Raw genomic sequence first — 115,343 nt, 5'->3', positions numbered from 1 at the left:
CAAAATCAGTGGCCTAATTACTTGCCCTGCGCTCCCGTCTAGCATGAGTGAATATAAGGAGACTTACCAAACATCTTTAGTAAACACCGTTAACGCTGAGCTTTCATCAATCGGTCAAGACCTTAACTCATTTCCAATCGATATCGAAAGCAATACAAAACCCGCGGTGAGTGTTATTCAACATGTATTAAGTGGTAACCACGATTTGGTTTTTAAAGAAGCTGAACCAGCATCTGACGACCAAAAAGGCTTTAAAGCACTTGATATGAAGTTGCTACGCAAATGTCCTTGCCCCGTTTGGATAAGCCGAAGACACAGCAAACAGATGGCAGACCAAAAAGTCGCAGTCGCTATAGAGCCAGATGTCGAGAATAATGAAGAAATGGAACTCGCCATTGAGCTTCTTAGAACGGCACGATCCATCGCTGATACATGCAACGGGACATTAGAAATTATCTCCTGTTGGGATTTCCTAATGGAGAGTTATTTACGACATCATATTTGGATACACGTTGATGACCAAATACTTGATAAACAAGTTCAAGCGATGAAAGGAGAACATCAGAAGAAGCTTAATGAGTTGATTGAAAAATCTGGAATTTCTGGAGATATCAAAGTGCACCACTTACATGGTTCAGCTGAAGAACTTATACCCCGTTGGGTAGATAACGAAGACGTTGATACATTGGTGATGGGAACCATTGCACGCTCAGGTATTCAAGGGCTCGTTATTGGTAACACTGCAGAAAATATCCTTCAAGCGATCAGGTGCTCTTTAGTTGCGCTCAAGCCAGAAGGATTTGTATCCCCAATTAAATAACGTTGCACCTTTTATCAGGCCACCTTCAATCCATGATTAAAGTGGCCTGATTTATTAGCATACAGTTCAGGTCTTAATTCGCCGGACGCCAAACACCCCACTGGTCTTTTTGGTAAGTCGTTTGTGGATCATCACCACCTTGAATCCACCACTGAGCTTTCCATTTTCCACCAGCGTAAGACACCACTTCACCACCTAGATACGTTTTTGCTGCATCCCATTCGTCGCCACTTGGATCTGGGTCTGGTGTTGGTTCTGGATCTACACTGCCTTCGTCTGCAATAACTTCAAACGTGAATATCTCTGTACGCTCGCTGTTCACTGCATTCGCAACAAACGACAGTGTTTCATTTTGTGTGACTGCCGTTGTATCAACGACGATAGAAGCCGTGCCATTGTTCTGAATGCTAACTGCAGAACCTTGAGTTTGCGTTAGGTTCGCTGCTTCGCTAGTTGCAATAACCACTTTGTCACCTGCGTTTACGACCTTATCACTCTTAACAAGCTCGTAGAGTTCACCAGTTAGAGGCTCAACCGTACCATCGTCCCCATCAATTACTGAGATCACACCCGATGCACGGCTATCTTTTGAGTTGAAGAAGTTACGTGACGGTTCGTTTTGGAAGTACATGTAGTGAGACATTTCTTCATGCCAATCACCAATGAAGACCGCTCCATCTTTGAACTCAGCATGCCATCCGTTGATCTCTGACGCCAACAGACGCTGCCAGTCATTGATGTTGGATGAATTCACTTCAATATCAAAGCTGCGGGCAACATCGCCGTACTTATTGATGATGTCATACTTAACCGTGTCACCCAGATCAGGACCGATGAAATCAACGGGAATATACAAGTCACCTTTTACAAGATCAGGTTGCGGTGTTGGCTCTGGTGGAGGCGTTTCACCACCCACAATAGTAATGTCTGAACAGTTGTAGAAACCTTCACCCGCAGCATCATCACGCTGCCAACGTACAAATAGAATTGCGTCACCCGAACGGTCAGAAGGAATGGTAACGTTCATACGGTACTTACCACCTTCAACAGGAACATTGCCCTCTTTCTGAATAAGCTCTAGGTCACCCCACGCGAGCGCTTTGCTCAGATCTGCGCCAGGTTTGGTTAGGTAAAATTCCCAGAATGAGGGGTTGTGTGGTGCAGTGGCGTTGAATACAAACTCAAATGAACCCGTGTTGAGCTCTGTTCGAGTCCAAGCTGTATGTGGTGCACCCATGCCCTTTTTCTGAGGGTCATTTGCAAAACACAATGTGCCGTCAGGGATCGCCGCTTTTACTGCTGCGATATTGTTGTAGTCAGTAATGTTCTTGGCGTATTCATTACGCTGAACAAACGGGTAAGTACCCGAGATTTCTTTTGCTTGAGCACAAGCTGCATTTGGTGGATTACCCGACCAAATTCCGCCTTGTTCATAACATGTATTTTGTCGAGCACTCGGAAACTCTGACCAACCGTGAGCATTTGCTGCTGTTGGTAGGCCAGATAGCATCGCCATACCCACTGCTGCTTTAAGAATGTTATTATTTGCCTTCACTTTTTCACTCTCTTCCATTTATTGTACAAATAAGACCTAACAGATGTTTTATATCCGCTATCACCTATTGCGCGTTTATAGTTTTAATCAGAAAACAGTAAAAAATAATATACGTAACTAATTTCAATAAAAGCTCCACATTTATCTAAAGGAATTAATATCACAATTTTAAATATTTAGAATTCTTATGACAAAACCCTCACCACCATATAATACACATTAAAAACAATTACTTACAAACAAATGTCGTTCAAAAAATGATATATATGTAGAGTAAATACACCATAAAAGTATTCTTATTACTCAAGCTAAAATTGACCATGAATTGTGACTTATATTCCAATCCATTTTTTAAATCCTTATGATTAAAAAATCTAATTAATGCCAAGCTAATATAATTAAGTAAAATATTTAAAACAAAAGCTTTCACCACCCCTATATTTTATCAATCTCGGAAAAAGTGCATCAGATATGAAATTAATCTGCCTTTCACTTGTGGCGAGTTTTATTGATGTACAAAAAAGGAGCAGGTGCTCCTTTCATTATTGCTGGATATGTACATCTCTTTGCGGGAATGGAATGGTGATGTCTTCTGCATCAAAGGCATCTTTTACTCACTCGTACAAACCAAAATAAGCGGGCCAATAATTTTCAGAATCTACCCATGCCCACACTAACATGCCAACGTGGCTGTCACCGTGTTGGCTAACATGGACATCTGTCGCTTTTAAAAGATAGGCCTCATGAGCAATGTTGCTTGTAATGATGATTTTGTGTGTCTGAGAGATTGATTTGCAGCGAACTCATTGCCAAATTCTTCTCTGAGGGCTTCCAAGCATGGTCGACTGGAATGATTCTCTCAATTATTTCTTCTAGCTTAACCTACATTTATTTAGTGCCTTAAGTTATAAGCTTGTGATTTGTAATTTTCCAAAAAGTCATTAATACCCACGACCTGCCAACCATTACTGTTTGCATATTCAATATCGTTCATTGATATTGCGACACCAAATTTGTGCTTTGGCCACGCAAGTTCAAGCCGTGCGCCTCCCCCTCTGAAACTGTCTTCAACAAAATAGTTAATATCGGGGAGTTTCAGATACGCTTGTCGACAAGCATGCAATACGCCATGTACACCTGGATCTGAGTAATCAAACAACTCTTGCCACTCACCGAGGTCATCAAGTAAACCTTGTTGTTTACGCAGATCATTTATTGTCTGACGCTCTCTGTGGCTGAGACCCATATGCTCATGCATGGGTTGTTTGCTGTGACAATCGATACACAGTGCACGAAGGTTTGACGGCCTGTTATCTGATTTAACACCATTAACATGATGAACATGCAGAAGTGATCGGTTAGAACGCATATTCACTTTACATTGTTCACACTCAAAGTTTTTTTCTACTCTATAGTGGGAGGATATTTTCGACCAATCATCACTGTAGCCACTCTCAGCGGTCTCAGCTCGTCGAGACGGCATGTGAGGGAAGAAAGAGCTATAGGTAGCAAAGAACTCTGGCATATCAAATTCATCGAATATCTTCGAACGATGACCGCCACTGCTATAGCCCTTATAATTCAATTGCCCTAAGCATAATTTGCAGATGTTTAATCTTGCATAGCCCTCTTCCTTACTTTGACCATAATACCCGCTACCAGATATAGGAAACTCACCGGATGTATCATTGATAACTACATATCTTTCGAATCGCCCTTCCGCACGCATAGATTTCAACTTAGAACAATCAGTCACATGATATTTATTGCCAGTTGATGGGTTTTTAATAACTGATTGAACAGCACTACCATGGTCTTTTATATAAAGGAGAACTTGTCTTCCTTTGTAGCTAAGTAAACCAGAATCAATATCGACATCTTTGAGCTCTACGTCTTTGCCTTGAGCAAGCTCTATATCAATTTTGCTTTTTTCTGTTATTTGATGGACCCAGGAAAATACGCCTTTTTTTTCTGGCTCCATAATTTCAATCGCACGCATAAGGGAATGAAGATTAAGCGTTAGTTTCATTCCGCCCCCAAGATCTTCAATATCTGCTCTTCAGCGTTAGTGATTACACGAAAAGACACTCGACGAGAGCGTTTTTCGTCTTCTACACCATCTTTAATAACTGCTTTAGATGAAGAATAACCTACTGCCGCAACGTTATTTTTTACCCAGCCATAATGTTGTGCACGAACATCATCAAGTTTCATTACATAGCCAAGTACTGCACGCGTCCGTGACTGTGATAAACGCATGTTATTGAAGTAAGCCTCGTAATCGCTAGAATCGTGATTCCAACGGCTAGAGGTATGCCCTTCAATTTTAATCTCTTGAATAATCGGCTTGTACTGCTCTAATACTTCAAGGTAACGAGGAAAGAAATCATTCAAAATTACCTGAAATTGCTGAGTTAAATTCGCCTTACCATTTCCGAACAGTACTTCAGGTGAAGTAAAGTTGACACTCAACGTATCTCGATCAATTTCAGCCCCCCACGTATCAAGATCTTTAGCAAACTCTTCTAGCAACGCAATATAGATGGCCTGCTGGGTTTTCTGATAAGTTTCTGCGACTTCTTTTATTTTGTCACGCTCAACCATAGCATCACGCATAAGTGCAACAGAAATGAACAAGAACACCATCATCAAACCCGCCATTAGATCTGATACTGACATCCAATGTTCACCACCATCACCGGTAGATTTGTTTTTTCCGAATAGCTTTTCCATGATTACACTGCAATTTTACTGTTTACAACATTCGACATTTCACGCGTTAACGCTTGGTAATCGCGGGTAAATTGCTGCGTAATCGTTGCAAGCGCTTCACCCATTTCATTCATAGTTCGGTTGATTTCTTGCTGCATTTGTAGATCAAGCACTTCCACTTGTTTCTCAACTGCGCTACCAGTTCTACCTACTGACTGCGTGATCTGGTCTTCTAAGCTATCGAATGTTCTACGTACTGCCTCTGCCTGCACTTTGAACACTTCTTCTAGAGTGGTTTCTAAGCGATCGTGAAGTTTTTTGATCGCTGATGTCGTTTCTGACTGAATTTCTTTCGTGCTATTTAGTAACTCTTGGTTGGCTTCTTTTAGAACATTGCCTGTTTCTCGTGCATCGTCTTTAATATCGGCAACCAGTACGCGAAGCTGTCCATTCAGCTCAGTAATTGAGTCTTCAAGGTGTTGCCTGATCTGCTCTGTCGTATCAGTTAGATGACTGGTCACATTGCTTAGGCCGCCTGTCGCTGTGCCCACTTGATCTTGGAACGTCGTTGATGCTTCCAATAATTGCCCACCCAACGTTTGAGAGCTTTCAATTAGTTGGCTCGATACATTCTCGGCTCCCGCTTCCAAGTTTGTACGCATATGTTCAACACTCTGAGTCGCAGTCGAACTGAAGTTATCAATAATGTTTTGTGACTCTTGCAGCATTGATTCGTAATGTGTCGAAGCCGCTTTAACTGATTCACCAATTACCGACATGGTATTATCCATTTGCTCGCGAATTTGCGGCATTGCTTCTACTGCTTTATCACGAAGATCTTTAAATGCTTCTAAGCGATGCTCGAGCTCCGTCACTTGACCATGACCTAACTCCATAACTTGATGAAGTTTTTCCATAGTCGCTGGGATGGCTTCTGTACGTTCATTGATGCTAGCTACTGACTTCTCTGTCGAAGATATAGCATCTACACCTAGCTGATACTTCGTGGCCATATCTGCTAGTTGGTCTTTATAGTTTTCTTGCCAATCAACGAGTTTCTTCACTGACTCGTCTAATCGCTTAAAGTTCTCACCAAACTGCTCTGTCAGTTTGTCATTAAACTCAACAATGACTTCTTTCAGTGCATTAATAACTTGCTCTGTTGCAGACTTAGATAAAAGTTCACCGAACTCATCCATTTTTTGCCAGAGTTTAAACTGGAATTGCTCACTCCCCTCGGCTGCTTTTTCCATATGGTGAGCTAATGATTTGTTTCCATCGTTGATATCTACACGCAGGTTTTTAATTTGAGAAGTCAATGATGAATCTTCATCACCTTTGATCGCAGATAGCAGCTCATTGGAAGCATTCAGTTGAGCCGACATAACAGAGTAAATATCTTCAGGTCCTATACCCTTTACTGTATCTTCACCTTTTTGCGGAATGGCTCCAAGAATAGCCTTATAAATGATCGATGCAGCCATACCAACTAGACTGGTTAAAAATGCAGTCTTCAAGCCTGCAAGCAGAGATTCAATACTTCCATCGATGTCTGTTGGATTGAATTCCATCAAACCTACAACAATACCTGCAAAAGTACCTAGGATACCCAAAGAGGTAAGGATGTTAGTTGTACTTGCCGTAAATCTCGGTGCTTTTCCTAGAAAAGCCAAAATACTAGAAGTTACAAGTAGAAAAAGGATGGTATAGATGAATGCATCCGAAATAGATGCAGCACTATAAGAAGCGATGATAGAAGCAAGAAAATCAGTCATTTTTTAGTAAATCAGTTGTATAAGGAGGTGGATTTTTCCGGATTTTACTCACAAAATAAACAGTATTCCATACTTTTTTTGTATTTTTATAACTCGCTTTGTCTGGATGCAAAATGAACAGCTTTAAGTTCAACTAACTCTTTGATCATGACAACCACTTCTGCAATTTCTTGTTCACAGTTCATCGCTAATGCTTTGTTCACATCATAACTCTTAGCGTTACTTGCCCTAATTTCACAGTTTACTGCGATATAATTGTTAATTGACTTAACCGATGGCCTCGCTCAATAAAAATAGGCTTTGGCCCAATATCGATAAGAACTTCTAAGTAATTTCTTTGATTAATTCTGCAAGTTATTAGCGTATCTGTCCCAAGAAAATCACTTAGGAACTAGATAGCAAGTCTCTGATAATTGCTGTAACTAGATGCTTGCACATGATGGGAATCACTATTGATTACATTTGTTGGGGGCTCAACACTTTAAAGACGTTTGTAAGCTTATGAAATGCCAGCAGAGGAAGAAGGATAGCTAAAGCTAGCCACCTTAATATTCCAGATACAACAAAGCCCGCTAGATTAGCGGGCTTTGTGTTTGTTCACGAGGAACTAAATTTGGTGGGTCCGGGCGAACTCGAATCGCCGACCCCTACCATGTCAAGGTAGTACTCTAACCAACTGAGCTACGGACCCAAATTTAATGTTCAGCATACTTTGGTTTTAGTATGGCTTTAAGGAGTGGTGGGTCCGGGCGAACTCGAATCGCCGACCCCTACCATGTCAAGGTAGTACTCTAACCAACTGAGCTACGGACCCATTCCTTAAGAACGAGAAGGATATTAGCTATATCCTATGAGGGGTGCAAGTATAAATTAACTAACTTTGAATCGTTTGGCGAAAATCTAAACTTAACGCCCGTTTTCAGACGATTTTATCGTCAAAGCCACGCCTGACTGGGCGTAAAAGTGTGATCTACTTAACTTTTGTATTTTAGATTAATTATCATAAGGCACTTCATTCAGCATCCAAATCTGCAGAACTTGCGACACATTTGGACAGTAGCCAAACAGAATCTGATATTTCGGTTCAAACGGTTCACCAATGTACGTCGTGCGGATCAGTTCGCCAGTTTTAAGATCAACTTGTGTACTCACCCGCCCCTTAAAGTTCTGGAAAATCGCAAACTGCTCGCTGTGGTAAACCATCTGCTCACGATAAAACAAGAAGTGGTCTTGCGGTGTGTCTATCAGTTGGCATTCAAGTGGTTTGAGTGACTGCTGAGCGTTGCTACTGAATGCGAGTAGCAGTGCAGAAAGAATCCATCCATATCGCATAACACGTCCCTATTCTTCTTTCTTTATCAAAGTATAGGAGCTATCGGAGCCACTGTTGCAAAGTGCGGTTCTTATGGCCTTACATAAACAAAAAGGCTTCGACTAGTGAGTCGAAGCCTCTCTTAAAAGCGACATGCTAGCAGCATCTATTCACTTTCTGTATCAAACACCACATTATAGTTTTCGGTGTAAGTACAGTTTGGTTGACGGCTACAAGTAAAGAATCGTCTCCCTTTAAAATCTCCTTGGCTTGCCGTTCTAATGATCATCGGGCTGCCACACTTCTTGCAAAAACGTATTTCTTTATCAGGCTCAATCAAATCAATATGCGCGGCCAATAAGCGGCGTAAACGGCCGACTTGGTAGCTGTGTTTTACAGATGCGCCAATCAAAGGTAAATTCGCCGATTTGCATACATGCATCAGCAACTTTTGGCGCTCGACTTTACCTTTATGAAGTTGCTGACCATTGTCCAGTTCAATGATCACTCTTGGCTCTAACGTTCTCGGATCGCAGATAACGTAATCAAAGTAACTACGTGAGATTCTGTTACTCGCAACGAAAAACTGTTTCTTGTTTTTAATGTCCTTTGGAACAACGACGTTGGACATATTAACCTTGGCAAGTACGACTCCGTGCTCACCTACCGCAGCTCGCAATGCATTGAAAAACGCGCTTTCTGGCCCTTTCAATACTGGCCCTTTAGAACGATACGGGTAATCTTTCGTATCATCCTGCTTCACAACATACTTTTGAATAATAAAGAAGAAAACAACCAGAAGAACAACAATGATAAAGATGTTGGTCATAGATAAAGTGCGCCCAAAACAAACAGTTACTCAAAGCCTAATGGGAAAACTACAGCAGAGCAACAAAACTGATAAAAATTGCGGGGTGATAATAACAGTAGCGGGCGATTTGCGTTAATCAAACAAGAATATAAACGGGCTCAACTGGAGCCCGTTTGTTAATCGTTAAGGTACAGAGAAAGTATTAGCTATTTGCGTCGGCTTGATTCTCTGGCATGGCATCAATAAACGCTGGCAGTTGATTACACGCCTCTACAATCGAATTGATTACAGGATAAGGTGTCATGTCCACGCCAAATCGCAACGCGTTGTATACTTGCGGCACTAAGCACATATCAATAACAGAGGGATTGTCAGTCACACTGTAGGTACAGTTTCCATGTTGTTGTCGATGCAGAGTTAACTTCTCTTCCAATGCCGTAAAGCCTTGATTTACCCAATGATGAATCCATTCGATTTTTGTCTCTTGGTCACAAGACATCGCCCCTTCTAGATACTGCAACACGCGCAAGTTGTTAAGAGGGTGAATTTCCATCGCGATATCTTGGGCCATTGCTAATACTTGGTATCTCAGCGGTGATTGCTCTGGAATCACAGGTACTTGAGGATACTGCTCATCGAGATACTGAATGATGGCAAGAGACTGATTTAACTGAACATCACCATCCACCAGCACTGGCACGAGTTCAGAAGCGTTTAACTCATGATATTCCGCGCTGTGCTGCTCGCCGCCATTACGTACCAAATGAACCGATTTTGAATCGTAACCCAAGGCTTTCAAGTTTAAACAAATGCGAACTCGATAAGCCGCCGAAGAACGCCAGTAGCCATAGAGGGTGATGTTATCGCTCATCGCTTCCTTACCTCTCACTGTTAGTGTTTTAGGTATTGGCTGACTTGCTGATCAATCGCGCCAAAGATCGAGTTACCATCTGCGTCAAACATCTCTAGCTTGATTGCGTCACCAAACGACATAAACCTTGTCGATGGCTTACCATCACGAATGGTTTCAATCATTCGCACCTCTGCAATACACGAGTAGCCCACACCACCTTCTTCGATAGAGGTACCATGCTCGGTGCCCTGCTTGTTCGATACCGTACCAGAACCAATGATCGCCCCAGCAGAAAGTGGACGGGTTTTGCTTGCATGGACAATCAAATCAGCGAAGTCAAACGTCATATCAACGCCAGCATTCGGGCAGCCAAACGGCTTGTGATTGTAGGTTGAGACAAGCGGCAGATGCACTTTATTCTCATACCATGCTTCGCCAAGTTCATCTGGTGTTACCGCAACGGGAGAGAACGCCGATGACGGTTTTGATTGGAAGAAGCCAAAACCTTTGGCGAGCTCTGCTGGGATCAAACCGCGTAACGAAACATCATTGACCAACATGATGAGACGAATCGATTCTTGCGCTTCGGCAATGCTTGCTCCCATCGGAACATCACCTGTGATCACCGCAACTTCACCTTCGAAATCGATGCCCCACTCGTCGCTGGCAAATTCTATGTTGTCACAAGGGCCAATAAACGTATCTGAACCACCTTGATACATAAGCGGATCAGCCCAAAAGCTTTCCGGCATTTCTGCACCGCGCGCTTTACGCACTAGCTCGACGTGATTGACGTACGCACTTCCGTCTGCCCATTGATATGCGCGAGGTAGTGGTGACTCTAGATAGTGGGATTCAAACTCTTCGCATCCCGATACGTCACCGCTATTTAATGCGCTATAAAGCTCTTCAAGTTGTGGCGCAACTCTGTCCCAATTATCCAATGCCACTTGCATGGTTGGCGCGAGGTGCATTGCATGGAAAATTTCGGTTGCAGGTACGCATATTGTTAGGTCTTTGCTCACGACCATCAACAGACCATCGCGAGTACCATTTTTCTTGGTTGCTAATTTCATCCTTGCCCCTTACTTCTCTTGCCAGCTATAGACGTATTCTTTGTTTTCAACCTTATCGAGTTCATCAGAGAACTCGAGCGCGTGGCGTGTATCAATCATCACTGCCACTTCATCAGTAAACTTCTTCTTATATTCCTGACCTGCTTTGAACGCTTTCGGGTGTGGCCCGTGTGTAAAGCCCGCCGGATGGAAAGTCACCATGCCTGCTTCTATGTTGTCACGGCTGAAGAAATCCCCTGCATGGTAGAACAAGACTTCGTCATAATCGTCATTATTATGATAGAACGGCACCTTCAGAGCACCAGGGTCGCTCTCGATTGGACGAGGTACAAACGTACACACCACGAATCCTGCACCAACAAATGTGGTATGTGCGGAAGGCGGTAAGTGATAACGATGCGACATCAACGGTCGAATATCACGCCAGTTCACTTTCACCACCGCTAAGTCACCATGCCAACCAATGGCATCAAGTGGATTGAATGGATAAGTAATGACGCTGACTTGATCGTGACGCTTCACCTGTACCTGTGTTTGCTCTTCTGAGTATTGCGCGCGAAATTCGTCGTTAATCGAAGGCGTTTCCAGTACTGCCGGGTCGAACACCGCATGATTGCCCACCATGCCTTTTTCTGGCAAAGAATAAGCGGCATCGGTGTTTTCGATCATCAGAACGAACATCGGTTCACTTGGCTCTAATCGCCAACTGGTTGAGCGAGGGATCATCACGTAATCCCCTTCGCTCACTTTGAGATGACCATAGTCGCAATAAAGGTCGGCTGTTCCGTGATGAATGAATAGTAGCTCATCACCATCAGCGTTACGCACCAAGAAGTCCATTTTTTCATCCATACGCCACACGCGAACCTTACAGTTTGCGTTGTGTAGAAGGTGTGGCACTGCCCAAGGCGAAATCTGGCTCGCCGTTTCAACTAGGTTGAAATCGAAAGCGCGCGGACGTAAGTCCCCCTCCCATTCAGACCAGCCTGTCGGTGCATGTTGATGATGAAAGTGTGTTGCTGGGCCGAAGAATCCACTTCGACCTGCTTCACGTTCGTAAATTGCCTCTTCCGGGAAGTCAGCATGTGCTTGCTTGGAGCACACTCCCTCCCGATGAGGGAATGTGATCCATTTATGCATCGCTTAGTACTCCTCGGCGGATTTGGTCTTCTTCAATCGATTCAAACAGCGCTTTGAAATTACCTTCACCAAAGCCCTCATTGCCTTTACGTTGAATGATTTCAAAGAACACCGGGCCAATTACAGTCTGAGTGAAGATTTGCAGCAAAATACCGTCTTTGGTCGGCGCGCCGTCTATTAAAACTCGTAAATCACGTAGTTTGCTAACATCTTCGCCGTGCCCTTTCACACGCTCGTCCACTTTCTCGTAGTAGGTGTCTGGCGTCGGCATAAACTCCATTCCACGATCACGGAGCGTTTGAACGGTTTGATAAATATCATCGGTGGTCAGCGCGATGTGCTGAATACCTTCACCGTTGTATTCACGAATGAACTCTTCAATCTGCGATTTGTCATCAGAAGACTCATTGATTGGAATGCGGATCTTGCCACAAGGTGCGGTCATTGCGCGGCTAACAAGACCGGTCAGTTTACCTTCGATATCGAAATAGCGGATCTCGCGGAAGTTACCAATGCGCTCGTAGAATCCTGACCACACATCCATATTGCCTTGCTTCACGTTGTGGGTCAGATGGTCAATTTCATACATACCAACGTCGGCTTTCGCTAAACGCTCGTCGGCATCGTCATAGAAACGGAAGTCGACATCGTAAATACTCTGCTTGCCGTAACGATCCACGAAGTACAGGAGGCTTTCACCAATACCGTATATCGCTGGAATGCTCAGCTCCATTGGACCAATTTCAGTTTTGTACTCAACGCCACCGTTATCCAGCGCTTGCTTTAATGCAACGTTCGCGTCTTTCACACGAAACGCCATGCCACAAACCGATGGGCCGTGAACTTTAGCAAAGCCTTCTGCTTGACTGTGTGGCTGGGCGTTAACGATAAAGCTGATGTCACCTTGTCGGTACAGCCAAGCCTCTTTAGAACGGTGTTTTGCGATCTCTGCAAAACCCAACGATACAAACAGCGCTTTTAACTGTTCAATGCCTTCGCTATTCGCCGCTGTGTATTCCACAAATTCGAATCCATCCGTTCCTAATGGGTTGTAGGTGTCCACCATGACTTTCTCCTTATGTCATTGCTGTATTTGAACATGCGTTCTCGTTCGATATTTCTAACTTGGCGCAGGAGGAGAAAAATTGGAATACATGAGTGGAAATCTGGCTTTACGCAGTTTTAAACGGCAGTTGTAAAATTTGTGTTACACACAATTTTGCAATAGCAAACGTTTACGACAATTATACGGAAAGCGAGCTATATCAATGCATTATCATATCCATCAGCAATTTACACACCACAAGCAAATGTAAACAAGTTGTTACCTTGGCTATTTTTATGGCCAGTTATGCGCATTTCTCATGCGAACAACGTCAATATTAGGTTTCCGATATAGAATGGCGGACGATAAGTGGTAGTATCTTTTTTTAATCACAACACTGGCAATAGTTATGGCGCGCCGAACACAAGAAGATACCCAAATCACCATCAACACCATTCTCGATGTTGCAACAGAGCAATTGATAACGCTTGGTTACGAGAAAATGTCTTACACAACGTTGAGTGAGCAGACAGGGATATCGAGGACGGGGATCAGCCACCACTTCGCAAAGAAAGTAGATATTCCATGTGCGCTGCAAGGTCGCCTACTCAAGCTGATGGTTGAAAAGTTAGATCTCTCAAAGAATGAGACTGTGTTTATAGCGAGTTGGCAGAAAGCTCTCGAAGACGGTCAGTTCTTGGCGATATGGCGCCTCGCTTTCCAAATGACGATAGGCAGACATCATCAACCTTACGTTTATGAGCTAACCTCTCAGGTAGAGAGCTTAGTCGCTTATAAGCTCAGCCAACCATGTTATAAGACTATTGAATGGCTGATAGGGTTAACGCTTATGAAAATAGGGAAAGCGTAAAATTATACCAATCACAGTAAGTAACTGGAGTTAGCGCAGGAAAAACGTCTGAAAACAAGGCTAACATTTTTGATTAGTGGTTATTTACTAAGACGGTATTAGATACAACAAAGGAGCTCAGTGAGCTCCTTTTTAATAGGTGGTCACTACCGAAGCGATGGTGCTATAAACCCATGTCTTCAGTAATATCTTTAATCTGCTTTAAGTCCATTTTATTGACTTCAATAAGCTGGTCAACTTGGCTTAAACGAGAGTTTGCTTCATCGTGCTTATCACAGGCGTCAGATTTCACATCCCAAGATTTGCCTTCTAAGAAAACATCACACTCTTTCTTTAGCTTCTCAATTTTAGGCAATAGTGCTTCGCGCTCTTTCTCAAGAGACTCAAGCTCTTGCGATATTTGTAATTCTTTGCGGAACACCTCTCGAGAACGCTCGAACATCGTCGCTTGCATATCGGCTTGGCGATTCAACTTGTCGTTTTCATTCTTGGTGCTGCTTAATTTGTTTTTCTGCTCTTTCACCTGTGATTCAAGTGCAAGGTTCACTTTTTCGACTTCGGTTAACTGTTCTTGAAGTGCTTTTAATTCGGCTTTATGAGCTTCTTCTTTCTCTGCCAACAGTGTCGCTACTTTTGCATCAACTTCTTGATCTAGGCTCGCTTCACGTGTTTTTACTTGAGAGACCAAGTCAGTTTTGTCTTGTGTCAGTGCTTGGTACTTTTCTTCCAACACTTGATACGTGGACTCCCACTTGCTCGCTGTCATTGCCGAGCCAGCTAAACCACCAAATGCCAGACCCAACACTGCCGCAATCGCAATATAAATATGAGTACGCTTATCGCGCTCCTCAATGACAACTACTTCGTCTTGATCTTCAATATTGTTCTGAGAAGTCACCGTATCTTACTCCAAGGGATCTACTGATTTGCTAGCGAGTGAGTTCCGCAATCATGATTGATGCGGTATAAATTAAGAATGCGCCAATCAAGGTAATGACGGTCGCTTTTTGGACTTTTTCATTGGTACGATAACGAAATAACACAAACGCTAACGCCACCAGTACTGCAATGGCTAACAATCTGGTCATACTGCCTCCTTGTCCAACTCTGAGAACCTATCTGACTCCATAGACAGTCTCGCAAAAACTCATTGTAACCTATTTCTACGGAGCATACGGTCAACATAGCGTAGAATTTAAAGCGATTGCTCCCGTTTTGATCAAATTAATGTTCTAATTTGAACAACATATCATCAGCCAATCGAAATCCCATCGCGCTCTAGAATCCTTTCTCGACCTTCCATACACACCAAGAATAAACCCAATTGCACGTAATTTGTTTAATTAATCGACAAACCTATGAAATCAAAGCCACAACATCCGCATAATGTATTGAAAATAAATCTTCATTTGGTGTTGAAATGGTAACAAAACATGATAGAGTTCACACGTTAATGGTGACCAGCATCATTAACTAACCTTTACTCATTTGATTGAGTAAATGTTCCGATGAAGACTGCAGGAGAGTGGTTATTAACTAAATTTTAACATTTAGTTAGGGTAACTCGCCGAAGAATTAACTATTTCAGGTGCTACTTAGGTAGCGGGGACTGTAGTTGGAGGAACCTCTGGAGAGAACCGTTAAATCGGTCGCCGAAGGAGCAAGTCCTACACATTTGTGTAGGGTGAAACTCTCAGGCAAAAGGACAGAGGAGTGGAAAGTAACAACCTAACTATTTGGCGTTCCCGCCTACTTTAAATAGCTTGGCTCTATTAGAGATCTTTGATCTCGTCCTTTCCCTCTTCTCCTTATTAGTTGTTTTATTAAGGGGAAATCATGAACGACCTACAATCTTTACTTCAAACCATTGATAACTTTGTCTGGGGTCCACCACTGCTACTTTTGCTTGTGGGAACCGGTGTTTACTTCACTTTTAGCCTAGGCTTGATCCAATTTAAGCACCTACCAACTGCGTTAGCGATGGTATTTCGTAAAGATAAGTCATCTGATAAACAGGGTGACGTTTCTAGCTTTGCTGCGCTGTGTACTGCGCTGTCTGCAACAATTGGTACAGGTAACATCGTTGGTGTTGCTACCGCAATCAAACTTGGTGGCCCTGGTGCCCTATTCTGGATGTGGCTTGCCGCTCTATTCGGAATGGCAACCAAATACGCGGAGTGTCTTCTTGCGGTGAAATACCGTCGCGTTGACGACAAAGGCCAAATGATTGGTGGCCCTATGTACTACCTACAATATGGTGTTGGCTCGAAAGCGCTTGCGATCATGTTTGCGGTATTTGCACTGGGTGTAGCGTGTTTTGGTATCGGTACCTTCCCTCAAGTGAACGCGATTCTTGATGCCAGCGAAATTTCTCTCGGTGTAAACCGTGAACTTGCTGCTTTCATCCTGACTCTATTGGTTGCGTTTGTCACTTTGGGTGGTATTAAATCCATCGCGAGTGTTGCAGGTAAAGTGGTTCCGGCAATGGCAGTGTTTTACGTACTGGCTTGTTTGAGCGTGATCATCATGAACGCTGACCAATTGCTAAACGCCGTTGAGTTGGTGTTGGTGTCTGCCTTCACTTCAACCGCAGCGACAGGTGGTTTCTTGGGGGCAAGCATTATGCTAGCCATCCAGTCAGGTATCGCTCGCGGTGTATTCTCAAACGAATCTGGTTTGGGTAGTGCACCGATGGCAGCTGCGGCAGCGAAAACAGACTCTTGTGTTAAACAAGGTCTGATTTCAATGACGGGTACCTTCTTCGATACCATCATCATTTGTACTATGACAGGTCTAGCTTTGATCCTGACAGGCGCTTGGCAAAGTGACTTCTCTGGTGCAGCGATGACAACGCACGCATTTGCTGTAGGCTTGAACGCAGAGACATTTGGTCCAATGCTGGTGTCTATCGGCCTGATGTTCTTCGCGTTTACCACCATTCTTGGTTGGAACTACTACGGTGAGCGTTGTGTGGTATTCCTGTTCGGTACTAAAGCAGTGCTGCCATACAAACTGATTTTTGTTGGTTTGGTAGCTTCAGGAGCTTTCCTTCACTTAGACATGATTTGGCTGCTGGCTGATATTGTGAATGGTTTGATGGCAATCCCTAACCTGATTGGTTTGATTGCTCTACGCCATGTCGTGTTGGAAGAGACGAAGCTGTTCTTCAAATCCTCGTCTCAATCTGATGATTTTGATGCAGTGAAAGCATAAACCGAGTTAGAAACTTTAAGCCCGCTGATTTCAGCGGGCTTTTTTATTTTGCTAATCTCTCAGCCATTGGTGTTCGACCTCTTCCCCTTGCTTTTCAAAAAATGAAGAGTGCTGTTGTTTAAACTGATCGACTTTAATGTCATCAATAGGCCACTGTTTAAAGTCTTCATTGATAACTGCTTTTTCTACACCAAACTCAAGCGACACAAGCTTAGGTCTGACATTACGATGAAAGTAGGTTTCTCCGCTACTGTCACACACCATAGGAACATGGGATGCGGGTTCGCTGTTAATCGATACCATGGCCCAAATACTAGAGTCCGGCTTACAGCTCTCCTCTTTGACCACATCAATTTCAAACTTATTATCCAGTGTCGTCATAACATAAATAGCCAATGACTCTTCTAGATAGACGCGCCTTAGTAAAAGCTGCTTTGTGTCTTGTGTTCTAGCTTGTTGGATACCGTTTGAAAACGGATGGAAGTATGACCAATGCCACTGCCAGTCCATGTCTCTCTGTTCAAATTGAAGCTGCGGTACGGCTTTCCAAGCGACAGCGCCAACCATCGCTGCCAGAAAAAGGAGGAGAATTAATATCAATTGAATAAGTAAACGCATTAGACTGGCTTTTCTACTAGTAACTTAACACCAAGAACAACTAATACCGCACCCGTTGCCCCTTCCATCCACTTCATAAAGCGCGCATTTTTCAGCAAGCTTTTCGCCGAATTGAGTGCTCCGGCCAAACCACATTGCCAAACCATCGCAATCATAAAATGAATCATCGCCATCGTCATCGACTGCAACAACGGTGAACCTTCTGGGTTCACAAACTGCGGCAAGAACGCAAGATAAAATACGGCAGTTTTCGGATTCAATACGTTAGAAAGAAAACCTTCTCGAAAAGATCGCTTCCCACTATAGGCCTGATGAACTTGCTCTGAGACTGCAATACCACCATTGGCCTTCATCAATGCTCTTAAACTACTTAGACCCAGCCATATCAAGTACGCCGCACCAATCATTTTAACGGTTTGGAAAAGCTCTGCAGATTGCGCAAGAATGGCAGAGATACCAACCGCTGAGAAAAAAGCGTGCACAAACAGCCCAAAACAAATCCCTAAACTGGTCGTGCAACCATCTTTCAGTCCAGAGCGACTGGTATTACGGATCACCAAAGCAGTATCCAAACCAGGCGTTAAGGTCAAAATGGCAATGGCAACCAAAAAGGCCTCAAAATTTAAAATATCCATATCATTGATTGAGTTATTGAGAATTACCCATCAATACCGCCAATCAGTGTGTTCTGCAAGTCCATTTTTAGAAATCAGCATGTAAAGGCTCTACCCCACCAAAGAAAATGGCCATTTTCCATGGCAACGACCTCTGTATCAGTTGCTTACACCTGCTCTCAACCTTGAGTTTATTCACCAGAAAAATACAAAACTACAACTATATCTACAACTTTTATGTATCGCTTCCAACTTGTTTACTACTTCATTATTCATAGGGAGACTTATAGTTTTGTTAGTTCAAACGTATTAATTCACAAAGGACGTCAGATGTGCCGACTCAAAGCGAATTTGATTTATTTGACGGTTTCCCAGTTTTGGATGTTGGGATATGTCCAAGCTGACAGCCTATCGATGAATATATCTGGCTATATCGGTGATCAATGTGAAGTAAATTTTGGTTCTAATGACACTATGGACTTTTCTGATGAAATATCAAGAACACTACCTTTTGACATATATTGCAACCAACCAATAGTGCTTACTATTAGTTCAAAATACGGCGGTCTTAAACACGAAGATAATGAACTTGTAAACCTCACTCATTATTCCATCAATTTGGATGTTAGCTCAATAAATATCGCTGCAGAGTTAAACAGTGAGGATATTACCACACCAGTACAAATTGACAGTTTTGGCGCTATTCCTTTTTCCACTGTTGGGGAACTAGGAGTAACGCTTGAGCATAGCTTGCTATACGCAGGCTATTATAAAGACGTCATTGAAATTGATATCTACCCATCAATAAATAACGTCACGAAGTAGGAAATCTGCAATTTCGCAGAAAAACTAGCTCGGCAGGATTTGAGCTAAACATGAATGTTATCTCTTGAGTTAAAGGAATCTTCTTATGAAAAAACTAACGATTTGCGCAGCAGCAATTACTGCTTTATTTGGTACTCAGGTCAATGCTGCACCGGGCGATGTTCAATTAGTTGGTTATGTTTCACCTGTTTGTGAAGTTACAGGGCTTGCTACTCAACTTCTTGATTTCGGCGATGTAACGAATATTCAAACTGTATCACTCAACCTGGGTATGCAATGTAATGATGTTGATGGTGCAACCGTTTCTCTAACCAGCTCAGAAGGTGGTTTGGAATCTGATGATAATGAGGACTTTGCGCTGGAATACACAGCTACGTTTACTCCTACCGGTTTGTCTCCTCTGGTTTTGAATGCACCTGGTGGTCCTGGTCTTAATGATGTATCGGTAGATGTTGCCTACCCTGGTTCATCTACGTTGGCAGGCGGTGTAGGCGCAACCTTAACGGTAGCAACGACTGAAACAGCGGCTTGGGCTGGCGGCTACTCTGATACGTTAACTGTGAATATCACATCAAACTAATCGATATTCTTCCCCCCCAATGGGAGGCTTAGGCACGGGCCTCCCTATAACAACAGCAACACCGATGAACTTGATGGAGCTCAACATGTCTCGTTGGATAAATTTAGTAGTACTATCTTTAGTTTGTTCTTATGCACACGCTTATAAAGTCGAGCCTATGGTTGCAGAAATGGAACCTCTCGGCAAACGAGCACAGATGTCCATGCGTATAGACAACACCTCCCGAGCGCCCCTCACCGTTGAGCTCTATCCTTTTTCTATGACAATGGATGAGCACGGAAAAGAAACCATCCGTGCAGCGGATGACGAGTTGCTTGTCATACCCGTAACCGCCATTATTGAACCAGGTCGTTCCCAGTCTGTGATGATCCGATACTTAGGCGACCCATCGATCACTCAATCAAAATCGTATCGTATTGCCGTTAAGCAAGTAGAGGTTAAGCGAGGTGATGGCAACAACGGTCAACTTGGGTTATTGCTCCAGTTCAATACACTTGTCAATGTGAGACCAAAGAATACAGCACCAGCTCTTGATATTAAGAGTGTGCAAGAAGGGGAAAATAAGTGGATCGTTGAAGTCGAAAATACTGGAAACAGTTATGGCAGATTAACGAAAACTAACTGGCGAGTAACTGATGGAAACCATTCTAAATACCTCAAGGGCATCGACATTAGTAAGCTGATAGCGGGGACATTAGTGTTACCACATTCGACACGCTATTTTGACATGCAGCCGCTGGATGGATTTGATGCATCTAAGGTATCAATCGAGATCGATCAGGATGAATAACAATGAGAATAATGAGTCTACTTGGCGTTCTCCTATTACTCGTGAGCTACCCATCGTTAGCCATTATTATTTCACCTACAGTTTTAGAGCTGAATACAAGCAAGAGTAATAATGCTCAGTTGATTGTCACCAATAACTCCAATATCAAATTACCTATTGAAGTGACCGTTAAAAAGATTGTATTCAATGAAGATGGGAAATACTCGACTCATAATATCAATCACGAAGAAATTTTAGTTTTCCCACCAGCAGCAATGTTAATGCCGGGGAAAAAACAAACATTTCGAGTGCAATGGTTAAAGAGTAAGCCTATTAATCATTCAGAGAGTTATTTCATTCGATTTAGTGAAGCTAAGGTAAAAGACAATGAAGAAACTCAACGTAGCAATAACGTAACAACCGACGTTGACTTAAATATACATTATAACGCGCTAGTTCATGTGTTCGACCAAACATTAAGGCCCAATGTATACGCCCATATTGATGAACTCGGTGCCATTACACTTGAAAATAGAGGCTCTCGATACACATTTTCATCACTCGTTCGTTTTGGTGAGTTAAATTCTGAGGCAAATGATCTGCTGCAAAACGAAATTGGGCAGCAATTCTTACCTCCTCATTCATTAATAAAGTTACCGTCATCTTCAACCTTACCTGCCGGTCTATATCATGGAAAAGAACAATGAATTGAGTTTATTATTGAAGTTCTTCTTACTGACCCTACTCTCACTGTTTCTAACAAATAGTGTCTCCCATAGTCGAGAAGTCGTTCTGAACCCGACTGGCAGGGATATCGAATTGGTCTCTTTAGTTAAGATCAGTGATACTGTACTCGGTGAAGCTTCTATCACCATCACCGCAGACGATTCCATTGTATTACCCAAAGAGAGCACACTAGATCTATTATCTTCTTCAGTTTCACAGCAAGCCATCCAGAGGCTTCGTGAAGTAAACAACCTTGAAACGCTCACACAAGTTGACTTTGAAAAAGTCGGACTGGGCTTACAGTTCGATCTTTCAACCCTAGAGTGCATCATCGCCGTCCCAAATGAGCTAAGCCTCACACAGCAAATCTCGTTGTCCGATAATAACGATCATTACAATTACATCGAGCCAAGCTTTTACAGTGGTTATTTGAACATTTTCCTAAACGCAAATGAAACCCAATCATTTGATGAGCAAAGCTCTAGAACCAGCCTTTATAGTTCTCGACTAGATTCTGGCCTAAACATCGGTTCACTTAACATTGAGTATGAGTCCATCTTTGAAAATGGCTCTGAAAAAGAATCGACATACAATAGAGAAGGCACGCGGATCAATGTTGACTTCCCTACCCAAGGTACAAGGCTAGTCGTCGGTGACATGTACAATCCCGGCACTAGTTTTCAAGATGGCACTGACGTTCTTGGGCTCGGCATTACGCGAGACTTTACGCTTATCCCCACCCGAAATGTTCGACCAAAAGCAAATCAGTCTTTTACGCTGCAAAGAACCTCAAGTGTTGACGTTGTGATTGACGGTATTGTTGTGCAACGATTAACGCTTGGTGCAGGCAGTTATAACTTGAATGACATCCCCTTGGCTCAAGGAACGAACGATGTAGAACTCGTGATTACTGACTCATCCGGTCAACAAGAACGCATCCAGTTTTCGATTGCCACAGGTAACGACTTATTGGACAGCGGAGAGTTTGAATATAGCCTGATGTATGGTGCGCCTTCATTTTTCGACAATGGCGCCATAGATTATTTGTCAGATCAAAGACTCGCTCATGGTTACTTAGATTTTGGTGTGACACCCTGGTTAACACTCGGTGTTAACGCTCAGACAAGAGAAAAGCTGTATCAATATGGCTTTTCTGCTCTATTTGCGAATTCTCTTGGCATTACCGAACTTTCTGGCTCCCAAAGCCACCATCCCGAGTTTGGAGATGGACACGCCTATAAAGTGGCGTTTGATGCTGAGTTTTCTGACGCCAATTCATGGCAGCCTCAACTTAGCCTAGTTTACGAATATCAATCCGAGAATTTTTCTGGCGTCAGTGACCTAGACTCAACCCAATCACCATTGAATTTAACCACACATTATGCGTCAGCTTTTGCTGCTGTTTACATTTACGATAGTTTGAGAGCCGCAGTGACATTCAACTATCGCTCTGGCCTCGATAAAAACAATGATTATTGGTCAGTCAGCCCGAGCTTATCTGGTCCTTTTTTTGGCACACCTGCTACTTGGAGTGCTCGCGTAAACTATCAGAATAATGAGGTAGACTCAGATGAAGTCAACACAACACTAACTCTGAGTTGGCCGCTTAGTAAACAGTCTCGCGTAGTCGGCCGATACTCTACTGAAATCGATCAAGCTTCGCTCGACTACACCTATCAAAACAACGTTGGCAATACTGGCGGGGTATCTGGTTTTGCATCTGTCGTTACCGACAGAGAGACGGATTCTAGCGTCGACCTCGGCATTAACTATGCCGCAAATCGATACCAATTCATTGCGGACCACTCTTCACGCCTTGAAGATCTAGACGAGGACAGACGAAATCACTCCACAAGAATCGAAATTGGTAGTGCCCTCGCCTTTGCAGGAACCTCTGTTACGATTGGCCGCCCTGTACGTGAAGCATTTGCGGTTGTAAGCAAGCATTCAAGCTTAGAAGACAACGCTATCGCGATAGACCCAACTAAAGATGGTGACTACGCCCGCATCTATAGTACTAGTCAACATAACGTATTAATCCCGGATCTGGTCGCCTACAACACACAACTGATTAGTTACGACGTAGAGGATCTTCCTCCTGGCTATGATCTTGGAGAAGGTGCCTTTTGGCTCAATCCCGGAAACAAGCAAGGGTACGCTCTTCAGATTGGTTCCGATGCCGTCTTAACCGTTATAGGCACTCTTTTAGATAGACAAAGTGGCAGCCCCATCCCTCTTGTGGCAGGAACAGCAAGCTACTTAGGAACGGGAAAGCAGCTGCCAATTGAGTTTTTTACGAATAGATATGGCTTATTTGCGATATCTGGCTTGAAACCTGGGCGCTATAAGCTCGAACTTGATACCAAACAAAAGCAAACCGTCACCATTGATTTAAGTGAACAACAAGAAGTCCTGATAAGACTGGGAGAGCTCTATGTTGATTAGATCATCCTTTTACCTGATTTCCCTTATTACAGCCTTGCAATCCAATTCGGTGGTAGGTTGTCAAATAAACTCACTGAGCATTGAGCCTATTGCAACGCCTTATAGCTATGATGTCTTTGCCAATGGACCTTATGCGATGACCAACTCTTATAAAGCTGCCGCAGATATTGTAGGCGAAAATTGTCATGTTGAGATGTCACTGCAGATGGAAGACGTGACGACGACATTAACGGGCAGTAACCAGCAAACTCTCGCATTTACATGGGCTGGCGGCAACGGTACGTCCGTTGCAAACCAATGGCAATTTGTACTAACAGAACAATCACCCTCGGCCATCATACAAATGCGTTACCCAGCAAAGCAGTGGCTCCCGGCAGGCTCCTACAGCGGAACACTACAGCTTGCGGTAGCTTATTCTTCAATGTTGAACCAAACACCATTATCACCTGCAATTACGACGGTGAATGTCACGGTTAACCCGATTGCAAAAATACAATTTTATGGATTAACTCAGAGGCAATACGACTTAGATTTGGGCAACTTGTACTCAAACAAAGTGATCAGTAATGCGCCAAATTTATGGGTTCAAAGTAACAGTCCTTATCAAATTACCGTTACTTCTAGCCACCAAGGGAAGTTAAGGCATCAATCGAATGATGGACAGTGGGACATCGATTACCAACTTTCGTTTGATAGCCAAGTGATTGACTTAGACCTTTTGGAGGCTCAAGTGAACAAAAGTGAAATGACTTCTGGGCTACCCATTGCTCTTAACTTTGTCATTGGTGACACGTTCAACAGACCGGGAGGAAAGTATAGCGACACTCTAGATATATCTATTGAGCCACTTCTTTCACAACAACCATAGGCATTCCCAATGATGAGACAGTAAAGAGTGGCAAGTGCAATATCAGTGAACTATGGTGATATTGTTAACATTAAGTGCTAAGACAAAATTACTATTTTGGGGCTAGTCATGCACGGTAGGGCAAACAACAGCGGCCGACTCAGTATTCTTTTGGTTGGAGATCATTGTATACAGAATCAGTTTTTACGCCGCGAAATAGAGAAAAGTAATAAGTATAAGTTCACAAGGAAAAGCATTCATGATTTCAGTCACTTAACTATCCAAGGCTCGTTTGACATTGTGTTGGTATCTTACGCACAATTAGAAAAGTATGATTATCATGGCTTTATTTCTGCCTGCACAGCGGAGGCAGACCTGATCGTTTACGACGTACCTAATGGTATTGTCGAGCTTAAACTCGCCGCGAGTTTAAATCTCAAGGGAATGCTTTATGAAGATGCTCCTATCGAGCACTTAACGCGTTGTATACAAGCGGTCGAAAACCAAGAGCTTTGGCTACCGAGAAAAGTCATGGAAAAAATGCTCAGCGACATTCGCCCTTACGCAATGAATTCGCTGGATATCAGCTCAACATTAACCAAACGCGAGAAACAAATACTTGATCGGCTCGTTCAAGGCCATTCTAACCTGCAAATCGCGGAAGAGTTATTTGTTGCGGAAAGCACAGTAAAGACCCACGTTTATAAACTGTACAAAAAACTCAATGTCAGTAACCGAAAAGAAGCCGTTCAGAAAGCAAGCCAGCCGTTTCATTACGAATTTAAGCCACACTAACCTATTAATTGCACTTAACCGCACATACTGCACACCTCTTCTAAAGGCATCCGACCTCTATACAAGTTACTGAAATTGTGCACAATAGACCTGAATTATTTGTTAAAAAATAGTAAATTCAAATAATCTCGCTATCGGTGATTTGTTGATGCTTTATCTTGTTCTGCATCCAGCACCAAGAGAAGGAACCCTAGGTTCAAGGACCCCTTTGGGGCGTTTAAGGAAAGAAAATACAAAAGAGTAGTCACATGAGCGCATTTCAAAAACTCGTCGAACATTCAAATAAAGTCTTCAACTTCGGTCATTTAGCATCCATTGTTGGTTGGGATCAGGCTGCCGTTATGCCCGCAGGCGGTGCAGAAGCTCGATCTAATGCAGTGGCAGAATTAGAAGTCCACATCCACTCTTTAATGACTCAGCCGCACCTTGGTGACCTATTTGCTCAAGCAGAAGAAGAGTCACTGTCTGCTAAAGAGCAAGCCGTACTTCGCGAAATGAAACGTGATTGGCAGCAGGCTAACCTATTACCAGAGTCATTAGTTCAAGCTCAGTCCCTAGCGGGCTCAAAGTGTGAACACGCTTGGCGTACTCAGCGTGGTGACAATGACTGGGCGGGGTTCGAAAAGAACTGGGCAGAAGTGGTCAAACTTTCTCAAGAAGAAGCGCAAATCCGAGCGGAAGCCAATGGCACGACGCCTTACGATGCAATGCTAGATATTTATGAACCTGGCACAACTTCCGCTTCACTCGATGCTCTATTTGCAGACGTTAAAACGTGGCTACCGAATCTAATCGATGACGCTATCGAGAAACAAAAGTCGAACAATATTCTACTGCCTAACGGCCACTACCCTGCTGAAAAGCAAAAGGCATTGGGTCTAGAAGTCATGAAGCTTTTGCAGTTCGATTTTGAGCGTGGCCGTCTCGATGAAAGTGTTCACCCTTTCTGTGGTGGTGTACCAACCGATGTACGAATTACTACGCGTTATGACGAGAGCGAATTTGTTCAGTCTCTAATGGGTATCGTGCACGAAACTGGTCACGCGCGTTACGAGCAAGGTTTACCTAAATCGCTAGCGGGCACTATGGCAGGTCAAGCACGCTCAATGGGAATCCATGAGTCTCAATCTCTGTTCTTTGAGATGCAAGTCGGTCGTAGCCAAGGATTTGTAGAACACCTAGCACGTCTGGCTTCGAACCACTTTGAAGGCCCTGAGTTTGCACAAGATAACCTATCAAAAATCTACACTCACGTAGAGAAAGGCTTTATCCGAGTTGACGCTGACGAGTTGACCTACCCAGCTCACGTCATCCTACGTTACGAGATTGAGCGCGACCTGATGAATGGCGTGATCAAACATACCGACGTGCCAGAGTTGTGGAATGAAAAGATGAAGTCTTATCTTGGTCTATCAACAGAAGGGAACTTCAAAAACGGTTGTATGCAAGACATCCACTGGACCGATGGTTCATTTGGCTATTTCCCTTCATACACACTAGGCGCAATGTATGCGGCACAATTTATGGCTGCTATGAAGAAAACTGTGGACGTGGATGGCGCGATTCGCTCCGGTGATCTGTCACCAATCTTCACATGGTTATCTGACAATATTTGGAGCCAAGGAAGCCTACTATCTACTGATGACTTGGTCACACAAGCGACTGGTGAAGTCTTAAACGCTAAGCACTTTAAAGATCATTTGATTGGTCGTTACTTGTAACAGTCAAATCGAAAGAAAGCCGAGCGTTTTGCTCGGCTTTTACTTTTAATGGCTACTTAACCATTATTGCATCATTTGTCTTTTCATCCATTTCATTAGGCGATTGCACGCCGTTATTACGATGAGTCCAAAGGTAGATGGATGGAATAACCGTAAGGGTCACTATCATCGAGATAACACAGCCCCATCCTACTACTAACGCCATTGGAGACATGTAATTGTCATAACCACCAAACCCATACGCCAAAGGAATTAGACCAGCAACCGTCGTGATGGTCGTTAATGTTATTGGTCGAACGCGACTTTGAGTCCCTTGAATGACAAACTCTAATAAGTTGCTTTTATTACAATCCGATTCGTGTTCTTTAAAGTGCCAGATCAACACTAAGCTGTTATTCACCATGATACCAATCAAGGCGATCATCCCGATAATCGAGAAGAAACTTAAAACTTGATTGTGTAAGAACAGAATGAACAACGCGCCTGCAATACCAAAAGGAATCACCGTTAAGACAATTAACGTCTCTCTCATCCTATCGAACAACAAGATGAGAAGCAGAGCGATGCCAATAAACGCCACGCTGATTGCAATGATAAAGCCTTGTTGTGCTTCCTGGGTTTCAAGGATTTGACCAGTAGCGATGATCGATGCACCGCCGTACTCTTTATTGGCAAACTCTTGTTGCACCAAAGCAAACACCGCCACAGGGTCTGTTACCGTAGCATCTACCCCAGAAGAAACGCGGATAACTCGTTCACCATTAAAGTGCTTGATCTGCGCTTCTGAGTCTGCATTTTTCCATCGAACCAACTCGCTCAAAGGCACGAGCTTGTTATCACTTGCACGAACTAACAGGTTATTGAGCTCCTCAAGTGACTTGTCATCCTCTTCTAACGCAACTCGGAAGTACACTTCTTCCTCACCGTTAAAGATGCGAGTCACTCGCTGACCATCAATCGCGAACTTGATGATGTCACCTACTTGGTTCGCGCTAATACCATAATATTTTAACCAATGGTGCTGTAGTTCTGCTTGGATCTGCGGTGCAGGTGCGTTCAAATCGCGACGCACACGACTGGTTCCGTCGAGAGAATCAATATATGCCGTTAAGTCATTGGCTAAGTTCTCACGACCTTCGTCCGTTCCGCCAACAACACGTAAATCAACTGGGCGTCCAACTGGTGGCCCACCACCATCAATATCAAATTCGATCTGCGCGAGACCAGTAATTTGTGTGGCTTTTTCTTCCCACTCCTCAACGATTTGCTCTGCCGTTCGGGTTCGACTATTAGGTGGTGTTAGTGAGATAACCCAATAGCTATTTGGTGAACTCACCTCTCCGTACCAGTAGTTTACCTCTTCCGTATTTTTAATCAGTGACTCTAATTTCTGAGTTTCTTGCCAAACGTCATCCAAATCCAGTTCTGGATTCGACTCAGCACTTATCTCGATCAGATACGCGCCATCCGTAGGGAAGAACAGAAAACTCAAGCTCTTATAAGAAATTGCACCTAAACTCAGGATCACAACAGTGATACATGGTAACGCCAACTTACTATTGCGAATAACAAACTCAATCAATCTATTAAGGATCGTTAAATCTAAGAAGGCTTTCTTTTTGAGTTGGTTGCGCTTGGTTAAAATGCCTTTTAGGTGAGCAGGAATAAAGAACAGTGCATCAACGAATGAGAAACACAGCGCCACAATCACGGTAAGCGGAATAACATAAACGAGCTTACCACTGTTACCAGGTAAAAAGAGCAACGGCACAAACGCGATCATAGTTGAAAGAATACTAGCCAGTACCGCAGGAAATACGCTCTTCACCCCCTGAGTTACAGCGGTTTCAACAGGGTATCCCTCTTCGACTAACGCGACGATTTTATCACTGACAACGACAGCATCATCCACAATGATGCCGACGATTAAAATCAATGCCGACATGGTAAACACATCGAGGATTTGGCCAAAAGGTGGAAGTAAAGCCAAGGTGCCAAAAATACAAACTGGAATGGAAACCGCAACCCAAAACGCGATTCTTCTGTCTAGGAACAGCGCCAGAGTAATCAGCACTAAACCAAGTCCTACCAAACCGTTGTCTTTCACAATCCGCGCTTTTTCTTGAATATCTCCAGATAAATCAGAACCGATTGCGATTGTGTACTTATCCCCTAGCAAGCTTTGCTGGCTATCAATCAATGCTTTAACCGCATTGGAAGTACTAATGACATCGGCTGTTTCATTGGTCCTGAGATCAAATAGGATACTCTTATTACCATTTATCGAGCCGTAAACATCACCTTTTTCAAAACCATCCTCAATGACACCTGAGACATCTTTTAGCTGGATATTGGGACTGAATGAAATGAACATGTTTCTCAGCTCATCAAGACTGTCCAACTCTGCAGATGTCATTAATTCTGGGTTGTTCTTGAGCGTCTCTAGACGTCCTCCACTGATCAAAGTGTTACGCTCGGCAATCAGTGCTGCAACTTGGTCGAGTGTCAGACCGTACCGGCGCAATGAAATTGGTTCAAGCTGAATTAAGAACTCAGGAGCGCGTAAATCAACGGTATAAACCTCACCTATCCCCTCAACGCGGCGCAACGCGAGCTCAAGATCTTTGGCTTTCTGTCGCAGTGCTTTGTAGCCAACATCACCTGAGATACCCACTACCATGAAATCTAGACTGTACGATTTTTTGATCGAAAGTGTTGGCGCTTCAGTCACTCCTGCAGGCAAGTCAGATACTCTTGCCAAGGCATCTCGAATGTCTTGGTACACCGCATTTGGGTCTGAAACGTTACTGTCCAACACCACACTGATGTTGGAAATGCCAGTTTCAGAGGTAGATGTGAACTCTTTTAAGCCAGAAATGGAAAGCAACTCTTTTTCAATCTTACTGGTGATATTGCTCTCGATGTCTTTCGCACTTGCTCCGGGATAAACGGTAACAATATTACCTTTACCTAGATCAAATCGCGGCTTTTCCGCCAGCGGCAGGTTGTACGCAGTTAGCGCCCCTACACTGATGATCAAAATCGTCAGTATTTTAGAGGCAAACTTACGATGAGAGAGTAGTTCTAAGAAGAAGTTCACATCGCCTCCTCATCATTGAAATAGACATAAGATTCCATGCCAGGGTTCAGCAAACCATCAGTGTTTTGGACGGTGACTTCAACAAGGAAGCCTGGTTCACTGTTTTTAAACGCAGGCGAAAGTAAGGTAATTGTTCCATCTAACGTCTTATTCACTGAAGGGACTTCGACTTTCACCGCTTCACCTTTTGTGAACTTGTTAAAATCAATTTCCAATAGGTGGAAACTGACCTTTAACATATCCATATCTGCGATAGTAAATAGAGGATCGCCTACCGAGATAAACTGCCCCATCTCTACAGAACGATCAATAATGACGCCATCAAATGGAGCATCTGGCGTTGCTTTATCTAGCGTCCTTGCGGCAATTTTGTATTGGGTGTTGCTGACATTAAATTGAGCTCGGCCAATGTTGGTCACACGAATTTGATTATCGACATCACTCGCGGACACGCCTTTGCTCTTTAATAGAGACTGATAGCGCTTCAATTGCTTTTCTTGAATATCGAGCTCAGCGCGACTTACTTCAAGCTCGTTTCTCGCAAGCTCTAAGCTCAACGAATAGTCTTGCGACGACAAAGACAGTAACTCTTGGCCTTGAGTCACCAAATCGCCATTGTCATAAACATAAGAGTCGACGACTCCTGCAACCTCACTTTTAACAACGACACTTTTTTCAGGGATTAACTGACCTACAACGTAATCACTCGAGGCATGAGCAATACTTGATAGGAAAAACAACGGTATTAGTGCAGATCTTTTATTCATTTAGTTATCTCAAATCTGATGAACCAAAAGTGACCTGTGCAGATTGCTCTATTCAAATAATTAGAAACCACTGATATCAACGCACAAGCCCATGATGTTTAGCAAAACGTTAACCAAAAGTATGGTTAATAGTTAACGCAATTCTTGATTGGACCTATAAATTATCAGTGGAAGTGTGGAAAAAAAGTGAGTCCTTAATGGACAGGGTTGAAAGTCAATTGATAGAACTATTTACACCTCTAGCGTACTTTTTCAAGAATTAACCGAATTCGTGACGGTGTTATGAGATTCAGAATTCTCTTGGTCAGAACAATGTCAGGCAGCGGTGTTTTTTGATTCAAGACAGTTTTCACTGGGTTAAGGTGTGTAATAAGAGGTGTTCTGTTCCCTTTCGGGCCCGCACGATACGGATGCGGTCTCGACCCAGAAAGAAAGAGACACCCAAATGACACAAATCAATCAAGAACGTCTAGTTGAACACTTCTGCCAACTGGTTCGCATCGATAGCGAATCAATGAATGAAAAACAAATCGCAGAAACTCTAGCTGAGCAACTGGGCGAGTTAGGCTTTACAGTTCAAAAGCTACCTGTACCAGAACACATTTCTAACGGTTTTAACGTATACGCGCGTCTAGAAGGTAAGAAAGAAGGCTCTATCCTAATGAGCTGCCACATGGATACAGTAACTCCGGGTATTGGCATCGAACCTATCATCGAAGACGGCATCATTCGCTCTAAAGGCAATACAATTCTTGGCGGCGATGACAAGTCTGGTATTGCGGCAATCATGGAAGCGGTTCGCTGCATCCAAGCAGAAAACCTTGAGCACAAAACACTAGAGCTTGCATTCACTGTGCATGAAGAAGGCGGTCTGTTCGGCTCTGAGTACTTCGACATGACGCACGTAACGTCTAAAGAAGCGATCGTACTAGACACAGGCGGTCCTATCGGCACTATCGTGACAGCAGCACCTGGTCAGCAAAAAATCGTTGCGACAATCAAAGGCCGTCCAGCACACGCGGGTCTAGCTCCTGAAGAAGGCATCAGTGCAATCATGGTCGCGGCAGATGCCATCAATCAGATGAACCTGCTTCGCATCGACGAAGAAACAACAGCAAACATCGGTATGGTAAATGGTGGTCAAGCGACTAACATCGTAATGCCAGAGCTAAAAATCGTTGCCGAAGCTCGCTCTCTAAATGGCGAGAAGCTAGAAGCGCAAGTCAACCACATGATCTCTACATTCGAGTCTGTGAGCGAAAAACATGGTGCAGAAGTTGAAATCGAATCAAGCCGTGCATACGACGCGTTTGTTATCGAAGAAGACAATGCACACGTATCAGCAATCAAAGCGGCATTCGCTGACATGGGCATCGATGCGTTCACAAAAGGCACAGGTGGCGGTAGCGACGCGAACAACTTCAATAAGAAAGGGCTAACAACCGTAAACCTTTCTACAGGTATGGCAAAAGTACACACCACGGAAGAATTCATTGCAGTGGACGACATGGTGAAAATCACAGAGTTCGTAAAACACTTCCTAGTAAAATAAGCTCACTGCAAACCTAAATTCAGATAATCACTTTGATCCCCTTCCGGCCCTACGCTTGAAGGGGATTTTTTATTAGATACCTTTGCGTACTTCACTTACTAGATTGTGCTCACTGTAAATAAATCTAGTGCCATAAACCCGCCCACAACTTTGTGACACTGTCACTAAAAACCCACAAATAGATAGCCACAATATCAGTTTTTGTGCTGAACATTGGCTATTTACTCTCCTTCTACCAACGTATTTTAATAAAAAGCCTAAACACTTATAAACTTCGCTCAATTAAGATGCCAACTACATAAAAATCAACACCTTGACTAGATAGATAACGACAAATTTGGACATAAGGTTCCAATCTGATTCCACCATCAAGCTGGGGCTGGAAGTACCTAGGCTCAGCAGAAAATCATGTTCAGTTTGGTTTTAACCCACTGAAAATCGATCGTAGTAGCATCGACAATGCACAGCGAGTAGCGAACTATTTTAATCAGTCTAAGTTGCTGACATGGGAACAAGCAGGCACAACGGCATGGGGTGAATCGGAAAACGCCATTTTCATCGATACCGATGCAGACGGTGAACGCCGCTACTTTATGCAAAAACGCCCGGGAGTGAACATCGCGTTGCCAGTTCAAAACACCTCTGACGCTGATTGGCAACATCTCGGCCAGTTCTAACTCGTAAAAATGTTCGTAGCATGATCATTTAACGTTAACGCCCTACCTAAGCTCAGACTTGTGTAGGGAGTCTTTCTATTTTATTCCAGCGGTCTTTTTGGTGTTGCCCTCAAACCGAGTTACACTACGCCCTCTTTTCCTTTTCTGATTCATTCCCATGACCGACGCTGATATCGAGCTGCAACACCTTTGGTTAGAAGTCCAAGCTGAGCGCTGGCAGAACCTGTCACGCTTTTTGTTTAGCTATTACTGTTACAAACACAACCTCGTGAGTAAAACCAATAAAGTGTGTTGGGAAACAGCCCGTGCATCACTACCTTGTTCTAAGACGATTACCGAACGCAAACATGCGGTTATCGAACCATTGATACCGGAAGATACGGTCGTTGGACTATTAAAAACCATCAGCAAAGATGGCGATATGAGCTTTGAAATAATGACGAGCACACTCGACACATTTTTGCGCTATGTTGTGATCAGCAAACAAGAAAAAGCCCAGCTTAAAACCAACATGCCAGCAAGTTGGTATCAGCTAGAGAACAAGTCATTAATGGCACGTTTTGAGCTCGCAGGTATTGTCATTTAAGGTACGTCGATGCAGTTACAAACCCTAGGTAAAGGACGCTTCGAGGCGCAATGGAGTGAAGATAAACATCTTATCGAAAAAACGATCCGAGATTGCATCTGTACGCGCCGAATTTTTGATGAAAACGAAAAGCTCCTCACCCAAGGCGAGCATGTCGAGAACTTATATCTGGTCGATTCCGGTCGCATCTCCATGGGAGTCACGGCGAGAAACGGCAAAACCTTTCTGCTTGGCACGCTTGAGTGTGAACAACAAGTCTTTGGTGAAATGGAGTTCTTTACTGGCTATCGTTGCCAAATGGATATTATCCCAGTTGAGCCAGTTGAAGTTGCCATTATTGATGCGCAAAAGCTGCAAAAGTGCCTGTTAGAGCAGCCTCGACTGTCGCTTTACTTTGCCAGTGCTATCGCGATTGATTACCAAGATACGGTGGAGATTCTTTCTCGCCGATTACTTTACCCAATCACCTATAACGTGGCATACGACATTTATCATCAGTATTTAAATGACCTGCCAGTGGATGGGTTCCAAAAGAACTACTTGGAAGCTGAGCGATTTGCCACCTCAGATCGTGTGTATCGCCGCGCAGTGAAAGAGCTTGAAAGCAAAGGCTTCATTGCCAAAGAAAAGAAAGGGTTACGTATTCTCGACTTGGACGGACTGCGTAATTTTGTCGACGAATAGCTGAGTTCTTTAATCGTAAATGAGAAAAGGTCTGCACAATGCAGACCTTTTTGTTTTCGTACTTAATTTCATTTAAGCGGTTTGCGTTTGCCTTACCGTTTTAAACTTCATTGAAACCACTAACATTGCCACGACTACTGCGTAGATAACTGGGATAGCGTACATCACGGTTTGCAGACCAACCACGCTTTCCATTACCGAACTGATGGCTGGGCTAAACATCGCGCCCGCACTGCCGCTGATTAAAATGTATGACACGTTCTTACTGGTTGCATTGCGCACAAACGATACACCGTAAGCAATAAAGGCATTGTAAAGCGCAGCGCACGCAAAACCGTAACCGTAAGTCAGGTATGACAACCATTCTAGTTTATCCGTAGTAACGATAACGCTAGTGATCACCATAGCAACAGAGATGATAGTCAGTAAGAAAGTCTGAATCTTCATACGCGAAACAATCACGGTAGAAACCAACGCACCAACCAGAGCGGCAGACCAGTATTGAGTGATGATGTTGCCCGCTTGCTCAAATGGGATATCAAACTTCTCTTTCACGAACATTGGTGCCCAAGTTAGGAAGGTGTACAGCGCAAGCATACCTAGGAACAAACCTACACCACCGCTGATGATGCCGAAGTTCCATTCAGATTTTGCTTCTTGCTCAGAGCCACTTTCGCCGCCACATTGGTTAAAGTTGGTCAGCAGCGCAACAAACATAGTTGCCAGCGCTACCACGCCCACACTCAGGTAGCTGATGCTCCAGTTCATGGCATTGGTCAGTGCATATGTGGTAATCAAAGGGAAAACAACGCCCGCAACATTGAAGGTCGCGTCTTGAACCACCAGCATGGTGCTTTGAATTTTGTCTTTCCATACCGATACGACGATAGTACCCGCGATACAAAGACCGACACCACCACAGAAACCAATGACTGTCATGCCAAGCATCACGATAAACAGAGATGGTGCAACGTATAGGCTCAATGCAGAAGCTGCAATCGCGCCGTAACACAACACGGTCATGCGTTTGATGCCGACTTTCTCAATCAAAAAGAAAGCAGCGATAGTGCCGGCAAGTGCGCCGCCATTTAATAGCGAGAAAATCGACGCGACTTCGTTAACGTTCGCATCAAAGGTGTTGGCAAGCGGTTCGACCAACATACCAAATTGGGTCGCAAAACCCGCCATGATGAAGTTGGCGAGAAAGCTAATTGCGGTGAGTGTTATTTTATTTCTCATAGTTCACTCCAAGGGCTCATTGGATAGATGTTCTTATCATGATTGAGAGCCAGCGAGCTAGCTCTCAAAACAAACTTAATCGTAGGGTTAAGCTTTAATCGCAGTTTCTAGCGCAATTTCAATCATGTTGTTGAAAGAAAGCTGACGCTCTTCTGCTGTGGTTTCTTCGCCAGTAATGCAGTGATCAGACACGGTCAAAATCGCCAGCGATTCGATGCCGAATTGGTGCGCCAAGCCGTACAAGCCCGCCACTTCCATGTCCACACCAAGCACGCCAAAGCGTTCTAGTGCAGGGATCATGTCTTCATCCGGATCGTAGTAAAGATCACCAGTGAAAATGTTGCCCACTTTGACATCAATGCCTTTCTCTTTCGCAGACATGTAAGCATTGTGCAGCAGTTCAAACGTTGCAGACGTTGCCATGTGGTAGCCACTGCTGCGCTTAGCGTTAGTTGGTGAATCCGTACCTGCTGCTTGCGCTAAGATTACGTCACGCATGTGAACGTCTTTTTGCGTCGCACCGATACTACCGATTCGGATAATGCGTTTCACACCAAAGTCATTAATCAGCTCGTGACCGTAAAGCACCATTGATGGGATGCCCATGCCATGCCCCATGACTGAAATGCGCTGGCCTTTGTAGTAACCGGTGTAACCCAGCATGTTACGAATGTCCGTGACCAGTTTGGCGTCATCTAGGTAGGTTTCAGCGATGTATTTCGCGCGCAGCGGGTCGCCCGGCATGATAACAGTTGAAGCAAAATCTTCTGCAGAACCTGCGATATGAGCAGTCATAATGTTTTCCTCGTTCGTTCTGATGGCGCAATCATAATGAGGAAGCGGGACAAAGTTTCAGGACAAAAGTCCGGTTTAAAAGTACAAGGTCTCAGAACGGAAGAAAGGCAACAAAAAACAAAAAAGCACCTATGAAAGGTGCTTTGGGGGTGATGCGAAACCAGTATTACAAGAAGTGGAATGTTACATTGCCAGTAATGCTACTTAAGCTATCACTATCTCCTTCAATATCCACGCCGAAAGCTTGATAACTCGCCCCAATTGAAATGTTATCCAGAACGAAGTATTCAGCACCAAATCCAACCACATATGACACACCATCATCCTTGTCCAAAGAACTTAATGATCCGTTGTATTCAACATTAAATGCGTTAATTCCCGCTTTACCGTATACGTGGAGAGGGCCAAAATCAATGCTAGGTTTTGCAGCTAAGTAGAACGAAGAAAAATCCACACTGCCGGAGTTTCCACCTAAAGATAGGTCAACTTGTCCATGGTTAAAGTAGCCAACTTCAATACCAATCAATGGCAAGATCCCCGTGCCAACATGAATGCCGTAAGTTGTGTCATTTTCGCTGTCGATATCAGACTGACCAATTTGACCACCAGCGTAGATCCAAGAGTCAGCAAACGCTGAACTTGAACAAAGCACCAGAGCCAATAACGAGAGTTTTGTTTTCATAGTGATACCTTTCTGATTGGATTCCAGACTGGCCTATAAGACGAGTGTTTTCGCGTCTATTATGCTTTTCTAGCCAGACTATATGAGAAAGCTAGCTCGTTTTTCGAAAAGTGGGCGAATAAAATATAAGCAATATTTATTTGTGTGATTTACAAACAAAAAACGCCGGCATGTTGCCGACGTTTTACAAATAAACCTTCGAAGAACTCGATGATTATAGGAAGTGCAGTGTCGCGTTTAGAGAGAAAGTACCGATGTCGTCTTTACCCGCTGTGTAGTTCATGTAGCTTGCACCAACAGACATAGGACCGAAAATGAAGTATTCCGCACCCACACCGTACATTAGATCGAAATCATCGTCGTTTGTGCCGCCAGAAACTTTCTTATCCCACTGGTGGATACCGCCTTTTGCGTACACGTGTAGCGGGCCGAAATCGATACTTGGCTTAAGTGCTGCGTAGTAAGAAGTCAGCTTAGTATCTTTGCCATCTACTTTGAATTCACCGTGCTGAGTTACACCTGCTTCGATACCGATGATAGGCAGGATACCTGTACCAACGTGTACTGAGTAAGAAGTGTCACTTTCGCCTTTAAAATCAGACTGGCCTACAGACGCTCCGCCGTAAATCCATGAGTCTGCCATTGCTGCAGAAGAAGCACCAAGAAGTGCTACTGCCAATAGAGTTTTCTTCATCATCAACCTTTACTCTTTATTATTACCCACTTCTGCTTTGGGCAGAGGTTGGTACTGCAAACATAAAAGAGGCGAACCTTTGCCTCTTTTATGACTAAAAATCACTTGTGGCCAAAAATCTGCAATTACTGTACCAATAGAGCCTATAACTGGACAAACCATTGATTAGTCAGTAATCCCCACAAGAAAAACCGCCGCTATTGTACTGATCGCTTAGCAAGCATCAATCGCATTTTTGACACGTTTATCAGAAACCGGATATGGAGTGCCTAATTGTTGAGCAAAGAAGCTCACACGAAGTTCCTCGAGCATCCAACGGATCTCTTTTACATTCTCCGGAATCACCATGCCTTTTGGAATCTTGTTCAGCAACTCTTTATAATCACTGGCTACTGACTCCACTTTTAGCATGTGTAAACGGTCTTTATTCGGATCAATCGGCAACTTCTCCATACGGCGCTCAATCGCGCGCATGTAACGTAGAATATCTGGCAGACGTTTCCAGCCACATTCTGTTGCGAAACCTTTGAAGATCAGTCCTTCTATTTGTGCTTTGATGTCCGATAACGCAAACGCCATGGTGAAATCGATCTTGCCTTTCAACTTCTTATTGATGTTGAACGCGGTCGTCAGGATGGTTTCCACTTGCTGCGCAATTTCCACCACGGTATCACCAAGTTCAGCACGAACGTGTTCTTTCAGCGCATCAAACTTCTCAGGCTCCCAAACCAAACCGCCCTGCTCTTCGATAAGCTTATCGACACCACACGCGATACAGTCATCAATCAGATCCAGCACTTTACCGTAAGGGTTAAAGTACAGACCCAACTTCGACTTGTTCGGTAAGTTAGAGTGCAGGTATTTAATTGGCGACGGCACGTTCAACAAGATCAGACGGCGCTGACCCGCTTGCATTGCCGTGACCTGCTCGTATTCGGTCTCGTACAGTTTGATTTCAACACTGTCCTTAGAATCCACAATCGCTGGGTACGCTTTAACATCGTAACCGCCACGTTTTTGTTGGTACACCTTAGGCAGCTCGCCAAAACTCCACGTATGCAAACCTTCTTGCTCGATGTCGTCATCCGCAACTTTTGAAAGGGTTTCTTGAACTTTGTCTTTCAAGCTCTCTTTCAATTCGTGAAGGTCTTTGTTTTCCTTCAACTTGCGATTTCTATGGTCAACCGCGCGGAAAGTCACCTTCAAGTGCTCCGGAATTTGATCCATATTCCAATCTTCGCGCAGAACTTCTACACCCGTCATTCGACGCAGCTCTTTCTCTAACGAGTCAAGCAGCGGCGCTTCCATCGGTGTTGCACGAGCTAAGAAAGCATCGGCGTAGTTTGGCGCAGGAACAAAATTCTTACGCACCGTCTTCGGCAGCGATTTAATCAAACTCACCACAAGCTCATGGCGCAGACCTGGGATCTGCCAATCAAAGCCTGCAGGCTCGACTTGGTTCAAGATCGGCAGCGGCAAGTGTACCGTCACACCGTCACTGTCATCACCCGGCTCAAACTGGTAGCTCAGCTTAAGTTTCAGGTTGTTTTGATGCCAGAAGTTCGGGTAATCCAAATCGGTAACGTGGCTTGCATCGCCCTTGAACAGCATCTCTTTCTCGAAGTTCAGCAGTTCTTTGTTGTCTTTAGACGCTTTCTTCCACCACGTATCGAAGTGTTTACCAGAGACTACTTCAGTACCAACACGTTGGTCGTAGAAATCAAACAGTTCATCGTCATCCACCAAGATGTCACGGCGACGAGATTTGTGTTCAAGTTCTTCCACTTCTTGAAGAAGCTTGCGGTTTTGCTTGAAGAACGCGTGTTTAGTTTCCCACTCACCTTCCACCAGCGCACTACGAATGAATAGCTCACGACTGACGGTTGGATCGATACTGCCATAGTTCACCAAACGCTTCGGTACAATTGGCACGCCGTAAAGCATCACTTTCTCGTGTGCCATGACTGCTGCACGTTTCTTCGACCAATGCGGCTCGCTGTAACTGCGCTTAATCAGGTGCTTCGCTAACGGTTCAATCCACTCAGGTTGAATCTTGGCGATGATACGACCCCAAAGTTTAGAGGTTTCCACCAATTCAGCAGACATGATCCACTTAGGCTGTTTCTTAAATAGACCTGATGCAGGGAAGATATGGAAACGAGCGTTACGCGCGCCTTGGTATTCATTCTTCTCTTGGTCTTTCATACCGATGTGTGACAACAAACCGACCAAGATTGAGCTGTGTACGCCATGGTAAGACGCAGGCTCATCGTTCAGTTTGAATTCCATTTCACGCATCGACTGGTGAATTTGGAAGTACACATCTTGCCACTCACGCACGCGCAAGTAGTTCAAGTAATCTTGTTTACATTGCTTGCGGAACTGGTTGCCCGTTAGCGCTTTTTGCTGCTTCTGGATATAATCCCACAGGTTCACAAACGTCAGAAAATCTGAGTCTTCATGGAAGAAACGTTTGTGCTTGTCATCAGATGATTGCTGCTTGTCACTTGGACGCTCGCGCGGGTCTTGAATCGACAATGCCGCTGCGATGATCATCACTTCTTTCAATGCGCCTTGCTTTGGTGATTCCAATACCATACGTGCTAAACGTGGGTCGATTGGAAGGCGTGCAAGTTGACGACCAATGCTGGTTAGGCGTTTCTTCGATTCTTTCGCATCAGAATTGATTGCACCCAACTCTTCTAGAAGGCGAACACCGTCTTGAATGTTACGTTTGTCAGGTGCTTCCACAAACGGGAAGGCTTGAATATCACCCAAACCAAGTGCCGTCATCTGCAAGATAACCGACGCTAGGTTGGTGCGCAGGATCTCAGGATCGGTAAACTCCGGACGTGACTCAAAATCTTCCTCTGAGTACAGGCGGATACAGATACCCTCTTCCACACGACCACAACGACCTTTACGCTGGTTCGCACTCGCCTGAGAAACTGGCTCGATTGGAAGACGCTGAACCTTAGTACGGTAACTGTATCGACTGATACGCGCCGTACCCGGGTCGATAACGTATTTGATGCCCGGAACCGTCAACGAGGTTTCCGCTACGTTGGTTGCCAGTACAATTCGACGACCAGCATGAGGTTGGAAAATCTTGTTCTGCTCACCCGCCGACAAACGCGCGTAAAGCGGCACAATTTCCGTGCTCTTCAGGTTACGTTTCGACAGTGCATCAGCGGTATCACGGATTTCACGCTCACCGTTCATGAAGATCAGGATGTCACCTAAGCCTTCATCGCACAGTTCGTCTACCGCTTCGAAGATACCTTCAAGTTGGTCACGATCATTATCGTCATCACCACTTAGTGGGCGGTAACGCGTTTCTACTGGGTAAGTACGACCTGACACTTCAATGATTGGGGCATTGTTGAAGTGTTTTGAAAAACGCTCAGGGTCGATGGTTGCCGACGTGATGATCACTTTCAGATCAGGACGACGTGGTAGCAACTCTTTCAAGTAACCCAAGATGAAATCGATGTTAAGACTGCGCTCGTGCGCTTCATCGATAATGATGGTGTCGTATTGATTCAAGAAACGATCATGCTGAATTTCAGCCAGCAAGATACCGTCCGTCATCAATTTGATTTGGGTATTTTCAGAGATCTGATCGTTGAATCGAACCTTATAACCAACAAACTCACCAAGCTTGGTTTCCATCTCTTCGGCAATACGGTTCGCAACCGAACGCGCCGCAAGACGACGAGGCTGAGTATGACCAATCAGACCGAATTTACCGCGACCAAGCTCAGCACAAATTTTTGGTAGCTGAGTGGTTTTACCTGAACCGGTCTCACCTGCAACGATAACCACTTGGTTTTCTTCGATCGCTTTCGCAATGTCGTCGCGTTTTTGACTGACTGGCAGGATTTCAGGGTATTCAATCGTTGGTTTGTAGCTACTACGTTGCTCCACAACCATCATGGATTTGGCGATATCTAATGCGATTTCATCAAACACAGCGTTACGTGCTGCGTCTTTTTTGATTTTGCTTGCACCAGAGATTCGTTTACTCAAGCGGAAGCGGTCACGCATCATGCACTGGTTAAGTGCCTTGCGCAGTGACGCTGCATTATTTACTTGAGCCTGAGGCGCAGCATTCTGAGAAGCTTGTGCTTGAGATGCATTAGCCTGCTTCGCTTTGGCATTTTGCGCACCATTTGACGGTGTCGCTTGCTCTTCAGCGGGATTCTTTTTTGGGGGCTGTGACGAAGTCAAAGCGTTTCCTATTCTTTTCATTACATAAAACTGCGCGGATTGTAGCACATAAGGGCTAGAACAAGATAACGGAAAGCAGTATCCAGCAATCATTCAATTTTTTCGAACAACTTAAGCAAATCCATCGGGTTTTGAGTCTATGAGCATTGCCTATAATGCATCACATAGCCGAAAGCACTCATTAAAGGAAATCCATATGTCTCGTGTACTAGCTCTTAAGTCAAGCATCCTTGGCGATTACTCTCAATCAAACAAACTGGTTGAAGACTTCATCAAAAATGTAGACCAAGATAAACTAACAGTTCGTGATTTAGCTGCGAATCCACTGCCAGTTTTAGACTTTTCCGTTGCGACAGCACTACGTGCAACAGAAGATCTTTCGCAAGAGCAACAAGCGGTGGTTGATCTATCTAATACCTTAATTGAAGAAATCAAAGCAGCAGATACTTTGGTTATCGCAGCACCAATGTACAACTTCACGATTCCAACCCAGCTTAAAAACTGGATTGATTTGATTGCTCGTGCAGGCGTGACATTCAAATACACAGAAAATGGCGTTCAAGGTCTGATTGAAGGTAAGAAAGCAATCGTAGTCACCACTCGTGGTGGTCTTCATAAAGACTCACCAACCGACAGCATGACACCATACCTACGCACAGTATTGGGCTTTGTTGGTATCACGGATGTGGAATTTGTTTACGCAGAAGCGCTAAACATGGGCGAAGACGCAGCAGCGAAAGGCATCTCAGACGCACAAAGCCAATTGGCAACCTTGGCGTAAGATTGAATAGCATTGAATACAAACAAAAAGGGATTGGTTCGCGCCAATCCCTTTTTTATCGTTTTAAGTCAAAGCTGATCATGCTGTTGTAGCAACTTTGCGCGCATTGTCCGCAACCTTTGCATTTGGCAGCGTCAATTTTAGGTTTCATATCATCTTGCCATTGCAAAGCATCATAAGGGCAACTGTCCTCGCAACTACCGCAATAACCGTATAAGTTTTCACAGCTGTTCGAGATAGTGGCAATCAAGCCTGTAGACTCTGTTTGATTGGAAAGCGCCAATGTAGGACACGCCGACTTACACGCGCCGCATAAATCACATGCCGAGTAACTGATGTCTAACGCGGCAACGCCATCAACCATTTCTATGATTTGGCTCGGACATGCAGAAGCGCACTTTCCGCACCCATCACATAGCCTTGTGAACATCGACTCTTCCACCGCATACGGCGGTCTCGCTTTTACACGAGGCTCTTGAGCTTGCTCTACTGTTGCGCAACGGAACGAAAACAGACGTCGCTTGCTTAGATCAACCGATTCAGACTGGCGCATCCGAGTAATCTCTCTTTGCTGGCACAACGACTTGGTATTGCTCACTCAAGGATTGAAGCAATTCTTCAGTAAGGCTCGACAATTTTGAGTAAGGCGCAAGAGTCACTGCTTTTTTGAAGCGTTTGTTGAAAAAACCAAACCACGTCATCAGGTGCTCGCGCAGCATTTCAGCCGCCAGTTTTTGTTGGTCAGTTTCTAGCAACATCCCTAACACCATCAGCATCAAGCCGATCTGGTCTTCTGGCTCACGTTGGTCAGATTCCAAAGCAAAACCACAACGCTGCAAGAAGTAACGATATTCAATGGTTGATTCACCAAACAACACCGCTTCTTTATCTAGATAAGCCGAACCCCAAGGTGGCGCAGGCATCTCACCAATACCGGCAAACATGCGATCGTGCTCCATTTGCAGTGTCTCTTCGCTCTCGTTTTGAAAGCTGCGCAGCATGTCATTGAGCGCTTCGATTGGCGTATCAGTATTGCTCAACAACGTATCGAGATTTGCCGCTGGGTAATCTTTTGGCTGGTAGTAAAACAGTGCACCAAACAGCTTAAGAACGATGCTGGTATCTTGTGGTTCAAGTTGAGAAATTTGCATGAAGTACCTTTGATGACTGGTGTTTTTATTCTTCGATTAAGTAAAACGGAAAAGAGGTGGGACGAACACTCGCCCCACTCTGCTAATTGTTATCAGTACAAACAACGATTATTAGTACAAACCAGATGTAAAGTGCATGCCGTAGAACACGTTACGACCTAGAATCTCTGCAACGAACAAGGCAACGAATGCCACGATAGCCAGCAAGTTCTTCTGACGACCTTCAGCGGTAAACAACTCAGCGAATACCCAAAGAGCAGCAGCAACCACAAGCAACAATACGTGACCAGCAACATAGCCAGATAGCATGGTGATTTGATCCAAGCCACTGTGAATCGCCGTTGAGATACCTGCGAAGTAAATCGTCTGCATTACTGAGAACGCTAGGTTCAGCGCAATCAAGCTCACACCAGCCCACATTAGGCGACGATTGGTTTTCTCAGCCGTCACGTCCAATACGTTGATCAGCGTGTAACCAAACATCAGACCCGAAGTCACGACCGTGAACCAAAACGCAACCGTTGTCATTGGTGAGTACCATGCTGGTACCGTTTCGATTTGGTAAACATTTGCCATCGCGAACATGAAAATCACGCCAACCGCGATAGACAACCAGTTCACAATTTTGCGAACGCCTTCGCTGCCGATTTTTAGAATCGTTAGCAACCAGTACAAACCCGCTAGAGACAGAAAGCTTGCACCCGTTAAGATCTCGTTAGATAGCGCCGCACTACCAACACGGTTTAATGCGTTGAAGGCACGAAGTGGACTACCTAAATGCGTGGTTGAGAACAAGAAACCCAATCCCATTACAACCAAAATTGCGAAACGTGCGATGTTCATACGAGGTTCTGTCACGCGTGGTGGCTTGCCGAATTTCTCGAACGCATTAACCGTTAGGTGCGCGCCAACCGCTGTTTGAGCAAGAACCGTAAAGGCAACTAATGGTGCTTCGTATAACATTATTTCACCTCTCTTGGATTCTGTAGGAAACCAGTGCGGTCATTGGTTGGGCGACCATTTGGATTTAGCTTCACGATCAGGTTCGGGCTCGTAATGCGAGAGTCTGGCAATGGTGCCACATCCGCGTTTGAACCGTATTTCGCGCGTAGCTCATCAATTGGACCAAACTCAATCGCACGCAATGGACAGCTATCAACACACACTGGCATTAAGCCTTCTGCGACACGTTCGTAACAGCCATCACACTTAGTCATGTGACCTTTTTCTTCGCTGTATTGAGGTGCGCCGTATGGGCATGCCATGTGACAAGATTTACAGCCGATACACACGCTTTCATCGACAACAACAAAGCCGTCTTCTTCACGCTTGTGCATTGCACCTGATGGACAAACCTTGGTACACGCAGGGTTAGTACAGTGGTTACAAGAGATCGATAGGTAGTACGCGAACACGTTTTGACGGAACGCACCGTTTTCTTCCGTCCAGTTGCCGCCTACGTATTCGTAAACACGACGGAAGTTGCGGTCGATACCCAGATCTTTGTTGTCTTTACAAGAGAGCTGACATGTTTTGCAGCCAGTACATTTGCTTGAATCAATGTAAAAGCCATACTGCTTCGCTGTGCTCATTATTTAGCCCCCATTTTCTTAATTAGCGTCACTTCAACGAGGTTGGTATGGCTCGGGTTTGATTTTGCCAACGGGCTTGGACGTTGTGTCGTCAATACGTTGATTGAACCCGCTTGGTCAACACCTTTACCATTTGGTGAGTACCATGCGCCCTCACCTAAGCCAACCACATGCGGCATGATGCGTGGGGTCACTTTTACACGAACGTTCATTTCACCGAACTTGCTGCGAACACTCACTAAATCGCCGTTATCAATATTGCGAGAAGCGGCATCGACTGGGTTGATCCAAAGCTCTTGTGGTGCTGCTGCTTTTAGGATGTCGACGTTGCCGTACGTAGAGTGCGCACGTGCTTTGTAGTGGAAACCCGTCAACTGAAGCGGGAACTCTTTACGATCTGGCGAATCCCAGCCGTTGAACGTCGAAACGTATTCAGGCAATGGCTTGATGGACTCATCTTCGTCCAGTTCCCATTCTTCGTTGATCTTCGCGAGGGTCTCTGAGTAGATCTCAATCTTACCTGACGGTGAAGGCAACGGATTCGCTTCTGGGTCACGGCGGAAATCTTCAAACGCCACATATGGACGGTCGAATTGCTTCTTGTAGATGCCCTGCTTTCTCATCTCATCGTAAGACGGCAGGTTTGGATCGTTGTTTTGTTTAACGGTCTGAGCGTACATCCACTGTAGCCACTCTTCTTGAGTGCGACCTTCAGTAAATTCATCAAACACGCCCATGCGCTTCGCCACACCAGACATGATGTCGTAGATTGGCTTACATTCGAAACGAGGTTGAATCGCTTGGCTTGCAAAGATGAAGTAAGGCATTGATGCAGCCGCACCATCCATACAGAAATCCGATTGCTCTGAGGTTGTACAGTCTGGCAGTACGATATCGGCATACTTCGCAGAAGAGGTCATGTGGTTGTCGATCACCACAATCATTTCACACGCTTTTTCATCTTGAAGAATGTCGTGTGTGCGGTTGATGTCCGAGTGTTGGTTAATCAGGCAGTTACCTGCATAGTTCCAGATGAACTTGATGTTGTTTTGCAGCTTCTCTACACCTTTGATGCCATCAGTAAGATCGGTCATCTCAGTGCCGCGGAAAATCGCGTCTGTCCAAAGGAACATTGGGATAGAAGCGCTGATCGGGTTTGGTACTTTCGGGAAGCGTTGGAATGGGTAAGAGTGGTTACCCTCACGAGCACCAGTACCACCGCCTTGTAGACCAACCTGACCACGGAGCAGAGACAGCATCATGATCGCTTTACACGCTTGCTCACCATTTGCTGAACGTTGTAGACCCCAACCTTGGGTGATGTAAATGCGTTTTGCATCGCCGATTTCACGCGCAAGTTTCAAGATCACATCAGCAGGAATACCTGTGATTGGCTGTGCCCACTCTGGCGTTTTCTCGATACCATCTGGACCTGTTCCCATGATGTAATCTTTGTAGCTGCCGTTTTCTGGCGCTGACGCAGGCAGTGTTTTGCGATCGTAACCCACACAGTAACGGTCAAGGAAGTCTTGGTCGACTTTATCTTCGCTGATCAATACATGTGCGATAGCAGCGATCAGTGCAGCGTCAGTACCATGCTTGATTGGTACCCATTGGTCTTCACGACCCGCGGCAGTATCGGTGTAACGAGGGTCGATACAGATCGTACGTGTGTGGCTGATGTTTTTGGCGTCCACGTAGTTATGAACCTGACCACCGCCCGACATACGAGTTTCTGCAGGGTTGTTACCAAACATCAGACAAAGATCTGCGTTTTGCACGTCGTCAATCGAGTTGTTGTCTACCCAAGTGCCGTAGAAATACTCAGACATACATTCAATGTTCGCTGCTGAGTAGTCACCATAGTGATTTAGGTAACCACCACAAAGGTTCATCATACGAGCAACCAATGTCGCGCTTGGGTCCCAACTCTTAGTTACCGTACCACCCAAGGTACCCGTACCGTAGTTTAGGTAAACCGCGTCATTACCGTAGTCTTTAATGATGCGTTTTAGGTTGTCACCAATGAGGTCAAAGGCTTCATCCCAAGTGATGCGTTTAAACTTACCTTCACCACGTTTACCAACACGAAGAAGTGGGTATTTCAAACGGTCTGGCGAGTAAACACGGCGACGCATAGAGCGACCACGCAAACAAGCACGTACTTGATGGTTGTGGTTATACACATCATCACCCGTGTTATCGGTTTCTACCCATTTGATTTCACCGTCGACCACATGCATACGAAGCGGACAACGCGAACCACAGTTAACGGTACATGCCGACCAGACAATTTTTTCATTTGGTTTTGCTGGCGTTTCTTTGGCAACCGCTTTAGTTGCAAACGGGAGAGAAAGCGCGTTTCCTGCTAACGCCAAAGCGCCAAGTGCAGAACCGCCCTTTAAAGCATCACGCCGAGTAATATTAAACTTACCATTTTGACTCATGGTTTTTTCCTAAATTACGTTTTTGAATTTGGTCGTGGCGCTTAATTAATGGCTTTAAGTGGGGAAAGAACACTCGTTAGAAATAAAAGACATAGAGATTGTATTTTCAAAATAGGCATTCATTGAAAATATCTAATTTCGCTTTAATTAATACACAAGGCAAATCAAAGCAACATTTCTACAAAACCATCAATTAAGCTAGATAGCACAAGCCTTGAGCAACTAAGGCATGGCCACCCGCCACTATTAATATCCTTGTAGATTTAAGGGTTAATAAGTTTGACCACTATCAATTTATAAATGGCACGATGCGTAATCTTATATTTCATTTTACGATTTTTTATTAATGAAACATGAATAGGTCAGAGCTAGGTAAAATAGATAATATTTACTAATTCAAATTGAATATATAAATACAAAAATAGAATACAGAAGAATAAAAATAATAATGGTTATCAATTATTGGATAATAAAAAGCCCTGTAGGATTACAGGGCTTAATAATGTATTTAGAATTCGTATTGGAAATAAATCGTGTTGTAGTTACTTCCGCCTTTAATTCTGCCAAATTGAGAGGCGTTTTCGAAGATCGCAGAGCGATGGTGTAACGAATACCCAACCCACATGTTCTCCCAATCTTTTTGGTTGAACAGGTCACCGACGTTTACATCCAATGAGAAATCGAGATAGTTGAGCAGGTTGCTTGGTGTATAGCCCTTCTCCTCCATCTCTGTCCCTTCGATATAAGTAATGTTATCGATGTAAGACATACCTTCTGCAACACCAAAACGCCATTTCGTAGGCCAATTAAAGGTGTAATACGCTTTAATCGCCATTACGTATTCAGTGCTAGAAGATTGCACGTCTGACGACCAATGGTGAACAAGACCTGGGGTTAGGTAGATATCTAGAGGTAAACCAAATAGCTCGTCTGTCAGCGGATGCCCGTAGAAGAAGGACGTCAGTTGGTTGTTGTATTCATCTTTCTCAGCATTGAACTTAAAGATGTCACCCATGTTAGAAGGCGTTGCCCAGCCATGTGCAATTCGGAGATACGGACGATTACGCAAATCTGACTTACGATCTTTGCCTTTATCATTGAAGAAACCAAAGCCAACGAATACTTCACCTTGGTAACGATCTTCCACGATTTGGCTATTGTACGCTTCACTATCCAGACGAGTGATGCTGGTTTCACCCAATAGATACAGGTTAGAAATTACGTGGTAACGTGCTTTGATACCCAAATTCGCATCAATACCCGCACCAATTTTCTCGCCTGTTACTTCATCAAACGAGTAGTAAGTACTGTTGAAATCGGCATCTTTATAACGAATGGTAAAAGAGGGTTCTAACTCCCAATCGCCCAATTCATAATTAGCAGCGATACGGTAATTAGAGTGAAATTGGAATTCGTCATCCGTCATGACTTCAAATTCTGCGCGCCAGTTTTCGTCGAAATTATAACGAATTTGGCCACCGAAATCGACACGATCCCCTTCAAACGCATTTTGAATGGACTTAGGAATATCAACAAAGCGTAAACGCATGATGGCACTGGTACGCCAGTTAGAATCGCTCTCATCAAATAAGAACACACCGCCTTCGATACCGTCGATGTACAAGTGTTCGTTTTCAAAGAACATCATTGGCACAAACGTGCTTACCGTTGAGTCATCATTGGCTGTATAAAAAGGTATCGATGCTGTACGGTACATTGCTGCAATCCCCCACTCTTGTTCTGATGAGGATAAAGCGGGCAAGGAAACAGCAGATGTTGCCAAAAGAGCCACTACTTGTGTTGTTTTCTTCATAAGGTTCCAAAGGGAAAATTGGTTGATAAAAAGCCAAACGTTCTCAGAATGCTATTTTAAGCTTATGTTATTTAAGTATTAGCCGTTACAATAATCGTAACTAATATTGCGCTAACTTCACAGGCTTTATGTCTGGTGCATTAGTAAACAAATGTGCCAAAAAGTTTTGTGGTAAAGAGTTAAGTGTTCTGTTCATTGTCAAGTGACTAGAGCGCAGTGCTTATAGAAATGCGTATAGATTAAACCCAACCTAATGAAATTAATGTGAAAGCTTCCGAACTCATCACCGTTCTTAACGATTTATCTCAACAAAACGATCCAGATATCGTAATGGGAGAATCCTGGCTACCCGAACGGTTAGTTAGTACACAATTAGATGGTGATCTTCTTTTTCTTCAATTTGATAACGCTCCAGAAGAAATACAAGGAGAGGAGGAAGGTCGCGGATTTGTTGAGCATGAAATCGATCTGATTCGCTCTCGCCTGCAACAAATTCTCGATGAAGATAGCGACAATGCTTCAAAAGCTGACGCGATGTTAGGTTTATTTCTGATGGGACATGAACTTAGCAGCTCACAAGTTATCGAAATACTCGAAGAAGATTCAGAACAATAAGGAACCGCTTTGCCAACATTGCTCAATACCAACGAACTTTCCTCCCTTCCTCTGATTGTTGCCGGTCCGATTTTAAGAAAAGTCACCGCGACGGAAGTGAACATTTGGTTGGTGACAACCCAACCTCTCGAAGGCTTGGTTGAAATCAGCGATGCTAGCACTGGTGAACAATACTATTCCCAGCCAGTATCAACAGAGCATCTATTGCAAGTTGGCGAACGCGCTTGGGTTTGTATGCTGACACTTCAAGGCAAATTTCCTACCCACAAAGCACTGCGTTATCAGCTCCATACTCAATCGGGCTTGCTAACCGAGTTGATGCCCCATCTTATCTATGGCGAAGACAAGCAAGCAGCGCAAGGTGTCGAATTTTTAATTAGCGAGAAAGCTGATTATGTACTGCACGGCTCTTGCCGTAACCCACATCATTTTAGTAAAGACACACTAGTCCAAGCAGACGCCAAGGTTGCCAGCCAGCAAATCACTGAGCGCCCTGACATGCTGCTCATGAGCGGCGACCAAATCTATGCCGATCATGTGGCGGGGCCGATGCTGGATGCCATCGAACAATTGGTAGAGCTATTAGGCTTGCCCGATGAAGAGTTCGAACAAGCGCCAATTAAAAACACGCAAGAACTGTATCAAAGTCCAGATTGCTTTTATGGCCGAGATAACATCCTGCCCCACTACGTAGATGATGGCAGTTTACTCACCAAGCTTTTCCCTCATCGGGGAACACCAATTTTCAGCTCGCGTGAATGTGAAAACCACTTAATCAGCTTTGCTGAACTGTTTGCAATGTACCTACTCGTTTGGTCTCCAGTACCTTGGACGTTAATCAATCGCGAACGTTTATTGGATAGACAATTCACGACCGGTGGAAAAGCGCTCGAGCCAAAATGGCAGCAACATTGGCGTGATGAGAAAGTCCATATCGATGCATTTATCGAAGGCTTAGATAAAGTCCAACGTTTGTTGGCACACGTCCCAACTTACATGATCTTTGATGACCATGACGTTACTGACGATTGGAACCTGACCGTTGGCTGGGAAAAGTCCGCCTATGAGAATCGCTTCTCCAATCGTATTATTGGTAACAGCTTAATTGCGTATTGGTTATGCCAAGGTTGGGGAAACGCACCAGAAAAGTTCGATGCACCTTTTATTCAACATGCACGCCGTTACTTTGATGAACTAACGCCTGAATCTCAAGACGACTTCATCCAATACTTATATCGATTCGAAGACTGGCACTATACCATCCACACTTCACCCAAAGTGGTGGTGCTAGATACCCGAACTCGTCGTTGGCGCTCGGAATCACGCATGAACAAACCATCTGGCTTGATGGATTGGGAAGCCTTGATCGAGTTCCAGCAAGAACTGATGCATCAAGACAAAGTGATCGTCGTCTCGGCTGCGCCAATGTTCGGTGTAAAATTTATTGAAACACTGCAACGCATCATGACCAGCTGTGGCCAACCGCTGCTGATTGACGCAGAAAACTGGATGGCTCATCCGGGCAGTGCGAATACCTTAATCAGTATTTTCACTCACACTAAAACGCCGACCAACTTTGTGATTCTTTCCGGAGATGTACACTACTCTTTCGCGTACGACATCAAACTGCGTTTTCGCCGCAATAGTCCGAACATCTACCAAATCACCTGTAGCGGGATTAAGAACCAATTTCCTGCTCAATTGCTGTCAGCTTGTGATGCGATGGACAGACTTTTGTACAGCCCCCGCTCACCGTTGAACTGGTTTACTAAACGTAAGCGTCTGAAAATTTTTAAACGAGCCCCAAGTAATCACAACTTCTATCGATTAGTAAATCAAAGCGCAATTGGTGAACTGAGATTAGATGAAAATGGTAAGCCAAGTAATATCAGTATTTTAACTGGTGAAGGTGATTCAATACATTTCCCGCCTACAAAGGTTGAGGAATAAATCCGCTTTTTGGCGGTCAAATACTGTATTGAGCAAAAATGTCATCTCAATCGTATGAGATCTTGATCAAATTCAATCAAGACCTTGAGATTTGCTCAAACCATTACCATCTTAAATTAATAGATAACAGCTTGGTGCTCAACATGTTTAATTCGCTTACTTCATTATTTAAACAACTTATAGAAGGCTCGGACCTTAGCCAATCCAACACACTGTCACCCAATATGGCGATAGCATGTTTGCTTTGTGAAGTAGCTGGTGCGGACCATCAAATCGATGAAAGAGAGCAAGCAACCAAACGCTCTTTGATCATGAAATTGCTTTCCCTAACAGAAGAAGAGACCGACACCCTACTGAATCAGGCTCAAAACAGATCGAGTGAGTCGACTTCCCTTTATGACTTTACGTCTCAACTGCGCGAGCTTTCACAAGAAACTCGCTATGAGCTTATCAAAAGTATGTGGGAAGTGGCGTACGCTGACGGTGAAATTGATCCATTGGAAGATGCCGTGATTCGCAAAACAGCAGAGCTGCTCTATGTCGACCATAGTGAGTTCATTCGTGCAAAACTTTCCGCGAATTAGCACACGGCTAAACATCTTTAAAGCTAAACGTCTTTAAAGCTAATCAAAACAAGAGAAAACGCCCTTATTAGGCAGCTAAAAGTGACCAATTTTTCATTGAACCTACGGCAGCAACATTGTTTTTAGCTGCTACTATTCTGTAAGCACATTAAATAGGGAAAAATCTAGAACTCGATTACGTAAATCACTGGTTGTATTTATAAATTATTGATCATTCGCCGCATCTATAATACTTTCGTTAGACATTTAACTCATACAATACATACATCAGAGAATGGTAATGAAGTACAACAAGTTAGTCGGCGCAATATCCCTGTCATTGATGTTCAGTGCGGATGCCTTATCCAACGATCTTTGGCAGTCTGTTTTTTCCGAAAGATCAACAAGTAGCAAATCATCAACGACCTTTGCCGTTGATGCGGGCAAGTTAAAAAGTCACTTTGCAAATGGTCAAGCTAGGAGTGATTTAACGCTTCAGGTGCCTTTACCTAATGGAGAGCTGATTGACTTTGTTTTAGCCTACGACTCCATTCTCTCACCTGAGATGCAGGCAAAATATCCAGAGTTAAGAACGTACACTGGCCATGCCGTTGGTGATACCAGTATACAAGGCCGATTCGATTACACGCCGAAAGGGTTTCACGGCATGTTTCTCCACAATGGCGAGTATGTTTATGTGGAACCAAAGCCTGATGGTTCAGGCCACTATGTGTCTTATAACCACAAACTCTCTAGCCCATTCCAGGATCAGGTTTTAGAGAATAACCAAGCAAAAACGGCGCAAAATCGGCTTGCTTCCCGCGAAAATATTGAGTCACGTACTTACAGGCTGATCGTCTCTGCTACTGGTGAATACTCACGATATCATGGTGGAACAGAATCCTTGACTCGCTCTGCGATCACGACAGCCATCAACCGAGTAAATCAGGTATATAAATCAGACTTAGCCGTGCAGCTTGAGCTAGTGAATTTCAATATATATACCAATGCAGCGACGGACCCGTTTACCGACTCTGATGCAGGGATCGACATTGATCGCAACCATGATGATCTGACGAGGAAGTTTGGTAGTGACGCATTCGATATTGGTCATATCTTTACCACTGGTGGGGGTGGTTTGGCCGCACTAGGCTCAGTATGTGATGATTTTAGGAAAGGGGCAGGTGTCACAGGCAGTGACGTCCCGGAAACCGATGCATTTTATATTGACTATGTTGCCCATGAACTCGGTCACCAGTTTGGTGCAAACCACACATTCAACGGCAATATGTGGAATTGCGAAGGTTCAAACCGCAACAATCCAACCGCTTTCGAGCCCGGAAGTGGTAGCACGATCATGGGATATGCTGGTATCTGTGGCGATGATGATTTACAAGGTAACTCAGATGCCTACTTCCATGCCGCCAGTATCAAAGAGATCAACGACTATCTTGCAACTCAAAGCTGTGGAACCGTAAATACTTCCGCAACCAAAGTACCCGAAGTCAACGCAGGTAGCGACTATACCGTTCCAGCCAGTACACCTCTGGTACTAACTGGCTCAGCAACGGGCACTGGCAGTCTGACTTATGTATGGGAGCAGATGGACTCTGGTACGGGCTCCTCAAATTTGACGAACGATTATGGCAGCGGCCCTCTATTTCGTTCTTGGATGCCAACAGCCGAGCCTACGCGTTATCTACCAAGGTTGGAAGATGTGGTGGATGGTACACTGACAAAAGGTGAAACATACGCGACAACCAGCCGAGATTTAAACTTCAGGCTCACAGTAAGAGATGGTAATGGTGGTGTGTCGAGTGATGATACTTTGGTAACAGTCGATCGTAACAGCGGACCTTTTGTTGTGATCACACCTACAGCAGGCTCAACAATATTGGGGAGTTCAAATATCGAATGGGACGTAGCTGGCACAGCTCAATCCCCGATAAACTGTTCTGCCGTTGATATCCGACTATCAACCGATGGCGGTGTGACATTCGATCAAACCTTACTCTCTGCGACCAATAATGATGGTTTGGAATCGGTAAGCTTCCCTGCTCAAGCGTCTAACAATGCACGTTTGATGATCCAATGTAGTGACAATATCTTCTTTGCTGTTTCGAAAGGTTTCTCAGTTGCGGTACCAGAAAAAGTAAGAGCGGTTGATGATGCTTACGCGATTACTCAAGGCAGCGCTCAAACATCATTCAACGTACTTAATAACGATAAAGGTGAAGGCACACTTAAGATCACTGCAGTTAACTACAGTGGTGCAGGTATGGTTTCTCATACAGATACAGTGATCAACTACCAACCTCAAGCGAGCTTTGTTGGGAGTGAAACCATCACTTATTCAATCCTTGATGGTGCTAACCAAACGTCGACAGGAACACTGACAGTTACTGTTAACTCCAACACGGCCGAGATTTCAGCACTAAATGACAGCTATGATCTTGACCACAATAGCTCAGCAACAGTACTCGATGTATTAGCGAATGATGCGGGGCAAGGTACATTAACGATTAGTGCAATACATTACACTGGTAGTGGCTCAGTCATTAACTCAGGAACAGAAGTCAGCTATCAACCTGCACAAGGCTTCTCGGGTATTGATTCATTTACCTACACGATCACCGACGAGACATCTCAAACGGTTACCGCAATGGTAACAATCAATGTTGCGACAAAGCCGAGCACTGGTGGTGGTTCATCATCTTCAAGCAGCAGCGGCGGTAGCTTAAACTGGTTCAGTTTACTCATGCTTGCAGCATTTTGGGTGAGGAGAAATAAATGATTAAAGTAATTCTTCCCTTTGCTCTGGTTGCCATGACTGGTTGTGCTGCCGAGAAGCAAGTAGAAGCGGATACACAGAAAGCGCTCAACACGGAAGATTACCGTCTTTTTCAGGTGCCTGGACGTGGTAATGTTCTTCCGGGTATAGAGACTGAAGAAAGAGCGTTCGCTGCTAAGTTATGCGGGGTAAAAATCATCCAAGGAATAAGTGATACCGTAAGAGATGATGAAGAGTTAGAAAAACGTAAGCTTTTAACCCAATATGCCGCGGAATATAACCTGAAAATGTATCCAAAGTGCAAAAAAGCTAAGCAGTAAAATGCAATTTAATCACTTCAAATAGAAAAGGGAGCTCATCGCTCCCTTTTTAGATCTCTATAGCATGGTCAGTGCAAGTTTCGCTAAGTTATAAGCGTCCACATAACCGGAGTGCTGGCGACCTTCCCACTCAATCCCTTTTGCTTCTTGTGCAGCTTTATGGCCAATGCGCTTGTCTTTCAGGCGATTTTGAATTCGGTACAAGGTAGCGAGGTTGATGAACTCAGTGAATGGAGCATCAATGCCCTTCTGTTCGCACTCTTCAAGCAGGATAAGATCATCACGCCCCCAAGAAGCGTAGATCTTGTTACGACCACCGAAGTTCTTCAACATCGACTTAAGCACTTCTTCTAGAGGTCGGCCCTGCTTTTCAATCTTACGAGGGGTAATGCCGGTTAACTCAACACAAAATAGTGAAACCTCATCATGTTCCGGTTTCACGTAGTATTGTGCGCGCTTGACGATTTCGCCTTTAGACAAATCTATTTCCGCTAGACCTACTTCGATGATCTCTCCAGTGCGGCCAACGCCGTTCTCACTCCAACAGCACATTTCTAAATCAAAGCACACGACACGGTTATGATTCATAGTTTGTCTTGATTCCTAGCGTAAATTTGAAAGCGATGGATTCTACCGTAACCAATATCAAAACTCGAACTTGCTCGCTGAATTAATCAGCAATCGACACTAAGTTTCGTCCATTTTTCTTACTAAGGTAGAGTTGTACATCCATTTTTTGAAAAAGAGCTTCCGGATCTTCACCATCATGAAGTGCAGCACCGATACTGAGAGAACACAACACGATACTCTCTGAATACTCCATTGGTGAACTTGCAACGACACCACGAAGTTTTTCAAGATAAGCTTCCAAACTCGGTTTATCCGTCACGCGACTAAGAATACAAAACTCATCACCGCCGGAACGGTAAAATCTATCACCTTTGTTCAAATTAGCAGAGACAAGCTTAGTCACATGAATTAACGCTTCATCACCAACCAAATGGCCGTGCTTGTCGTTAATCTGCTTGAAACAATCGATATCAAAACCAATTAAGGTAAAGCCAACGCCGTCATTAATGAAATGCAGCAAGTGATCATTAAAAGCTCGTCGGTTATATAAGTGTGTAAGAGGATCACGCTCTGCCATCGATGTTAACTCACGAGTTTTGGCTTCTAACATCTTCGCAAGACGCTCCTTCTCGCGGGATTGTAAGTTAACAATGTAAGCGACAAGGACAGAAATAATAAGACCACCAAAGGCGATACCATAAAGTACTGAGCGATCCCAAGGAGAAACCATATCCGTTAATTTGAATTCAATTAACCAATCTCGATTAGGAAGCTGTATGGTCTTCTTAATGATAGCGCCATCGTGCGAATCCCAATCTTCGCTTTGAAACAGCACCGGATCATCGTATGCGTCAAAACCAAGATCGCTTACTTTCACTAGCATCTCTAGTTCGGTCGCCGTTTTAGTGATCAAATCATCGAAATAAACAGTACTACGCACTACCCCGACAACAACCCCTAGCAGGTCCTTGCTTTCCTGCTCGAAAACTGGGTGATAGACCAAGAGCCCTGTTTTATCTAACGAACGGTCATAGCCATCTTGTAAAAGGCGAACTTTATCTGAAATGTTAGCCCCACCACTGGCAATGATGTCTTCCAGAATCAAATCAAACCTTAGCCTCGAGGAATAGAAGCCAAGTAAATCGATATTTGATTGTGTTCTAGGGTAAATATCAGAAGCGATATAAACAGGTTTGTCATCAGGAAGAATGTAACCGAAGGTCTTGGGCTGATCTTTTGGAACCGTAAACACCTCAAAATTCGGGAACGTTTTTCGCACTTGCTTTACATGTTCAGGTAGCTGTTGAGGCGTGACTTTTTGCATCCACTGCAGACCGATTAAGCTCGGAGAGCTATCGATAACTTGGCGAGCAAAAATAGGAAATCTGTCCCAGTGCTTTTTGTCTATCGAATGAAAGAAATTAGCGCCAGAACCAATGAAGGCCAAATCAGTTTTTACGTAAGTTTTTAAAGACTCAGCTTGTCTCTGAGCTAAGCTATCAAAAATGGTAACTGTGTACTTTTGCTGAATCACATAGGCGACGAAAACAAATACCCATGTAATGATCACGGACGCACCAAAGGCAGACAATGTTGCTTTGTAGCGAGAGAAAAAAGGTTCTTGAAGTGTATTTCTAGTCATGCCCCATCCACGTCAAAAGCGTGTTTAACGTCGTTTGCTGTACGATACTGCGCCAGAGGTGTGTAAACATCAAGCAACATTGCACTTATCTATATCTAATCGTTGATTTTTCATGCTAATCATGCGGTATATTCACGAATTATTACAGTCTTAAGCCTTGAATATGCTACCATCCACCATCATTTTAGTGTCTAAACTTGGTGCAGGTCGCAAAGCCGATCTCTTTAGTAAACATGTGTGAGCCAATACTAAGCGCCAATAAATCAATAGAAAGAGAAAAATGTCATGAACATTGATTTGAACACATTCCTTTCAGCTTTCGATATGCTTCACGTAGGTCTAGCGGCTTTGAGCGTTTTGCTTCTTCTGATCGCAGTATCTCGTAAATCTAAAGTGATTGAGAAAGTGGTAGAAAAACCGGTCGAGAAAATCGTCGAGGTTGAGAAGCCAGTCGAGAAGATTGTTGAAGTAGAAAAAGTAGTGGAAGTAGAGAAAGTCGTAGAGCGCGTTGTAGAAGTTGAATCAAAACTTGCAACAGCGTCAACGGACTCTGCAATGCAGCTGCTTTCTATCATGCAACAAGAAGCTCGTCTGATTGACTTCCTAAAAGAAGACCTAACGTCATTCTCTGATGAAGAAGTAGGCGCAGCTGCTCGCGTAATCCACACTGGCGGTCAGAAAGTACTGAACGACTACGTGACGCTAGCGCACGTTCGTAACGAAGACGAAGAAACTCGCGTTACGGTTGAAGAAGGCTTCAACCCACAAGAAATCCGCCTAACTGGCAACGTAACAGGCAGCGCGCCATTCAACGGCACGCTAGTTCACAAAGGGTGGAAAGCAACATCAATGACGTTGCCTAAACTGGCTGAGAACTACGATGCATCTGTGATCGCTCCAGCTGAGGTTGAGCTGTAATGGAACACATGAACCAAGAAAACCATTCTCAAGAAGCGTCTGTTGAAACTCAACAGACGCCAAAATTCAGTGTTGGTATCGACTTAGGTACAACACACTGTGTCATGTCTTTTGTTGATACTCACGACGAAGACGCTCGCGTTGAAGTAATGCCTATCCCGCAACTTACTGCGCCGGGCACGGTAGAGACTCGCAGCCAATTAGGCTCTTTCCTTTACCAGCCGCACGAACACGAAATGAACCCGCAATCACGCGTACTTCCATGGTCGAGCGAGCCAAAAGCTCTAGTTGGTGCAATTGCACGTAACCTAGGTTCAAAAACACCGATTCGCCTTGTTGCAAGTGCGAAATCTTGGCTTTGCCACGCTGGTGTAAACCGTCGTGATGCCTTCCTACCAGCAGGTAGCCCAGAAGAAGTGGAAAAAGTATCTCCTCTTCGTGCGACAGAGCTTTACCTAGAGCACCTAAAAGACGCTTGGAATCACACGAATCCAAATCACAACCTTGCCGATCAAGACGTAACTATTACAGTTCCTGCTTCTTTTGATCCTGCAGCTCGCGATCTAACTGCAGAAGCAGCACGCAACGTTGGTTTTGTGCACCTAACGCTTCTAGAAGAGCCACAAGCTGCGCTTTACAACTGGATCGATAACAGCAACGACAAATGGCGCGACGAAGTTGAAGTTGGCGACATCGTGCTTGTAGTCGATATCGGTGGTGGTACAACCGACCTTTCTTTGGTTGAAGTAACTGAAGATGACGGCAACCTAACTCTGAACCGTATCGCGGTAGGTGAACACATCCTACTTGGCGGTGACAACATGGATCTTGCGCTTGCATACCGCTTGAAAATGAAGCTAGCGCAAGAAGGCAAAGAGCTACAGCCATGGCAAGTTCAGGCAATGACACACGCATGTCGCGACGCGAAAGAAGCGCTATTGAACGACAGTGAACTTCAGTCAGTGCCAATCGTAGTACCAAGCCGTGGTTCTAAACTGCTTGGCGCAACGCTGAAAACAGAACTGACTCAAGAAGAAGTACAACAAACACTGGTTGACGGCTTCTTCCCTCAAGTTGCGATTACTGACCACCCTGTTCAACGTAACCGTGGTGCACTAACGCAAATGGGTCTGCCTTACGCACAAGATGCAGGCATTACTCGTCACATCGCTGCGTTCTTGTCTAAACAAGCTAATGCCCTTTCTGCTTCAGGAAATGGCGCAGAAGCAGCCGCTCAAGATTTCAACCCATTCGCTAACATGCCTGGTATGCCAGGTGCGGATGCAGCGCAATCGGCTGACTTCATCAAGCCAACCGCAATCCTATTCAACGGTGGTGTTCTGAAATCGAAACTTCTAGCAACTCGTCTAGAAGACACGATCAACGAATGGTTAATTGAAGCAGATGCTGAAATGGCGAAACGCCTAACAGGTGTGGATCTAGACCTTGCAGTTGCTAGCGGTGCGGCTTACTACGGCTCTGTTCGTCGTGGTCAAGGTGTTCGTATCCGTGGTGGTATTGCTTCTGCGTACTACGTGGGTATCGAAAGTGCAATGCCAGCGATTCCGGGCATGGCGCCTCCAATGGAAGCACTGTGTGTTGCACCATTTGGTATGGAAGAAGGTTCCAGCGTTGACGTACCAAGCCAAGAGTTTGGTTTGATCATCGGTCAGCCGGTTAACTTCCAATTCTTCGGCTCAACGGTTCGTCGTGATGACCTAGCAGGTACTCACCTAGACTACTGGGCACCAGAAGAGCTTGAAGAGCTCCCAGAAATTCAAGTAACGCTGCCTGTATCTGAAGGTCGTCGTGAAGGTGAAGTGGTTCCGGTAACCCTAGCCTCTCGCGTCACAGAGCTTGGTACGCTTTACTTAGAAGCCATTGCCGCTGATAACGGTCAAAAATGGCATGTTGAGTTCGATGTACGCGAAGACGCGAAAAGCAACTCAAACGAAGAAGAATAAATAGAAATCAAACGGCATCCAATCGGGTGCCGTTTTTAAATACACGAAGGTTTGTATGGCATCTCCTCGTTTTCTTGTTGGTATTGACCTTGGCACCACAAACACTGTGGTGGCGTATTGTGAAATCACCGACAACCTTGAACAATCCGAAGTATCCCTATTCGACATCGACCAATTGATTGGTCCGGGTGAAGTGGTTCGTAAACCATTGCTGCCCTCTTTCCGTTATCACCCTGCGGTTGGTCAAATCTCCCCTTCTGACCTAACACTCCCTTGGGAAAACGAACCTGTATCTGGCGACATTAGTAATGTGATCGTGGGTGAATGGGCTCGTGAATTAGGCGCTAAGGTGGAAGGACGTCAGGTATCCAGTGCTAAAAGCTGGCTATCACACCAAGCAGTGGATCGTAGCTCTGATATTCTTCCTTGGGCTGGTGCGCAAGACGTAGATAAAGTATCTCCCGTCATTGCCAGCGCAAGCTACCTCAACCACATTCGCCAAGCATGGAACTACCGTCATCCTAGCAATAAGTTAGAAGACCAAGATGTCGTTGTAACCGTTCCAGCGTCGTTCGATGAAACCGCTCGTAAGCTCACGCTTGAAGCGGCTGAGCTGGCAGGCTTAAAGAAAATCGTCCTGCTCGAAGAGCCACAAGCCGTATGTTACGACTGGTACGCACGCCACCAGCAAACCGCAGCTGATGAACTCAAAGAGTTACCGCTGATTCTGGTATGTGATGTGGGCGGTGGTACTACCGACTTGAGCTTGATTGAAGCCAGTTTCTCTTCTCAAGATGAACTAGCCCTTGACCGTATTGGTGTTGGCGAGCACTTGATGCTGGGCGGTGACAACCTCGACTTAGCATTAGCACATCTTGCAGAGAGCCGTTTCAATCAAAGTAAGAAGCTCACTGCTGCAAGCCTGACTAAGCTGATTCAGCAAACTCGTAAGGCGAAAGAAAACCTACTTTCAGCAAGTGCACCTGAAGAAGTGAAGATCACCATGCTGGGCAGCGGCTCGAAACTTCTTGGCGGAACAAAGAGTATTGGGCTGAGCAAACAAGAAGTGCACCAAATCGCTTTGGATGGCTTCTTCCCGCTTTCTGATTTCAGTGAAGTACCAGACAAACGCCGCAGCGCCGTTGTCGAGTTTGGTCTTCCATACGTTGCTGACCCAGCAGTGAGCAAACACGTTGCCGAGTTCTTAACGACTCATCAGCAAGTGTCTCGTGCCGCTCTTGGCATTGAAGACGACAAACAAAATGCAATTCCAGTCGGTTTGCTACTCAACGGTGGTGTGTTCAACAGTGAGCTTGTGACTGAGCGTGTCACTACCCTACTGTCTGATTGGCGCGGCGCTCCGGTTACGGTATTAGATAACCCACATCCAGATTGGTCGGTTGCACTAGGTGCCGTTGCCTTTGGTAAAGCACGTCGTGGTGCACAGCTTAAAATTGGTGGTGGTGCAGCGCGTTCTTACTTCTTGCATCTTCAAGAAAAGAACAAGATGGGTAAAGCGCTCTGTTTGCTTGCAAAAGGTACAGAAGAAGGTCATGAGATCCGCTTAAGTGGTCGTCGTTTCTCGCTTACCCTAGGTGAACCCGTTCGCTTTAACCTGCTGACGTCTACCCACGACACCTTAACCAATAACACCGCCATTCAAAACGGTGTGATGGTGGACGTTGATCCTGACTTATTTGCCCCTCTTCCGCCTTATATCACCACCCTTGAAGGTGAAGGTGCCGAACTGCAAGCCAACCAAAAAGAGCGCGTAGAAGTACAACTGGCATGTCAGTTGACTGAAGTCGGCACACTTAAGATGGAATGTGTCAGCGCAGAAGATGACAGCAAACGTTGGGAACTGGAGTTCGAAGTTCGTAACAAGCAAACCGACGACAGCGAGCAAGTTAAGCTTCACCCTAAACTGAATGAATGTAAGGAGCTGATCGCTCGCCTTTACAGCGGTAACAAGAAAAGCGCAGAAAGCAAAGAGATTAAAACCTTAGCCAAAGATCTTGAGAAAAAACTGGGCAAACGTGACGAGTGGGATTTCACTACCCTACGTCAACTTTTTGATACCTTTGCGCAAGGTCGTAAGCGTCGCCGTCGTTCTGAACAACACGAGAAAAACTGGCTTCGTTTGGCTGGCTTTGCACTGCGTCCAGGTTTTGGCGATCCAACCGACTCATGGCGCATTGAACAAGTTTGGGGTCTCTACCAGCAAAACATTCAGTTTAAGAACCATCAAGGTTGGACCGACTGGTGGGTGTTCTGGCGTCGTATCGCAGGTGGTTTAAGCCAAGAGCAACAAGAGACTATCTTGGCGGACATCGCGAAATACCTACACCCTGGCGCGATGAAAAACCCACAATCCGTCAAAGCAGCGCAAGACATGGGTTACGAGTCGATGGTTCGCTTGTCTGCCTCTCTAGAGCATCTAGAAGTCGAAGACAAAGTTCTATTGGCTACGTGGTTCTTGAGCAAAGCCATCAACCATAACCAGTTCGAACAAGCACACTGGTGGGCAATGGGTCGCTTGGCATCACGTACGCCTTTATATGGCAGTCAGCATAACGTCGTTCCTCGTGAACAAGCGGAACAGTGGTTGCCTAAGCTGCTAGAGCAGAACTGGCAGAAAGAGCCAATGATCGCTTTCGCAGCCGTAATGATTTGTCGTAAGACGGGCGACCGCCTATTCGATATCTCAGACGACTACCGTGAGCAGGTACTGGCTAAGTTGAAGCAAAGCAAGTTACCTGAATCTTGGGTATCACTGGTTGAAGAAGTCAAAGAGCTATCTGAGAGCGAATCGAAGCGTATCTTCGGTGATGCACTACCAAGCGGTCTGACACTGGTAAATAACTAGGCTCTCACGCTTATAAGCGCAACAAAGCCCTTCTCTTGAAGGGCTTTGTTTTATCTGATTCTAATAGCTGACGAAAGACGACTCGTTAGTTCATTTCCGTATTGATTACCACATCACGCGTTTCATTATCCATATCACTGATGCCGACCACTGAGATTTCACGGTCAGATAAATTCTCAATCATGCTGTCTTCCAACCCACCGTCCGTCATCCACGCATAGAATTTTTCCGCAATACGATCCGAACCTTCTCCGACAAACGTTAATGTGACCTTCTTCATTTGTGACACTCCATCAATTTACGATTCAGCCACTTAAGCGTAGTATGTTTCGCAAATATCGACATAAACTAGGACTAACTTCTTTTATGAGTATCGAAAAATTTGACGCGATTTATCAGCGTGCTGCAGAGCGTAAAGGTGGTGAAGATCAACTTGAAGCACTTTTGTCTCATCCACTAAGCAAAGAGGAACTGGCTGCGATTCCCGATGACCGTTGGCTGGCCGCTTTTTCGATGAAGGTATTCCAAAGTGGGATTTCGTGGAGCGTGGTTCGCAACAAATGGCCGAACTTCGAAGAAGTGTTCTTCGGATTTAAGATTGAGCCGCTGTTGATGCTGTCAGACGAGCAATGGGAAACCAAAGCAACCGACAAACGCATCATTCGCCACCTCACTAAAGTCATGTCGATTCCTGCTAATGCTCGTATGATCCACGAAGCAAAAATCGAATACGGTTCGTTTGGCAAAATGGTTGCCGATTGGCCGCAAGAGAAAATCACCGACCTATGGGCGTATTTGAAGAAACGCGGTAATCGCCTAGGCGGAAATACAGGCCCTTACACACTGCGTCAAATGGGCGTTGATACCTTCATCTTGTCTAGCGACGTTGAAGCTTACCTGCGCAATTGCAAGATCATTGAAGGTGGCAAAGATACGAAGAAATCGCTCGATGCTACCAACAAAGCGTTTGTTCAATGGCAACAAGAAAGTGGCAGAAGCCTTTCTGAGATCAGCCAAATCATTGCGTTCAGCACCGGTGATAATCGCATTTAACAGAGACTGAACACAAAATAAACACGGCGCACCAAATATTGTATTTAGTGCGCCGTTTTTATGTTCATTGGTTCAAGTACACACTTACTTTGAAGCTAGTGATTCCCACTCAGTCAGTAGCTGCATAATACGGTGAGATTCTTCCCATGTTGCACAAGGGTTTTCTAGCGAGGTACGCCCCTCTTCAACCGCTTGGCGAATATTGCGCACTTGATAGAAGAAAGCATCCCCTGCCGCCGGTACAAACACTTCACGCTTTGACGTCTCGTAAATTTCCACACTAAACTGGTTATCTTGCGCTGGTAGCCATGGGGTTGAATCTAACGTAATACAGCCTTTGCTACCAAGAATGGTGAATTGGTGTTTCAATCCGTGATCTTCAGCGGTGTGTACGCTCGCGGTTTGTTGCTCACCAAATTGCATCATCAAGCTCGATTCACAGATGTTCCCATCGTTACCTCGTCGACCAATCGCTGTCATTGAACGGTTCTCAAAGGTTTGTTCACCCAACATGGTTTTCACCACCAAATGCACTAATGACATTGGGTAGCAACCTAAGTTATACAAAGCACCTTTACTATCTGGATTCACAAACTGTGCAATCGACGCAATATAAGAAGTATGAATCGAGCGAAGTTCACCAATCTCTCCTGATTTAAGCACAGAAACCAACTTGCTGATCAACGGGTGATGCAAGTACATTAAGCCTTCAGCAAAGAATACCTTGTGCGTCTCGACTGCTTTTAGTGCCAACTCGGTTTTTTCCATATCTACCGACAGTGACTTTTCACACAGGATCGCTTTCCCCTGCTCTGCCGCTTTAACGATAAAGTCATGATGAAGGTGATTTGGCAATGCGATGTAAATAATGTCAACTTGCTCATCGGCAATCAACACATCGTAATCGTTGAACGTATTCTCGATGCCATATTGCTCAGCGAATGTCTTTAAGTTCTGCTCCGAACGCCCAGCGACCGCGTACAGTTCACTCTTGTCATCGCCTTGGATTGCCTCAGCCATGACTCCTGAGATAAAGCTTGTGCCTAAAATGCCCCATTTCATGTTCACGTCTCCTATTGAGCTTGGGTTTCGAATGCTTGAACTAACTCTGCCATTTCAGCCGCAATAAACGCTTGTGTATGCGGCATAGCAAAATGCGCTTCAATCGCGGCGCGGTTTTCATATCGCTCCCAAAGAATCACACGTTGTGGATCTTTAGAATCGTAGGTCGCATTCGCTTGCAAGCACCCAGCTTCGCTCTGCATATCAAGGCAAAATTGTTCAATGGTCTCAACCACTTGTTGTCTCGGCTTATCGGCATTCATTTTCAGTTCGGCGGTAACAAAAATCGTCTTGCTCATGATGGATCTCTTTCTCCACTCTTAATCATACGTCCACTGTAATTAACCTCATATGATTGATAAACTCTGCTTTAGTTATTTCTTTATCAACTCTGGGTGTGTAATGGATAAATTAACAAGCATGAAGGTTTTCGCTTACGTGGTCGAACATGGCAGCTTTCGTAACGCCGCACACCACTTTGACATTTCACCGACCATGGTTGGCAAACACGTGAGCTTTCTTGAGCAAAACTTAGGTACGCAGCTGATTCATCGCACCACGCGCAAACAGTCCTTGACCGAAGCTGGCAGACTCTACTATCAAGAGTGCCACCGCATTATTGAAGACATCACCAACGCTGAGAACCTAATCCAGACGCTGATCAACCGCCCAACTGGAACAGTAAAAGTTAACTGCCCAGTTACCTATGGTAAAAGGGTGATTGCGCCCATCGTGGCTGACTTCTTAGCAGAATTTCCCGAACTGAACGTTGAGTTAATGTTGGATAACAGTTTGATTGACCCATATCGAAGCGAAGCAGACGTGATTATTCGTATTGGTGAGTTGGTCGATTCGTCGTTAGTCACGAGAAAATTGGGTGAATACCACATGACTTACTGCGCCTCACCCTCTTACCTTGAGCAACATGCCCCTATCCAATCGCTTGATGATCTTGAACATCATCATTGTTTGGGATTTCAGTATCACCAAGGAGAAAGCCAACAAGTGGTGAACATGCCATCTAATACCTTTGGAAACAGCAACACCCGATTAACGTCTAATAATGGTGATGTGCTTAAGTTTGCCGCGTTAAAAGGCTCTGGTGTTCTTCTACAACCAAAGATCTTAGTTGAACAAGAAATCCAGTCTGGCGCGTTGGTAGAAATTCTCCATTCACACATTCCCAAGCCAAAGCCGATCCACCTGCTTTACCGTTCAAAACAGCTTTCCCTTAAAAATCGCACCTTCGTCGATTTTGTTCTTTCTCATGTGAGCCAATAATACAAACAGACAAAACGGCTGTAATTTAACCAAGCAATTAGTTTTTATTGTCGATATGACAAATATTATTCCTCATTAATTATCTTTATTTTTCATACTGTTAGTACAGAACGCTCATTTGATGAACATAATTTATTGATTCCCATCAATTGCATTGCCCTGACAAAGTGACTAGGATTGCCGCCTTTCCTGAGTGAACTATCAAAATAACATCGAGAAATTTAATCTAATTTCTCTCCAAGTTCGTGCGTAATCACGACATTTGCACTCATTTCAAACTGCATAAGCACATTCCTTTGCTTATGAAAACGACATTGATTTCTCAACACTTTTGGTCACGTATGTGACTTTTTTCGTTGGGAGCGATTTTTCAATCAAGGTTGGTCACAAGGACGCTACCCCTTGACTGCATTTACTGGAGGATAAAATGCCTAAAGGTCTAATGCTGACTGACTTAGCCATTGCTGGCTTACTATTGATTTTGGCAAAAGTCATTCGCGTTCACACGCCACTACTACAACGTATGTACATTCCATCGGCGGTTCTCGCGGGATTATTCGGTCTGATTTTTGGACCAGCCCTGCTAAACATACTGCCTTGGACCGATACATTTACCGCTAACGCAAGCCTATTAACTGCTGCACTTTTTTCTGCGTTAGGTCTGGCAACTGATGTCCCATCACCTAAGACCGTCGCACAGCGCGCTGGCTCATTGTGGGCATTCAACCAAATCGCTTCTGTTTCACAGTGGTTATTTGCAGCAATGTTTGGTCTCGCGATCACTACCTTCTTCTGGCCAGAGATTAATCCAGGCTTTGGCGTAACAATGTCTGCAGGCTTTATGGGCGGTCACGGTTCAGCTTCTGTTGTTGGCGAAATATTCACGGGGCTTGGTTGGGAAGATGGCTTCACACTAGGTTTAACCTTCGCAACCGTGGGTATCTTCATTTCGATTTCTGTCGGCATGCTCATGCTGCAATTCGCATTGAAGATGGGTTGGATTCGTAGCTTTACGACATTCGATAGCATGGATGAACACGAACGCAAAGGCCTTGTTAAACCTGATGATCAAGAACCGGTAATGAAAGACACTATGTCTTCCCTGTCGGTTGATTCTTTTGCGATTCACGCCGCATTGGTGGTTGTAGTAACGGCGTTCTCCTATGTTGCTGCTAACTATTTATCTTCCTTCCACGATAAGGTGCAGATCCCAACGTTTGTAACCGGGTTCCTTGGCGGTATGTTGGTTCGAATTGTCGCAAAGCAGACCAAAGCGTCACGTTACCTTTGTGATGGCGCGTTCAAACATGCAGCGGGCATCAGCACCGACTATTTGATTATCTTCGGTATCTCTGCAATCAAGATTACCGTCTTGGCCCAATACTTAATGCCTATGGTAGTACTAGCTCTTGGCGGCGTATGTTTCACACTTTGGTTAATCTTTTGGGTGGCTCCACGCATCATGGGAGACGATTGGTTTGAAAAAGGTATCTTCTCTTGGGGTTGGCTGACCGGTACGGTTGCCATGGGTATTGCTCTACTTCGTATTGTTGATCCAAAGATGCGTAGCAAGGTACTTGATGATTACGCCATCGCTTACGTTCCGGGCTCAATCACTGACATCTTCATCATCTCATTGATGCCAATCGCGATGTATAACGGCATGCACTGGCAAGCACTTGGGGTGGGGTTAGCATACATAGCCGTGGTTCTGTTCATCTGGCGATTTGTATTCAAGCAAGGCTCACAAGCCGTAACAGACAATATATAGACTCCCGAGCCCAAGCCACACAGTTGCTTGGGCTTGGCTATTTCAGGAATTAGGTTCTCTATACCTACCAACGAAGTTTCACCGTTTTTGAGCCCTAAAAAGCTCTCAAGCCCCTTACCATTACTCTTGGCTCAGAGCACCTCGCACATCAATGTGATAATCAACGGCAGAGGTCGATTTGAATAAAGTTGAGGAAGGTTGCAGCGGAGAATAAAGCAATTAATCGCAGCTGCTTATCTTTAAAATTGCACTGAGTGGCTAACTCATTTCTGGACAGAAGTTACTTAGAGCTTCTACTTAAAGTAGCAAAACACGAATAACTTCAAGTATCGAAAATTCAGTTAAGTTCAGTGTCCACTCTGACTGGAGCAGATCAAATTGAAGAGATATCTGAGTCCGTACAACCATGCCCAAAAACTATACCTCTTCATGGGCTGATACTTTAATTGGGAGTTGATTTGACTCGACTCCTTTTTTTATTGCTTATATTCATAGGGTTAGCTTTAGAACTTCAAACAAAAGGCGTCTCGATCACGATATCGTTCAATATTTTAAATTAATTACATCGGTAACTAAAAAATAAAGCCAATCGTCACTTAATAATTATGACACTCTAGTGGAAATCACCGGCAAGTCCGTCGCCATCACAGCTCAATCGCCCAAAGTTTGGGAGGAGGAGATGCGCACATCACTGTTTTAGCTTTGTAGGAGCATGATTAAGGGAAAGCAGAGCGCAAATTATTTCAGTTAGCACAGTAAATCTATGAAGAATTTAGAATAAACTCTGCTTCGAATGGTATTGTTACTCTACCCATATAGATAAGCCCTTGTTTTTATTCATTACGAACAATCACAAGGGCGCATTCTAGATCACGAACAAAGTATCAGCCCATCTTTCGAGGGCTAATATTTAGTTTGGAAAGTTTCTGATAAGCCGATATGTAATTTTGGTATTGTCGGCTTCCAAAACATCAATCACAGCGCCCTTATAACCAATTTGATTCGACTCACTTAGGTCATACTCTGCTTCATTATTAAAAGCTGGTCTTGCCATGTCATTGGAAAACTCACGGTAACTAATATTGATCTTATTTCCTACCTTACCGCTGTATATCAAAGTCTGTTGGAAACTGTCTTGGAACTGGGACATTTTCTTAGTGATAGAAAACTTACCATAAGCATCATCTACACACGACTTCGCACCAAAGATGGTTACAAAACAAACTTCATTTTGTTGATGATTTTCGACGGCAATGCCCTGTATAGGGTCCGCTAATGCCGCTTTAATAACGCCTACAGGAGAGAAAAACTGTTGCTTGTTATCGTATCCGAGTTGATTGTAGTCACCCTGAGGTATGTCATACGCCAAACTTTTAATCATGCTTGATACGCGTAATACGCTCATTTCAGCCATTGTGCCTTTGCTAACCAAATGGTCTCCGACATAAGCTGTTTTAACTTCACCAACAGATGGATAGTCAACTTTAGTGACCGAGTTCGCTGGCGAACCATTGTATTGAACAGATGTACAGCCACCCAACGCAGCTAACGACAACCCTACTAAAAGTAATTTATTATTAAACATATAGTTCCTATATTTTGATCCCCACTGAACGGCATATAGTATACACCCTTGATTGCATTTTAAAATGAACGTTATTCTTGAGGATAAAGTTAATGGCGGTATAACTTTTTGTATGGTCATACAAATATTCTGCTTTATTTCTCTGAAATTCGAACATCACTTCTCCACTATCGCCCTGTTAAGATGTGTGCAACGTAATACCGAGGCCGCCGTAAACCACCTTAAACACTAAAATCAACGCATAATAAAAATGCCACGCGTTACGAATCCCTCTTGAACATTTTGTTAAGCATATTCCGCCGGTGGTAAGTCTCCTTCAACCATGCTTGGGAAAAACTCATATGTATCAATATATCTGCGTTTTTCTCATAATTTCCAAGACAACCTTAATAACTTATCTATGAATCCGTTAGGGGGATCATACTCCATTGTGATGATAAGATTCTCGTTTTTCATACCCACTGGCTTTCCTTTAGGCCCATCATATTCCCACTTCAGAAGATCGTTATTCGTGAACTTAAATAGACAAATGACCTGCCCTGGTACGAACTGGGGATAAACGTTGTGAAAAATTGGAGGGCAACTTTCCTTTGACTACTCTCTTCCTTAAGTCATCATTTATAGTTAACTTTATGTTATCAGCTCTCTCAGCGCCTAAATTAAGCAATGTAAACTGGATGGTATATTTTAAGAATCGGTTGTTTGTGGTTACTTACAACCTGTATGCCTACTTTCATTGCAGTACTTACTGCAGAAGTTGATATTTCCATTTTTCTCTATACGCTTAACAAACGCAGAGGTTTTAAACGGCAATACAAAATTGCACCTAATGCTCCCAAAAAATGGCCAATGTGATCAATTTTCATATCTAACACTTTATTAGAACCACCTTTGAACTCTGAATCAAGGGCAAGCATTATTGCCAAAAACAGGAACAGTGAAATTGCCAAAAGCCACTCCTTGGTGGTTAATTCCTCTTCATCTGTAAAATAAGCGGCTGCAAGGCCGAAAACGCCGCCCGATATACCGCTGACTAGAATATTTTCCGAATAGAACAGTATAGATGGTATAGATGCCAAGCTGCTCACTAGAAGAACTGCCAAATATCTCTTGGCTCCAACTCTGCGCTCATAGGCAGATACTAGACCTAAGCCAATAACATTCGCAACGAGGTGAGTCAGGTTACCATGGATAAATAGGTGCGATACGGCCTGTAACGGCCACGTTAAAAACTGATCAATGTCATTACTCAGTGCGAACGTTTGATACAGGCTCTCATCTATAGAAATGAAACCAAAGTTTGTTGTCAGCAGAAATATAAGAAGAATTGCAACCCCTGAACATATCGAAGCCCAAACAAACTTAAAGTTTTCACTATAGGTAATTGGTTCAGCCTTCAAGCTACTCGGAGCAGGCTTTATGAAAATCAATAAGCCCACATAAATCACAACTGCGATAAGAAATATAATCATTGGACTAAAGGGATATTGCTCTCAATATGTTCTTGAACATCAGGTAGCAGTTTTGCAACCTTTTCTACTCCCTTTAATTGTGCTTTTACTTTAATCTTTCGGTTGTTTTTGAATGTGAATTTCATAGGCCTTTGTAATAGCCCTTTTCCTATTTTTACGCTTTCAATGTCACTAAATTCAAAGAAATCATGCTCCTTAAATTTACCTAACAAACTCAATCTGTGGAAAGATATACCTTTCTCAGTAACAGCTAAGAAGTATGTTCTCATGCTTAAAATGAAAAGAGGGCCAATTAGCAAGAATAGCCAAATATTTGGTGGACTGACTGCCTGAAAAAAACCTATCAGTGAGTCTCCATCGTTCAGATTATCTTCAATGTGTTTTTTAGCCTGTTCTTTATTCATCATTACTCCTGATTATGTTTAAGTGATCTCTGGTAAGCACTTAACGCCGCATTAAGTGGTGAACAACGCGACCACCCAACCTAAACCATTGTGCCCTAAACACTTAAGCTGATACAAACCAAAAATGCCAAGCGTTGTGAATCCGTCTTAAACGCTTTGTTATGCGCTGATATTTGTTCGCACACCAAGTTTTTCTGCCTGCCTTAACAGTTTAAGCAATGAATTACTATCAAAAACCTTGAGGGCTAGATCTAATTTAAGCATTTCTCCTGATTTAAGTGCTACCACCAATCGAGAAGCTACTAAATTCTTGATAGCAGGGTGCCCAGATAAGTTTTCAATCGCATTGGTTTGAGAACCAATATCAATTCCCTCAATTTCATTTATTGGTATCTTTCTATTTATTCCTTTAAATCCACCGGACTTGATAATCAAGTGAGAACCTTCAATCTCCAGGCGAAAAGCAGCCAATATTTTGGCTAACCAAATAAAGTAAATAAATACTGTCACGCACAGTTGCGCCCCCGCTAAGGGAAATGAGATCTCTCGCGCTTCAACTTCAGAAAAACCTAAGTAGCTTTTGAAAAGCCACATTATACCGGCCCCAAACATCACAAAATAAAAGATTAATGAGGCCAATAAAAGTGGGACCCAGCTTATAAATGATTTAACAATATTTATTTTCGTATTCAACTTTGCTTTCATATTACTCCGAAGCGCATAACGCCGCGTTAAGGTGTGAGCAACGCAGACCACCCTACTTAAACCATTGTGACATAAATACTTAAATTGAAGAAAGTCGAAAGTGCCAAGCGTTGGGAATCCGTCTTAAACACTTTGTTAACTGGCCAATTACGTATAATCCATTGTGAGGACTATTTCCTGACATTCCGTGCATTTGAATTTATATACCGATGGTTGCCCACCTTTTTCATAATGTTGGATCATCTTCGTCCAAACTTCAGGCTCAACCATTTCTTTCGTCAGAAACGTATCTAACTCATCGCCAGCGAGACGCTCTAAATCCTCTTTTTCAGCGTCACCGTGAAACTCACAGGCAGTGCCGCAATGAACTTGCCATGTTTCCTGTTGCCACGACGGATAACCAGGTGTCCTTTCACAGACTTCAACAACTACCGCAAGATCAACGCCCTCTTCAATCAAAGGGTAATCATCAGAAAATGAACCATTGTATTTTGTAGCAGCAGAACCATCAGCTATGCACCACGGACAAATAGATTTCACATCTTGTGCTGTATAAAAACTTGAAGTGTAAATATACCCTTTAGCTTTGCTACAACATTCGCAAATATCATCGCTTTTTTCGAAAACACCCGTCGCTATTGGGTTGGGATGATACTTAAATTTCGGAAGTTCCATTTTTCTATCATTGTAAGTTAACGCCCTGTTAAGGGGTGAGCAACGCAATACCGATGCCGCCGCATACCACCATAAACACTTAAACCAACGCATAGTGAAAATGCCACGCGTTGCGAATCCCTCTTGAACAGTTTGTTATGCCAATTTTTCCCGCTGTTTATAAGCATCATTGATCATTAAAAATGTATGGTGCATCCGCAACTTCGATCGAGCATACAAATCCCGCACTTCAGCTAACGAGAAGAACTTTGCACAACCTATTTCATGGTTGAAATTAGGCAATATGACTTGGTCTTTAACTTCTGTGACCCAGACATGACGTAATACTAATTCACCATCATCAAAACGTCCTGCATAGGTATTTAAGTAGTTCTCTAAAGCAACTTCTAAACCCGTTTCTTCTGCAATTTCCCTGACCGCTGCCTCTTGAGGAAACTCTGTAGATTCAACACTACCTGACGGTATATGCCATAGACCTTTCTTTGAGCCGGTTAGCTCTTGAACCAATAACACTTCATTGCGTTGATTAAAAATCACAGCTCCGGCAGCTTTTGCCGTAACTTCTATGTGATGCTGAATCCCATATTGCATCTAATTCTATCCTCATCCATGAGAAGTAAAATAAAAGTGGCATAACGCCCTGTTAAGGGGTGAGCAACGCAATACCGAAGTCGCTGCATACCACCTTAAACACTTAAATCAACGCATAGTAAAAATGCCACGCGTTGCTAACCACTCCTGAACAGTTTGTTGCGTGAATTTTTAATCGTACTTCTTGCCGTTGTGCTTTAACCAACCATGCGGGTGTCGATTGTTTGGATCATGGTGTGTCCAGTGCATGACACCACCTTTATTACTCCATTCATACTCGCCGTAAAACTGCACACTATCGCCAACCTCTAGATCGGGAATTCTAGGGGCTAAGTCAATATTGTGCGCGACTAGTAAGGTTTGCTTGCTATGCAATTTCAATATAAATTTTTGATGCCTACTTCCGTCATTGTCGTCAGGTAGCAAACGAATTACTTTACCCGAGCCTTGAACTTGAATATCACTTTGATGATTTTCATATGCTTGTTTTAACTGATAATCATTGGCTTGGACGCTAACCGAAGCTAGGCACAAAGCTGCAATAAATATCGCAATTGGTCTCTTCATTTACTCAATTCCTCAAATTCAAGTAACACCCTGTTAAGGTGTGGACAACGCAATGCAGAAGCTATCGAACACCACCTCGAATACAAAGCGCAATGCATAGTTAAAATGCCACGTGTGACAAATCACCCTAAAACATTTGTTAGGTTAAGTTTTGACTTTTAAACCTCAAAGCTAACCTTTTTAGATAACGCCTGACTCCTTTCACTCTTGGCAAAGGTGGCAACTTAAACTGCTTTCTTGTGTTGTCATACAACAAGTCTGGTAACTCCATTTCGCAGTATTCAGCAAAGTACTCAAAGTATCTTCGGCTATAAGCCCCATCTTCAATATCTAGAGGCTCTTCTAACTTCAAGCGTTTATGCTTTACCCAACTTTCAAGTGAATACCAACACGATAAATAACTTGGGCCCCAAAGGTTTAAATAATGCTTCTTGGAAACTAGGTTTTGAGAAGCGTAGTAACCAATTCGTTGCAAACCAATGCTTACCTTATTTGCAGCTTTGAGCTCTTCATCATTCCAATTAGAAACATAATCTTCCGATAAATCTTGAACATTGATGCAATATGGTTCTCTCTTGTGGGCGTCAGTAACTATTTTAATAGACTCTTTGAGCTCATCCATTTCACCCATTGCCCAGTTCAATAAGTCTGCATCCCTTGAATGATTAGCCTGGTCTATAGATTGAGCCCCTTGCCTGAGACCAATCAAAAGAAGCACTGTTAGAATAACCATCAAGGTATCCATCATTCCAGAAACACCGCTCCAATCTACTTCATGGGTATCAATAGTGAACTTGGAATAAGCATAGTAAGCTACAAAGCCCAATATGATGGACAAAAGCACACCTAAGAGTGCAGTAAATAAATTTCTTAACATGTAACCTCCTTATTAACCTATACCGCATTAAGTAGTGCGCAACGCGGCCACGAAACCTAACCATACCACCTTAAATACACACCCCGGCGTATTGTGAAAATGTCGCTCATTGCGAGTCACTCTTAAACAGTTTATTAGTTTGATTACTGGCGACTTAGTAACAAGCTTGCTCCAGACATAGCCAAAAAAGTTGCACAACCTCTATTGAAGCGCTTTGCCATGTTCGGCTTCGTGAACCACTTCCTTAAATACAATCCAAATATGGCATAAATCGATATTGCCCCCATTTCTAAAATTAGGAACGTAGACCCTAAAGCGAAGAACTGCTCATTTACGCTAGACGAAACATCGACGAACTGCGGTAAAAAGGCGGTAAAGATTAAAATCGCCTTTGGATTACCAGCGGCTAGCAAAAATTCTTGTTTGGCTAAGCCTATCCGATTGCGTGTATTTTTTAGCTCTGAGACAGGGCTAGCTTCCGAATGCCAAAGATTAAATGCAATCCACAACAAATAAGCTGCACCCACAATTTTAATGGTTAGAAATAAAGTCTCAGAAGCATAGAGAACGACGGCTAAACCGGAAGCAGCCAAAGCGATCATTACAGCAAATGCAGCAATACGACCAAGTCCAGCAATGAAAGCGGATTTGAAACCGTAACAACGAGCGTTGTTCATGGATAATAGATTGTTTGGACCAGGTGTCATATTGAGCGCAAAGCATGCAGGTATAAAGAATAGTAACTTCCAGATTTCCACAATATTTCCTTCATAAGACTAACGACGCATTAAGGTGTGAGCAACACAATACCGATGCTACCGCATTACACATCAAACATGAAACGCAACACATAGCAAAATGCCAAGCATTGCGAATCATTCTTAAGCAGATTGTTATGTGTTTCTCTCAAACTCAACAATAAACGTCCATTCTTTATGGTTGTATATTATATCCATAGACTACGCCTAGCTCTTGTTCGGCTTCAACTCTAAAAGAGACAGCACTTTTTGACGTAATGGTTTAGTCTAACCCTCGAGTGTCAATGGAGGTGATTTCACCAAAATCAGGATGGATGATATTTCTGACAGTCCCTACCGCACTCTCAGCCTTAGCTTTATCGAACAAATCCGCATAAAACTTTGGAGGTTGAGTTTTTTTGAATAGGTAGAAAACGTATCTCTGACCAATTTCTATAGGCTGGTCAAGTTCGTACAAAAAAATTTTATTCTACATTCATCAAATTAAACATTTAAATATAGACGAGACATAACGCCCTGTTAAGTGATGAGCAACGAATACCAAAGCCACTACAAACCCGAGTAACGTTTTAATTTTCATATTCTCACTACTTTTCAATACTAAAAAGCCATAAATCTGTGATTAAAATCATAACCACTGTATCAAATCTTATACAACTAAACTCATCGTTTAGCTCGATCGATCAATGTCCATTGATATGAGAAACCACAAGGCCTGCTATACTGCTATAGTTCAAATAAGAACTTGGTAAGTGAATTTTAAACCCAATCTGCTTCTATGCCTTTTCTCTTAAAGTCATCTATTATCAATTCATTTTCACTATCTAGTAGAGTGATCTCTTTAAGATTCTTCATCATATCAGCATCTTCGGCTGACTTGATGCCAAAAATCTCATAATAGTCCTCTCCACCCCACCAAGGAATAATTTGAGAATATATTTCATCTCCACCATCCATTATTATCTCATCGATGTTTTCCAGTAAATGCTGGGGGATTTCAATATTTTTGAAAAACTCTATTGCTTCAGGAAACGGAGCGTACCCTTCCTCACTTTCAAACAACTCATGAACTTCGCTATCATCAAGATTGCGGCACTTTTTAATATGATTTTCAAGGTTGAAAATAGGGGTTAGCAGTTCATTGTCGTACATCAAATGGTTGATTACAGCTAATTTAAATCCGAAATCCTCAAACATAACTTTACTCATTATTAATACCTTTCATTTGTTGTGATTGTTTACCTTGGGGTTATCGCCTAAACATAACGCCTTGTTATATTGCTCTCTGTGTTACTTCTGCCAAGTATTATGCCCATCATTTTAATGCAACTCAATTAATATAACCTTGGCAAAATGAATTAGCGGATATTAAATTGAATGCCTATGGGATTTTTGCGTGCTTTATAAATGCCTAGTGCATTGTGGAGTTTTCCTGTTTTGAGTAGAACAAAAGCCATAAACAGAATGTTAATGGGTAAAAAGTCTAACTCATAAAGGGTAAAAAATAAGTTAGAACAACTCACCTGTTTTTCTATGGTCTACATCAATTTGACTCATCCAAATACAACTCAGATAAACCGCAGCTGCTTTCTCTCTGCCATACCCTAACTCAAGATAACTACCTTACATCGGGCTTTCCAAATACCGAAGTTCGTCATGTTTTCTAATACTTTTTTCATACCACCACCTCCCTGCATTGAAATGAAAATAGTCGCACAAAAAATCCACTTAAATGGTGCAGTATATGGATGCAGCTAGAGGTTTCTCTCTTATCGGTTTAGTCGTGACAATCACCATCTTGGCGATTGTTGGAACGGTTGCCGTTCCTCGCTTTCTCAGTATCCAAAAAGATGCTCGTATTGCGGTTCTTGTCGGTGCGCGTGATGCGTTGCGAACCGCCAATGACCAAGTCTATGCTAAAGCCGTTTTACAATCCCAAGAGCATGTTGATGGCGGAGCAACGGAAAATATTGATCTTGATAACGACGGTCGCAACGATGTGGTTGGATATTTCGGATTGATCAAGTTTGTACTTGCAGCAAAAGACCTAGCTGGCTTTGACCCGCAACTCACCATCAACCGATGGTACGGTAAAGACTCGCCAGACGAGCCCTACTTTTTGATCGGCTTCGCCAACAAGCCCGTAAGCCGACACAACCTTTGTTATGTCGAAGTGTACTACCCCACACAAGCGGGCGGTGCTCTTTCATACGATATAAAAACCGAAGACTGTTAATCTCAATCGTAGTAAATAGCTGGGTTTATCATCTAAAGGCAATCGGAAGCCCCCCACACTTTTATACCCAAGTAACCATGAGATGCTTGGGTATACTGTTTCTTTTTATTTCACGCATTAAACAAATATTTCACATTTATCCAAAACCCCCTCCATATTTAGCTATTGATCACATTTTTCTCCGTAACGTTTATGGCGATCCGATAGATTGTATTGTTTTATGATTTAGCGAAAGAATGTGCTTGTATTCATATTATTATCTCGAATAATGAATGATTAGATTTATAAAAAATTCAATAATTTAAAGCAGGAGGCGCGATGAAGATTTTTTGGCAGCTGCGTTGGTATTTCCAACTCAAATGGAAGCACTATGTTGGTTCAATCTTACTGTTTGCCGTCATTTCCGCTCTCCAGCTAATTCCACCCAAAGCGGTAGGTCTTATTGTCGATGGTGTTGTTCAACAGACGATGACAACGCAAACCCTTCTATTGTGGTTAGGTGGATTAATTGCGCTTTTCTTTGCGATTTATGCTTGTCGCATTTTATGGCGAATTTGGTTATTCGGAGCCAGTTGGGAGCTCGGTACCATTTTGCGTAATCGCTTATACCGCCACCTTTCAACTCAGCCTCCTCGATTCTTTGAGCGCTTCAAAACAGGCGACCTTATGGCTCGCGGAACTAACGACGTTCGTAACATCGTTATGACCGCTGGAGAAGGTGTGTTAACCGCAGCCGATTCGTTGATTACCGGGGTTGCAGTACTGATCATCATGGTGACGCAAATCAGCTGGAAACTCACCGTTATGGCTTTGCTACCTATGCCATTTCTTGCGGTGATGATCTTCTTTATTGTTCGCATCCTGCATAAGCGTTTTCGTATCGCTCAGGAAGCATTTTCCACCATGTCTGACATGACTCAAGAGTCTCTTAATGGCGTAAGGATGTTGCGAGCTTTTGGCTTGGAAGACCAAGAACAGAAACGTTTTGAAGATGTTGTTGATGATACAGGAAGTAAAAACATCGCCGTCGCACGTGCGGATGCTCGGTTCGACCCTGCAATCCAAATCACCATCGGCATGTCCTTTTTTCTTAGTGTGGCAGTTGGTGCATATTTGGTGGATAAAGGAGACATCACATTAGGTGATTTAACCGCGTTTACCATGTATCTCGGCCTTATGATTTGGCCAATGCTGGCATTTGCTTTCTTATTCAATATCTTGGAACGTGGCTCTGCGGCTTGGAATCGTCTAGAAGAAATTTTCAATGAGAAGCCAGAGATCACCAGTGGCGATAAGCCGCTTGGCGATAAACCTCTGCCGCTTAACATTGATATTGAATCTTTCCATTGGTCTGCAGAATTGCCACCAGCACTCACCAATGTGCACTGTGTTATTGAGCCAGGAACAATGCTGGGTATTGCGGGAGCCGTTGGTAGTGGCAAGTCAACGTTACTCACTTTGCTACTCAGACAACATGAGCTGAATGACGGAGCAATTAAGTTTGGCGACGTTTCAATCAAAGATGCTGTTCTTTCGGAATGGCGTAGTCGATTTGCCATCGTCAACCAAAGCCCGTTTCTCTTTTCGCAAACCATTTATGACAACATCGCATTAGGCAACCCAAAGGCTTCGAAAGAAGAGGTTTATCAAGCGGCAAAATACGCATGTATCCATGACGATATCGAGAAGTTTCCTGATGGCTACCAAACTGAAGTCGGTGAAAAAGGCATCACCTTGTCTGGTGGTCAAAAGCAACGTATTGCGATAGCTAGAGCAATGCTACTTAACGCGGATATTCTTGTTCTCGATGACGCTCTATCTGCGGTAGACGGTCGCACAGAGCATGAGATCCTGAAGAACCTTGAGCAACATTATCGAGATCAATCACTGATCGTAATTGCACATCGCTTAACAGCGTTGGAAGCCGCAAATGAAATTTTGGTGCTGAACCATGGGCACATCGCGGAAAGAGGTAGACATCAGGCTCTACTGGAACAACAAGGGTGGTATGCGGAAATGTACCAATACCAAAAACTAGAACAGGCAATGGAGGAGTAACCATGAAACAGAGTACATTCAAACGATTGTTGTCTTACCCTCTTCAGCAACCGAAACCTATGATTAAAGGCTTGTTGCTGCTGTTTATCGCTGCGTTAGCAAACGCAGGTGGCCCTTGGCTGATTCAATACTTTATCGATGAGCATATTACCAAAGGGGATTACACCAAAGATATTTTGATTACCTTAGCGGCTGGATATATCGGTCTGCAGGTTATTGCTGCAACCTTTGCTTACTTTCAATCTTTGCAGTTTAGTATTGTTGCAACCAATATCATCAAAACCATCCGTAAACAGACGTTTTCTGGCGTAATCAAGCAGCCTTTATCTGCGTTTGACTACACACCTGCAGGAAAGTTGGTCTCTCGTATTACCAACGATACTGAATCTCTGCAGCAGTTTTACGAGTTACTTATCGCAACGGTAGTCAAAAACGTTGTGATGATTTTAGTCATGCTTGGTGTGATGTTTTACATGAGTTGGAAGCTGACATTAGTCGTCCTGATTCTTCTTCCAATCGTGGTTGGCTTTATGTACCTGTTTAAAAAGCTGAGTACAGAGAATTACCGCAATATGCGTGATTTGCTAACCGACATTAACGCGAACTTAAGCGAGTCTATACAGGGCATGAGTGTCATCCAGCTTATGCAGCAGGAAGAACGGTTCAATAAGCAGTTCAACGAGTTGACGGCTAACCATCTCGTAGCATCAAAGAAAGTGATTCGACTCAATGGTTTCTTACTGCGCCCTCTCATGGACCTGCTAGCTGGTCTCGCATTGCTGTCACTGGTAGCTATTTTTGGCTTTAACGGCATCGAGATGATTGGTGTCGGTGTGCTTTACGCCTTCATAAGCTACTTAGGTAGAGTAACTGAACCTCTCATTGAAATGACTCAGCAACTTGCACTGCTTCAACAAGCATTAGTTTCGAGTGAGCGTGTTTTTGAGTTGATGGACGCACAAGAACAGAGCTACGGTGACGACCATAAACCGCTGCAAACGGGCGCGATTGAGTTAAGTAATCTCACTTTCAGCTACGATGGCAAGCAAGACGTCTTAAAGGACATCTCCCTACAAGCTGCGCATCAGGACTTTATTGCGCTGGTAGGTCATACAGGGAGCGGAAAAAGCACACTCGCTTCGCTACTGATGGGCTTCTATCCAACAAACAGTGGGGAACTGCTGATTGATGGTCGCCCATTGAAATCCCTAGGAAAAGGTGTACTTCGCAAAGACGTTGCTATGGTTCAGCAAGACCCACACATTCTGCCAGCGAGCGTACGAGAGAATATCTCATTGGGTAGAGCGGTAGAAGACGAATTGATTTGGGATGCGTTAGAAAAAGTGGGATTGTCGGAGCAAATTCGTCGTTACCCCAATGGTTTAGATACAACTCTTGGACAAGGTGAAACAAACCTATCAGCTGGTCAAAAGCAGCTTCTTGCATTAGCGCGTGTGTTAGTTGCGAAGCCTAAGGTACTCATCTTGGATGAAGCCACGGCGAACATTGACTCCGGTACTGAAGCTCTGATTCAAAAGAGCCTAGAAGTATTGCGTAAAGATATGACGCTGGTCGTTATCGCCCACCGTTTATCAACCATCTTAGATGCTGATCAAATCGTGGTATTGCATCATGGTGATTTAGTTGAGAAAGGTACCCACTCCGAACTGCTAAAACTTAAGGGACGTTACGCTCAAATGTACCAACTACAACAAGCAAATCGCCATATCCAGCAACTCGAAGGCGAGGAACAGTGGTTGGAGGAAGCGGTTTAAGCTCGTTCTTTTTAATTATCCTGAGCCTTGTGAACCTAACGTAAATTAGGCTAGCGAGGCTCAGTCATTTTCTTCATATTTTCAACAATTTTGATATTTCTTACCTATTATTGACATAACCCCTCGCTATTTTGAGCCCGCTCGTTGTAAAATCGCGCTAAATAACAAGTCAACCATTCATATACGGCTCGGAACTTCCACCCTAGCCGACGCTTTGGTTTGGCGATCTTAAATATTACTAAATAGAGTCATGACTACAGTCCATGGACCAAGATAAGTTTACTAATATCTATCGTTTGCCCGGGTCATTACAAATTCGTATTGCGAAGTGGCAAAAAACGTTTCGTGGCACCTCTGATCTTGTATTGCATCAGGTGTTGATGGAACGAAATAAGCAGTTTAAAAAACCAGACTTTTTACCCAAAGGCTGGTGTATAACGCCTATCGATGAAAATGACATCACCATCACCCATCACGGTAAATATATTCAGACTGTGATGCGTACGATGCTAGATAGAAAAGTTTCCTATAAAAGACTTTTTTTATCGCGAATGGATGTAGAGAAAGGCGAGAAAGTTCTGCGCGAATATAAAGCGGAATGGGTAAGAAAACACAATCAGATCGCGAAGCGATACAACCAGATAAAGAAAAAGCAATATATGAACTTTGCTCGGGAAGAAGAAGAAACACTCTACCCTTCCATCCCTAAAGGCGAATTTGACAAAACGCTCTGGAACAAGCTGGTTGTGAGTAACTTTGGCCCAGAAAAGAAATACAAAAACCCTCATTACGTACGCAAAGCTAATTTCTAAAAAAATCCCCCGACTTTTCGGGGGATTTTTATTTTGTGCTAGCGCTTACCAATCGTAAGTTAAGCTTGCGATAACATTGCGGCGGTCACCATACCAGCAGAAACCATCACACGTTGCGACGTATTCTTTGTCTGCTAGGTTCTTGGCTGCAACTTGCAGTTTGTAATCACCAATACGGTAGCTCACAGTGGCATCCATCAAGAAATAACCCGGCACTTTAAGTGTCTCCGTGTTATCACCGTATGACTCACCCGTGTAACGCGCACCTAGCCCCACAGCTAAACCATCAAGCGTTCCTTCTAAGAAACGGTAATGTGCCCAAGCAGATGATACCGTGTTCGCAACTTGAGATGGTGAGTTCCCTACCCACGCTGCATTCACGTCTTCTTTGATTTCAGAGTCTACATACGCGATGTTGCCAAGCAAGGTTAGTGACGGCGTCACATTGGCAACCGCTTCAAGTTCGATACCTTTATTCTCCACTTTACCAATTTGAGTTAATTGATTTAGGTGGATTCGAGCTAGGTTCTCTTTTGTTGCCTGATAAGCGGCAACATTAAAGTAGCCATCAAAGGTACGTGGTTGGTATTTCACACCAACTTCAAATTGGTCTCCACTTTCAGGCTTAGCAGGCTTACCTGCACTGTCTTGCTGAATAATAGGATCAAAGTACTGCGAGTAGCTAAAGTATGGCGTGAAGCCAGTATCCGTGATGTAGGCAGTGCCTACGCTAAACGTCCACTCTTCATTATCCACTTTGGTTCGAGAGCCTGTCGTTACATTGTGAACTTCATTACTCGTATCATCATAACGCGCACCAAGAAGAACGGCCCACTTGTCATTGACCAAGATGTGGTCTTGTAGGTAGATGCCAAGCTGCTCGTTATCAACCTTTGTTCGCTGCTTGTCGGCGTCAGTCAATGGTTGAAGCGTTGTTGGATCTAGCAACCAAACATTGTTCGAGTAATTTGGGTTGAACACATCAAAACGTGGGTCTGGTAACATGCCAATTGGTGTATTCAAGATGGAATTACCATCCGCCACTAGTGGGTCGCTTGCAAAGTCTTTACCATCAATACTGACCATCTGGTAGTCAATACCAACCATGAGGTTGTGTTCAACACTGCCCCATTGCATGTTGTGCATCAGGCGGTTATCAATATTGAATGCATCAGAAGAGCCCTCTTCTGTACTGGCAGCACGTAGGATACTTTTACGTTCATTCAACGGGTCGAGCAATGGACCTAACCCCGGAACGTCAGCCGCATAAACGTACGAATACATTTGTTGTAGCTTTACATCCATTTGGCTGTAGCGAGTCGACTGCACAAAAGAAGTCGAGTCATTGAACATGTGCGAAAACTCGTAACCAACCGATACCTGCTCACGCTCAAACGTTTCCCAATCCGTGTTCCCGACCGCGAGACTATCGCTTATCTTACCGTTTTTGTTTGGCTTCAATGTTCCTTCAACAGGTAGGAACTGCAGATATGGGTCAGAATCATCTTTTTGGTAACTGGTTAGCAAAGTAATTTCTGACGCGTCGGTGAACTTGTACGTCAGTGACGGCGCAACGAGGAAACGCTCAGCTTCGACGCCATCAACACGTGTACCGTTCTTTCGTGCCAAACCTTGCACACGAACAGCAAGCTTCTCGTTTACTTCTGAGTTCACATCCAGAGAAATCTGTTTACGATCTTCAGAACCATACTCCAAAGACACCTGACCAGAGCCAGCATCAAACTGAGGACGTTTACTCACCAAGTTAATAACACCACCTGGTGGGTTTTGACCGTAAAGCACAGAGGCAGCACCACGTAGCACTTCCACTCGCTCTAATGCAAACGGGTCAATCTGCCAACTGTAAAATCCAGATGAGTACAGACGGGTTCCATCTTGATATAAGCCACTGTTCGCCTGCTTAAAGCCACGGATAATAAACCAGTCTTGTTTGTTGTCTTCACCAAAGTAATTGGTTTGAATGCTTGGAGTATATTGCAGAGCATCTGAAACACTGATTGATGCACGATCATCCATCTGTTCACGAGTCACAACAGAAACAGCGCGTGGCGTTTCGTTGATCGCTAAATCCATTTTTGTCGCAGTGCGACTTTTTGCGCCAAGATAACTAAAGTCAGGGCCAACAGCACTGTCTTCTTGTTGGCCAATTACGACGATGTTTTCATCTTCTTGAGCAAGCACTTGAGGGGTTGCTAGCACCATCGCAATAGCCACTGCTGCGGGTGTTAGCATAAACTGCCGATTCATCATTTTTCTCCTTTTTTGTCGGCAACCTTTCCAACCTTTATGCATTGAGCCAATAGACAAACTCAACAGGTTGGTTCCGGCATAACCACTGATTTTCCTTAAACGCAAAAACACCGAACGTGTTTTGCGAGCATCACAAACTGGGTGATGAGAGCGACCACCCAGCCATAGATTTTTTTATTGTTTTGGTATGTTATTTAGGAAACACACACCGTCGTTACAGGCGACGTAGTCCCCACATCAGATATAAACCGCCGATTAGAGACGCCATCAACCCTGCTGGGATCTCTTGCGGATAAAGCACCTGTCTGCCCAGCCAATCAGCCAATAACATCACACCAGCGCCAAGCAAGGCGGCACACAACATGTGTTGCGATGCTTTATTAAAGCCAAACAAACGTGCCAAATGTGGCGCAAGTAAACCGACGAAACTAATAGGACCGACAACCAGCGTCGCGCTGACAGTAAGACAAGCCACAAGCAATAATAAAATGGCACGAGAACGGTCAACTTTGATGCCGAGCGCTTTGGAAGAAGAAGCTCCAATCGGCAAAATATCTAACCAGCGAACACAGACAAAACTCAAACCAATAAACACAATGGCAGACAGTGCCAGCGGGAGCAGCGTGTCCATTGACACGTAATACGTCGAGCCAGATAACCAAGCCAACGCTTGATAACTGCGTGGGTCACCCGTTGCCAAAATAAAACTCTGAATGGCATTCATGAGTGCAGTAATGGCAATACCTGTCAGCAAGATTCGTTCTGGTTGGAAGCCAGATTTTCTGTTCAACAAGACAATGATTAGTACCGTCAGTAAAGCACCAATCAAGCCACCAATAGACAAAGTCACAACCGATGCACCGACGCCCGTAAACATAGCAATGATCAACCCCATTGCAGTTCCTGAGCTGATACCAATCACCTCAGGACTCGCCATCGGGTTGCCACTTAATCGCTGAATCATGGTTCCCGCAATCGCCAACATCGCCCCGGCTATCGCCGCAGCTAAAAGCCTAGGTGTGCGCCATTCCAAAAATAGCCATTCATGGGTAGAGAAAAGCGATGTCCAGCCGTCGTTCTGAACTGAAACGGTGCTGAAGAGCACGACAGCCGCCAAGATGATCAACAAGGTAAATGCGATAGCGTGTTTGTTGAGTTTGTTGACGCGCTCTGAATGACGAGTAAGCACGGTTTGCGTATGCCCTTGCGTCTTTTGTGATAATCGAGGTAGTAACCAAAGTAACAGGGGTGCGCCCAACGCTGCCGTCGCCGCGCCAGTCGGAATGAAACTCGCCATCAAGCCCGGTAATTGTTGAATCACTAAATCGGTGAGGGTCAAAAGCATTGCACCAATCAACATTGAAATCCAAAGCTTGTGTTGAATCTTATGCACACCAATCAAGCGTGTGATTGCTGGCGCAGCAAGACCGATAAAGCCGATGATGCCCACCGTCGCCACTACCCAAGAAGTCATAAGCACCGCTAAGCCAAGGCAAACAAAACGTAGCTTCGCGAGCGACACACCTAAGCTTTTTGCACCTTGCTCTGATAGCTCCAAAAGGCTCAAAGGTTTAGCAAACAAAAATGCCACTAGCGCAACAATGGCAACTCTTGGTGCAAGATAACTGAAATCATCCCAGCCACTCTGAACTAAGGAGCCTGCGCCCCAGATCATGAGCCCATTGAGCTTCTCCGTATTCATCATCAAAATGACCGTACTCAGAGAAGCAAAGTACAAGTTGATCACCAAGCCAGAAACGACAACAACGGTCGGAGAAAGTGCACGGCGCCAAGACAGCAGCATCACTAACCCCATCGAGGTAACACCACCAACCAAAGCAACTAAGTTGGCAGAAAAGTCCAGCATCCAAGGCGTGAACAGCGTGGCAAGCATGAGCGTAAAGTTCGCACCACTCGCAACCCCTAAGGTCGTTGGTGATGCCAACGGATTACGTAGAACCTGTTGCATCAATACGCCAGCTACAGCCAAGCCTGCTCCGGAGATCACCGTCGTAAACACGCGTGGCCACCAGCTAAAGTGAAGAAGCACTGAATTTATCGACTGAAAGTCAGGTTGCCAAAGGCTTGCGAAACCAATAGAAAAGGCGGTGGTTTGACTCAGATGTAGTGCACCAACCGACATCGTGAACAGGGAAAGTAAGATCACTAAGGATAAAGGAAAAGCTCTCATCAGAAGTGCCCCTTCTCTTTTGCCGCAGCGATTAAATGAGCAAAGCGAACTGCAGAAGGCATTGCACCAAAGCTCCAGACAGGATCAACGCGCATAACCGGATGACCTGATTGTTCTACGATATATTGCCAAAATTGGTCCTGAGCCAACCGTTGTTCTCCACCATGAGGAAGCGGATCCACAATGACGATCTGCGCTTTTATTCCCGCGAGTTTGTCGATACCGACCATACTAAAGCCCCAGCTATTGGTTTCTTCCGTCCACGCATTAGTGAGGCCGAGCTTGTTTATCGCTTGGGAATACAAGCTGTTCTCGCCAAAGACACGCACATGTTTAGTATCCATAAATTGGACCATTAATAATGGGGCTGAATCTTGATCGACTTTTTGCTTGAGCAAGGCAAGCTGTGCTTCTGACTGTTCAATAAACGTTTCAGCTTCAATCTCTCGTCCCAGCTCTTTGCCGAAAGTGCGTGTGAATTGAGTCAATACCGACCAATCAGTGATCCCCTGCCCGTAAAGGTCTATCGTTGTAACAGGTGCAATTTCTGCTAATCGGTTTTCCATGGCAGAAAAGTAAGGGGCGATAAAAATACGATCAGGGTTGAGCTCGTAGATACGTTCGATGTTTGGTTGCGTTCTTAGACCGACATCTTTCGTTTGTTTTGGCAACATTGGCGCTTTCACCCACGCATCATAATCTTGCCCTTGTGCAACCCCGACCGGAACAACACCGAGAGCAAGCATGGTTTCGGTCTGTGTCCAATCTACCGACATCACTCGCTGTGATGTCGGTTGTTCCACCGCATGAGCAAATAAAGGGAAAGCAAGGCTCGTCACCAAAATGGCTCGCTTCAGCCAAGTAATTAGTGGTTTACAATCCATTGTTGACCCCACTTAGCTTGGCATCGCTACTGGATACCCAGCAGGATGGTCAGAAATACGCATTTCAATGCCATAGATTTGTTGTAACTTAGGCTCGGTAAATACGTGTTGAACGTCGCCTTGTGCTATCAAGTCACCTTGATGCAATGCGACAATCTCATCACAAAAGCGCGCAGCTAAGTTGATATCATGCAAAACGATAATGACTCCTAAGCCGAGGTCTTTACTGAGTTTAGAGATCAAAGAAAGCATATCGACCTGATGACTAATATCGAGCGCAGACAACGGCTCATCAAGCAACAGATATTCGGTTTTCTGTGCGAGTAGCATCGCTAGCCACACGCGTTGACGCTCACCACCAGAAAGCGTGTCAACAAGGCGATCGGCATATTTGGTTGTTCCTGTCATTTCCATCGCCTCTTCCACGATGGTTTTATCTTTCGCACTTAACCTGCCAAGCAAACCATGCCAAGGGTAACGACCAAAGCTCACTAAATCTCGGCCTAAGATGCTGTCGGTCATCGGTAAATGTTGAGGGAGATAAGCGATGTGCTGAGCAAATTTCTTTGCCGATAAACGGTTGATGTTGTCACCATGCAGCAAGATATCGCCTTCACTGTATGGTTGCTGCTGAGCGAGCAGCTTAAGAAGTGTGGATTTGCCAGAACCATTGTGTCCGACAAGCGCGTACGTTTTTCCAGTTTCAAACGTCAAATCAAATGCTTTCAACAGAGACTTACCGTCAATGTCGAATTGGAGTGCCTTGGCTTCTAACATCCCTACTTCACCTAATCCTATTTACGTCTCGGGGCTGGTGAAACTTCGCTTTGCCGTCTACCTTCCCGTTACGTTTTATAATTTTATTCAACAAAACGATTAATAAGCTTGGCTTTATATAACAGCGAAGATACAAATGCAAACCATTGTCATTATCATTAATAAATAATTTTATAAATCTTACTGAAGACACATTCTCGTTAAAGCAAGCACGTCAGAAGCAAGGAGCTAAAGTGATTTAAAGCGAAACGATATAGGGATTGGAAACGAGGACTATTGTTGGCGAGCATCGCCATTCACAATGCTCGCTCAAGGAATAAATTAAGCTGCGACGATAGGAAGAGTTGGATGAGAGCCGCAGCGTTGTTGAACCAGTTAATGACGAGCGTCAGCGCCAAACTCTACTTCTTTATAGATATCGGCCAGCGACTTCTTACCTTGTTTGTCTTTGGCTGAACGCTTTCTTGGTTGATAGTGATACTCTTGGTCATGCAAGGCTTCTTCATGCTCCTTTGCCGACTCTACGAATTCAGCATTCGCAAGTGCTTGTTGGCGTAAGCGGTTTACTCTTTCTAGGGTTTCCCACAACATACTTCACCTCCAAACGAGTTACTGTATACATATACAGTATTATTTATTCTGACCTCCTAGTCAATATTTTGATTCCCTTCACCGTTCGCTCCTCTACTCTCACATTAACCCCATACCAGCATAATGCTCTGGGTACTTATGAATGATTTGTTTTAGATAGCCTTGATGATCGCGCAAGGCATTCACGCACTCTCGGGATAACAAACCTTGATAAACGCGTTTTTCAAGCTCTAACAAGGCATACGGAATTGACCACGCTTGACGATATGGATGATGGGTGGTCATGACATCAAACACATTGGCGACTGCCGCGATTTGAGCGGCGATAGGAATACCTGAACGATCCAGACCATACGGGTAACCGGATCCATCAAGGTTTTCATATTGATAAGAGGTAATTTGTTGGAATAGAGTGACACTCGGGTGAACCGGATTACCAATTCTCGCCACAATGTTATCTGCTGATTCAACGCATTGTTCAATGTGCTCAGTTAACAACGCTTCTTGCTCTGCATTCACGCAGCGGCGGTTGCACACCACATCAGCGGGGAGCTTAATATCACTCAAAGCATGATAACGAGTGAACATTCCGATTTGCTCGACAACTTCATCGCTAAACTGATAAGAGTCGGCAAGCTCTGTCGCAATCAATTGGGCGTACATACCAATACGCTTGGTGTGTGAGTAAACCTCAGGCGAGTAGCCCGGCATCAAGCACTGCATTCTTTCTGCCAATATTTCAATCGCATTGACAACATGATCTTCAGACTCAACCGCGAATTGCACCATTTCAAAGTAAGGTTTCAATCCATTCAACGCTTCTACACTGAACGCATTAGGCTGAATAGAATTAAGAAACACGAACCCAGTAAAGGTTTGCTGGTCGTAACAAGGGATAGCAACAGACGAGTGGTAACCTTCTTTTAATAAGGTTTGAATACGTGGACAGTGGTTGATGTCGTAGAGATCGTTAACAAGACGAGGGATGGCATTGTCAGCGGCAATGCTCAGATTGTGCAGTTTTCGAAGTGGCGCTTCGTGATGAGCCAAACACCAAGTGTCGAACTCACTTTCGGCAAAAGATTTAAGCATGCCTTGTTTAGGGTGATACTTCGCAAAAGACACCCTATCGACACATGGTAAATGTGCCTGCATCCTATTCTTCAAAGTTTGCATTTGCTCATTGAGCGGCTTTGCAAACGGGTAAAAACTCCGGTGCGCCATACTTCACCTCCACACCAAGTAGAGAAACCAGAAGAAAAGGCTCATGAAAGTCAGCGTATTTGATGTGATTAGAGCGGCTTTTCTCCACCTAAATTATCGACATACCACAACTTAAGTGTACGAAATAAAAACAGTTTTTCGCCAATATTTTCACCGAATATTCTACGGTAATTTAATCCAGATCAAAAAAACCAGTGCACTTTCGCACACTGGCTTTTCAATACATGATGAGTTGTTCGTTATCTATCAGTTTGGTGATTAACCCAATGCAGGAAGTACGCCCAAAGTAATAAGTAGCTGCGCCATCACGATGCCCGTGCCGGCAATGCCCGTTACTAATAGAGCCCCTTGTCCACCCGCAACGCGGTATTCACCAGTAAACTCATCAGAACGACGCACCTTCACCACCATCACTAGCGGTAGGAAGATAGCAAGAATTGCCAAAGCAATCGCTGCGTAACCTAGTGCCATGATGAAACCTTGTGGGTAGAACAATGCAAAACCTAGTGGCGGTGTAAAAGTCACCACTGCGGCGATTAAACGATTTGGCTTTTCACTGTCACCTTTGATTGTGTCGCCCAAGAACTCAAACAGACCCAAACTCACACCTAGGAAAGACGTCAGAAGCGCAAGGTCAGCAAATACGCCTACCACACTACCAAGATTTGACTGGTGAACAGTTTGAGACAATTGACCAATCAGCGCGCTCAAACCGCCGTTTTCAATCAAGGTATCTTGGCTTACAACACCCAGGGTTACGATTTGCCAGAAAATGTAGATCACGAGTGGAATCGTCGAACCAACGATAATCGCTTTACGTAGAGACGAAGTGTCGCCATCTAGGTAGTTAACAATCGCAGGGATGCTGCCGTGGAAACCAAAAGAGGTAAAGATGACTGGAATCGCTGCAACGACAAGACCTTGCTCAATTGGCATGCTCAGTAAGTAAGATTCGGTCACGTTTGGCGCTAGGAATGACAATACTGCAATCATGGTCACCATCTTTAGACCAAACAGCACTCGGTTTACCTTGTCTACCGTACCCGTACCAACCGTCACAACCATTGTTACGATAAGCGTGAAGATGATGGTAGACGTGGAGCCAGAAATATCCAGACCAAACCATTCTGTTAGACGGTCACCGAACTGAGCACCGCCACCAGCGATGTAAGCAGCACACAATGAGTAGAACAAGAACAGCATAGCAAAGCTCGCGACCCACTTGCCTTTCTGACCAAGGATTTGTTTCGCCAGAGTATGGAGGGTTGCACTGCTGTCCGCATACTGGTGAAGCTCCAGCATCAACAGCGCCGTAAACGCCATTAATGCCCACAACCCCAGCATGATAATTAAAGAGGTAGAAAAACCAATGCCTGCAGAGGCAAGAGGAAGTGCCAGCATACCAGCACCAATCGTAGTCCCTGCGATAATCAGGGTGCTACCAAACACTTTAGATTGACTCATTGTATATTTATCTTTACAGCTTAATAAGATTAGTCAGCATCAGATCGGGCAACGGCACGCCAAAACTAACACCATATTTGGAATGATGACGATTTTGTAGGATCTTTCTAATAAGATCAAGCAAAGTGTAAGGATAAAAATCCACACGCGTAAATTATTTTATACACCCATATCTAAACTCTGATTTCCGCAAGCAATTGGCCGCACTCTTCTTCATTCATAAATTTAGGCACTGGGTAGTTCCAATGCGCCTCTTTGAGAATTAAAGTCACTAACTCGTCGGTGTCAGACGCTTGCAACAGTAACGACGTTTGCTCAATGCCAATCTCGTTGTACAACCCCTCCAGTCGATCGAAGAAGTCTTGTGCACTAGGCACATGCCCACCTTGCGTTCCTATCAGGGCTTCACTTAGGGCGGTCAGTTGCGGCTCAATCTCAGAGAAAGAAAATCGAAGGACAGGCAATAAAGCAAGACCATTTGCCATGCCATGAGGCAAGCCATACTTAGCCCCCAAGTTATGAGCGAATGCATGTACGTAGCCAAGACTCGCCTTAGTAAAGGCTAAACCCGCATAGTAAGACGCCATTGCCATTTTGTGTCGAGCTTGACAGTCACTGCCCTCTTCGACAGCACGAGGTAGGTAGTTGAATATCAGTTTGATGGCAGCAACAGAATACGCTTTGGTTTCCATCGTCGCGTTGCGAGAAATGTAAGCTTCTACCGCGTGTGTCAACGCATCAATACCTGTATCAGCCGTTATCTTCGCAGGCAAACCAACCAGCAAATTCGAATCCAATGCCGCCATCAAAGGCACTAACTTCGGATCCATTAATGGCGTTTTGTGGTGGGTATCTGGTTCAGAGACCACCGCTGCAATTGTGACTTCCGACCCAGTACCCGATGTCGTCGGAATCACGAATAAAGGTGCAGGCGTTCTCCACACGCGAAACAGACCAGTGAGTTTCTTAATGGGTTTCTTGTTTGTCACTCTGGCTGCGATGACTTTGGCACAATCCATGGCCGATCCACCGCCTAACGCCAAAATCGCATCGCACTCTGACTCAAAATACATCGCTAAACCACTCTCGACTTGATCGTAGGTGGGGTCGCGGTTCACTTCAGAAAACAACGCGACATCTAAACCCTTAGCTTTTGCACTTTCCACCACCTGTTCCGCCATACCGACCTTTACCAGCCCGTCATCGGTCACAAGGAGCAACTTTTTAAATCCAAGGTCAGCAATCGCTTCTGTCAGTTCATGAAGACTACCAGGTCCCGAAAACAAGGTCGGTTTAGGCAAAGGGAGTACGTAAGCTGCCGCTTTCAGTCCATTGGTGTAACCACGATAAAGAAGGTGTTTCAGCATATCAATTCCATTTCCTTATTCAGGGCAATCCAAGCCCAACGTCGTAAACTTGAGTAATTATTCTAGTTTGCTCTAGAACTATAGCTCACAATTAAAAACTTGTGTTCATACCACCTTTCACCGCAAACCCTCGAACAATCAACTACCATTTATATATCAAGATGTACTGGGGGGCTCATCATGAGACACGTCTTGTATTCAATGTTACTGGTATCTTCATCTGTTTACGCTTCTTCAATGGCGAGTTTTCCTAATAACTGGGAAGACTATGTTCTTGTGAAGCGAAGTATTATTCCTGCAAGTGACGTGGTTTTACCTCCGGAAACCCCAACTTTTATTCAGCAAACAGTAAAAACGTACAATTGGACCAATGGCGGGAAAGGAACCAACCTTTCTATCTATGTCCCTCAAAAAAAACTAGAAGCATATAAAGCTCATGGGCCCTATACCGATGGTATTACAGCTGTCGCTGTGTATGAGGAGTCCAATATTATCTTTGTAACGGAACATTTGGCTGGCGAAACCTTGTATGGCTCTTTTGATAGGGAAGGTAATGACATATCAGCACAGCATCCCTCCTTGAATATCGAAGCCTGTTATCGATGCCATAATGGCTACAAAGACATATGCATCAATGGTACCTGTGCAGTACCGATTATTGATGTATTTAATGAGTGAAAGGTGTAGTGAGAAATTCAATAAGAAGTACTATATTCATCTCACATTTTCTTTTGGTTTTAGTCATGATTGGTGGTTTAAGTATCTATAACTATCAAAGCTCTATGGATACCATCATAAAAACGACTATTACATCCAGGGAACATAGTGTAGCCGCGCTGGTTAGCCATGTAAGTGATGCTGTACATGGCAACAACTACGCGAATTTATTGCTTCCTGCATTAAAAGCTCAACTCAATATGCAAGGTGAGCTTAACTATCTGTACGTGTCTGGGAATTCTTCCATAAGCCAACATCGTATGGAGATCGTCTACAGCAGAGAAATAGGCGAAGTCTGGCGTAGCCACTACCCTCCTAATTATGAATCAACACTCCAACAGCGACTCAGCCGCCTTAATTCCGTTAGAGACTCAAACCTTAGTACTCCAGACAAAGTTGATTACCTGATTAATCGGTTATTAGATGCTAAATCAAAGTATCGCCAGAGTTTGGAGTTCAACCAAAAATACATCAAAGACCTTACGCCTTGTCGTGCAGAGGACAAGAGCCATATTGATTTTGAGAAAGGACTTATGTATGTCAAAGTGCCTCTGGTAATTGACGTGTCCGGTTCTATCGAAATCTTATATGACATTGAACAAATTAATGAAATCAAACAGGCATTCATCCTCGATTTATTCAAAGAAATCGTTATCAGCTTAGCCATCTCGTATCCACTACTACTGACTTTGTCCTATCGCCTATCTTCGCCGATTAAGCGCCTATCAAATTTCATGAAACAAAACTTTGAATCCATTTCAGTGTTGCAAGTGCCAGAAAGCCATAGAACAGATGAAATTGGCGAATTAGCAAAATCTTTTAGTCAACTGGTCGATAAGGTCACTGATAAAAACAAGCGATTAAACGAACTCACAAAACATGATCCTCTAACTGGATTGTTAAATCGCCGCTCTCTCGACTCTTCTTTCCGATTACTGAGCTATCAATCTCAAGAAGGTTATATTACATGCTTCTATATCGACATTGACCTTTTCAAAGCTTACAACGATCACTATGGTCACCTTTGTGGCGACGAAGCCTTAATGCATGTGAGCAAAGTGGTCAGTAAATTAGCCGATATCCACCATGGCTATGCTTTTAGAATGGGCGGAGAAGAGTTTGTATTGATGGTTAACCTTACCAGCCTAGAAGAGGGTGAGATTCTGGGCGAAACCCTCAGGAAAGAAGTTAAAGATCTGAACATTGAACACGCATCGCAGGCAAAAGATCGAGTGTTATCAATTTCTATTGGTGTTGCATTCTGTTCGAGCCAAGAGGGTGAATATATTGATACCTGCGTACTGCTCGATAAAGCAGATGCCGCGTTATATCAAGCCAAAGAACTTGGCAGGGATCGGGTTGTTCTCCATTCAGAAAAACAAATGGGAACACACCGTATGCCCCCTCAATCGCTATAAATCAGATCGACTAACCAAGTTGTGAGTCAACACAATGGAAAATTTGGTGGCTGCCTTCCCCTCTTTCTAGCATTTCATAAGCCAATCTCGCCACCTCTTGGCGATAAATCAACCCATGAACCTCTTTGGGTTCGCCCAATACGCCAGTACCAGTAGCTTCACCATCTTTTAATCCTCCTGGGCGGATTATCGTGTAATCCAAATCGCTGGTTTGTAACCAAGCTTCCGCCAGTGATTTCTCACGAACGACACCACCAAAACCCGCTTTAGAACGGTCAGAAAGGTATTTCCAGCTATCACTGCAACCAAGTGACGTGACCAGAACAAAACGCTTGAGCGATGCTTTACAGGCAGCATCGATAAGGTAACGATGGCCAAGGTAATCTACCGGAATGTCTGCACGGAAACTGCCCATTGTGCTGATGATGATGTCTTCTTGATTAAGCTTTTCAACAACGCGATCAACCTCTTCAGCAACCGTAGCATCACATGCAAATGTAGACTGACAAATCCCCTTCAATTCTGGGCTTTTTTCTGGATTTCTCGCTACGCCAACCACTTCAGCACCTTTCTCTGCAAAATACTTTGCAATTGCCAATCCAAGGCCACTGCTTGCGCCCCAAACTACAACTCTATTCATCGCCACCCCTTTAATGGTAATAGTAATCAATTACATGTCAAAAGGAGATTACCTCACTTTGATATTTCATGTTCCCATTTTTATCAACCAAACTATTACCCAGTTCAAATTAATGACTTAATTCTTTAAATGAGGATAATATTTTTTATTAACACCAAGTATCATTACTGAGATAACACATATATAAATAATAATTAAAACGTCGGACAAAGTAATGAAGCAATCCCCTGCTAACTATTCACCAACAGGCTTTGAAGTAGATCTTAAACATGCGTTAATTTGGGTAGCGAGAGCACTCGATTACGTCGGAGTGGATGACACGCACCACAGTCACAGAGTGGCGTATATCGCTTATAAATGTGCAATCGCGATGAAATGGGATATTAAAAAAGCGGAGTTTTGTTACTTCGCTGGAATGATTCATGATTGTGGTGTTTCTGAGACTAAAGAGCATATGATGCTACTCGAGGAGTTGGTACCTCAGGATGCTCAAGCGCATTGCATTAGAGGGTATCAGTCGCTAAAACAATGTAGCTTGCTCGCTCAATTTGCGACGCCTATCCTTCATCACCACACTCGTTGGCAAGACCTAGAACAATCGGATATTTCACCATTTGAAAAAGATATCGCTGCCCTTCTCTACTTGTCTGACCGATTAGATTTTTTAAGAGCTCATTACGCTACAGACTGTCACTCAGATTTGGTGACACTGCATGAAAATATTATCGCCGAAGCCGTACTCGCGAACTCAGGAACACTATTTAACCCCGACATGTGCGAAGCGATGGTGAAACTCATCATGACAGACGGTTTCTGGTTTGCAATGGAGTCAGAAAACATCGAAACCATCGGTTTAAGTTTCGAAAATATAGATTGGTTACAAAAACAACTCACGATTGAAGACCTCAATAGCCTTGGGTTGTTTCTAGCGAAGATCGTTGATGCTAAAAGCCCTTTCACTTATCAGCATTCTCAAAAGGTTGCAGAGCTTTCAAGGTACCTAGCAAAAGAAATGGGGCTCGATGAACACCATCAAGAGATGATATTTATCGCTGGTCTAGTGCACGATATCGGAAAGCTAAAAACACCTGATGAGATCCTGCATAAGGAAGGTGCGCTAGATGAAGAGGAATACACTCGAATCAAACGTCATACGATAGACACAGAGCTAGCACTTCATAAAGTGTTTCCAAACGCCAAGATAGCAGAATGGGCGTCGAATCATCATGAAAGACTGGATGGCTCTGGATATCCTTACCACAAAACGGCAGAAGAACTCGATATGCCATCAAGAATTATCGCGGTTGCTGATGTCTTCCAAGCTCTGTCCCAAGATCGCCCTTATCGAGGAAGAATGACACAAGATCAAATCGCCCAACTCATGGATGAAATGATTGATAGTCAACAACTCTGCCACGATGTTTATGGCGTCCTGACTCAACACCTAGAATACTGCTACCAAATTTCCACAGACGTGGAATAACCTCTAGCAAGAAGCAGAAGGACACGTCTAACGTGTCCTTTTCGTTTAGTGTGCGATATCTAGCTGGTTGTCTTTTACACCGTTAATACGGAACCAACCCGCAATACTGAATCGCTCAGCGTTTGTCGGTAATACTTCGTGTGGGAATTGCTCAGATAAGAACACGAACAGACGACCCGAACGCGGTGGAATCGTTGCAATCTCGTTGTCGTTCAAATCGTATACCACCAATTCACCAGCATCTTCTTCGCTCCACGATTCATTCATGTAGAACACGGTCGTTAAACGGCGGTTTTCATTACCTTTGAAGCAATCGAGGTGTTTTTGGTAGAAGTCACCTTTCTCGTATTTCGCGAAGTGCGCTTCATACTCAAACAAACCAAGGAAGAAATGACGGTTTGCTTCCAAACGGATCTCTTCCATCTTGTCTAAGAAAGACGCCACTGGCGCGCCCATATCGCGCTTCAACCATTGGATCTTGTCACTACGAATGGTTTCAATACGAGTCACGTCGTCGTTACGACCAATACGTGCTTTCTTCCAATCATCAGGAATACAGTCACGCAGCTCAGCCACTTCCTCTTGAGAAATAAAATCATCCCAGATGTAGTATCCGTGCGTCGATAACGCGTCGATCAATTTGTTCATTCTATTTTGTACACTCGTGTAGGTTTGGGCGGTCTATATAAGAAATCCGTGCTACAACAACAAATTCCATTTTCTATCGACACGACAAATCCACACAAATAACAAAGTACAGACGTAAAAAAGCCGCTCTCAAGAGCGGCTTAAACAGGTTCAATTGTTGCGTTTCAATTATCGAGTTTGAAGCGCAATAGAACGAGGTCGGATTGGACGAACTCGTTGAATCACTGGGCGTTGTTTTTTCTTAAGCTGGATATGACACATTTCCAGCACTAGACCAAACGCCATCGCGAAGTACACGTAACCTTTGTTGATGTGAATTGCAAAACCTTCTGCCATCAACAGACCACCTAGCAATACTAGGAACAGCAGTGCAAGGGTCTTAAAGCCCGGGTAACGCGTCACTAGGTTGTTGATTTTCTCCGCCGTCAACACCATCACAATCGCTGACGAAATGATCGCCGCCACCATGATTGGTACTTCGCTCGTTAGACCAACCGCAGTGATCACCGAGTCCATCGAGAACACGGCATCAACGGCAACGATCTGCAGCAGAACCACAGCAAGGCCAGTACGAACATGGGTCGAGTGACCGTGTTCAGTGTGTGTTAACCAACTCCACAGCTCTTTCAAGCTTTTCGCCAGTAGGAACGCACCACCCGCAATCATAATCAAATCACGACCGGTAAACGCGTAGTCGCTGAAGCTGATTAATGGCTGGGTAAGCTGCATGATCCAAGAGATCGAGAACACCAAAACAATACGCGCCATAACCGCTAGGCCAATACCTAGATTTCGAGCAAGTTTACGCTGGTGTTGTGGTAATCGTTCACACAGAACGGAGATAAATACGACGTTATCAACGCCTAAGACAACTTCAAGAGCAAACAAGGTAGCGAAGATAGCCCACGCTTCTGGTTGCATGAAAAGTTCTAACATGAGTGCGCCTCCTGTGATTGGAAGCCATACAGTGAATTGTTCAGTCGACTAAAGGGGTCGTCCATTAAGTTTATTTAAACCTCTGTTACTTAGGAAAGTTGAGTTAATCACCTCTCCTATTCGTTCGCAATCCCCTATTTTGTCAGGGTTGTGTCAGCCATCTTTCGTACTCTAAAGGTTATTACCTTCGTTTACCCCATCAGGTGCCTAGTTGAGCCAAACTATTGCATCGAGCACGAATTGAAACGCCTTATTTTTCGTGCTTCAACAATCGTAAAAAAATGTTTCACAATAATATTTTGATATACTGAGAAAAATCACACGAGTTAGGGTCTGTTGACCTTTTGTGATGATTTTTGCAGCAGTTTGTAGATGTTTTATACAAGGCAGAGGCTTTGATATGTAGCTATTCTACCTGATAAGCCGATAACGCAGTAGAAAGCACCTACAAACGCTGCCCAAAGGGTTCGGCTAAAAGCGTTTTATTCTTTGTTGAGTCAATTTTACATAGAGCCACTAGGCTTCAATCGACTCGCCGCGACTAAAACGCTTTTATCTCGAACAAAATTTAACCACGAAAGATAAACAGACCCTAGTCTTACGAATGGATTACATAACACTCTCACGCATTAGCCTTAAACACCTTACCGTATTGCACATGCTGCTCACGACCCACAGCGTGACTCAAGCAGCGGAACAACTTTGCGTGACCCCTTCTAGCGTGAGTAAAACGCTCAGCCAATTGCGCGACATTCTAAAAGACGACCTTTTTTACCGCGATGGCACTCGTTTAGTCCCAACGCCATTTGCTTTGAACATCGGCCCTTCCGTACACGGCATTCTTTCCAGCATGAACGGTTTGCTCTACCAAGGTTCGTTTAGTCCTGCGTATTACGAAGGTCGCTTCTCTTTGGCGATGCGCGAAAGCACCTTTGAGATCTTCGCACCGATGTTACGAAACCTATCTCAACAGATGGGCAGCCGAGCGCAATTGAACGTCTATGCAAAAGAGCAGATGAGTTTTGATTCTCTGATCCGTGGGCAAGTGGATTTTATGATTCTGCCCCACGACATTAGCCAACCACCAACGCACAATAAGGACTTGGTATGGCAGACAATTCTAGAAGATGAAATGATCTGTTTAATGGGCAGTAATAACCCGTTAGTGACGGAAGAACTCTCAGTAGAGAACTACCTGTGTGCGAGACACATTGGCATTCACGATAAAGACTTATCCCAACCTTATTTTGAACAGAACTTAACTCAGCGTTATGCCAAGCGCAGCATCGCGATGCACGTAGCAGACTTTGGATCCGCAGCGGTAATGTGCCACCACTCTGATTATCTGTTTACCTGCTCTAAGCTCTGGGCGCGAGTGGCATTACAAGCGAAGGGGTTAGTGGAGAGATCTCTTCCATTCGAATATGGACAAGTAGCGTACAGTTTGGTGTGGAATAAAGCGAGTCTGAACGATCCCGCTTTAAGATGGCTACAACAACAAGTGCTTAAGGCATGTGAAACCTTGGGGGTATGCAGCAAGCCCAGAGTGAATAAGCTCTAAGCTCATTTACCTTGCTTTACTACACGTAGACCGATGGCATGGTCATTGGTCTGCTAACAAATTGACTTAACTGAGTGTGGAAGCGTTCCATTTCATCCTGAGAACACCTCTCCCACTCTAAAGCTTCACCCGTTACACCATGATGTTGAAAGGCATTCAAACGGATGTTGACCGATTCTGGCAACGATTGCAGATAATGCCCCACCGTTGCAACTTCCGTATCTAAATCGCTTTTACCCGGAATATGAAGCAAACGCACTTCATTCAACTTGCCTGCTTGCGCTAAATACTGAATGGTTTGGAATACACGGTGGTTATCTCGCCCGACCAGCCAGCGATGCGTTTCGCTTTGCCACGATTTAAGGTCAATCATCGCGCCATCCATGTACGGTAAGACTCTTCCCCAACCTGCGGTGGATAAAGAACCATTGCTATCGATGAAACAAGTGAGATGCTGCAATTCAGGATCGTGTTTGATGCCTTTAAACAGCGCAATAATAAAAGGAAGCTGTAAGGTAGATTCCCCACCGGATACCGTCACACCGCTAATGAAATAACGCTGTTTTCGTATCAAATCGAGCATTGCTTCCACAGAGTAGTCAGTAATTTTTGGATTAGATTGGTACTGACATACCTCTATACAACGGTCGCAGTGGGTGCACTCCTCTTTAAGCCAAACAACGTTGTTGTTTTCGTCGAACTTCAATGCGCCTGCCGGACACTCACTCACACAATCGCCACAATGATTGCAGTGATTGATGGTGTGCGGGTTGTGGCAGTTGATGCACTGATAGTTACAACCCTGTAGAAAGATGACTAGACGGTTTCCCGGTCCATCAACACAAGAGAACGGAAGGATACGAGTTACCTTAGCCAAGAGGTTTTCCGATCGTCTAGCCATCTTATTCTTATCCGTCACCAATTACTTAGCGTAAGTCGGTGACATTTCGTGGCTCACCACACGTGGTGAACGCTCTAAAATACCGGTGTTCTTCGCCGCTTCTGCACCTAGGAATGTGGTATTGGTACGTGAACCTTCTGCATCGTATTTTGCGATATCAGACAGTTTCACCATGTAACCCGTTACGCGAACCAAGTCGTTTGACGCAACGTTTGCCGTGAACTCACGGTAACCTGCATTCAATGCGCCTTTACATAGGTTGAACATCGCTTCTGGGTTTGATTTCACCGTTTCGTCGATGGTTAGAATGTCGCTGATACCAGAACGGTAGTACTGGTGATGCCCTGCCGTTGCCTGCACGTAAGACACTGGATCTGGTTCGTTGCCGTAAGGAATACGAACGCCTGGTGTTACATCCAAATCAAGACTGATGCCACCTTGCGCGTGCAGTAACGCTTTGCCTTCTAGGCCAAACTTCACTGGTGTGCTTTCTACCAAGTCAGACAACTTTGCTGAGATCGCATGACCTAGCTCGTTTGCGGGTGCATCTTGGCCATAACGGCTTGCATTGCCCTCTTTCTCTAGCAATACGTTTACCGCTTCTGCCATGCCGTAGATGCCATACATTGGCGCAAAGCGAGACTCTTCAATCAAACCTTCTTGTGTTAGGAAGCCTTTGAAGAACTCTGATTTTTCATGCAAGTGTGAAGCGCGTGCGTCCATTAACTCAACCATCAAACCATGGTATTCCGGCAGTACGTTGTTGAAGAAGTCTTCACGATTATCTGCACGGTTTGCTGCTTCTTTCAGGTTCATGCGCACTAGCGTGTTTGAACCACCAGCCAATGGCAGAGAGTTGTAGCAGCTCACGATTCCAAAGCGGCCACCTTCATACGCGTTCGCGTGCATCGGATAGTTCGCGATGTGTGGCTTGCTGCACTCACAGATGTTTTGTGTCGCTTGTTTTAATAGGTCATCTGGCGTTACCGCCTCGTCGTACATGAAGGTTAGGTTTGGCGCGATCTGTTTTAGCTCTGCGTCTACTTTCAAAATCGTACGACAAATGATGTTGTCCGTCGGACCAATGTTCACGTGCATGAAAGCATCTGGCAATGTGCGATCCAGCATGATCCAAAAGTGCTTTAACTTTTTGTAGATTTGCTCGTCAGTGAGGTCACCAACGTAAGGCATTAGCACATCATCAAGTTGACCAAGGTAAACCGGAATGTTGGTTACCGAAGGCACGTGATGGTAAATGATGGTCAACATGTTGATCGCATCATCAAAATCTTCTGCTGGAGCTAACTCCAAGTATTCAGAACCTTGAGAAAGAAATTTTGCGTAGTCTGGCAAAACATAGCGCGGCTTAAACGGCGCGTGACCTTCAAACATGTCACATATGACGCCTTGCTGCATTGCTTGGCTTACCTCGTCAGAGACGGTCATATATGGAATAGTGGCTTCGGCTTCCAAAGCAAGAAAGTTCGATTTCTGTTTTGGAGACAAGTTACTATCTGTCGCGATAGCAAGGAAACGCTGCTGAAGATCGGAAAGGCTTTGAGTCATCTAAGATGTTCCTGGAGAAAATACAACGAATACGCCCTTTCAAATGATTTACTCATTTCAGAGTATTGTTTGAAAGGACATGTTGAATTCTACGCCTCAGAGATCTTTTCCACTAATGAAAAAAACCAAAATGCTAATTTCCATTTTGGAAATAATGTTTTGCTAATTTAGTCTAAGTTTTAATAAGTTAGCGAAATAATTATCAATTCAGCTACGATGCGCAGTCGACAGCATCACGCCCGCGCTGATGAAGACGCCCCCAGTCAGACGATTGAACAACTTCGCTCGTCCTTTCGCAAACAGCCAATCCGATGTTCTCACACCTAGCAAGCCATAGAAGGTCAGCCAACTCAGTTCGAACACCACAAAGGTACTGGCAAAGACAATATATTGAGTGAATAACGATGCAGATGGGTCAATAAATTGAGGAAACAGCGCGGTAAAGAAAACAATGGCTTTTGGGTTGCTCGAACCAACAATAAAACCGCTAGTAAATGCGCTTAAGTAATTTGAAGAAGATTGCTCTGGTTGCGCTTGTGAAAAATCGGTTTGCTTCGAGCGCAATGCTTGGATACCAAGCCAAACAAGATAGGCAGCACCACACCATTTAATGATGTTAAATACCAGCTCTGAAGAGGCGATGACAACGCCAAGTCCGGTAAAAGATAGGGTAAGAATAATGGTAATTGCCGTCAGGCTGCCAAGGGCGGTCGCAAAGGCATGGCGAAATCCATTACTGACACCTTTGCTCAAACAAAGTAGCGAACTAGGGCCAGGAGAGGCAGTCAGGACAAGTATAGCGAGGGTGTAGTAGATCCAAGTATCGAGTTGCATTGGCGCTCCTTTCCAATGTGTAGATGGGTGTATAAATCGCGTAGCCTATTTGCCTTTCTCAACGTTTCTATCCATGAAACGCAATGATAGAAAGACACCACACTATTGTGTGTCATAACTGAACAAACTCGAAGTCAATCGAGCTCCTAAATAAAAGTTCTGAGTAAGAAGTCTAAGCAAGAAGCCAGCGTAAAAGCGCCTCTGTTTATCTCCCCCCTAACCCACTTTAAGCTGTTTAGTTATGCAACCAACATACTGGTAATATGCAACCATGTAAAGTGATTACTTATTCGACAACATCACTCACAGATCGCATCAAATAAGCAGTCACTGTACGTTAGTCATAGAAAGGTTTTGGATCCACTTCTAACGATGATGGTGCAACAGCCTTCTCAACCGAGTGTGGACTGTTCTTTAAATCCACCATCGCAACGTCAATATAACGCTTGTATTTACGCGAGTAGAAACACTTCACGATTGGTTTAAGCGGCTGAGATTCGTTGGATGTCCACACAATACCAACTCGACCATCACTCAATTGCACGATCGAACCCACAGGGTATACGCCAATGCAATTGATAAACTTATACACCAGATCAGGATCAAGGTGGGATGGCGTCAAACTCAATAGGATTTTGAACGCTTCTGCCGAGCTCATACCCTTTTTGTAAACGCGATCTGCCGTCAATGCATCGTAAATATCCACAATACAGCTCATGCGACCATGCATCGGGATTTGGTCGCCAGATAAACCACGCGGGTAACCATTACCATCAAGCTTCTCGTGATGCATTAAACACACATCACGACTGACGTCACTCAACCCTTTCACACCAAGAATAATTTCTCCCGCAAAGACTTGGTGCAGCTTCATGTGCTCAAACTCTTCTGGGGTTAGGCGGGCTGGTTTATGTAAAACCGCGTCATCAACTTTGATTTTGCCAACATCATGAATGATGCCACCAATCGCTAGTTGTTTGAGCGTCTCTTTGTTCAAACCTAAATGCTTACCGAATGTCACTAGTAAACAAGCAACATTGACAGAGTGTTCGAGTAAGTAAGTGTCTTTCTGGCGGAGGGCTGATACACATTGAAGCGCATCAGAGTCGATAAAGACACTCTCGATCATATCATCGGCCCACGATTCAATCTCGTCGACTTCAATGACCTTACCCTCAAACGTTTGGTTTAGGAGCTTCTGAGCTAAACCTTTAGCTTCTGCAATAAGCTTTTTCGCGCGTTTGTGCTGCGCTTCTCTAGTGCGAAAAGCACGAGGGACTTTAGTTTGCTCTTCTACTGGTGATAATTCTTCAGACTCAGCAGCAACGGGTTTAAACACACAAGCACTCGAAGATAACTTTTGATCAACCCAAACAAACTTGACGCCACTTGCTTTTAGTTTCTCGATACCCTGTTGCGTCGACACTCGTCCAGCGTTGGCGAGGTTTACACGTTTATTTTGCTCTATAGCAGTCACAAACATACCAACACCCATGTCTGCAATTGCTATTTTTATCGAATCTTCTGGGTTGTACTGCATAAATCAAAGAATCTGTTTTCTAGATAATTTACTTATTATATGACATCGGACCATTCCCCGTCATAATAAATTAACGCGCACTAAGCTTATTGAGACTTGAGTCAATAATAGCGCGCTTTCACCACACGAAAATTAAGGATAACACTTGCTCATTTTGCCACCATTTAATTTAGTAACGTTATAATTTGATAACCAAATCAATAACCACTTCAAATTATTAGTATTTGAGGTTGACTATCATATTTAAATCAACATGATTGATACTAAGAGTTTCGAAATTTCAGTCTGTTGCATTATTTTTAGATTTGTTTGCGTAAACGCAATGACACATTAGATTGATAATTATATAACTACTATTTAAAGCACATAGAGTTAAAGGATAAACTCACTAATCATGTTGAATCGATTGTTCTCCCTAGATCATCACGCCGAGATAGCATTTTCTACAAGAGCGATAGCTAATGACAAGTAACGTTGAGCCTACGGTAACAGAGCAAGACCGGGATTTTCTTAAGATTGTAGAAGAAAAGTTCATCCATATTTTTGATGTCTTTAATGAAGGCTTATTTTATATGGACGAAAATGGAGCAATGGTTTTTTACAATCAAAAATTCTATGAGCAGTTCGGTATTAACGCTGGAAGGATCAACCTCGACAGCTGGTTAGAGTTAGTGCATCCACTAGATCGAGAGCGCTTATCTAATCGCGTCGATGCGCACATCATCACCAACAATACTCGCGTCGCTACCACTTATCGCCTCCGCAAACCGAACGGGCAATATGTCTGGATCGAGGGCGTAGCCATGACCAAAGAAAGCGAGTATGGCTTATACATGGTCGGAAGCCATAGGGATATCTCTGAAAGAAAACTGATGGAGAGCTACATCCATCAAGTAGCGTTTCATGATAGTGCATCAGGAATCGCAAATCGCAGTAAGCTACTCCTAGACATAAAAGAACATAAACAAGCGAACTATGACCAAGCATCTCTGGTTTATATTCGTATCGAAGACATCAAATCCTTTATCAATCACTACGGTAATGACCTAGTGGAAGACTTGGTTGATAAACTGTTGGAGACGCTAAATCAACTTCCTCAATCAATCAGTGACGTGTATCGGATCCATGACGACGATTTTGCTATCCTCATCCATGAAGCATACGCACTCGAAGAGCTAATGGAGTTTGTAAAAACCATCAAGCAACATTACCACCAAGCGATGCGTGAAGATGGAAAATTACTTGGTAGTAACATCAGTATTGGCTTATACCCTACCTTTGATCTTGATCTTTCGGCGGAAGAAATCATTCACAAAGCCGCGCGAACCTGCCAATACGCTTGTGAAAAAAAAGAGAATCATATCGCGGTATACAGCCAAAAAACCCAACAGATTGTTGATAGATACTTCTTCATCGAGCAAGGCTTAAAAACCGCGCTCGACAACCATACCCTCAGCGTTAAGTTTCAACCTATTATTTGTGCTAAAAAAACAAAGATAGTCAGCTTTGAAGCCTTGGTCCGCTGGCGAAGCGAAGAATTTGGCGAAATTTACCCAGACGAGTTTATTCCAGTTGCCGAAAACAAAGGCCTTATCGTCGAACTTGGTTACCAAGTTTTCGCCAAAGCTTGTGCCTTTATTAAAGAGTATAGAGAGCGCTATCAAACCCAGACTCGTGTTAATGTGAACGTCTCAGTTCTGCAGTTACTGAATCGTGATTTCCCCGCGACCATAAAAGCAATGGCCGATGAGGCTGGAGTTCAACCAAACTCTATCGTATTGGAACTGACAGAAACCTTTATCTTAGACAGTAACCAAGCCGCAATTGAACCACTAAACGCGTTAAGTGAGATTGGTTTTGCGCTTTCTCTCGATGACTTTGGTGCTGGCTATAGCTCTCTCAATTGCTTCTTTGATTTACCAATGACGCAAATAAAAATCGATAAGAGCATGGCTTGGAAAACTCTGACGAATCACTCTTCTCGGGAGTACTTGAAGTTCTTAATCGCCATGTGCCAAGAAAATGAAATAGAAGTCGTCATTGAAGGTATTGAAGATGCCAAAATGAATGTGTTTTTCGCAGAACTAGGTGTTGATTACCTTCAGGGCTACTGGTTCTCTAAACCGCTATCTGTCGCGAGTGCTAGTCGATACACCCTAGTTCAGTCGTAGTTCCACTCATTTTCAGTGCTTGTAACAAAAAGTTCACCCAACCGCGCCTCATCTTATGGAATCCTGTGACGCGATTGGTTTGCTTTTTGGATAAAGGACTTCTAAGGAAGAATGCTACTTCATTACAACAGACTCACGAATGCTTCGATCAATATTGAAATTCGGAGTCTGCTCTTAGTACTAGCCATCATTTTTATTATTAACACGCCGATTAGCTATATTAAGCGAGAGAAAATTGAGGATCATGCACAACAAGTAGATGCGGCATATGAATCATATAAACTTCGTAAGAACTTGATTAGCAGCTACTTAAACTTATCGCATACCATTATTGCTAGTCACTATTTCGGTAATCCCATTCCTTTCGAGAACACTGTTCAACAGTTGCTCGCTGAACAATCACTGTTCAAGAGTATTCGGATAATATCAAATGAGCCTAGTCATCAATTTGCTAACAGTGAAATACCACCTTCTTATAATCACTTCTATAAAAGCCCTTTAAACGCTCAGCATACACAAACTGTTTTCTTCCCCAAAAAAGGCCTTGTCACCAAAATCGCTCCGATTTACCTGGAAAAGAAGCATACGGGCTACCTGCTTATCGATGTAAACGTGAGTGAGATGGTTGCAAACTTCCGTCACAACACAATTTTAATGAATGAAGATGGTTTTGTGTACGGTAGTAGTCATCCCAACATCGCTGCCTTCGATAGCTTAAAAGGGGAATATCAAAGTATTGTCGAGCAACTTTCAAGAACAAGGAGAGAAGCAGGAACGATGAACCTTGGCGAGTTCACCCTGGTTTATAAAAAGGCAGAGCCACTGGGCGAGAAAAAAACGTTCGTCATTCTACTCGTTAATTCAGACACCTTAACCCCAAATTATTTTTACGCATTCTTGTTCCTTGGAGCATTCGCGATAGGTATCTCGTACTACTTATATCTTGTTCGACACGACAAACGTGAGCTAAGCAAGATCACTTATCAAGACGAGCTGTCAGGCTTATATAACCGTCATTACCTCAAGAAAGTTCAAAAACAAACCCTAAAAGAGAATGCTTACTTCGTTGGGATGATTGACATAGACCATTTCAAATTAGTCAATGATACCTATGGACATGATATTGGTGACCAAGTAATTAAACGTGTCTCTGCAATGATAAAGAGTAGGATTCGAATCAGTGATTACGCTTTTAGAGTGGGAGGTGAAGAGTTTGTGGTTATGATAAAAACTGACTCGAAAGAAGTTGCTCACTCCATATTTGAACGAATCAGAAAAGACATTGCTAATACAAATACAGTACCAAAAGTAACGGTTTCTTGTGGCGTTAGCCCAGTAGAGCATTGCCTCCAGCAATCCATTAAATCTGCAGACGCCCTACTATACTTAGCCAAAAACAACGGTAGAAACCAAGTGAAAGATGCCGCTTAGCATCCATCACTCGAACCAACGAATCTACCTGAGAGTGATGACTATCTTAGTTTTTCAAACACAACACTTTGATCTAAATATTCGTGATATTGACTGTAGTCTAGGCCCATATCGAATACATAACGCGTCACCAAATTACGCACACATTCAATGAGCTGTTCAGCCTGCCATGGTTTTTCAAAATAGCGATCTATGCCTGCCGAGTTAATCGCGTTTATGGTATCCGTATGAGTTGCCTGACCAGTGAGTAATACTTTGCGAGTGTGAACAAATCGAGAATCCTTAGATACCTCAGTGAGTAGCTCGACGCCAGTCTTACCCGGCATAACATGATCAGAAATCAGCAATGCAACCATTTCTCCTTCTGCATCAAGTTCGTCCATAAGCTCTAAAACTTCATCTGCTGATTCACAATCTTCAATGTTTAGCCATGTAGTCAGTGGCTGCAAATCTTGTAGGACAGCACTTAAAACCTCACGTTGGTCATCCACGCAAATCAAATTAAGCTTTTCCATGTTCTTCCTCTACAGGTAGTTTGATTCTAAATATGGTGATTTCTTTGTCGCTCTTAACCGCTACCGAACCGTTATAGCCAGCGATGATCCGTTTCACTATTGACAGACCTAAGCCAAGTCCAAACGATAAGCCCCCCTTTTTAGTTGTAAAGTTTGGCTGGAAGATCTTTCGTCTTGTGGCCTCACTGATTTCAGGGCCATTATTTGCAATCGTGACGAGAATACGGTTTTTATTGACTCTGGTTTGTATATCAATTTCCGGAGATTCAGTATCTCTAAGTGCGTCACAAGCATTCTTTAAAATATTGACCCAAATCTGCACTAACTCCGTCTGCGAGCCAACAAATACTGGTAGCTCTGCAGGGCTAAACTTTACTTTCACTCGCCTCAAATCACTTTGCAACAAAGCAAGCGCTCGGTTTATAGAATCATTAATACTCAGAGCCTCATCAAGGTCAATATCAGTTCGACCTAGTTGCTTAACAGACTTAACGATCCCAACGGTGTGCTTGGAAGCCAATCTTAGATCATGAAGATCCCTTCCCATTTGCCAGAAACGAATCGCTTCTTCAGGTCGCTTAAGCCAGTGTTCGTTCAAATAGTCGGTTGGAACCGCACGAGCCAAGTCTCTTGCCAGACCTTTTGGTAAAGCGTACTGCTTTTCAAAATGTCTGCCGCGAGTTCGGGCTTCACTTGACGTCACTCTTTGCCCTTGCATCAAGCCATAATCAAAAAACTGACTCGCTTCAGGATGGATCTCTTCCAGTAGTTCCATAATCACCGTTTCTAAGCGTTCAGACTTACTACTCACTACACCAATTGCGTTATTGAGCTCATGAGCAATGCCTGCTGCCAATTGACCTAATGTAGTCATTTGCTCCGCAGTATGAAGTTTCTGTAGCGCTTTCTCTTTTTCAAGAGCTTCTTGTGTCGCTCGTCGTTGGCGACGTGACAGTTCATTAACGATCACCGGCATAAATTGCGCAGTTAATGGCCCGAACTCCTCTTGAGCGACAACCGGGGTATGCCGTTCAATCCAAGCAAGCTCAACGTCTGATTGCGCAATCACTGTCGACGAAGCTGTCCAAGTACCAGAGAAGAAACTATGAACACCAATAAATGCCCCAACTGACGCTGAAAATACTTGAGTCTGGCTCTTACCATCTTCGGAATAAAAACCAGCGAGTTCTCCGGAAAGTACATAGTAAAGCCTCTCGTTGTAGCCCTCTTGCTCAATCAATATAGAGCCGGAAGCCACCGTTATTCGTCTCTCTATATCACTAAAGTAACGCTCTACTAGAGCATCTAGTTTACTCTCGTACATGAATTACCCGATATGACCCACAGTATGGAGGACCCACACCATTAAGAAACTCAGTAGCACACCAACAACACCCAAAACCACACCAACTCTTGCCATTTGGTTACTCTGAACATGACCAGTTGCGTGCGCTAATGCGTTCGGAGGTGTACTGATTGGCAAAGACATACCTAACGATGCCGCAAAAGTGACGACAAGAATCAACGTAACTTCGCCACCTAATGGTGTCAGTGACGCCATTGAAGTGCCAAGCGCAGCCATAATCGGCATTAACAAGTTTGCCGTGGCAGTGTGAGACATAAAGTTCGCCATCAACAAACATAGGAATGCTGCCCCAAAGAGCACAACGTAAGGAGAGAACTCATCGAATGGAATACTATGAACAACCAGTCTTGCTAAGCCAGTTTTATCAAGCGCTAACCCTAATGCGATACCACCTGACACAAGCCAAAGCACATCCCAAGATATTTTTTTCAAATCTTCTTTATTGATGATTCCCGTCAGAGAGAAAACGGCTACTGGAATCAATGCAACAGTATATGAATTCATTCCATGAGCCGACCCCATCAACCAAAGCAAAATCGTACCCGCGAAAGTGATGTACACAATCATCGCCTTTGGCGTCTTTAGGAACTTACTCTTGATATTCAAGTCGATTGTTGTTTGTTCCGCTTTGTACATAAAGCCTATCAGGAACCAGGCTAGCGCCATCATAATCACAACAAATGGTACACCAAAAACCATCCACTCCCCGAACGTAATCAAGTTGTCTCCAACGAGATATTTCAAAGCAATCGCATTTGGAGGGGTACCAATCGGAGTGCCGATACCACCAATGTTAGCAGCGACAGGAATGCAGAGTGCGAATGCAATGCGCCCAGGATCCTTGGGGCCAAACACTGCAATGACAGGAGTTAAGATTGAGAGCATCATCGCTGTCGTGGCTGTGTTCGACATAAACATTGAGAACACTGCGGTAATGAGCATTAACCCTAGCATGACGTACTTGGGGTTCTGACCAAATGGCTTTAGTAACACGCGCGCTAAGTTGACATCCAGTCGATATTTAGTCGCTGCCATCGCAAGAAAGAAACCACCTAAAAATAGCATGATGATTGGGCTAGCAAACGTCGCCATGATTTCATTGTATTGCAACAATTGACCAAAGTGATCCTGCCCTTCATTTAGCCGAAAGAACACCAGTCCTTTGTTGGACACCAACAGTAGCTCCAACACGATAATGACGACGGAAGTGGCGTAAATAGGAATCGGCTCGAATACCCAACATAGCGCAGCCAACAAGAAAATGGCGATAACTCGTTGCTGGACGATAGTAATACCTTCAAACGGAAATGCCGAGAGAGGCAAAAGTAAAATGATTAACGGAATGACCGTCGGGACGATGTATTTTAGATAAGGGCGCATATACTACTTCTCTTCCTGAGATGATTAGCCTTTCGAATACAGGCGGAGTTCGAACAGTAGAGTGACAACTCTAAACAATCCGAACAGAAATTATGCGCATTACTTGAGGTGCAAAAATTAGTTTTAGATCAATGAAAAATGATTCATAACCAAAAAGTTATCTTATCTGTGTTCAAGCTCACTAAAAGTACGCAAAGCGATAAGCAAACCATTTTCTTAAAGGAAGATACCCAAGTAACCTCAAAATACTGGTTCTAACCTCGGATGCATCAGGCAATAAAAAGCCCAGAACAATGTCTGGGCAGTTGAATCAGATAGCGGTTGCTAAACGTGGTTTGTACAAACAGTGTTCACCATCAGGACGCGTTTTAAAACGACGGTGAAGCCACATGTATTGGCTCGGACTCGCCATGATCGACTTCTCGACAATTTTATTGACGAACACTGCCGCTTGGTCAGGTTCATTTTTAGGAAAACCTTCAACTGGGGCGTGGATCGTTAGCGCATAGTGACCATCACTTTCTCTAACCATAGTGAAGGGAACGATCGCGCAATCGGTAGCATCCACCAGCAAACTCGTACCGGTTGTAGTACATGCACGTTTTACGGCAAATAACGGAGCAAAAGTAGAGCGACGAGTTCCGTAATCATGATCCGGGGCGTACCATACACGCTCCCCAGAATTTAGAGCCTCTAGCATCCCTTTCACATTCTTTCGGTCAATTAACGTTCGGTTAGAGCGAGAGCGCCCTTTGTATTGAAAATAATCAAAGCACGGGTTGTTATTTGGTCGGTAAACACCTGTTCCCGACTTTTTGATCCCAAATGCACGCGCACCGAGTTCCAAGTTCATAGAATGTACGGCCAACATCAGCGCACCTCTTCCCTGCTTTTCAAGCGCCTCTATGTGCTCCATTCCTTTAATAGAGACATGGCTGTTGACTCTAGAGTCTGACCAAAACCAAGCCATTGCGGTTTCAAAAAGTGCAATACCAGTATTGTCGATGTTGTCTTTTAGTATTGCCGCACGCTCTGCTTCGCTCATAGAAGGAAAACACAGCTCAAGATTACGTTTAATGGTCAGTTGGCGTTTTTTCATTAACCGCATAGCTAGACGACCAACACCTCTACCTAACGCTAACTGAACTTTAAATGGAAGTAAGCTCAATAAGTACATGATGCCAATGATAAGCAACGTTCCCCAATAACTTGGAGCAAGAAAAGCAGCCTTAAACTCAGGCTTTTTGTATTTATTCATGAAAGTGTCGCAAGACATAAATGTCTAATAAGTAAACGTTAACAATGATAATCAGTTTGCTTTTTATCATTGGCTGAGCTTATATCAAAAATCAAAGCGCGCGGATTCTATGGTTCTTCGACTCACTACACAATAAAAATCTTTCTAATTTGAGTGGCTGACCGATTTACGCGACAAACCACACATAACTCGCGCACATTATGAGCCTCTGCCCACTATACCCAAGACCTATTATTCCCAAGTGACTTCAAGGTGCAGGATTCAGAGCGTTGTCATTGAGTCCCTGTTTACCGAAAGTAAGCAAGGAAAACAACGCAGTGTAATAGCCAGCTCTTTCCAAGTCGTTTAACGCAGCAATCGGGGCATTCTCGCTGAACCTAGCATCTCGAGGTTGCTTGGGTATAGACATAGCTCT

The 115,343-nt window shown here is 44.0% G+C and carries 99 protein-coding genes, 2 tRNA genes and 1 riboswitch (1 of these 102 cut by a window edge); of the genes, 37 read left to right on the top strand and 64 right to left on the bottom strand.

The window, feature by feature from the left end:
* On the top strand, nt 1-820 hold the 3' portion of the coding sequence (locus J4N37_RS06820) for a universal stress protein (protein WP_252042002.1). 98 nt of this gene lie to the left of the window's left edge; 820 of the gene's 918 nt are visible here — the last part of the coding sequence; the start codon falls outside the window, past its left edge; the stop codon is at nt 818-820.
* A 73-nt stretch (nt 821-893) separates the two neighbouring features.
* On the opposite strand, the gene J4N37_RS06815 is transcribed toward J4N37_RS06820, so the two are convergent.
* From J4N37_RS06815 to hppD, 13 genes are all read right to left on the bottom strand, one after another.
* The gene (locus J4N37_RS06815) at nt 894-2,375 is read right to left on the bottom strand and encodes a lytic polysaccharide monooxygenase (protein WP_503048332.1); all 1,482 of its coding nucleotides are present in this window, start codon (nt 2,373-2,375) and stop codon (nt 894-896) included.
* A gap of 614 nt (nt 2,376-2,989) precedes the next feature.
* On the bottom strand, nt 2,990-3,127 hold the full coding sequence (locus J4N37_RS25180; protein ID WP_353505820.1) for a hypothetical protein: 138 nt from the start codon (nt 3,125-3,127) through the stop codon (nt 2,990-2,992).
* 140 nt (nt 3,128-3,267) lie between these two features.
* Entirely contained in the window at nt 3,268-4,404 is a 1,137-nt protein-coding gene (locus J4N37_RS06810) for an HNH endonuclease signature motif containing protein (RefSeq protein ID WP_252042000.1), read from the bottom strand.
* The gene (locus J4N37_RS06805) at nt 4,401-5,108 is read right to left on the bottom strand and encodes an OmpA family protein (protein WP_252041999.1); all 708 of its coding nucleotides are present in this window, start codon (nt 5,106-5,108) and stop codon (nt 4,401-4,403) included. Before J4N37_RS06805 ends, J4N37_RS06810 begins: the two co-directional genes overlap by 4 nt.
* Nucleotides 5,109-5,110: 2 nt before the next feature.
* The gene (locus J4N37_RS06800) at nt 5,111-6,862 is read right to left on the bottom strand and encodes a hypothetical protein (protein ID WP_252041998.1); all 1,752 of its coding nucleotides are present in this window, start codon (nt 6,860-6,862) and stop codon (nt 5,111-5,113) included.
* A gap of 614 nt (nt 6,863-7,476) precedes the next feature.
* Nucleotides 7,477-7,553, bottom strand: a tRNA-Val gene (locus J4N37_RS06795).
* Between the two features lie 46 nt (nt 7,554-7,599).
* A tRNA-Val gene (locus J4N37_RS06790) sits at nt 7,600-7,676 on the bottom strand.
* A gap of 179 nt (nt 7,677-7,855) precedes the next feature.
* A complete protein-coding gene (locus J4N37_RS06785) occupies nt 7,856-8,194 on the bottom strand; it encodes a hypothetical protein (RefSeq protein ID WP_010447842.1) in 339 nt (112 codons plus the stop codon).
* A 146-nt stretch (nt 8,195-8,340) separates the two neighbouring features.
* Nucleotides 8,341-9,003: a DUF2726 domain-containing protein gene (locus J4N37_RS06780; protein ID WP_010447841.1), complete on the bottom strand. Its 663-nt coding sequence runs from the start codon at nt 9,001-9,003 to the stop codon at nt 8,341-8,343.
* Nucleotides 9,004-9,187: 184 nt separating this feature from the next.
* Nucleotides 9,188-9,856: a maleylacetoacetate isomerase gene (gene maiA, locus J4N37_RS06775; protein WP_252041997.1), complete on the bottom strand. Its 669-nt coding sequence runs from the start codon at nt 9,854-9,856 to the stop codon at nt 9,188-9,190.
* 20 nt (nt 9,857-9,876) lie between these two features.
* The gene (locus J4N37_RS06770; protein WP_252041996.1) at nt 9,877-10,914 is read right to left on the bottom strand and encodes a fumarylacetoacetate hydrolase family protein; all 1,038 of its coding nucleotides are present in this window, start codon (nt 10,912-10,914) and stop codon (nt 9,877-9,879) included.
* A gap of 9 nt (nt 10,915-10,923) precedes the next feature.
* The gene (locus J4N37_RS06765) at nt 10,924-12,054 is read right to left on the bottom strand and encodes a homogentisate 1,2-dioxygenase (RefSeq protein WP_252041995.1); all 1,131 of its coding nucleotides are present in this window, start codon (nt 12,052-12,054) and stop codon (nt 10,924-10,926) included.
* On the bottom strand, nt 12,047-13,120 hold the full coding sequence (gene hppD, locus J4N37_RS06760) for a 4-hydroxyphenylpyruvate dioxygenase (protein WP_071235453.1): 1,074 nt from the start codon (nt 13,118-13,120) through the stop codon (nt 12,047-12,049). Before hppD ends, J4N37_RS06765 begins: the two co-directional genes overlap by 8 nt.
* 388 nt (nt 13,121-13,508) lie before the next feature.
* On the opposite strand from hppD, the gene J4N37_RS06755 reads away from it, so the two are divergent.
* Nucleotides 13,509-13,970: a TetR family transcriptional regulator gene (locus J4N37_RS06755; protein WP_038887163.1), complete on the top strand. Its 462-nt coding sequence runs from the start codon at nt 13,509-13,511 to the stop codon at nt 13,968-13,970.
* 163 nt (nt 13,971-14,133) lie between these two features.
* Here the strand turns inward: J4N37_RS06755 and J4N37_RS06750 are convergent, their stop codons facing one another.
* On the bottom strand, nt 14,134-14,868 hold the full coding sequence (locus J4N37_RS06750; protein ID WP_010447830.1) for a hypothetical protein: 735 nt from the start codon (nt 14,866-14,868) through the stop codon (nt 14,134-14,136).
* Nucleotides 14,869-14,899: 31 nt separating this feature from the next.
* Nucleotides 14,900-15,058: a hypothetical protein gene (locus J4N37_RS06745; RefSeq protein WP_010447828.1), complete on the bottom strand. Its 159-nt coding sequence runs from the start codon at nt 15,056-15,058 to the stop codon at nt 14,900-14,902.
* 529 nt (nt 15,059-15,587) lie between these two features.
* Nucleotides 15,588-15,689: riboswitch (glycine riboswitch) on the top strand.
* 117 nt (nt 15,690-15,806) lie between these two features.
* Here J4N37_RS06745 and J4N37_RS06740 point away from each other — a divergent pair.
* Entirely contained in the window at nt 15,807-17,183 is a 1,377-nt protein-coding gene (locus J4N37_RS06740; RefSeq protein WP_010447826.1) for an alanine/glycine:cation symporter family protein, read from the top strand.
* A 51-nt stretch (nt 17,184-17,234) separates the two neighbouring features.
* Here J4N37_RS06740 and J4N37_RS06735 read toward each other — a convergent pair whose 3' ends face one another.
* The gene (locus J4N37_RS06735) at nt 17,235-17,801 is read right to left on the bottom strand and encodes a threonine transporter RhtB (RefSeq protein WP_252041994.1); all 567 of its coding nucleotides are present in this window, start codon (nt 17,799-17,801) and stop codon (nt 17,235-17,237) included.
* The gene (locus tag J4N37_RS06730; RefSeq protein ID WP_252041993.1) at nt 17,801-18,436 is read right to left on the bottom strand and encodes a LysE family translocator; all 636 of its coding nucleotides are present in this window, start codon (nt 18,434-18,436) and stop codon (nt 17,801-17,803) included. The genes J4N37_RS06735 and J4N37_RS06730 overlap by 1 nt, the downstream gene beginning before the upstream one ends.
* A 309-nt stretch (nt 18,437-18,745) precedes the next feature.
* Between J4N37_RS06730 and J4N37_RS06725 the strand changes: the two genes are divergently transcribed.
* The 8 genes from J4N37_RS06725 (at nt 18,746) to J4N37_RS06690 (ending at nt 27,123) form a co-directional block, all read left to right on the top strand.
* Nucleotides 18,746-19,240 carry a hypothetical protein gene (locus J4N37_RS06725; RefSeq protein ID WP_252041991.1) on the top strand — a complete coding sequence of 165 codons (495 nt, stop codon included), beginning with the start codon at nt 18,746-18,748 and terminating at the stop codon, nt 19,238-19,240.
* Nucleotides 19,241-19,325: 85 nt separating this feature from the next.
* The gene (locus J4N37_RS06720) at nt 19,326-19,820 is read left to right on the top strand and encodes a hypothetical protein (RefSeq protein WP_010447818.1); all 495 of its coding nucleotides are present in this window, start codon (nt 19,326-19,328) and stop codon (nt 19,818-19,820) included.
* 85 nt (nt 19,821-19,905) lie between these two features.
* A complete protein-coding gene (locus J4N37_RS06715) occupies nt 19,906-20,610 on the top strand; it encodes a fimbrial biogenesis chaperone (RefSeq protein ID WP_010447816.1) in 705 nt (234 codons plus the stop codon).
* Between the two features lie 2 nt (nt 20,611-20,612).
* A complete protein-coding gene (locus tag J4N37_RS06710; RefSeq protein WP_252041990.1) occupies nt 20,613-21,296 on the top strand; it encodes a fimbria/pilus periplasmic chaperone in 684 nt (227 codons plus the stop codon).
* Complete coding sequence (locus J4N37_RS06705; protein WP_252041989.1) at nt 21,280-23,760, top strand: fimbria/pilus outer membrane usher protein; 2,481 nt, start codon at nt 21,280-21,282, stop codon at nt 23,758-23,760. The genes J4N37_RS06710 and J4N37_RS06705 overlap by 17 nt, the downstream gene beginning before the upstream one ends.
* On the top strand, nt 23,750-24,628 hold the full coding sequence (locus J4N37_RS06700) for a hypothetical protein (protein WP_353505819.1): 879 nt from the start codon (nt 23,750-23,752) through the stop codon (nt 24,626-24,628). Before J4N37_RS06705 ends, J4N37_RS06700 begins: the two co-directional genes overlap by 11 nt.
* 108 nt (nt 24,629-24,736) lie before the next feature.
* Nucleotides 24,737-25,402 carry a LuxR C-terminal-related transcriptional regulator gene (locus J4N37_RS06695; RefSeq protein ID WP_252041988.1) on the top strand — a complete coding sequence of 222 codons (666 nt, stop codon included), beginning with the start codon at nt 24,737-24,739 and terminating at the stop codon, nt 25,400-25,402.
* Between the two features lie 248 nt (nt 25,403-25,650).
* Complete coding sequence (locus J4N37_RS06690) at nt 25,651-27,123, top strand: carboxypeptidase M32 (protein WP_252041987.1); 1,473 nt, start codon at nt 25,651-25,653, stop codon at nt 27,121-27,123.
* A gap of 52 nt (nt 27,124-27,175) precedes the next feature.
* Here J4N37_RS06690 and J4N37_RS06685 read toward each other — a convergent pair whose 3' ends face one another.
* Together J4N37_RS06685 and J4N37_RS06680 are read right to left on the bottom strand one after the other, a co-directional pair.
* Entirely contained in the window at nt 27,176-30,223 is a 3,048-nt protein-coding gene (locus J4N37_RS06685) for an efflux RND transporter permease subunit (protein ID WP_252041986.1), read from the bottom strand.
* Nucleotides 30,220-30,990 carry an efflux RND transporter periplasmic adaptor subunit gene (locus J4N37_RS06680; protein ID WP_010447809.1) on the bottom strand — a complete coding sequence of 257 codons (771 nt, stop codon included), beginning with the start codon at nt 30,988-30,990 and terminating at the stop codon, nt 30,220-30,222. The genes J4N37_RS06685 and J4N37_RS06680 overlap by 4 nt, the downstream gene beginning before the upstream one ends.
* Nucleotides 30,991-31,435: 445 nt before the next feature.
* Between J4N37_RS06680 and J4N37_RS06675 the strand changes: the two genes are divergently transcribed.
* The 4 genes from J4N37_RS06675 to J4N37_RS06660 all read left to right on the top strand — a co-directional run bounded on the left by J4N37_RS06675 (nt 31,436) and on the right by J4N37_RS06660 (nt 34,489).
* Entirely contained in the window at nt 31,436-32,542 is a 1,107-nt protein-coding gene (locus J4N37_RS06675) for a M20/M25/M40 family metallo-hydrolase (protein WP_252041984.1), read from the top strand.
* Nucleotides 32,543-33,039: 497 nt separating this feature from the next.
* On the top strand, nt 33,040-33,219 hold the full coding sequence (locus J4N37_RS06670; protein ID WP_252041983.1) for a hypothetical protein: 180 nt from the start codon (nt 33,040-33,042) through the stop codon (nt 33,217-33,219).
* Nucleotides 33,220-33,376: 157 nt separating this feature from the next.
* Nucleotides 33,377-33,805, top strand: coding sequence for a hypothetical protein (locus J4N37_RS06665; protein ID WP_252041982.1), 429 nt, complete (start codon nt 33,377-33,379; stop codon nt 33,803-33,805).
* A gap of 9 nt (nt 33,806-33,814) precedes the next feature.
* Entirely contained in the window at nt 33,815-34,489 is a 675-nt protein-coding gene (locus J4N37_RS06660; RefSeq protein WP_252041981.1) for a Crp/Fnr family transcriptional regulator, read from the top strand.
* 72 nt (nt 34,490-34,561) lie between these two features.
* Here the strand turns inward: J4N37_RS06660 and tsgA are convergent, their stop codons facing one another.
* The 5 genes from tsgA to hrpA form a co-directional block, all read right to left on the bottom strand.
* Nucleotides 34,562-35,728: an MFS transporter TsgA gene (gene tsgA, locus J4N37_RS06655; protein ID WP_252041980.1), complete on the bottom strand. Its 1,167-nt coding sequence runs from the start codon at nt 35,726-35,728 to the stop codon at nt 34,562-34,564.
* 87 nt (nt 35,729-35,815) lie between these two features.
* The gene (gene deoD / locus J4N37_RS06650) at nt 35,816-36,526 is read right to left on the bottom strand and encodes a purine-nucleoside phosphorylase (RefSeq protein WP_370445480.1); all 711 of its coding nucleotides are present in this window, start codon (nt 36,524-36,526) and stop codon (nt 35,816-35,818) included.
* Between the two features lie 163 nt (nt 36,527-36,689).
* The gene (locus J4N37_RS06645) at nt 36,690-37,205 is read right to left on the bottom strand and encodes a porin family protein (RefSeq protein WP_171305271.1); all 516 of its coding nucleotides are present in this window, start codon (nt 37,203-37,205) and stop codon (nt 36,690-36,692) included.
* Nucleotides 37,206-37,419: 214 nt separating this feature from the next.
* Nucleotides 37,420-37,899 carry an outer membrane beta-barrel protein gene (locus J4N37_RS06640; protein WP_010447800.1) on the bottom strand — a complete coding sequence of 160 codons (480 nt, stop codon included), beginning with the start codon at nt 37,897-37,899 and terminating at the stop codon, nt 37,420-37,422.
* 213 nt (nt 37,900-38,112) lie between these two features.
* A complete protein-coding gene (hrpA, locus tag J4N37_RS06635) occupies nt 38,113-42,150 on the bottom strand; it encodes an ATP-dependent RNA helicase HrpA (protein ID WP_503048330.1) in 4,038 nt (1,345 codons plus the stop codon).
* Nucleotides 42,151-42,325: 175 nt separating this feature from the next.
* On the opposite strand from hrpA, the gene J4N37_RS06630 reads away from it, so the two are divergent.
* The gene (locus tag J4N37_RS06630; RefSeq protein WP_252041979.1) at nt 42,326-42,910 is read left to right on the top strand and encodes an FMN-dependent NADH-azoreductase; all 585 of its coding nucleotides are present in this window, start codon (nt 42,326-42,328) and stop codon (nt 42,908-42,910) included.
* Between the two features lie 55 nt (nt 42,911-42,965).
* Here the strand turns inward: J4N37_RS06630 and J4N37_RS06625 are convergent, their stop codons facing one another.
* The 6 genes from J4N37_RS06625 to J4N37_RS06600 form a co-directional block, all read right to left on the bottom strand.
* Nucleotides 42,966-43,463: a 4Fe-4S binding protein gene (locus J4N37_RS06625; protein ID WP_252041977.1), complete on the bottom strand. Its 498-nt coding sequence runs from the start codon at nt 43,461-43,463 to the stop codon at nt 42,966-42,968.
* Entirely contained in the window at nt 43,450-44,061 is a 612-nt protein-coding gene (locus J4N37_RS06620; RefSeq protein ID WP_252041976.1) for a molecular chaperone TorD family protein, read from the bottom strand. Before J4N37_RS06620 ends, J4N37_RS06625 begins: the two co-directional genes overlap by 14 nt.
* A 111-nt stretch (nt 44,062-44,172) precedes the next feature.
* A complete protein-coding gene (locus tag J4N37_RS06615) occupies nt 44,173-45,024 on the bottom strand; it encodes a dimethyl sulfoxide reductase anchor subunit family protein (protein ID WP_252041975.1) in 852 nt (283 codons plus the stop codon).
* Nucleotides 45,024-45,653, bottom strand: coding sequence for a DMSO/selenate family reductase complex B subunit (locus J4N37_RS06610; RefSeq protein ID WP_005433785.1), 630 nt, complete (start codon nt 45,651-45,653; stop codon nt 45,024-45,026). The genes J4N37_RS06615 and J4N37_RS06610 overlap by 1 nt, the downstream gene beginning before the upstream one ends.
* Nucleotides 45,653-48,100, bottom strand: coding sequence for a DmsA/YnfE/YnfF family dimethyl sulfoxide reductase (locus tag J4N37_RS06605; protein WP_252041974.1), 2,448 nt, complete (start codon nt 48,098-48,100; stop codon nt 45,653-45,655). Before J4N37_RS06605 ends, J4N37_RS06610 begins: the two co-directional genes overlap by 1 nt.
* A 508-nt stretch (nt 48,101-48,608) precedes the next feature.
* Complete coding sequence (locus tag J4N37_RS06600) at nt 48,609-49,913, bottom strand: MipA/OmpV family protein (protein ID WP_252041973.1); 1,305 nt, start codon at nt 49,911-49,913, stop codon at nt 48,609-48,611.
* A gap of 264 nt (nt 49,914-50,177) precedes the next feature.
* Here J4N37_RS06600 and J4N37_RS06595 point away from each other — a divergent pair, with 264 nt between their 5' ends.
* The 5 genes from J4N37_RS06595 to J4N37_RS06575 all read left to right on the top strand — a co-directional run bounded on the left by J4N37_RS06595 (nt 50,178) and on the right by J4N37_RS06575 (nt 56,152).
* Nucleotides 50,178-50,528 carry a VC1380 family protein gene (locus J4N37_RS06595; RefSeq protein WP_252041971.1) on the top strand — a complete coding sequence of 117 codons (351 nt, stop codon included), beginning with the start codon at nt 50,178-50,180 and terminating at the stop codon, nt 50,526-50,528.
* Between the two features lie 9 nt (nt 50,529-50,537).
* On the top strand, nt 50,538-52,478 hold the full coding sequence (locus tag J4N37_RS06590; RefSeq protein WP_252041970.1) for an alkaline phosphatase D family protein: 1,941 nt from the start codon (nt 50,538-50,540) through the stop codon (nt 52,476-52,478).
* Nucleotides 52,479-52,621: 143 nt separating this feature from the next.
* Complete coding sequence (locus J4N37_RS06585) at nt 52,622-53,062, top strand: tellurite resistance TerB family protein (RefSeq protein ID WP_252041969.1); 441 nt, start codon at nt 52,622-52,624, stop codon at nt 53,060-53,062.
* A 280-nt stretch (nt 53,063-53,342) separates the two neighbouring features.
* Nucleotides 53,343-55,835: a reprolysin-like metallopeptidase gene (locus tag J4N37_RS06580; RefSeq protein WP_252041968.1), complete on the top strand. Its 2,493-nt coding sequence runs from the start codon at nt 53,343-53,345 to the stop codon at nt 55,833-55,835.
* Nucleotides 55,832-56,152, top strand: a complete 321-nt coding sequence (locus tag J4N37_RS06575) for a hypothetical protein (protein ID WP_252041966.1) — start codon at nt 55,832-55,834, stop codon at nt 56,150-56,152. Before J4N37_RS06580 ends, J4N37_RS06575 begins: the two co-directional genes overlap by 4 nt.
* Nucleotides 56,153-56,209: 57 nt before the next feature.
* On the opposite strand, the gene J4N37_RS06570 is transcribed toward J4N37_RS06575, so the two are convergent.
* Together J4N37_RS06570 and J4N37_RS06565 are read right to left on the bottom strand one after the other, a co-directional pair.
* Nucleotides 56,210-56,740 (bottom strand): 3'-5' exonuclease, encoded by a 531-nt coding sequence (locus J4N37_RS06570; RefSeq protein WP_045387588.1) that lies wholly within the window; start codon nt 56,738-56,740, stop codon nt 56,210-56,212.
* 82 nt (nt 56,741-56,822) lie between these two features.
* Entirely contained in the window at nt 56,823-58,364 is a 1,542-nt protein-coding gene (locus J4N37_RS06565; RefSeq protein WP_252041965.1) for a sensor domain-containing diguanylate cyclase, read from the bottom strand.
* A 285-nt stretch (nt 58,365-58,649) separates the two neighbouring features.
* Here J4N37_RS06565 and J4N37_RS06560 point away from each other — a divergent pair, with 285 nt between their 5' ends.
* From J4N37_RS06560 to J4N37_RS06550, 3 genes are read left to right on the top strand one after another with little or no spacing between them, the layout of a single operon-like run.
* Nucleotides 58,650-59,282, top strand: coding sequence for a DUF2760 domain-containing protein (locus J4N37_RS06560; protein ID WP_252041964.1), 633 nt, complete (start codon nt 58,650-58,652; stop codon nt 59,280-59,282).
* Nucleotides 59,282-61,246: an Hsp70 family protein gene (locus J4N37_RS06555; protein WP_045401831.1), complete on the top strand. Its 1,965-nt coding sequence runs from the start codon at nt 59,282-59,284 to the stop codon at nt 61,244-61,246. Before J4N37_RS06560 ends, J4N37_RS06555 begins: the two co-directional genes overlap by 1 nt.
* Before the next feature lie 55 nt (nt 61,247-61,301).
* A complete protein-coding gene (locus J4N37_RS06550; RefSeq protein ID WP_252041963.1) occupies nt 61,302-64,112 on the top strand; it encodes an Hsp70 family protein in 2,811 nt (936 codons plus the stop codon).
* Between the two features lie 85 nt (nt 64,113-64,197).
* Here J4N37_RS06550 and J4N37_RS06545 read toward each other — a convergent pair whose 3' ends face one another.
* Nucleotides 64,198-64,392 (bottom strand): hypothetical protein, encoded by a 195-nt coding sequence (locus tag J4N37_RS06545; protein ID WP_005377692.1) that lies wholly within the window; start codon nt 64,390-64,392, stop codon nt 64,198-64,200.
* Between the two features lie 86 nt (nt 64,393-64,478).
* Here J4N37_RS06545 and J4N37_RS06540 point away from each other — a divergent pair, with 86 nt between their 5' ends.
* Nucleotides 64,479-65,165 carry a DNA-3-methyladenine glycosylase I gene (locus J4N37_RS06540; RefSeq protein WP_005377694.1) on the top strand — a complete coding sequence of 229 codons (687 nt, stop codon included), beginning with the start codon at nt 64,479-64,481 and terminating at the stop codon, nt 65,163-65,165.
* 84 nt (nt 65,166-65,249) lie between these two features.
* On the opposite strand, the gene J4N37_RS06535 is transcribed toward J4N37_RS06540, so the two are convergent.
* Together J4N37_RS06535 and J4N37_RS06530 are read right to left on the bottom strand one after the other, a co-directional pair.
* Nucleotides 65,250-66,227 carry a Gfo/Idh/MocA family protein gene (locus tag J4N37_RS06535; RefSeq protein WP_252041962.1) on the bottom strand — a complete coding sequence of 326 codons (978 nt, stop codon included), beginning with the start codon at nt 66,225-66,227 and terminating at the stop codon, nt 65,250-65,252.
* A gap of 11 nt (nt 66,228-66,238) precedes the next feature.
* On the bottom strand, nt 66,239-66,526 hold the full coding sequence (locus J4N37_RS06530) for a putative quinol monooxygenase (RefSeq protein WP_252041960.1): 288 nt from the start codon (nt 66,524-66,526) through the stop codon (nt 66,239-66,241).
* 103 nt (nt 66,527-66,629) lie between these two features.
* Between J4N37_RS06530 and J4N37_RS06525 the strand changes: the two genes are divergently transcribed.
* The gene (locus J4N37_RS06525) at nt 66,630-67,508 is read left to right on the top strand and encodes a LysR family transcriptional regulator (protein WP_252041959.1); all 879 of its coding nucleotides are present in this window, start codon (nt 66,630-66,632) and stop codon (nt 67,506-67,508) included.
* A gap of 427 nt (nt 67,509-67,935) precedes the next feature.
* Nucleotides 67,936-69,279, top strand: coding sequence for a sodium/glutamate symporter (locus tag J4N37_RS06520; RefSeq protein WP_252041958.1), 1,344 nt, complete (start codon nt 67,936-67,938; stop codon nt 69,277-69,279).
* A 910-nt stretch (nt 69,280-70,189) separates the two neighbouring features.
* Here J4N37_RS06520 and J4N37_RS06515 read toward each other — a convergent pair.
* The 10 genes from J4N37_RS06515 to J4N37_RS06445 form a co-directional block, all read right to left on the bottom strand.
* The gene (locus J4N37_RS06515) at nt 70,190-70,864 is read right to left on the bottom strand and encodes a hypothetical protein (RefSeq protein WP_252041957.1); all 675 of its coding nucleotides are present in this window, start codon (nt 70,862-70,864) and stop codon (nt 70,190-70,192) included.
* Between the two features lie 776 nt (nt 70,865-71,640).
* Nucleotides 71,641-72,303 (bottom strand): rhomboid family intramembrane serine protease, encoded by a 663-nt coding sequence (locus J4N37_RS06505; RefSeq protein WP_252041956.1) that lies wholly within the window; start codon nt 72,301-72,303, stop codon nt 71,641-71,643.
* Between the two features lie 29 nt (nt 72,304-72,332).
* The gene (locus J4N37_RS06500) at nt 72,333-72,740 is read right to left on the bottom strand and encodes a hypothetical protein (protein WP_252041955.1); all 408 of its coding nucleotides are present in this window, start codon (nt 72,738-72,740) and stop codon (nt 72,333-72,335) included.
* Between the two features lie 159 nt (nt 72,741-72,899).
* Complete coding sequence (locus J4N37_RS06495) at nt 72,900-73,445, bottom strand: hypothetical protein (protein WP_252041953.1); 546 nt, start codon at nt 73,443-73,445, stop codon at nt 72,900-72,902.
* Nucleotides 73,446-73,592: 147 nt separating this feature from the next.
* Nucleotides 73,593-74,120, bottom strand: coding sequence for a CbrC family protein (locus J4N37_RS06490; protein WP_252041952.1), 528 nt, complete (start codon nt 74,118-74,120; stop codon nt 73,593-73,595).
* A 135-nt stretch (nt 74,121-74,255) separates the two neighbouring features.
* Nucleotides 74,256-74,711, bottom strand: coding sequence for an NUDIX domain-containing protein (locus tag J4N37_RS06480; protein ID WP_045417241.1), 456 nt, complete (start codon nt 74,709-74,711; stop codon nt 74,256-74,258).
* Nucleotides 74,712-74,882: 171 nt separating this feature from the next.
* Nucleotides 74,883-75,278, bottom strand: a complete 396-nt coding sequence (locus tag J4N37_RS06470; RefSeq protein WP_045387639.1) for a DUF3465 domain-containing protein — start codon at nt 75,276-75,278, stop codon at nt 74,883-74,885.
* Nucleotides 75,279-75,417: 139 nt separating this feature from the next.
* A complete protein-coding gene (locus J4N37_RS06460) occupies nt 75,418-76,155 on the bottom strand; it encodes a hypothetical protein (protein ID WP_252041951.1) in 738 nt (245 codons plus the stop codon).
* Between the two features lie 143 nt (nt 76,156-76,298).
* A complete protein-coding gene (locus J4N37_RS06450; protein ID WP_045387642.1) occupies nt 76,299-76,913 on the bottom strand; it encodes a LysE family translocator in 615 nt (204 codons plus the stop codon).
* A 759-nt stretch (nt 76,914-77,672) separates the two neighbouring features.
* On the bottom strand, nt 77,673-78,122 hold the full coding sequence (locus J4N37_RS06445) for a DUF6892 domain-containing protein (protein WP_171356901.1): 450 nt from the start codon (nt 78,120-78,122) through the stop codon (nt 77,673-77,675).
* Between the two features lie 535 nt (nt 78,123-78,657).
* Between J4N37_RS06445 and J4N37_RS06440 the strand changes: the two genes are divergently transcribed.
* The 4 genes from J4N37_RS06440 (at nt 78,658) to J4N37_RS06425 (ending at nt 83,794) form a co-directional block, all read left to right on the top strand.
* The gene (locus J4N37_RS06440) at nt 78,658-79,149 is read left to right on the top strand and encodes a type II secretion system protein (RefSeq protein WP_171356900.1); all 492 of its coding nucleotides are present in this window, start codon (nt 78,658-78,660) and stop codon (nt 79,147-79,149) included.
* A gap of 318 nt (nt 79,150-79,467) precedes the next feature.
* Nucleotides 79,468-81,207: an ABC transporter transmembrane domain-containing protein gene (locus J4N37_RS06435; protein ID WP_252041949.1), complete on the top strand. Its 1,740-nt coding sequence runs from the start codon at nt 79,468-79,470 to the stop codon at nt 81,205-81,207.
* Between the two features lie 2 nt (nt 81,208-81,209).
* Entirely contained in the window at nt 81,210-82,982 is a 1,773-nt protein-coding gene (locus tag J4N37_RS06430; RefSeq protein WP_252041948.1) for an ABC transporter transmembrane domain-containing protein, read from the top strand.
* Nucleotides 82,983-83,245: 263 nt separating this feature from the next.
* Nucleotides 83,246-83,794 carry an MSHA operon transcriptional regulator gene (locus J4N37_RS06425; RefSeq protein WP_010447727.1) on the top strand — a complete coding sequence of 183 codons (549 nt, stop codon included), beginning with the start codon at nt 83,246-83,248 and terminating at the stop codon, nt 83,792-83,794.
* A 45-nt stretch (nt 83,795-83,839) separates the two neighbouring features.
* On the opposite strand, the gene J4N37_RS06420 is transcribed toward J4N37_RS06425, so the two are convergent.
* From J4N37_RS06420 to J4N37_RS06385, 8 genes are all read right to left on the bottom strand, one after another.
* A complete protein-coding gene (locus J4N37_RS06420) occupies nt 83,840-86,062 on the bottom strand; it encodes a TonB-dependent siderophore receptor (protein WP_252042115.1) in 2,223 nt (740 codons plus the stop codon).
* 217 nt (nt 86,063-86,279) lie between these two features.
* Nucleotides 86,280-88,256: a Fe(3+)-hydroxamate ABC transporter permease FhuB gene (fhuB, locus tag J4N37_RS06415; RefSeq protein WP_252041947.1), complete on the bottom strand. Its 1,977-nt coding sequence runs from the start codon at nt 88,254-88,256 to the stop codon at nt 86,280-86,282.
* Nucleotides 88,256-89,140: an ABC transporter substrate-binding protein gene (locus J4N37_RS06410; RefSeq protein WP_252041945.1), complete on the bottom strand. Its 885-nt coding sequence runs from the start codon at nt 89,138-89,140 to the stop codon at nt 88,256-88,258. Before J4N37_RS06410 ends, fhuB begins: the two co-directional genes overlap by 1 nt.
* A 12-nt stretch (nt 89,141-89,152) precedes the next feature.
* Nucleotides 89,153-89,917 carry an ABC transporter ATP-binding protein gene (locus J4N37_RS06405; protein WP_138954182.1) on the bottom strand — a complete coding sequence of 255 codons (765 nt, stop codon included), beginning with the start codon at nt 89,915-89,917 and terminating at the stop codon, nt 89,153-89,155.
* A 375-nt stretch (nt 89,918-90,292) separates the two neighbouring features.
* Nucleotides 90,293-90,508, bottom strand: a complete 216-nt coding sequence (locus tag J4N37_RS06400) for a hypothetical protein (protein WP_005433984.1) — start codon at nt 90,506-90,508, stop codon at nt 90,293-90,295.
* Nucleotides 90,509-90,607: 99 nt separating this feature from the next.
* Nucleotides 90,608-91,732: an HD-GYP domain-containing protein gene (locus J4N37_RS06395; protein ID WP_038885426.1), complete on the bottom strand. Its 1,125-nt coding sequence runs from the start codon at nt 91,730-91,732 to the stop codon at nt 90,608-90,610.
* A 258-nt stretch (nt 91,733-91,990) separates the two neighbouring features.
* Nucleotides 91,991-93,196: an aromatic amino acid transport family protein gene (locus tag J4N37_RS06390; RefSeq protein ID WP_252041944.1), complete on the bottom strand. Its 1,206-nt coding sequence runs from the start codon at nt 93,194-93,196 to the stop codon at nt 91,991-91,993.
* A gap of 173 nt (nt 93,197-93,369) precedes the next feature.
* Entirely contained in the window at nt 93,370-94,563 is a 1,194-nt protein-coding gene (locus J4N37_RS06385; RefSeq protein WP_252041943.1) for an iron-containing alcohol dehydrogenase, read from the bottom strand.
* 180 nt (nt 94,564-94,743) lie between these two features.
* On the opposite strand from J4N37_RS06385, the gene J4N37_RS06380 reads away from it, so the two are divergent.
* Together J4N37_RS06380 and J4N37_RS06375 are read left to right on the top strand one after the other, a co-directional pair.
* Complete coding sequence (locus tag J4N37_RS06380; RefSeq protein ID WP_010447705.1) at nt 94,744-95,241, top strand: hypothetical protein; 498 nt, start codon at nt 94,744-94,746, stop codon at nt 95,239-95,241.
* Between the two features lie 65 nt (nt 95,242-95,306).
* Nucleotides 95,307-96,698, top strand: coding sequence for a diguanylate cyclase domain-containing protein (locus J4N37_RS06375; protein WP_252041942.1), 1,392 nt, complete (start codon nt 95,307-95,309; stop codon nt 96,696-96,698).
* 10 nt (nt 96,699-96,708) lie between these two features.
* Here J4N37_RS06375 and J4N37_RS06370 read toward each other — a convergent pair whose 3' ends face one another.
* Nucleotides 96,709-97,338: an SDR family NAD(P)-dependent oxidoreductase gene (locus J4N37_RS06370; protein ID WP_045387681.1), complete on the bottom strand. Its 630-nt coding sequence runs from the start codon at nt 97,336-97,338 to the stop codon at nt 96,709-96,711.
* Between the two features lie 214 nt (nt 97,339-97,552).
* On the opposite strand from J4N37_RS06370, the gene J4N37_RS06365 reads away from it, so the two are divergent.
* Nucleotides 97,553-98,821, top strand: coding sequence for an HD-GYP domain-containing protein (locus J4N37_RS06365; RefSeq protein WP_045387684.1), 1,269 nt, complete (start codon nt 97,553-97,555; stop codon nt 98,819-98,821).
* A 45-nt stretch (nt 98,822-98,866) separates the two neighbouring features.
* On the opposite strand, the gene J4N37_RS06360 is transcribed toward J4N37_RS06365, so the two are convergent.
* Nucleotides 98,867-99,469, bottom strand: a complete 603-nt coding sequence (locus J4N37_RS06360) for a 2OG-Fe(II) oxygenase (RefSeq protein WP_010447697.1) — start codon at nt 99,467-99,469, stop codon at nt 98,867-98,869.
* 168 nt (nt 99,470-99,637) lie between these two features.
* Nucleotides 99,638-100,405: a TerC family protein gene (locus J4N37_RS06355; RefSeq protein WP_252041939.1), complete on the bottom strand. Its 768-nt coding sequence runs from the start codon at nt 100,403-100,405 to the stop codon at nt 99,638-99,640.
* Between the two features lie 604 nt (nt 100,406-101,009).
* Here J4N37_RS06355 and J4N37_RS06350 point away from each other — a divergent pair.
* A complete protein-coding gene (locus J4N37_RS06350) occupies nt 101,010-101,966 on the top strand; it encodes a LysR family transcriptional regulator (RefSeq protein ID WP_252041938.1) in 957 nt (318 codons plus the stop codon).
* A 19-nt stretch (nt 101,967-101,985) separates the two neighbouring features.
* Here the strand turns inward: J4N37_RS06350 and J4N37_RS06345 are convergent, their stop codons facing one another.
* From J4N37_RS06345 to J4N37_RS06330, 4 genes are all read right to left on the bottom strand, one after another.
* Nucleotides 101,986-102,867: a YjjW family glycine radical enzyme activase gene (locus J4N37_RS06345; protein ID WP_252041936.1), complete on the bottom strand. Its 882-nt coding sequence runs from the start codon at nt 102,865-102,867 to the stop codon at nt 101,986-101,988.
* A gap of 21 nt (nt 102,868-102,888) precedes the next feature.
* Nucleotides 102,889-104,433: a YjjI family glycine radical enzyme gene (locus tag J4N37_RS06340; RefSeq protein ID WP_252041935.1), complete on the bottom strand. Its 1,545-nt coding sequence runs from the start codon at nt 104,431-104,433 to the stop codon at nt 102,889-102,891.
* Nucleotides 104,434-104,640: 207 nt separating this feature from the next.
* Entirely contained in the window at nt 104,641-105,267 is a 627-nt protein-coding gene (locus tag J4N37_RS06335) for a LysE family translocator (RefSeq protein ID WP_010447688.1), read from the bottom strand.
* 337 nt (nt 105,268-105,604) lie between these two features.
* Nucleotides 105,605-106,807: a cyclic di-GMP phosphodiesterase gene (locus tag J4N37_RS06330; protein ID WP_071235505.1), complete on the bottom strand. Its 1,203-nt coding sequence runs from the start codon at nt 106,805-106,807 to the stop codon at nt 105,605-105,607.
* Nucleotides 106,808-107,268: 461 nt separating this feature from the next.
* Between J4N37_RS06330 and J4N37_RS06325 the strand changes: the two genes are divergently transcribed.
* Together J4N37_RS06325 and J4N37_RS06320 are read left to right on the top strand one after the other, a co-directional pair.
* Nucleotides 107,269-108,978: a sensor domain-containing protein gene (locus tag J4N37_RS06325; RefSeq protein WP_252041934.1), complete on the top strand. Its 1,710-nt coding sequence runs from the start codon at nt 107,269-107,271 to the stop codon at nt 108,976-108,978.
* A gap of 111 nt (nt 108,979-109,089) precedes the next feature.
* Nucleotides 109,090-110,409 carry a sensor domain-containing diguanylate cyclase gene (locus tag J4N37_RS06320; RefSeq protein WP_252041933.1) on the top strand — a complete coding sequence of 440 codons (1,320 nt, stop codon included), beginning with the start codon at nt 109,090-109,092 and terminating at the stop codon, nt 110,407-110,409.
* A gap of 41 nt (nt 110,410-110,450) precedes the next feature.
* Here the strand turns inward: J4N37_RS06320 and J4N37_RS06315 are convergent, their stop codons facing one another.
* From J4N37_RS06315 to J4N37_RS06300, 4 genes are all read right to left on the bottom strand, one after another.
* Entirely contained in the window at nt 110,451-110,924 is a 474-nt protein-coding gene (locus tag J4N37_RS06315) for a response regulator (protein WP_038887363.1), read from the bottom strand.
* Nucleotides 110,911-112,248, bottom strand: a complete 1,338-nt coding sequence (locus tag J4N37_RS06310) for a sensor histidine kinase (RefSeq protein ID WP_252041932.1) — start codon at nt 112,246-112,248, stop codon at nt 110,911-110,913. The genes J4N37_RS06315 and J4N37_RS06310 overlap by 14 nt, the downstream gene beginning before the upstream one ends.
* A gap of 3 nt (nt 112,249-112,251) precedes the next feature.
* Nucleotides 112,252-113,670, bottom strand: a complete 1,419-nt coding sequence (locus J4N37_RS06305) for an SLC13 family permease (RefSeq protein ID WP_010447677.1) — start codon at nt 113,668-113,670, stop codon at nt 112,252-112,254.
* A gap of 310 nt (nt 113,671-113,980) precedes the next feature.
* On the bottom strand, nt 113,981-114,928 hold the full coding sequence (locus tag J4N37_RS06300) for an LpxL/LpxP family Kdo(2)-lipid IV(A) lauroyl/palmitoleoyl acyltransferase (protein WP_252041930.1): 948 nt from the start codon (nt 114,926-114,928) through the stop codon (nt 113,981-113,983).
* Between the last annotated feature and the right edge of the window lie 415 nt (nt 114,929-115,343).

Source organism: Vibrio sp. SCSIO 43153 (assembly GCF_023716625.1).
In the GTDB taxonomy this organism is placed as follows: domain Bacteria; phylum Pseudomonadota; class Gammaproteobacteria; order Enterobacterales; family Vibrionaceae; genus Vibrio; species Vibrio rotiferianus.
The sequence above is the reverse complement of the archived record's forward strand: the minus strand, read 5'-3'. Positions and strand labels throughout refer to the sequence as shown.

What these genes read in the sequence shown, in the direction of transcription:
- J4N37_RS06810 (WP_252042000.1), bottom strand. Translation starts at nt 4,404, where the DNA reads ATGAAACTAACGCTTAATCTTCATTCCCTTATGCGTGCGATTGAAATT.
- J4N37_RS06805 (WP_252041999.1), bottom strand. Translation starts at nt 5,108, where the DNA reads ATGGAAAAGCTATTCGGAAAAAACAAATCTACCGGTGATGGTGGTGAA.
- J4N37_RS06800 (WP_252041998.1), bottom strand. Translation starts at nt 6,862, where the DNA reads ATGACTGATTTTCTTGCTTCTATCATCGCTTCTTATAGTGCTGCATCT.
- J4N37_RS06785 (WP_010447842.1), bottom strand. Translation starts at nt 8,194, where the DNA reads ATGCGATATGGATGGATTCTTTCTGCACTGCTACTCGCATTCAGTAGC.
- J4N37_RS06780 (WP_010447841.1), bottom strand. Translation starts at nt 9,003, where the DNA reads ATGACCAACATCTTTATCATTGTTGTTCTTCTGGTTGTTTTCTTCTTT.
- maiA (WP_252041997.1), bottom strand. Translation starts at nt 9,856, where the DNA reads ATGAGCGATAACATCACCCTCTATGGCTACTGGCGTTCTTCGGCGGCT.
- J4N37_RS06770 (WP_252041996.1), bottom strand. Translation starts at nt 10,914, where the DNA reads ATGAAATTAGCAACCAAGAAAAATGGTACTCGCGATGGTCTGTTGATG.
- J4N37_RS06765 (WP_252041995.1), bottom strand. Translation starts at nt 12,054, where the DNA reads ATGCATAAATGGATCACATTCCCTCATCGGGAGGGAGTGTGCTCCAAG.
- hppD (WP_071235453.1), bottom strand. Translation starts at nt 13,120, where the DNA reads ATGGTGGACACCTACAACCCATTAGGAACGGATGGATTCGAATTTGTG.
- J4N37_RS06755 (WP_038887163.1), top strand. Translation starts at nt 13,509, where the DNA reads ATGGCGCGCCGAACACAAGAAGATACCCAAATCACCATCAACACCATT.
- J4N37_RS06745 (WP_010447828.1), bottom strand. Translation starts at nt 15,058, where the DNA reads ATGACCAGATTGTTAGCCATTGCAGTACTGGTGGCGTTAGCGTTTGTG.
- J4N37_RS06740 (WP_010447826.1), top strand. Translation starts at nt 15,807, where the DNA reads ATGAACGACCTACAATCTTTACTTCAAACCATTGATAACTTTGTCTGG.
- J4N37_RS06735 (WP_252041994.1), bottom strand. Translation starts at nt 17,801, where the DNA reads ATGCGTTTACTTATTCAATTGATATTAATTCTCCTCCTTTTTCTGGCA.
- J4N37_RS06730 (WP_252041993.1), bottom strand. Translation starts at nt 18,436, where the DNA reads ATGGATATTTTAAATTTTGAGGCCTTTTTGGTTGCCATTGCCATTTTG.
- J4N37_RS06725 (WP_252041991.1), top strand. Translation starts at nt 18,746, where the DNA reads ATGTGCCGACTCAAAGCGAATTTGATTTATTTGACGGTTTCCCAGTTT.
- J4N37_RS06720 (WP_010447818.1), top strand. Translation starts at nt 19,326, where the DNA reads ATGAAAAAACTAACGATTTGCGCAGCAGCAATTACTGCTTTATTTGGT.
- J4N37_RS06715 (WP_010447816.1), top strand. Translation starts at nt 19,906, where the DNA reads ATGTCTCGTTGGATAAATTTAGTAGTACTATCTTTAGTTTGTTCTTAT.
- J4N37_RS06710 (WP_252041990.1), top strand. Translation starts at nt 20,613, where the DNA reads ATGAGAATAATGAGTCTACTTGGCGTTCTCCTATTACTCGTGAGCTAC.
- J4N37_RS06705 (WP_252041989.1), top strand. Translation starts at nt 21,280, where the DNA reads ATGGAAAAGAACAATGAATTGAGTTTATTATTGAAGTTCTTCTTACTG.
- J4N37_RS06700 (WP_353505819.1), top strand. Translation starts at nt 23,750, where the DNA reads ATGTTGATTAGATCATCCTTTTACCTGATTTCCCTTATTACAGCCTTG.
- J4N37_RS06695 (WP_252041988.1), top strand. Translation starts at nt 24,737, where the DNA reads ATGCACGGTAGGGCAAACAACAGCGGCCGACTCAGTATTCTTTTGGTT.
- J4N37_RS06690 (WP_252041987.1), top strand. Translation starts at nt 25,651, where the DNA reads ATGAGCGCATTTCAAAAACTCGTCGAACATTCAAATAAAGTCTTCAAC.
- J4N37_RS06680 (WP_010447809.1), bottom strand. Translation starts at nt 30,990, where the DNA reads ATGAATAAAAGATCTGCACTAATACCGTTGTTTTTCCTATCAAGTATT.
- J4N37_RS06675 (WP_252041984.1), top strand. Translation starts at nt 31,436, where the DNA reads ATGACACAAATCAATCAAGAACGTCTAGTTGAACACTTCTGCCAACTG.
- J4N37_RS06665 (WP_252041982.1), top strand. Translation starts at nt 33,377, where the DNA reads ATGACCGACGCTGATATCGAGCTGCAACACCTTTGGTTAGAAGTCCAA.
- J4N37_RS06660 (WP_252041981.1), top strand. Translation starts at nt 33,815, where the DNA reads ATGCAGTTACAAACCCTAGGTAAAGGACGCTTCGAGGCGCAATGGAGT.
- tsgA (WP_252041980.1), bottom strand. Translation starts at nt 35,728, where the DNA reads ATGAGAAATAAAATAACACTCACCGCAATTAGCTTTCTCGCCAACTTC.
- J4N37_RS06645 (WP_171305271.1), bottom strand. Translation starts at nt 37,205, where the DNA reads ATGAAAACAAAACTCTCGTTATTGGCTCTGGTGCTTTGTTCAAGTTCA.
- J4N37_RS06640 (WP_010447800.1), bottom strand. Translation starts at nt 37,899, where the DNA reads ATGAAGAAAACTCTATTGGCAGTAGCACTTCTTGGTGCTTCTTCTGCA.
- hrpA (WP_503048330.1), bottom strand. Translation starts at nt 42,150, where the DNA reads ATGAAAAGAATAGGAAACGCTTTGACTTCGTCACAGCCCCCAAAAAAG.
- J4N37_RS06630 (WP_252041979.1), top strand. Translation starts at nt 42,326, where the DNA reads ATGTCTCGTGTACTAGCTCTTAAGTCAAGCATCCTTGGCGATTACTCT.
- J4N37_RS06625 (WP_252041977.1), bottom strand. Translation starts at nt 43,463, where the DNA reads ATGCGCCAGTCTGAATCGGTTGATCTAAGCAAGCGACGTCTGTTTTCG.
- J4N37_RS06620 (WP_252041976.1), bottom strand. Translation starts at nt 44,061, where the DNA reads ATGCAAATTTCTCAACTTGAACCACAAGATACCAGCATCGTTCTTAAG.
- J4N37_RS06615 (WP_252041975.1), bottom strand. Translation starts at nt 45,024, where the DNA reads ATGTTATACGAAGCACCATTAGTTGCCTTTACGGTTCTTGCTCAAACA.
- J4N37_RS06610 (WP_005433785.1), bottom strand. Translation starts at nt 45,653, where the DNA reads ATGAGCACAGCGAAGCAGTATGGCTTTTACATTGATTCAAGCAAATGT.
- J4N37_RS06605 (WP_252041974.1), bottom strand. Translation starts at nt 48,100, where the DNA reads ATGAGTCAAAATGGTAAGTTTAATATTACTCGGCGTGATGCTTTAAAG.
- J4N37_RS06600 (WP_252041973.1), bottom strand. Translation starts at nt 49,913, where the DNA reads ATGAAGAAAACAACACAAGTAGTGGCTCTTTTGGCAACATCTGCTGTT.
- J4N37_RS06585 (WP_252041969.1), top strand. Translation starts at nt 52,622, where the DNA reads ATGTTTAATTCGCTTACTTCATTATTTAAACAACTTATAGAAGGCTCG.
- J4N37_RS06580 (WP_252041968.1), top strand. Translation starts at nt 53,343, where the DNA reads ATGAAGTACAACAAGTTAGTCGGCGCAATATCCCTGTCATTGATGTTC.
- J4N37_RS06575 (WP_252041966.1), top strand. Translation starts at nt 55,832, where the DNA reads ATGATTAAAGTAATTCTTCCCTTTGCTCTGGTTGCCATGACTGGTTGT.
- J4N37_RS06570 (WP_045387588.1), bottom strand. Translation starts at nt 56,740, where the DNA reads ATGAATCATAACCGTGTCGTGTGCTTTGATTTAGAAATGTGCTGTTGG.
- J4N37_RS06565 (WP_252041965.1), bottom strand. Translation starts at nt 58,364, where the DNA reads ATGACTAGAAATACACTTCAAGAACCTTTTTTCTCTCGCTACAAAGCA.
- J4N37_RS06560 (WP_252041964.1), top strand. Translation starts at nt 58,650, where the DNA reads ATGAACATTGATTTGAACACATTCCTTTCAGCTTTCGATATGCTTCAC.
- J4N37_RS06555 (WP_045401831.1), top strand. Translation starts at nt 59,282, where the DNA reads ATGGAACACATGAACCAAGAAAACCATTCTCAAGAAGCGTCTGTTGAA.
- J4N37_RS06550 (WP_252041963.1), top strand. Translation starts at nt 61,302, where the DNA reads ATGGCATCTCCTCGTTTTCTTGTTGGTATTGACCTTGGCACCACAAAC.
- J4N37_RS06545 (WP_005377692.1), bottom strand. Translation starts at nt 64,392, where the DNA reads ATGAAGAAGGTCACATTAACGTTTGTCGGAGAAGGTTCGGATCGTATT.
- J4N37_RS06540 (WP_005377694.1), top strand. Translation starts at nt 64,479, where the DNA reads ATGAGTATCGAAAAATTTGACGCGATTTATCAGCGTGCTGCAGAGCGT.
- J4N37_RS06535 (WP_252041962.1), bottom strand. Translation starts at nt 66,227, where the DNA reads ATGAAATGGGGCATTTTAGGCACAAGCTTTATCTCAGGAGTCATGGCT.
- J4N37_RS06530 (WP_252041960.1), bottom strand. Translation starts at nt 66,526, where the DNA reads ATGAGCAAGACGATTTTTGTTACCGCCGAACTGAAAATGAATGCCGAT.
- J4N37_RS06525 (WP_252041959.1), top strand. Translation starts at nt 66,630, where the DNA reads ATGGATAAATTAACAAGCATGAAGGTTTTCGCTTACGTGGTCGAACAT.
- J4N37_RS06520 (WP_252041958.1), top strand. Translation starts at nt 67,936, where the DNA reads ATGCCTAAAGGTCTAATGCTGACTGACTTAGCCATTGCTGGCTTACTA.
- J4N37_RS06515 (WP_252041957.1), bottom strand. Translation starts at nt 70,864, where the DNA reads ATGTTTAATAATAAATTACTTTTAGTAGGGTTGTCGTTAGCTGCGTTG.
- J4N37_RS06500 (WP_252041955.1), bottom strand. Translation starts at nt 72,740, where the DNA reads ATGAATAAAGAACAGGCTAAAAAACACATTGAAGATAATCTGAACGAT.
- J4N37_RS06495 (WP_252041953.1), bottom strand. Translation starts at nt 73,445, where the DNA reads ATGAAAGCAAAGTTGAATACGAAAATAAATATTGTTAAATCATTTATA.
- J4N37_RS06490 (WP_252041952.1), bottom strand. Translation starts at nt 74,120, where the DNA reads ATGGAACTTCCGAAATTTAAGTATCATCCCAACCCAATAGCGACGGGT.
- J4N37_RS06480 (WP_045417241.1), bottom strand. Translation starts at nt 74,711, where the DNA reads ATGCAATATGGGATTCAGCATCACATAGAAGTTACGGCAAAAGCTGCC.
- J4N37_RS06470 (WP_045387639.1), bottom strand. Translation starts at nt 75,278, where the DNA reads ATGAAGAGACCAATTGCGATATTTATTGCAGCTTTGTGCCTAGCTTCG.
- J4N37_RS06460 (WP_252041951.1), bottom strand. Translation starts at nt 76,155, where the DNA reads ATGTTAAGAAATTTATTTACTGCACTCTTAGGTGTGCTTTTGTCCATC.
- J4N37_RS06445 (WP_171356901.1), bottom strand. Translation starts at nt 78,122, where the DNA reads ATGAGTAAAGTTATGTTTGAGGATTTCGGATTTAAATTAGCTGTAATC.
- J4N37_RS06440 (WP_171356900.1), top strand. Translation starts at nt 78,658, where the DNA reads ATGGATGCAGCTAGAGGTTTCTCTCTTATCGGTTTAGTCGTGACAATC.
- J4N37_RS06435 (WP_252041949.1), top strand. Translation starts at nt 79,468, where the DNA reads ATGAAGATTTTTTGGCAGCTGCGTTGGTATTTCCAACTCAAATGGAAG.
- J4N37_RS06430 (WP_252041948.1), top strand. Translation starts at nt 81,210, where the DNA reads ATGAAACAGAGTACATTCAAACGATTGTTGTCTTACCCTCTTCAGCAA.
- J4N37_RS06425 (WP_010447727.1), top strand. Translation starts at nt 83,246, where the DNA reads ATGGACCAAGATAAGTTTACTAATATCTATCGTTTGCCCGGGTCATTA.
- J4N37_RS06420 (WP_252042115.1), bottom strand. Translation starts at nt 86,062, where the DNA reads ATGAATCGGCAGTTTATGCTAACACCCGCAGCAGTGGCTATTGCGATG.
- fhuB (WP_252041947.1), bottom strand. Translation starts at nt 88,256, where the DNA reads ATGAGAGCTTTTCCTTTATCCTTAGTGATCTTACTTTCCCTGTTCACG.
- J4N37_RS06410 (WP_252041945.1), bottom strand. Translation starts at nt 89,140, where the DNA reads ATGGATTGTAAACCACTAATTACTTGGCTGAAGCGAGCCATTTTGGTG.
- J4N37_RS06405 (WP_138954182.1), bottom strand. Translation starts at nt 89,917, where the DNA reads ATGTTAGAAGCCAAGGCACTCCAATTCGACATTGACGGTAAGTCTCTG.
- J4N37_RS06400 (WP_005433984.1), bottom strand. Translation starts at nt 90,508, where the DNA reads ATGTTGTGGGAAACCCTAGAAAGAGTAAACCGCTTACGCCAACAAGCA.
- J4N37_RS06395 (WP_038885426.1), bottom strand. Translation starts at nt 91,732, where the DNA reads ATGGCGCACCGGAGTTTTTACCCGTTTGCAAAGCCGCTCAATGAGCAA.
- J4N37_RS06390 (WP_252041944.1), bottom strand. Translation starts at nt 93,196, where the DNA reads ATGAGTCAATCTAAAGTGTTTGGTAGCACCCTGATTATCGCAGGGACT.
- J4N37_RS06385 (WP_252041943.1), bottom strand. Translation starts at nt 94,563, where the DNA reads ATGCTGAAACACCTTCTTTATCGTGGTTACACCAATGGACTGAAAGCG.
- J4N37_RS06380 (WP_010447705.1), top strand. Translation starts at nt 94,744, where the DNA reads ATGAGACACGTCTTGTATTCAATGTTACTGGTATCTTCATCTGTTTAC.
- J4N37_RS06375 (WP_252041942.1), top strand. Translation starts at nt 95,307, where the DNA reads ATGATTGGTGGTTTAAGTATCTATAACTATCAAAGCTCTATGGATACC.
- J4N37_RS06370 (WP_045387681.1), bottom strand. Translation starts at nt 97,338, where the DNA reads ATGAATAGAGTTGTAGTTTGGGGCGCAAGCAGTGGCCTTGGATTGGCA.
- J4N37_RS06365 (WP_045387684.1), top strand. Translation starts at nt 97,553, where the DNA reads ATGAAGCAATCCCCTGCTAACTATTCACCAACAGGCTTTGAAGTAGAT.
- J4N37_RS06360 (WP_010447697.1), bottom strand. Translation starts at nt 99,469, where the DNA reads ATGAACAAATTGATCGACGCGTTATCGACGCACGGATACTACATCTGG.
- J4N37_RS06355 (WP_252041939.1), bottom strand. Translation starts at nt 100,405, where the DNA reads ATGTTAGAACTTTTCATGCAACCAGAAGCGTGGGCTATCTTCGCTACC.
- J4N37_RS06350 (WP_252041938.1), top strand. Translation starts at nt 101,010, where the DNA reads ATGGATTACATAACACTCTCACGCATTAGCCTTAAACACCTTACCGTA.
- J4N37_RS06345 (WP_252041936.1), bottom strand. Translation starts at nt 102,867, where the DNA reads ATGGCTAGACGATCGGAAAACCTCTTGGCTAAGGTAACTCGTATCCTT.
- J4N37_RS06340 (WP_252041935.1), bottom strand. Translation starts at nt 104,433, where the DNA reads ATGACTCAAAGCCTTTCCGATCTTCAGCAGCGTTTCCTTGCTATCGCG.
- J4N37_RS06335 (WP_010447688.1), bottom strand. Translation starts at nt 105,267, where the DNA reads ATGCAACTCGATACTTGGATCTACTACACCCTCGCTATACTTGTCCTG.
- J4N37_RS06330 (WP_071235505.1), bottom strand. Translation starts at nt 106,807, where the DNA reads ATGCAGTACAACCCAGAAGATTCGATAAAAATAGCAATTGCAGACATG.
- J4N37_RS06325 (WP_252041934.1), top strand. Translation starts at nt 107,269, where the DNA reads ATGACAAGTAACGTTGAGCCTACGGTAACAGAGCAAGACCGGGATTTT.
- J4N37_RS06320 (WP_252041933.1), top strand. Translation starts at nt 109,090, where the DNA reads ATGCTACTTCATTACAACAGACTCACGAATGCTTCGATCAATATTGAA.
- J4N37_RS06315 (WP_038887363.1), bottom strand. Translation starts at nt 110,924, where the DNA reads ATGGAAAAGCTTAATTTGATTTGCGTGGATGACCAACGTGAGGTTTTA.
- J4N37_RS06310 (WP_252041932.1), bottom strand. Translation starts at nt 112,248, where the DNA reads ATGTACGAGAGTAAACTAGATGCTCTAGTAGAGCGTTACTTTAGTGAT.
- J4N37_RS06305 (WP_010447677.1), bottom strand. Translation starts at nt 113,670, where the DNA reads ATGCGCCCTTATCTAAAATACATCGTCCCGACGGTCATTCCGTTAATC.
- J4N37_RS06300 (WP_252041930.1), bottom strand. Translation starts at nt 114,928, where the DNA reads ATGAATAAATACAAAAAGCCTGAGTTTAAGGCTGCTTTTCTTGCTCCA.